General features: G+C 71.0%; 110 protein-coding genes and 1 tRNA gene (1 of these 111 only partly in view). 40 read left to right on the forward strand and 71 right to left on the reverse strand.

What is annotated here, in order from left to right; all coding sequences use genetic code 11:
• The 5 genes from ACFO6V_RS20100 to ACFO6V_RS20120 all read right to left on the reverse strand — a co-directional run.
• On the reverse strand, positions 1-1,132 hold a 1,132-nt coding region (locus ACFO6V_RS20100), incomplete at its 3' end, for an acetyl-CoA C-acyltransferase (RefSeq protein ID WP_377139168.1).
• Between the two features lie 173 nt (positions 1,133-1,305).
• Complete coding sequence (locus ACFO6V_RS20105; RefSeq protein WP_377138452.1) at positions 1,306-1,956, reverse strand: CoA transferase subunit B; 651 nt, start codon at positions 1,954-1,956, stop codon at positions 1,306-1,308.
• 3 nt (positions 1,957-1,959) lie between these two features.
• Positions 1,960-2,766, reverse strand: a complete 807-nt coding sequence (locus ACFO6V_RS20110; protein ID WP_377138454.1) for a CoA transferase subunit A — start codon at positions 2,764-2,766, stop codon at positions 1,960-1,962.
• Between the two features lie 61 nt (positions 2,767-2,827).
• The gene (locus ACFO6V_RS20115; RefSeq protein ID WP_377139170.1) at positions 2,828-3,577 is read right to left on the reverse strand and encodes a 3-hydroxybutyrate dehydrogenase; all 750 of its coding nucleotides are present in this window, start codon (positions 3,575-3,577) and stop codon (positions 2,828-2,830) included.
• 11 nt (positions 3,578-3,588) lie between these two features.
• Positions 3,589-4,953, reverse strand: coding sequence for an MFS transporter (locus ACFO6V_RS20120; RefSeq protein ID WP_377138457.1), 1,365 nt, complete (start codon positions 4,951-4,953; stop codon positions 3,589-3,591).
• Between the two features lie 164 nt (positions 4,954-5,117).
• On the opposite strand from ACFO6V_RS20120, the gene ACFO6V_RS20125 reads away from it, so the two are divergent.
• Positions 5,118-6,035: a LysR family transcriptional regulator gene (locus ACFO6V_RS20125; protein WP_377138460.1), complete on the forward strand. Its 918-nt coding sequence runs from the start codon at positions 5,118-5,120 to the stop codon at positions 6,033-6,035.
• A 7-nt stretch (positions 6,036-6,042) separates the two neighbouring features.
• Here the strand turns inward: ACFO6V_RS20125 and ACFO6V_RS20130 are convergent, their stop codons facing one another.
• The gene (locus tag ACFO6V_RS20130; RefSeq protein ID WP_377138462.1) at positions 6,043-7,545 is read right to left on the reverse strand and encodes a helix-turn-helix domain-containing protein; all 1,503 of its coding nucleotides are present in this window, start codon (positions 7,543-7,545) and stop codon (positions 6,043-6,045) included.
• 254 nt (positions 7,546-7,799) lie between these two features.
• Between ACFO6V_RS20130 and aceA the strand changes: the two genes are divergently transcribed.
• The 5 genes from aceA (at position 7,800) to ACFO6V_RS20155 (ending at position 16,643) form a co-directional block, all read left to right on the forward strand.
• Positions 7,800-9,149, forward strand: coding sequence for an isocitrate lyase (gene aceA, locus ACFO6V_RS20135; protein ID WP_377138465.1), 1,350 nt, complete (start codon positions 7,800-7,802; stop codon positions 9,147-9,149).
• Positions 9,149-11,029 carry a malate synthase A gene (gene aceB / locus ACFO6V_RS20140; RefSeq protein ID WP_377138468.1) on the forward strand — a complete coding sequence of 627 codons (1,881 nt, stop codon included), beginning with the start codon at positions 9,149-9,151 and terminating at the stop codon, positions 11,027-11,029. Before aceA ends, aceB begins: the two co-directional genes overlap by 1 nt.
• A gap of 185 nt (positions 11,030-11,214) precedes the next feature.
• On the forward strand, positions 11,215-12,867 hold the full coding sequence (locus ACFO6V_RS20145; RefSeq protein WP_377138470.1) for a PHP domain-containing protein: 1,653 nt from the start codon (positions 11,215-11,217) through the stop codon (positions 12,865-12,867).
• Between the two features lie 140 nt (positions 12,868-13,007).
• Positions 13,008-15,707, forward strand: coding sequence for a S8 family serine peptidase (locus ACFO6V_RS20150; protein WP_377138473.1), 2,700 nt, complete (start codon positions 13,008-13,010; stop codon positions 15,705-15,707).
• Between the two features lie 144 nt (positions 15,708-15,851).
• Positions 15,852-16,643: a hypothetical protein gene (locus ACFO6V_RS20155; RefSeq protein ID WP_377138475.1), complete on the forward strand. Its 792-nt coding sequence runs from the start codon at positions 15,852-15,854 to the stop codon at positions 16,641-16,643.
• A 55-nt stretch (positions 16,644-16,698) separates the two neighbouring features.
• Here the strand turns inward: ACFO6V_RS20155 and lysA are convergent, their stop codons facing one another.
• The 5 genes from lysA to ACFO6V_RS20180 all read right to left on the reverse strand — a co-directional run bounded on the left by lysA (position 16,699) and on the right by ACFO6V_RS20180 (position 23,731).
• Positions 16,699-18,060, reverse strand: a complete 1,362-nt coding sequence (gene lysA / locus ACFO6V_RS20160) for a diaminopimelate decarboxylase (RefSeq protein ID WP_377138478.1) — start codon at positions 18,058-18,060, stop codon at positions 16,699-16,701.
• A gap of 26 nt (positions 18,061-18,086) precedes the next feature.
• On the reverse strand, positions 18,087-19,748 hold the full coding sequence (gene argS / locus ACFO6V_RS20165) for an arginine--tRNA ligase (protein WP_377138481.1): 1,662 nt from the start codon (positions 19,746-19,748) through the stop codon (positions 18,087-18,089).
• A gap of 127 nt (positions 19,749-19,875) precedes the next feature.
• Positions 19,876-21,408, reverse strand: a complete 1,533-nt coding sequence (locus ACFO6V_RS20170; RefSeq protein WP_377138484.1) for a hypothetical protein — start codon at positions 21,406-21,408, stop codon at positions 19,876-19,878.
• 110 nt (positions 21,409-21,518) lie between these two features.
• Complete coding sequence (locus tag ACFO6V_RS20175) at positions 21,519-23,144, reverse strand: hypothetical protein (RefSeq protein WP_377138486.1); 1,626 nt, start codon at positions 23,142-23,144, stop codon at positions 21,519-21,521.
• Positions 23,144-23,731, reverse strand: a complete 588-nt coding sequence (locus tag ACFO6V_RS20180) for a SigE family RNA polymerase sigma factor (RefSeq protein WP_377138489.1) — start codon at positions 23,729-23,731, stop codon at positions 23,144-23,146. Before ACFO6V_RS20180 ends, ACFO6V_RS20175 begins: the two co-directional genes overlap by 1 nt.
• A gap of 204 nt (positions 23,732-23,935) precedes the next feature.
• On the opposite strand from ACFO6V_RS20180, the gene ACFO6V_RS20185 reads away from it, so the two are divergent.
• Positions 23,936-24,008 (forward strand) — tRNA-Arg (locus ACFO6V_RS20185).
• A 101-nt stretch (positions 24,009-24,109) separates the two neighbouring features.
• On the opposite strand, the gene ACFO6V_RS20190 is transcribed toward ACFO6V_RS20185, so the two are convergent.
• The 15 genes from ACFO6V_RS20190 to ACFO6V_RS20260 form a co-directional block, all read right to left on the reverse strand.
• Positions 24,110-25,267 carry a site-specific integrase gene (locus ACFO6V_RS20190; protein ID WP_377138492.1) on the reverse strand — a complete coding sequence of 386 codons (1,158 nt, stop codon included), beginning with the start codon at positions 25,265-25,267 and terminating at the stop codon, positions 24,110-24,112.
• Positions 25,264-25,494, reverse strand: coding sequence for a helix-turn-helix domain-containing protein (locus ACFO6V_RS20195; protein ID WP_377138495.1), 231 nt, complete (start codon positions 25,492-25,494; stop codon positions 25,264-25,266). Before ACFO6V_RS20195 ends, ACFO6V_RS20190 begins: the two co-directional genes overlap by 4 nt.
• 200 nt (positions 25,495-25,694) lie before the next feature.
• The gene (locus tag ACFO6V_RS20200; protein WP_377138497.1) at positions 25,695-26,882 is read right to left on the reverse strand and encodes a DUF3631 domain-containing protein; all 1,188 of its coding nucleotides are present in this window, start codon (positions 26,880-26,882) and stop codon (positions 25,695-25,697) included.
• A gap of 15 nt (positions 26,883-26,897) precedes the next feature.
• Positions 26,898-28,568, reverse strand: coding sequence for a DNA cytosine methyltransferase (locus tag ACFO6V_RS20205; protein WP_377138500.1), 1,671 nt, complete (start codon positions 28,566-28,568; stop codon positions 26,898-26,900).
• Positions 28,565-28,777: a hypothetical protein gene (locus ACFO6V_RS20210; protein ID WP_377138502.1), complete on the reverse strand. Its 213-nt coding sequence runs from the start codon at positions 28,775-28,777 to the stop codon at positions 28,565-28,567. Before ACFO6V_RS20210 ends, ACFO6V_RS20205 begins: the two co-directional genes overlap by 4 nt.
• Positions 28,777-29,184, reverse strand: coding sequence for a hypothetical protein (locus ACFO6V_RS20215; protein ID WP_377138505.1), 408 nt, complete (start codon positions 29,182-29,184; stop codon positions 28,777-28,779). Before ACFO6V_RS20215 ends, ACFO6V_RS20210 begins: the two co-directional genes overlap by 1 nt.
• A 19-nt stretch (positions 29,185-29,203) precedes the next feature.
• Positions 29,204-29,551 carry a hypothetical protein gene (locus tag ACFO6V_RS20220; RefSeq protein WP_377138508.1) on the reverse strand — a complete coding sequence of 116 codons (348 nt, stop codon included), beginning with the start codon at positions 29,549-29,551 and terminating at the stop codon, positions 29,204-29,206.
• A gap of 142 nt (positions 29,552-29,693) precedes the next feature.
• The gene (locus tag ACFO6V_RS20225) at positions 29,694-30,065 is read right to left on the reverse strand and encodes a hypothetical protein (RefSeq protein WP_377138509.1); all 372 of its coding nucleotides are present in this window, start codon (positions 30,063-30,065) and stop codon (positions 29,694-29,696) included.
• Between the two features lie 2 nt (positions 30,066-30,067).
• Complete coding sequence (locus tag ACFO6V_RS20230; RefSeq protein ID WP_377138511.1) at positions 30,068-30,478, reverse strand: hypothetical protein; 411 nt, start codon at positions 30,476-30,478, stop codon at positions 30,068-30,070.
• A 16-nt stretch (positions 30,479-30,494) separates the two neighbouring features.
• Positions 30,495-31,577 (reverse strand): hypothetical protein, encoded by a 1,083-nt coding sequence (locus ACFO6V_RS20235; protein ID WP_377138513.1) that lies wholly within the window; start codon positions 31,575-31,577, stop codon positions 30,495-30,497.
• A gap of 50 nt (positions 31,578-31,627) precedes the next feature.
• Positions 31,628-31,822, reverse strand: a complete 195-nt coding sequence (locus ACFO6V_RS20240) for a hypothetical protein (RefSeq protein ID WP_377138516.1) — start codon at positions 31,820-31,822, stop codon at positions 31,628-31,630.
• A gap of 3 nt (positions 31,823-31,825) precedes the next feature.
• Complete coding sequence (locus tag ACFO6V_RS20245; RefSeq protein ID WP_377138519.1) at positions 31,826-34,045, reverse strand: FtsK/SpoIIIE domain-containing protein; 2,220 nt, start codon at positions 34,043-34,045, stop codon at positions 31,826-31,828.
• Positions 34,045-34,251 (reverse strand): hypothetical protein, encoded by a 207-nt coding sequence (locus ACFO6V_RS20250; protein ID WP_377138521.1) that lies wholly within the window; start codon positions 34,249-34,251, stop codon positions 34,045-34,047. Before ACFO6V_RS20250 ends, ACFO6V_RS20245 begins: the two co-directional genes overlap by 1 nt.
• Before the next feature lie 17 nt (positions 34,252-34,268).
• Positions 34,269-34,586, reverse strand: coding sequence for a DUF6284 family protein (locus tag ACFO6V_RS20255; protein WP_377138524.1), 318 nt, complete (start codon positions 34,584-34,586; stop codon positions 34,269-34,271).
• Positions 34,583-34,840: a hypothetical protein gene (locus tag ACFO6V_RS20260; protein ID WP_377138527.1), complete on the reverse strand. Its 258-nt coding sequence runs from the start codon at positions 34,838-34,840 to the stop codon at positions 34,583-34,585. The genes ACFO6V_RS20255 and ACFO6V_RS20260 overlap by 4 nt, the downstream gene beginning before the upstream one ends.
• Before the next feature lie 240 nt (positions 34,841-35,080).
• Here ACFO6V_RS20260 and ACFO6V_RS20265 point away from each other — a divergent pair, with 240 nt between their 5' ends.
• Positions 35,081-35,920, forward strand: a complete 840-nt coding sequence (locus ACFO6V_RS20265) for a helix-turn-helix transcriptional regulator (protein ID WP_377138529.1) — start codon at positions 35,081-35,083, stop codon at positions 35,918-35,920.
• A gap of 2 nt (positions 35,921-35,922) precedes the next feature.
• The gene (locus ACFO6V_RS20270) at positions 35,923-36,723 is read left to right on the forward strand and encodes a protein phosphatase 2C domain-containing protein (protein WP_377138532.1); all 801 of its coding nucleotides are present in this window, start codon (positions 35,923-35,925) and stop codon (positions 36,721-36,723) included.
• A gap of 335 nt (positions 36,724-37,058) precedes the next feature.
• Here ACFO6V_RS20270 and ACFO6V_RS20275 read toward each other — a convergent pair whose 3' ends face one another.
• Together ACFO6V_RS20275 and ACFO6V_RS20280 are read right to left on the reverse strand one after the other, a co-directional pair.
• On the reverse strand, positions 37,059-37,355 hold the full coding sequence (locus ACFO6V_RS20275) for a hypothetical protein (RefSeq protein WP_377138534.1): 297 nt from the start codon (positions 37,353-37,355) through the stop codon (positions 37,059-37,061).
• Between the two features lie 34 nt (positions 37,356-37,389).
• Positions 37,390-37,590, reverse strand: a complete 201-nt coding sequence (locus ACFO6V_RS20280; protein WP_377138537.1) for a hypothetical protein — start codon at positions 37,588-37,590, stop codon at positions 37,390-37,392.
• A gap of 150 nt (positions 37,591-37,740) precedes the next feature.
• On the opposite strand from ACFO6V_RS20280, the gene ACFO6V_RS20285 reads away from it, so the two are divergent.
• Positions 37,741-38,016: a hypothetical protein gene (locus tag ACFO6V_RS20285; RefSeq protein ID WP_377138540.1), complete on the forward strand. Its 276-nt coding sequence runs from the start codon at positions 37,741-37,743 to the stop codon at positions 38,014-38,016.
• An 11-nt stretch (positions 38,017-38,027) separates the two neighbouring features.
• On the opposite strand, the gene ACFO6V_RS20290 is transcribed toward ACFO6V_RS20285, so the two are convergent.
• Positions 38,028-38,645, reverse strand: coding sequence for a TetR/AcrR family transcriptional regulator (locus tag ACFO6V_RS20290; protein ID WP_377138542.1), 618 nt, complete (start codon positions 38,643-38,645; stop codon positions 38,028-38,030).
• A 101-nt stretch (positions 38,646-38,746) separates the two neighbouring features.
• Between ACFO6V_RS20290 and ACFO6V_RS20295 the strand changes: the two genes are divergently transcribed.
• A complete protein-coding gene (locus tag ACFO6V_RS20295; RefSeq protein ID WP_377138545.1) occupies positions 38,747-39,307 on the forward strand; it encodes an STM3941 family protein in 561 nt (186 codons plus the stop codon).
• A gap of 95 nt (positions 39,308-39,402) precedes the next feature.
• Positions 39,403-40,068 carry a CYTH domain-containing protein gene (locus ACFO6V_RS20300; RefSeq protein WP_357505539.1) on the forward strand — a complete coding sequence of 222 codons (666 nt, stop codon included), beginning with the start codon at positions 39,403-39,405 and terminating at the stop codon, positions 40,066-40,068.
• A gap of 4 nt (positions 40,069-40,072) precedes the next feature.
• Here the strand turns inward: ACFO6V_RS20300 and ACFO6V_RS20305 are convergent, their stop codons facing one another.
• The 3 genes from ACFO6V_RS20305 to ACFO6V_RS20315 form a co-directional block, all read right to left on the reverse strand.
• Complete coding sequence (locus ACFO6V_RS20305) at positions 40,073-41,020, reverse strand: D-alanyl-D-alanine carboxypeptidase family protein (protein WP_377138547.1); 948 nt, start codon at positions 41,018-41,020, stop codon at positions 40,073-40,075.
• 211 nt (positions 41,021-41,231) lie between these two features.
• On the reverse strand, positions 41,232-42,278 hold the full coding sequence (locus ACFO6V_RS20310) for a hemolysin family protein (RefSeq protein WP_377138550.1): 1,047 nt from the start codon (positions 42,276-42,278) through the stop codon (positions 41,232-41,234).
• Complete coding sequence (locus tag ACFO6V_RS20315) at positions 42,275-43,771, reverse strand: hemolysin family protein (protein WP_377138553.1); 1,497 nt, start codon at positions 43,769-43,771, stop codon at positions 42,275-42,277. Before ACFO6V_RS20315 ends, ACFO6V_RS20310 begins: the two co-directional genes overlap by 4 nt.
• Positions 43,772-43,963: 192 nt before the next feature.
• On the opposite strand from ACFO6V_RS20315, the gene ACFO6V_RS20320 reads away from it, so the two are divergent.
• From ACFO6V_RS20320 to ACFO6V_RS20335, 4 genes are all read left to right on the forward strand, one after another.
• Complete coding sequence (locus ACFO6V_RS20320) at positions 43,964-44,737, forward strand: response regulator transcription factor (RefSeq protein WP_377138556.1); 774 nt, start codon at positions 43,964-43,966, stop codon at positions 44,735-44,737.
• A gap of 12 nt (positions 44,738-44,749) precedes the next feature.
• Positions 44,750-45,904, forward strand: coding sequence for a sensor histidine kinase (locus tag ACFO6V_RS20325; RefSeq protein WP_377138559.1), 1,155 nt, complete (start codon positions 44,750-44,752; stop codon positions 45,902-45,904).
• Between the two features lie 370 nt (positions 45,905-46,274).
• Positions 46,275-50,111: a multifunctional oxoglutarate decarboxylase/oxoglutarate dehydrogenase thiamine pyrophosphate-binding subunit/dihydrolipoyllysine-residue succinyltransferase subunit gene (locus ACFO6V_RS20330; RefSeq protein WP_417715008.1), complete on the forward strand. Its 3,837-nt coding sequence runs from the start codon at positions 46,275-46,277 to the stop codon at positions 50,109-50,111.
• Positions 50,112-50,202: 91 nt separating this feature from the next.
• Complete coding sequence (locus ACFO6V_RS20335; RefSeq protein WP_377138565.1) at positions 50,203-50,901, forward strand: VOC family protein; 699 nt, start codon at positions 50,203-50,205, stop codon at positions 50,899-50,901.
• 75 nt (positions 50,902-50,976) lie between these two features.
• On the opposite strand, the gene ACFO6V_RS20340 is transcribed toward ACFO6V_RS20335, so the two are convergent.
• Positions 50,977-51,972 carry an aldo/keto reductase gene (locus tag ACFO6V_RS20340; protein ID WP_377138568.1) on the reverse strand — a complete coding sequence of 332 codons (996 nt, stop codon included), beginning with the start codon at positions 51,970-51,972 and terminating at the stop codon, positions 50,977-50,979.
• Positions 51,973-52,125: 153 nt separating this feature from the next.
• On the opposite strand from ACFO6V_RS20340, the gene ACFO6V_RS20345 reads away from it, so the two are divergent.
• Positions 52,126-53,070: an aldose 1-epimerase family protein gene (locus ACFO6V_RS20345; protein WP_377138570.1), complete on the forward strand. Its 945-nt coding sequence runs from the start codon at positions 52,126-52,128 to the stop codon at positions 53,068-53,070.
• A gap of 209 nt (positions 53,071-53,279) precedes the next feature.
• Positions 53,280-53,873, forward strand: a complete 594-nt coding sequence (locus ACFO6V_RS20350; protein ID WP_377139173.1) for a GDSL-type esterase/lipase family protein — start codon at positions 53,280-53,282, stop codon at positions 53,871-53,873.
• Positions 53,874-53,986: 113 nt separating this feature from the next.
• Here the strand turns inward: ACFO6V_RS20350 and ACFO6V_RS20355 are convergent, their stop codons facing one another.
• From ACFO6V_RS20355 to ACFO6V_RS20365, 3 genes are read right to left on the reverse strand one after another with little or no spacing between them, the layout of a single operon-like run.
• A complete protein-coding gene (locus tag ACFO6V_RS20355; RefSeq protein WP_377138573.1) occupies positions 53,987-54,784 on the reverse strand; it encodes a DUF4097 family beta strand repeat-containing protein in 798 nt (265 codons plus the stop codon).
• Positions 54,785-54,831: 47 nt separating this feature from the next.
• On the reverse strand, positions 54,832-55,539 hold the full coding sequence (locus ACFO6V_RS20360) for a PadR family transcriptional regulator (protein WP_377138576.1): 708 nt from the start codon (positions 55,537-55,539) through the stop codon (positions 54,832-54,834).
• Complete coding sequence (locus ACFO6V_RS20365; protein WP_377138579.1) at positions 55,539-56,405, reverse strand: DUF4097 family beta strand repeat-containing protein; 867 nt, start codon at positions 56,403-56,405, stop codon at positions 55,539-55,541. The genes ACFO6V_RS20360 and ACFO6V_RS20365 overlap by 1 nt, the downstream gene beginning before the upstream one ends.
• Before the next feature lie 177 nt (positions 56,406-56,582).
• On the opposite strand from ACFO6V_RS20365, the gene ACFO6V_RS20370 reads away from it, so the two are divergent.
• On the forward strand, positions 56,583-56,657 hold the full coding sequence (locus ACFO6V_RS20370; protein ID WP_156968370.1) for a 50S ribosomal protein bL37: 75 nt from the start codon (positions 56,583-56,585) through the stop codon (positions 56,655-56,657).
• A 123-nt stretch (positions 56,658-56,780) separates the two neighbouring features.
• On the opposite strand, the gene rsrA is transcribed toward ACFO6V_RS20370, so the two are convergent.
• On the reverse strand, positions 56,781-57,056 hold the full coding sequence (gene rsrA / locus ACFO6V_RS20375; protein ID WP_377138582.1) for a mycothiol system anti-sigma-R factor: 276 nt from the start codon (positions 57,054-57,056) through the stop codon (positions 56,781-56,783).
• Entirely contained in the window at positions 57,053-57,838 is a 786-nt protein-coding gene (locus ACFO6V_RS20380) for a sigma-70 family RNA polymerase sigma factor (protein ID WP_377139176.1), read from the reverse strand. Before ACFO6V_RS20380 ends, rsrA begins: the two co-directional genes overlap by 4 nt.
• A gap of 449 nt (positions 57,839-58,287) precedes the next feature.
• On the opposite strand from ACFO6V_RS20380, the gene ACFO6V_RS20385 reads away from it, so the two are divergent.
• Genes ACFO6V_RS20385 through ACFO6V_RS20400 form a run of 4 tightly spaced genes read left to right on the forward strand, consistent with a single transcriptional unit; the run spans position 58,288 to position 61,837 of the window.
• Positions 58,288-58,761, forward strand: coding sequence for a DoxX family membrane protein (locus tag ACFO6V_RS20385; RefSeq protein WP_377138585.1), 474 nt, complete (start codon positions 58,288-58,290; stop codon positions 58,759-58,761).
• Positions 58,762-58,814: 53 nt separating this feature from the next.
• Positions 58,815-60,134, forward strand: a complete 1,320-nt coding sequence (aroA, locus tag ACFO6V_RS20390; protein ID WP_377138588.1) for a 3-phosphoshikimate 1-carboxyvinyltransferase — start codon at positions 58,815-58,817, stop codon at positions 60,132-60,134.
• A 42-nt stretch (positions 60,135-60,176) separates the two neighbouring features.
• A complete protein-coding gene (gene rsgA, locus ACFO6V_RS20395; RefSeq protein ID WP_377138591.1) occupies positions 60,177-61,313 on the forward strand; it encodes a ribosome small subunit-dependent GTPase A in 1,137 nt (378 codons plus the stop codon).
• A gap of 2 nt (positions 61,314-61,315) precedes the next feature.
• Entirely contained in the window at positions 61,316-61,837 is a 522-nt protein-coding gene (locus tag ACFO6V_RS20400) for an endonuclease V (RefSeq protein ID WP_377138594.1), read from the forward strand.
• Positions 61,838-61,876: 39 nt separating this feature from the next.
• Here the strand turns inward: ACFO6V_RS20400 and ACFO6V_RS20405 are convergent, their stop codons facing one another.
• From ACFO6V_RS20405 to ACFO6V_RS20415, 3 genes are all read right to left on the reverse strand, one after another.
• Complete coding sequence (locus ACFO6V_RS20405) at positions 61,877-62,305, reverse strand: VOC family protein (protein ID WP_377138597.1); 429 nt, start codon at positions 62,303-62,305, stop codon at positions 61,877-61,879.
• A gap of 77 nt (positions 62,306-62,382) precedes the next feature.
• On the reverse strand, positions 62,383-63,018 hold the full coding sequence (locus tag ACFO6V_RS20410) for a DUF6928 family protein (protein WP_377138600.1): 636 nt from the start codon (positions 63,016-63,018) through the stop codon (positions 62,383-62,385).
• 144 nt (positions 63,019-63,162) lie between these two features.
• Complete coding sequence (locus ACFO6V_RS20415; RefSeq protein ID WP_377138603.1) at positions 63,163-63,786, reverse strand: hypothetical protein; 624 nt, start codon at positions 63,784-63,786, stop codon at positions 63,163-63,165.
• A 101-nt stretch (positions 63,787-63,887) separates the two neighbouring features.
• On the opposite strand from ACFO6V_RS20415, the gene ACFO6V_RS20420 reads away from it, so the two are divergent.
• Both ACFO6V_RS20420 and ACFO6V_RS20425 read left to right on the forward strand, forming a co-directional pair.
• A complete protein-coding gene (locus tag ACFO6V_RS20420; protein WP_377138606.1) occupies positions 63,888-64,568 on the forward strand; it encodes a TetR/AcrR family transcriptional regulator in 681 nt (226 codons plus the stop codon).
• A 105-nt stretch (positions 64,569-64,673) separates the two neighbouring features.
• Positions 64,674-65,237 carry a DUF6912 family protein gene (locus ACFO6V_RS20425; protein WP_377138609.1) on the forward strand — a complete coding sequence of 188 codons (564 nt, stop codon included), beginning with the start codon at positions 64,674-64,676 and terminating at the stop codon, positions 65,235-65,237.
• A 170-nt stretch (positions 65,238-65,407) separates the two neighbouring features.
• On the opposite strand, the gene hisN is transcribed toward ACFO6V_RS20425, so the two are convergent.
• From hisN to ACFO6V_RS20440, 3 genes are all read right to left on the reverse strand, one after another.
• A complete protein-coding gene (gene hisN / locus ACFO6V_RS20430; protein WP_377139179.1) occupies positions 65,408-66,193 on the reverse strand; it encodes a histidinol-phosphatase in 786 nt (261 codons plus the stop codon).
• A 107-nt stretch (positions 66,194-66,300) separates the two neighbouring features.
• The gene (locus ACFO6V_RS20435) at positions 66,301-67,584 is read right to left on the reverse strand and encodes an AAA family ATPase (RefSeq protein ID WP_377138612.1); all 1,284 of its coding nucleotides are present in this window, start codon (positions 67,582-67,584) and stop codon (positions 66,301-66,303) included.
• Entirely contained in the window at positions 67,581-68,261 is a 681-nt protein-coding gene (locus tag ACFO6V_RS20440) for a hypothetical protein (RefSeq protein WP_377138614.1), read from the reverse strand. Before ACFO6V_RS20440 ends, ACFO6V_RS20435 begins: the two co-directional genes overlap by 4 nt.
• A gap of 207 nt (positions 68,262-68,468) precedes the next feature.
• Here ACFO6V_RS20440 and ACFO6V_RS20445 point away from each other — a divergent pair, with 207 nt between their 5' ends.
• The gene (locus tag ACFO6V_RS20445; RefSeq protein ID WP_116673897.1) at positions 68,469-68,687 is read left to right on the forward strand and encodes a helix-turn-helix transcriptional regulator; all 219 of its coding nucleotides are present in this window, start codon (positions 68,469-68,471) and stop codon (positions 68,685-68,687) included.
• A 99-nt stretch (positions 68,688-68,786) separates the two neighbouring features.
• On the opposite strand, the gene ACFO6V_RS20450 is transcribed toward ACFO6V_RS20445, so the two are convergent.
• Positions 68,787-69,341, reverse strand: a complete 555-nt coding sequence (locus ACFO6V_RS20450) for a hypothetical protein (protein ID WP_377138617.1) — start codon at positions 69,339-69,341, stop codon at positions 68,787-68,789.
• 153 nt (positions 69,342-69,494) lie between these two features.
• Between ACFO6V_RS20450 and ACFO6V_RS20455 the strand changes: the two genes are divergently transcribed.
• The gene (locus tag ACFO6V_RS20455; RefSeq protein WP_377138620.1) at positions 69,495-70,337 is read left to right on the forward strand and encodes a LysM peptidoglycan-binding domain-containing protein; all 843 of its coding nucleotides are present in this window, start codon (positions 69,495-69,497) and stop codon (positions 70,335-70,337) included.
• A gap of 71 nt (positions 70,338-70,408) precedes the next feature.
• Positions 70,409-71,038 carry an Rv3235 family protein gene (locus ACFO6V_RS20460; RefSeq protein WP_377138623.1) on the forward strand — a complete coding sequence of 210 codons (630 nt, stop codon included), beginning with the start codon at positions 70,409-70,411 and terminating at the stop codon, positions 71,036-71,038.
• Between the two features lie 94 nt (positions 71,039-71,132).
• Here ACFO6V_RS20460 and ACFO6V_RS20465 read toward each other — a convergent pair whose 3' ends face one another.
• Complete coding sequence (locus tag ACFO6V_RS20465) at positions 71,133-71,771, reverse strand: nucleoside/nucleotide kinase family protein (protein ID WP_377138625.1); 639 nt, start codon at positions 71,769-71,771, stop codon at positions 71,133-71,135.
• Positions 71,762-72,607: a PfkB family carbohydrate kinase gene (locus ACFO6V_RS20470; RefSeq protein WP_377138628.1), complete on the reverse strand. Its 846-nt coding sequence runs from the start codon at positions 72,605-72,607 to the stop codon at positions 71,762-71,764. The genes ACFO6V_RS20465 and ACFO6V_RS20470 overlap by 10 nt, the downstream gene beginning before the upstream one ends.
• 93 nt (positions 72,608-72,700) lie before the next feature.
• Between ACFO6V_RS20470 and ACFO6V_RS20475 the strand changes: the two genes are divergently transcribed.
• The gene (locus ACFO6V_RS20475; protein WP_377138630.1) at positions 72,701-73,303 is read left to right on the forward strand and encodes a DinB family protein; all 603 of its coding nucleotides are present in this window, start codon (positions 72,701-72,703) and stop codon (positions 73,301-73,303) included.
• On the opposite strand, the gene ACFO6V_RS20480 is transcribed toward ACFO6V_RS20475, so the two are convergent.
• The gene (locus ACFO6V_RS20480; RefSeq protein ID WP_377138632.1) at positions 73,282-74,067 is read right to left on the reverse strand and encodes a MerR family transcriptional regulator; all 786 of its coding nucleotides are present in this window, start codon (positions 74,065-74,067) and stop codon (positions 73,282-73,284) included. The two genes, ACFO6V_RS20475 and ACFO6V_RS20480, sit on opposite strands and share 22 nt — an antisense overlap.
• Positions 74,068-74,195: 128 nt before the next feature.
• Between ACFO6V_RS20480 and ACFO6V_RS20485 the strand changes: the two genes are divergently transcribed.
• Entirely contained in the window at positions 74,196-74,609 is a 414-nt protein-coding gene (locus ACFO6V_RS20485; protein ID WP_377138634.1) for a hypothetical protein, read from the forward strand.
• Positions 74,610-74,630: 21 nt separating this feature from the next.
• On the opposite strand, the gene ACFO6V_RS20490 is transcribed toward ACFO6V_RS20485, so the two are convergent.
• Positions 74,631-75,050 (reverse strand): DUF779 domain-containing protein, encoded by a 420-nt coding sequence (locus tag ACFO6V_RS20490; RefSeq protein ID WP_377138636.1) that lies wholly within the window; start codon positions 75,048-75,050, stop codon positions 74,631-74,633.
• A gap of 76 nt (positions 75,051-75,126) precedes the next feature.
• The gene (gene exaC, locus ACFO6V_RS20495; RefSeq protein ID WP_377138638.1) at positions 75,127-76,650 is read right to left on the reverse strand and encodes an acetaldehyde dehydrogenase ExaC; all 1,524 of its coding nucleotides are present in this window, start codon (positions 76,648-76,650) and stop codon (positions 75,127-75,129) included.
• Between the two features lie 215 nt (positions 76,651-76,865).
• On the opposite strand from exaC, the gene ACFO6V_RS20500 reads away from it, so the two are divergent.
• Positions 76,866-78,530 carry a vWA domain-containing protein gene (locus ACFO6V_RS20500; RefSeq protein WP_377138640.1) on the forward strand — a complete coding sequence of 555 codons (1,665 nt, stop codon included), beginning with the start codon at positions 76,866-76,868 and terminating at the stop codon, positions 78,528-78,530.
• Between the two features lie 179 nt (positions 78,531-78,709).
• Here ACFO6V_RS20500 and ACFO6V_RS20505 read toward each other — a convergent pair whose 3' ends face one another.
• Positions 78,710-79,360, reverse strand: a complete 651-nt coding sequence (locus ACFO6V_RS20505) for a hypothetical protein (RefSeq protein ID WP_377138642.1) — start codon at positions 79,358-79,360, stop codon at positions 78,710-78,712.
• 268 nt (positions 79,361-79,628) lie between these two features.
• Between ACFO6V_RS20505 and ACFO6V_RS20510 the strand changes: the two genes are divergently transcribed.
• Together ACFO6V_RS20510 and ACFO6V_RS20515 are read left to right on the forward strand one after the other, a co-directional pair.
• Complete coding sequence (locus ACFO6V_RS20510; protein WP_377138645.1) at positions 79,629-80,873, forward strand: sigma-54-dependent transcriptional regulator family protein; 1,245 nt, start codon at positions 79,629-79,631, stop codon at positions 80,871-80,873.
• A 69-nt stretch (positions 80,874-80,942) separates the two neighbouring features.
• Entirely contained in the window at positions 80,943-81,836 is an 894-nt protein-coding gene (locus tag ACFO6V_RS20515) for a sulfurtransferase (protein WP_377138648.1), read from the forward strand.
• A gap of 84 nt (positions 81,837-81,920) precedes the next feature.
• Here the strand turns inward: ACFO6V_RS20515 and ACFO6V_RS20520 are convergent, their stop codons facing one another.
• Positions 81,921-82,220 (reverse strand): DUF3175 domain-containing protein, encoded by a 300-nt coding sequence (locus ACFO6V_RS20520; protein ID WP_377138651.1) that lies wholly within the window; start codon positions 82,218-82,220, stop codon positions 81,921-81,923.
• A 65-nt stretch (positions 82,221-82,285) separates the two neighbouring features.
• On the opposite strand from ACFO6V_RS20520, the gene ACFO6V_RS20525 reads away from it, so the two are divergent.
• Positions 82,286-82,741, forward strand: coding sequence for a SufE family protein (locus tag ACFO6V_RS20525; RefSeq protein WP_377138654.1), 456 nt, complete (start codon positions 82,286-82,288; stop codon positions 82,739-82,741).
• 87 nt (positions 82,742-82,828) lie between these two features.
• On the opposite strand, the gene ACFO6V_RS20530 is transcribed toward ACFO6V_RS20525, so the two are convergent.
• On the reverse strand, positions 82,829-83,788 hold the full coding sequence (locus ACFO6V_RS20530; RefSeq protein WP_377138657.1) for a phosphotransferase family protein: 960 nt from the start codon (positions 83,786-83,788) through the stop codon (positions 82,829-82,831).
• Between the two features lie 145 nt (positions 83,789-83,933).
• Here ACFO6V_RS20530 and ACFO6V_RS20535 point away from each other — a divergent pair, with 145 nt between their 5' ends.
• A complete protein-coding gene (locus tag ACFO6V_RS20535) occupies positions 83,934-85,130 on the forward strand; it encodes a methyltransferase (protein ID WP_377138660.1) in 1,197 nt (398 codons plus the stop codon).
• Between the two features lie 243 nt (positions 85,131-85,373).
• Positions 85,374-85,967: a hypothetical protein gene (locus ACFO6V_RS20540; protein ID WP_377138662.1), complete on the forward strand. Its 594-nt coding sequence runs from the start codon at positions 85,374-85,376 to the stop codon at positions 85,965-85,967.
• A gap of 177 nt (positions 85,968-86,144) precedes the next feature.
• On the opposite strand, the gene ACFO6V_RS20545 is transcribed toward ACFO6V_RS20540, so the two are convergent.
• Entirely contained in the window at positions 86,145-87,758 is a 1,614-nt protein-coding gene (locus ACFO6V_RS20545) for an aminotransferase class I/II-fold pyridoxal phosphate-dependent enzyme (RefSeq protein ID WP_377138665.1), read from the reverse strand.
• 68 nt (positions 87,759-87,826) lie between these two features.
• Here ACFO6V_RS20545 and ACFO6V_RS20550 point away from each other — a divergent pair, with 68 nt between their 5' ends.
• Positions 87,827-88,852 (forward strand): DMT family transporter, encoded by a 1,026-nt coding sequence (locus ACFO6V_RS20550; RefSeq protein ID WP_377138668.1) that lies wholly within the window; start codon positions 87,827-87,829, stop codon positions 88,850-88,852.
• On the opposite strand, the gene hemC is transcribed toward ACFO6V_RS20550, so the two are convergent.
• Positions 88,827-89,762, reverse strand: coding sequence for a hydroxymethylbilane synthase (gene hemC / locus ACFO6V_RS20555; RefSeq protein WP_377138671.1), 936 nt, complete (start codon positions 89,760-89,762; stop codon positions 88,827-88,829). The genes ACFO6V_RS20550 and hemC overlap by 26 nt on opposite strands.
• Before the next feature lie 224 nt (positions 89,763-89,986).
• Positions 89,987-90,577 carry a TIGR03086 family metal-binding protein gene (locus tag ACFO6V_RS20560; RefSeq protein WP_377138674.1) on the reverse strand — a complete coding sequence of 197 codons (591 nt, stop codon included), beginning with the start codon at positions 90,575-90,577 and terminating at the stop codon, positions 89,987-89,989.
• Between the two features lie 51 nt (positions 90,578-90,628).
• Here ACFO6V_RS20560 and ACFO6V_RS20565 point away from each other — a divergent pair, with 51 nt between their 5' ends.
• Positions 90,629-91,060, forward strand: coding sequence for a MarR family winged helix-turn-helix transcriptional regulator (locus tag ACFO6V_RS20565; RefSeq protein ID WP_377138677.1), 432 nt, complete (start codon positions 90,629-90,631; stop codon positions 91,058-91,060).
• A gap of 234 nt (positions 91,061-91,294) precedes the next feature.
• Here the strand turns inward: ACFO6V_RS20565 and ACFO6V_RS20570 are convergent, their stop codons facing one another.
• From ACFO6V_RS20570 to ACFO6V_RS20615, 10 genes are all read right to left on the reverse strand, one after another.
• Complete coding sequence (locus tag ACFO6V_RS20570) at positions 91,295-91,999, reverse strand: response regulator (protein WP_377138680.1); 705 nt, start codon at positions 91,997-91,999, stop codon at positions 91,295-91,297.
• Complete coding sequence (locus ACFO6V_RS20575; RefSeq protein WP_377138682.1) at positions 91,996-94,578, reverse strand: DUF4118 domain-containing protein; 2,583 nt, start codon at positions 94,576-94,578, stop codon at positions 91,996-91,998. The genes ACFO6V_RS20570 and ACFO6V_RS20575 overlap by 4 nt, the downstream gene beginning before the upstream one ends.
• 4 nt (positions 94,579-94,582) lie before the next feature.
• A complete protein-coding gene (gene kdpC, locus ACFO6V_RS20580; protein WP_377138684.1) occupies positions 94,583-95,209 on the reverse strand; it encodes a K(+)-transporting ATPase subunit C in 627 nt (208 codons plus the stop codon).
• 49 nt (positions 95,210-95,258) lie between these two features.
• Positions 95,259-97,463 carry a potassium-transporting ATPase subunit KdpB gene (gene kdpB / locus ACFO6V_RS20585; protein WP_377138686.1) on the reverse strand — a complete coding sequence of 735 codons (2,205 nt, stop codon included), beginning with the start codon at positions 97,461-97,463 and terminating at the stop codon, positions 95,259-95,261.
• Positions 97,460-99,127, reverse strand: coding sequence for a potassium-transporting ATPase subunit KdpA (kdpA, locus tag ACFO6V_RS20590; protein ID WP_377138689.1), 1,668 nt, complete (start codon positions 99,125-99,127; stop codon positions 97,460-97,462). Before kdpA ends, kdpB begins: the two co-directional genes overlap by 4 nt.
• Positions 99,128-99,134: 7 nt before the next feature.
• A complete protein-coding gene (locus ACFO6V_RS20595) occupies positions 99,135-99,227 on the reverse strand; it encodes a potassium-transporting ATPase subunit F (RefSeq protein WP_116673876.1) in 93 nt (30 codons plus the stop codon).
• 323 nt (positions 99,228-99,550) lie between these two features.
• Positions 99,551-100,393: a TIGR03620 family F420-dependent LLM class oxidoreductase gene (locus ACFO6V_RS20600; protein ID WP_377138692.1), complete on the reverse strand. Its 843-nt coding sequence runs from the start codon at positions 100,391-100,393 to the stop codon at positions 99,551-99,553.
• A 170-nt stretch (positions 100,394-100,563) separates the two neighbouring features.
• Positions 100,564-101,007: a TFIIB-type zinc ribbon-containing protein gene (locus ACFO6V_RS20605; RefSeq protein ID WP_377138694.1), complete on the reverse strand. Its 444-nt coding sequence runs from the start codon at positions 101,005-101,007 to the stop codon at positions 100,564-100,566.
• An 82-nt stretch (positions 101,008-101,089) separates the two neighbouring features.
• Entirely contained in the window at positions 101,090-102,286 is a 1,197-nt protein-coding gene (locus ACFO6V_RS20610; RefSeq protein WP_377138697.1) for a TFIIB-type zinc ribbon-containing protein, read from the reverse strand.
• A 2-nt stretch (positions 102,287-102,288) separates the two neighbouring features.
• Complete coding sequence (locus tag ACFO6V_RS20615; protein WP_377138700.1) at positions 102,289-103,422, reverse strand: SPFH domain-containing protein; 1,134 nt, start codon at positions 103,420-103,422, stop codon at positions 102,289-102,291.
• 264 nt (positions 103,423-103,686) lie between these two features.
• On the opposite strand from ACFO6V_RS20615, the gene ACFO6V_RS20620 reads away from it, so the two are divergent.
• On the forward strand, positions 103,687-104,070 hold the full coding sequence (locus tag ACFO6V_RS20620; protein ID WP_377138702.1) for a universal stress protein: 384 nt from the start codon (positions 103,687-103,689) through the stop codon (positions 104,068-104,070).
• Between the two features lie 6 nt (positions 104,071-104,076).
• Here ACFO6V_RS20620 and ACFO6V_RS20625 read toward each other — a convergent pair whose 3' ends face one another.
• The 5 genes from ACFO6V_RS20625 to ACFO6V_RS20645 all read right to left on the reverse strand — a co-directional run bounded on the left by ACFO6V_RS20625 (position 104,077) and on the right by ACFO6V_RS20645 (position 110,454).
• Positions 104,077-104,925: a carbohydrate ABC transporter permease gene (locus ACFO6V_RS20625; RefSeq protein ID WP_377138704.1), complete on the reverse strand. Its 849-nt coding sequence runs from the start codon at positions 104,923-104,925 to the stop codon at positions 104,077-104,079.
• On the reverse strand, positions 104,922-105,803 hold the full coding sequence (locus ACFO6V_RS20630; protein WP_377138707.1) for a carbohydrate ABC transporter permease: 882 nt from the start codon (positions 105,801-105,803) through the stop codon (positions 104,922-104,924). Before ACFO6V_RS20630 ends, ACFO6V_RS20625 begins: the two co-directional genes overlap by 4 nt.
• A 4-nt stretch (positions 105,804-105,807) precedes the next feature.
• Positions 105,808-107,142 (reverse strand): ABC transporter substrate-binding protein, encoded by a 1,335-nt coding sequence (locus tag ACFO6V_RS20635; RefSeq protein ID WP_377138709.1) that lies wholly within the window; start codon positions 107,140-107,142, stop codon positions 105,808-105,810.
• A 67-nt stretch (positions 107,143-107,209) separates the two neighbouring features.
• Positions 107,210-109,330: a glycoside hydrolase family 36 protein gene (locus ACFO6V_RS20640; protein ID WP_377138712.1), complete on the reverse strand. Its 2,121-nt coding sequence runs from the start codon at positions 109,328-109,330 to the stop codon at positions 107,210-107,212.
• An 86-nt stretch (positions 109,331-109,416) separates the two neighbouring features.
• A complete protein-coding gene (locus tag ACFO6V_RS20645) occupies positions 109,417-110,454 on the reverse strand; it encodes a LacI family DNA-binding transcriptional regulator (protein ID WP_377138714.1) in 1,038 nt (345 codons plus the stop codon).
• A gap of 237 nt (positions 110,455-110,691) precedes the next feature.
• Here ACFO6V_RS20645 and ACFO6V_RS20650 point away from each other — a divergent pair, with 237 nt between their 5' ends.
• Positions 110,692-111,230, forward strand: the beginning of a protein-coding gene (locus tag ACFO6V_RS20650) for a hypothetical protein (protein ID WP_377138717.1). It continues 2,125 nt past the right edge of the window; the window shows 539 of its 2,664 coding nt (coding positions 1-539); the start codon lies at positions 110,692-110,694; its stop codon lies off the right edge, out of view.

Genomic DNA, 111,230 nt, shown 5'->3' on the forward strand with positions numbered 1-111,230 from the left:
CGCACAGGCCGACGGCGGCCCGTCCGCCCCCACGCCGCGCGAGCTCGTGCGCCGCGTGCACCGCGATGCGGGCCCCGGACGCCCCGACGGGGTGACCCAGCGCGATCCCGCCGCCGTGCACGTTGACGCGGTCCAGCGGAACTCCCAGCGCCTTCGCCGAGACCCCGACCACCACGGCGAACGCCTCGTTGATCTCCACGACGTCGAGGTCCTCGGCCGTCCAGCCCTCCCGCCCCAGGGCCTGGGTGATCGCCCGGGCCGGCTGGGAGTGCAGGGAGTTGTCCGGGCCTGCCACCTGCCCGTGCGCGCGAACCGTCGCGAGCACCGGCACCCCCGCCGCCTCCGCGCGGCCGCGGGTGGTGAGCACGAGCGCCGAGGCGCCGTCGGAGATCTGTGACGAGTTGCCCGCCGTGAGCGTTCCCTCGCCCGCGAACGCGGGGCGCAGCTTCGCCAGAGACTCAGGAGTGGTGTCGGGCCGGACGCCCTCGTCGGTGCGCACCTCTACCGGCTCGCCGCGGCGCTGCGGCACCGAGACCGGTGCGAGCTCCGCCTCGAAGACCCCGTCCTTCCACGCGGCCGCGGCCCGCTGGTGCGAGGCCGCCGCGATGGCGTCCTGCTCCTCGCGCGACACGAACACCGAGCCGGTGTTGTGGTCCTCGGTCGAGATGCCCATGGAGACGCCGTCGAACGCGTCGGTCAGGGCGTCGTGCGCCGTCGCGTCCAGCAGCTCGGCCGAGCCGTAGCCGAACCCGAACCGCGAGCCGGGCAGCAGGTGGGGAGCGTTCGTCATCGACTCCTGCCCACCCACCAGCACCACTGCCGCCTCGCCGGTCCGCAGCAGCCGGGCGCCGTCGATGATCGCCGTCAGCCCCGAGAGGCACACCTTGTTGACCGTGACCGCCTGGACGTCCCAGGAGACGCCCGCGGCGACCGCCGTCTGCCGGGCCGGGTTCTGCCCGGCACCCGCCTGGATCACCTGGCCGAAAATGACCTTGTCGACGTCGGCGGCGAGCGGGCCGGCGCCCTCCAGGGCGCGTCGCGCGGCTACCGCGCCGAGCTCGACCGCGCTCAGCGTGGCCAGCGAGCCCTTCAGCCGTCCCTGCGGCGTCCGCGCCGCCGAGACGATCACCACGTCGTCAGCGCTGTTGTTCTGAGCAGTGTTCTGAGCGCTGGTCTTGTCAGCGCGGTTCTCCGCACCCGGGGCCGCGCTTGTGGCGTTTGCCGGAGTGTTGATCGGGTCAGTCATGAGACCTCCTTTGGCCGTCGTTCTTCAGCGTATCGCCCGGTGCCGCGCACCCGTAGCCGTCACACCATCGGCTCGACGAGCTCCACGGTGAGCTCCGGCTCCGTCTTCTCCACGACCTCGTCAGCGGTGACCCCGGGTGCGAGCTCGCGCAGCACCAGACCGGACGGCGTCACGTCGAGCACCGCCAGGTCGGTGATGATCCGGTTCACCACACCCTTGCCGGTCAGCGGCAGCGAGCAGGCGCGCAAGATCTTCGGCGACCCGTCGCGCGCCACGTGCTCCATGAGGACGATCACGCGCCCCGCGCCGTGCACCAGGTCCATGGCGCCGCCCATGCCCTTGACCATCTTGCCGGGGATCATCCAGTTGGCCAGGTCGCCCGTGGCGGAGACCTGCATGCCGCCAAGGATCGCGGCGTCGATCTTGCCGCCGCGGATCATGCCGAACGACATCGCGGAGTCGAAGATCGACGAGCCAGGCAGGAGCGTCACCGTCTCCTTGCCCGCGTTGATCAGGTCGGGGTCCACCTTGTCCTCGGTCGGGTACGGCCCCACGCCGAGGATCCCGTTCTCGGACTGCAGCACCAGGTGCCGGCCCTCCGGCACGTAGTTGGGCACGAGCGTCGGCAGCCCGATGCCCAGGTTCACGTACATGCCGTCGGTCAGCTCGCGCGCGGCGCGCGCGGCCATCTCCTGTCGGGTCAGTGCCATGGTTCAGGCCCCCTTCGTGTCGGACGACGACGGCGCGGTGACCGTGCGCCGCTCGATCCGCTTCTCGATGTCGGTGCCGACGTGCACCACGCGGTGCACGTAGACCCCGGGCAGGTGCACGGTGTCCGGATCGATCTCCCCCGGTTCGACGAGCTCCTCGACCTGGGCGATGCACACCCGCCCCGCCATCGCGGCGAGCGGCGAGAAGTTGCGGGCCGACTTGTTGAACACGAGGTTCCCGTGCCGGTCCCCACGCAGCGCGTGCACCAGCGCGTAGTCGGTGCTGATCGACTCCTCCAGCACGTACTCGGCGCCGTCGTCCCCGAACGTGCGCACCTCCTTGGCCGGCGACGCGATGGCGATGCCACCGGCGCCGTCGTACTTGCGCGGGAGGCCGCCGTCCGCCACCTGGGTGCCCACGCCCGTCCGCGTGAAGAACGCGGCGATGCCGGCACCGCCGGCGCGGAGCTTCTCGGCGAGCGTGCCCTGCGGGGTGAGCTCCAGCTCGAGCTCCCCGGACAGGAACTGCCGCTCGAACTCCTTGTTCTCCCCCACGTACGAGCTGGTCATCTTCGCGATGCGGTGGGCGTTCAGCAGTACGCCGAGCCCCCAGTCGTCGACGCCGCAGTTGTTGCTCACGACGGACAGGCCGGCGGTGCCCTGCGCGAGCAGGGCCTCGATCAGCGCGATCGGGTTGCCGCAGAGGCCGAACCCACCCACGGCGAGCGACGCGCCGTCCGGTATGTCGGCGACCGCCTCGGCCGCGCTCGCGACCACCTTGTCGAACCCCGTGCTACCCACTTCAGTCATCGTTGACTCCTCCATCGGGCCAGTGCCGGCAGGTCGTGCCATGTGCCAGTGTCACACCCGGTCAGCGCGCGCTCCATCCGCCGTCGATGGTCCACGACGCACCGGACACCATGGCGGCCTCCGGGCCCGTGAGCCACCCGACCAGTGCGGCCACCTCCTCGGGCTCCACCAGCCGTTTCACCGCGGCCTGTTCGAGCATGACCTTCGCCAGCACCTCCGACTCGGGGATCCCGTGCGCCTTCGCCTGCTGGGCGACCTGCTTCTCGATCAGCGGCGTGCGGACGTAGCCGGGGTTCACGCAGACGCTCGTGACGCCGCGCTCGCCGCCCTCCAGCGCCGTCACCTTGGACAGCCCTTCGAGCCCGTGCTTGGCCGCCACGTACGCCGCCTTGTACGGCGACGCGACCAGTCCGTGCACCGACGAGATGTTGACGACCCTGCCCCAGCCCCGCTCGTACATGCCGGGCAGCGCTGCCCGGACCAGCAGGAACGGGGCCTCCAGCATGATCCGCTGGACCAGCCGGAAGTCGTCGGGCGCGAAGTCCTGGATGGCGCTGATCCGCTGGATGCCCGCGTTGTTCACGAGCACGTCCGTGTCCAGCCGGAGGGAGTCCAGCGCCCGGGTGTCGGACAGGTCCACCACCCAGGCCTCGCCGCCCACCTCCTCGGCGACGGTCTTGGCGCCGTCGCCGTCGACGTCCGCCACGGTCACGTGCGCGCCCCGGGCCGCCAGCTCCCGGGCGCACGCCGCGCCGATGCCGCTCGCGCCGCCGGTCACGAGGGCTCGGCGGCCGTCCAACGTGGGGCTCAGGTCAGTGGAGCTCAAGACCGGCCCTCCGCGAGCGCCCGTTCGCGTGCCTGGTCCTCGGCGTCGAGGGCGTGCAGCGACGCGCCCTTGGTCTCGCGCAGCGCGAGCGCGGCGACCAGCGTGATCGCTGCCGCGACCAGCATGTAGACCGCGGTGGGCCACCAGGAGCCGGTGTTCTTGAGCCAGGTGGTGGCGAGGATCGGGGCGAGGGAGCCCGCCACGATGGACGTGACCTGGTAGCTGATCGACACGCCGGAGTAGCGCATCCGGGTGGGGAACATCTCCGACATGATGGCGGGCTGGACCGCGTACATCATGGCGTGGAAGAGCAGTCCGGCCATGAGGACGGCGAGGATCACCCAGGTGTTCCGGGTGTCCATCGCGGGGAACGCGAACCAGCACCAGGTGGCGCCGAGGATCGCGCCGGCGATGTACAGGGGCCTGCGGCCGATGCTGTCCGCGATGCGACCGACGGCCAGGATCATGACGAAGTGGAACGCGTGCGCCGCAGCGACGACGCCGAGGATCCGTGTCGTGTCCATGCCGAGCGCGGTGCCGAGATAGACGATCGAGAAGCTCACCACCAGGTAGTACAGGATGTTCTCCGCGAACCGCAGGCCCATGCCGGTCAGCACGCCGCGCGGGTAGCGCCGGATCACCTCGAAGACGCCGTAGCCCTTGGCGCCCTCGTCGATCTCGGCCTTCGCCTCCTCGTAGATGGGCGCGTCCGAGACCCGGGTGCGCACGTAGTAGCCGATGACGATGACCACGGCGGAGAGCCAGAACGCGACGCGCCAGCCCCAGGAGAGGAACGCGGCGTCGGTGAGGCTGGCGGACATCGTGTAGAGCACGACGGTGGCGAGCAGGTTGCCCGCCGGAACGCCCGCCTGCGGCCAGGCCGTCCAGCGAGCCCGCTCGTCGTCCCGGCTGTGCTCCGCCACGAGCAGGACGGCGCCGCCCCACTCGCCGCCGAGCGCGACGCCCTGCACGAAGCGCAGGATCACCAGGAGCGCCGGGGCGAGGAAGCCGACCTGCTGGAACGTGGGCAGGCAGCCCATGAGCACGGTGGCGACGCCGATGAGCAGGATCGTGAACTGGAGGGTGTGCTTGCGCCCCAGCTTGTCGCCGATGTGGCCGAAGATCACGCCGCCGAGCGGCCGGGCCAGGAAGCCCACCGCGTAGGTGACGAAGGCCGCGATGATCGCGTCGTACTCGTTGCCAGTCTCAGGCATGAGGACCTTGTTGAACACGAGCGCCGAGGCAGTCGCGTAGAGGAAGAAGTCGTACCACTCGACGACGGTGCCGGCCATCGAGGCGGCGACGATGCGCCTGATCAGCGACCGGTCGTCCGGTGCGCGGGTGCTCTGCTGTGCAGACATGCTGCTCCTAGGTGTCGACTCTGACACGGGTACTGGCCGGCCGGTGCGATCCGCACGGCCTGCCACGTGTGACTCGCCAGAGTTTTCCCGGGAAGCGCTGTGCGGAGCAATGACGAAGTGGGCAGACCAGGTGTGCACGGATGCACACTTGGTACGGTCGCCGCATGCCAGCCCGCAACGACCCGCCGGCCAGCCAGATCGCCGACCAGCTCCTCGTGCTGCTGCAGGTGGCGCGCACGGGCCGGTACACGACGGCGGCGCAGGCCCTCGGCGTCAACCACACCACTGTCGCCCGCAACATCACCGCGCTCGAGCGTTCCCTCGGTGGCCGCCTCCTGGTGCGCGGCGCCGACGGCTGGGAGCTCACCTCGCTCGGCCGCCGGGCGGCACGCGCGGGCGAGGCGGTGTCCGACGCCGTCGACCGCCTCGTGGCCGGCGATACCGAGGCCGACCCCGTCACCGGCGTCGTGCGGATGACGGCGACCGACGGGTTCAGCGCCTACATCGCCTCCCCCGCGATCGCCAGGCTGCGCGGCGAGCACCCGGAGCTGTCCGTCGAGCTCGTCACCGTCACCCGCGTGGCGACCCACCATCGTTCCGGCGTGGACATCGACGTCGTCGTCGGAGAGCCGAGCGTGCAGCGGGCCAAAGCCGTGTGCCTCGGCGACTATGTGCTCGGGATGTACGGCTCGCGCGACTACCTGGCGCGGCACGGCACACCGGCCACCGTCGACGAGATGTCCCGGCACGGGCTCGTCTACTTCATCGACTCCATGCTCCAGGTCAACCACCTCGACGCGCCGCGCCGCCTCGTGCCGGGCATGCGGGACGCGCTGGCCTCGACGAACGTGTTCGTGCACGTCGAGGCCACGCGCGCCGGGGCGGGCCTCGGGTTCCTGCCCTGCTTCATGGCCGACCGGCACGACGACCTCGTCCGGCTCCTGCCCGACGAGGTGACCGAACGCCTGCCCTACTGGGCGGTGGTCCGCAGCGAGTCCTGGCGGCGGCCCGCGGTGGCCGCCGTCGTGCAGGCATTGCTCGCGGAGATGGCGGAGCAGCGGGAGCGCATGTTGGGGCAGTGAGCCGCGCTCAGTCTTCGGGCGCGTGCCGCTCCAGGAACCGGTACACCTCCGTCGTCTCCACCCCCGGGTACGCGCCCGAGGGCATCGCCGCCAGCATCGACGCATGGGGCCGCGCCGAGGGCCAGGCGAAGTCGCCCCACTTCGCGGAGAGGTCCTCGGGCGGACGCCGGCAGCACGACTCGTCGGGGCAGCGCGAAGCCGTCCGCTCCGTCGTGTCCCGCCCCTCGAACCATTTGACGTCCGCGAACGGCACGCCGACCGACACCGAGAACGCGCCGTCCGACGTGTTCTCCACGCGTGAGGTGCACCAGTAGGTGCCCGACGTCGTGTCGGTGTACTGCGCGTACGGGTTGAACCGGTCCTCGACGTCGAACACGCGCCGCGCCGTCCACTGCTTGCACACGTGCTGCCCCTCCACCGCGCCCAGCGCGTCCGAGGGGAACCGCACGCCGTCGTTCTCGTACGCCTTGTGCAGGATCCCGGACTCGTGGACCTTCATGAAGTGCACGGGGATGCCGAGGTGCCTGGTCGCGAGGTTGGTGAACCGATGCGCAGCGGTCTCGAACGAGACCCCGAAGGCGTCACGCAGGTCCTCGATGGCGATGGCGCGCTCGTCCTTCGCGTCCCGCAGGAACTTCACGCCCGGCTTCTCCGGGACCATGAGGGCCGCCGCCAGGTAGTTCGCCTCGACGCGCTGGCGCAGGAACTCGCCGTAGTCGCCGGGTTCGGTGTGGTCGAGCACGTGCGAGGCCAGCGCCTGCAGCAGCGCCGACCGGGTGTTGGACCGACCGCGGAAACCCTTGGACGGCAGGTAGAGGCGCCGGTTCCGGGTGTCGATCACCGAACGTGTCGAGTGCGGCAGGTCGCTCACGTAGTGCAGCGTGAAGCCGAGGTGCGCGGCAATCTCGGCCGCCATGCGCTGCGGCAGCGGCCCTGACGTGTGCCCGACGTCGGCGAGCAGCTCCTTCGCGACCTGCTCCAGCTCGGGCAGGTAGTTGTCCTTGGCGCGCATGTCGTCGCGGAGCTCACCGTTCGCCCGGCGCGCCTCCTCCGGCGTGGCCGCACGCTCGGTGTGGAGGCGCTCGAGCTCGCGGTGCAGCGCCAGGATGGTCGTGAGCGCGTCGTGGGGCAGCGACTTGCCGATGCGTACGCCCTCGATGCCGAGCGATGCGAACAGCGGGCCGCGCTGCACCCGCTCCAGCTCGATCTCCAGCCCGTCCCGCTCCGACGGCGCCTCGGCCGAGAGCAGGTCGTCCACGCCGACGCCGAGCGCCCGTGCAATGGTCTGCAGCTGCGAGAACTTGGGCTCCCGCTTGCCGTTCTCCAGCGTGCTGACCTGGGACGGCGCCCGGTCGATCGCCGACGCGAGGTCGTCGAGCGTCATGCCCTTGCTGGTCCGCAGGTGCCGGATGCGCCGTCCGATGGTGAGGGCGTCCGGCTCGGCCTCGGCCTGGCCTGCCTCCGGCGTCGCGGCCTGGCTGGGGACCCGGCCGAGGGCCTGACCTGGCACCCGGACGCGCGTCTGGCCTACCGCCCTGCCTGCGCCGTTCTGCGTAGGAAGCGAAGAAGTGACGTTTCGCGCGGTTCTGCGATTGCCGGGTGTAACTGCCATGCCCGAGGGTGACATACGAGGAGCCTTCCGTTCAACAGAAGAACTGGAGTTCTTCTACGCAGATCTCCTTGTGAAGGGAGTTGCGCAGGGCAGAAGGTCGTAACACGTCACCCGGCAGGCGGTGACGACGTTCCACGAGAAGGAGACCCGCCATGAGCGCACCCACCATCGATTCCCCGTCAGAGGCGACTGTGTCCGCGACGACCGCGTCGACTCCCGTGCGCACCGGCGACCAGGTGCAGACCGCTGCGGAGCTGCAGCAGTCCTGGGAGTCCGACCCTCGCTGGGCCGGCATCGAGCGCACCTACACTCCCGAGGACGTCGTCGCGCTGCGCGGCTCGGTCGGCGAGGAGAACACCCTCGCCCGCCGCGGCGCCGAGCGCCTGTGGCGCCAGCTGCACGAGGAGGACTACATCAACGCCCTCGGGGCGCTGACCGGAAACCAGGCGGTGCAGCAGGTCAAGGCCGGTCTGCAGGCCATCTACCTGTCCGGCTGGCAGGTCGCCGGTGACGCGAACCTCTCGGGGCAGACCTACCCCGACCAGTCGCTGTACCCGGCCAACTCGGTGCCCGCCGTGGTCCGTCGCATCAACAACGCGCTCCTGCGCGCCGACCAGATCGACGTCTCGGAGAACGGCACGCCGACCCGCGACTGGCTGGCCCCGATCGTGGCCGACGCCGAGGCCGGCTTCGGCGGCCCGCTCAACGCGTACGAGCTGATGAAGTCGATGATCACCTCTGGCGCGGCCGGCGTGCACTGGGAGGACCAGCTCGCCTCGGAGAAGAAGTGCGGCCACCTCGGTGGCAAGGTGCTCATCCCGACGCAGCAGCACGTGCGCACGCTGAACGCGGCGCGCCTCGCGGCCGACGTCTCCGACGTGCCGTCCATCGTCATCGCCCGGACCGACGCCGAGGCCGCGACCCTCATCACGTCCGACGTCGACGAGCGCGACCTGCCGTTCATCACCGGCGAGCGCACCGCCGAGGGCTTCTACAAGGTGACCAACGGCATCGAGCCGTGCATCGCCCGCGCCAAGGCCTACGCGCCGTACTCCGACCTGATCTGGATGGAGACCGGCACGCCCGACCTCGAGCTCGCCCGCAAGTTCGCCGAGGCAGTGAAGGCGGACTTCCCGGACCAGATGCTGAGCTACAACTGCTCGCCGTCGTTCAACTGGAAGAAGCACCTGGACGACGACACGATCGCGAAGTTCCAGCGCGAGCTGGGCGCGATGGGCTTCAAGTTCCAGTTCATCACCCTGGCCGGCTTCCACGCCCTGAACTACTCGATGTTCGACCTGGCCCACGGGTACGCCCGCAAGCAGATGACCGCGTACGTCGAGCTGCAGGAGAAGGAGTTCGCCGCCGAGTCGCGCGGCTACACCGCCACCAAGCACCAGCGCGAGGTCGGCACCGGTTACTTCGACCGCGTGGCGACTGCGCTGAACCCCAACTCGTCCACCACGGCTCTGGCCGGTTCTACCGAGGCGGCGCAGTTCTGATGACCGCGACCATCGACACGCGCCCGCAGGGCGCCAACCCGTTCGACCCGGACGCCGGTCTCGCCGGGATCGGCACGCCGCCCGCCGCACGCACGGGCTCCACGCCGACGTTGGCCGCACGTCCGGCCACTGCACACCCGGCCCCAGCACGCCCGGCCTCCGCACCGACGCCCAGGAGCTCCGCGCCGAGCTCGCTGCCGAACGGTGGGGTGGGGGCCTCGCGAACCGGCTCGCGCCGGGGCGTCATCACGGTCACCGGATCGGTCGGCCCGCGCTACGGCGAGATCCTGAGCGCTGACGCGCTCCAGTTCCTCGCACTGCTCCACGACCGGTTCGACGCCGCCCGCGACGAGCTGATCGCGCAGCGCCAGTTGCGCCGTCAGGACATCGCCGACGGCAGCGACCCCGACTTCCGGGCCTCGACGCGCCCCGTGCGCGACGACCCGCACTGGCGGGTCGCGGGTTCGCGGAACGCGCCCGGCCTGGAGGACCGCCGGGTCGAGATCACGGGTCCCACCGACCCGAAGATGACCATCAACGCGCTCAACTCCGGTGCCCGGTGCTGGCTGGCCGACGCCGAGGACGCGTCCAGCCCGACATGGCCCAACGTGGTCGAGGGGCAGCTCGCGCTGCACGACGCGATCCGCGGGTCGCTGAGCTTCACCAACGAGGCCGGCAAGGAGTACACGCTGCGGTCGGCCGACATCGTCGACCTCCCGACGATCGTGTTCCGCCCGCGTGGCTGGCACCTCGACGAGGCGCACCTGCGCTACACGGACGCGAACGGCATCACGAGCAGCGCCCTGGGCAGCCTCGTGGACTTCGGGCTCTACTTCTTCCACAACGCCGCCGAGCTGATCGCCCGCGGCAGGGGCCCGTACTTCTACCTGCCCAAGCTGGAGGGGTACAAGGAGGCGCGGCTGTGGAACGAGGTGTTCGAGGTCGCGCAGGACGCGCTGGGCATCCCCCGCGGCACGATCCGCGCCACCGTGCTGATCGAGACGCTGCCCGCGGCGTTCGAGATGGAGGAGATCCTCTACGAGCTGCGCGACCACTGCGCGGGGCTCAACGCGGGTCGCTGGGACTACCTGTTCTCGATCATCAAGTGCTTCCGCACGCGCGGTGACTCGTACGTGCTGCCGGACCGCGCGCAGGTCACCATGACCGCACCGTTCATGCGCGCCTACACCGAGCTGCTCGTCGCCACCTGCCACAAGCGGGGGGCGCACGCCATCGGCGGGATGAGCGCGTTCATCCCGGACCGCCGCAACCCGGAGGTCACCCGGCAGGCGTTCCAGCAGGTCGCGGCGGACAAGAAGCGCGAGGCCGGCGACGGCTTCGACGGCACGTGGGTGGCTCACCCCGACCTGATCCCGGTGGCCGAGGCCGAGTTCGACGCCGTCCTCGGGGACGCGCCGAACCAGGTGTCGCGGCAGCGGCCGGACGTCGCCGTGGGGCAGCACGAGCTCCTCGACATCGCCTCCGCACGGCGTGCCGGGGCGACCGTGACCTCCGCCGGACTGCGGTCGAACGTCTCGGTCGCCGTCCGCTACATCGACGCCTGGCTGCGCGGTACCGGAGCCGCGGCGCTCGACAACCTGATGGAGGACGCCGCCACCGCCGAGATCTCCCGGTCCCAGGTGTGGCAGTGGATCGCCTCGGGCACGGTGACCCACGACGACCAGCTCCCGATCACGCGGGAGCGGGTCGAGACGATCCTGCTCGACGTCGTCGCCTCGCTGCCGCAGGATTCTGGCAGCCGGCTCGACGACGCGGCGGCGATCTTCCGTCAGGTCGCCCTCCAGGACGACTTCCCGGCGTTCCTGACGAACCCCGCCTACCAGGGACACCTGGTGGACTCGCCGGCCGACCAGGTCTGAGTCCCGCTCCCCCAAGCTGCCCGACGCCGTGCCGGTTGCCGTCTCTCTCCGCCCCACCACCCCGGGGCTACCGGCCGGCGTCGGGTCTCGAGGCTGTCGTCAGGCGCCGGACGTCTCAAGTTCACCCCCGGGCCTTCGAACGGCGCAACCCTGTGGCGTTACCAAGAACCGCCGCAGGAGGAACCATGCCCCACCCGTTCCGTGCCACCGATCTGCCCGCCTGGGCCGATCCGTCGGTCCCGGCCTCGTCCCTGGACCCGCAAGGAGCCTCCCGCCGCACGTTCCTGCGCCTCGGGATGGCCGGCGGGCTCGCGCTCGCCACCGGCGCGCACGCCGGGACCGCCGCCGCAGCGGGCGGGCACGGGGACCCTCAGCTCGCCTGGCTCGTCGGCGACCACCACATTCACTCCCGGTACAGCCACGACGCCAAGTACGACTTCGACCAGCTCGCCCGGAGGGGCGCGGAGCTCGGCCTGGACTGGATGGTCTTCACGGAGCACAGCAACTTCGGGCACCGCGACAAGGGTGCCGCCGCCGAGCACGAGGAGATCATGGCCGCGCGGGCGCGCAACCCGCGCCAGCTGATCTTCCAGGGCCTGGAGTGGTACATCCCCGCTGCCGAGCACGGCACCGTGTTCACCGCACCCGGCCGGCACGAGGTCGAGCTGCTGCGCGAGTTCGAGCGGCGGTGGGACGGCAAGCTCAACGGCTGGACCGCGGACCTGCCCGAGAACGAGCAGCGCGCGGTGGACGCGCTGCGGTGGCTCGCCGCCCAGAAGTCGAGCGGCTCCGTCGACGACGTCCTCGTGCTGGCCAACCACCCGTCCCGGCTCGGCATCGACTCCCCGCACGAGATCCGGGCCTGGCGCGACGCCGCGAGCGGGATCTGCATCGGCATGGAGGGCGCGCCCGGCGCCCAGGGCGACGCCGACCCGGACTGGGTCGCGTACCGCGGCAGCACGCGGGCCCAGCGCGGCGAGTACAACAACGCGCCGCGCCCGGACTCCTACCCCGGCTACCCGGCCGAGGCGTACCGCACCTTCGGCGGCTTCGACTGGATGACGGCGACCGTCGGGGGCCTGTGGGACGCGATGCTGGCGGAGGGCACCCTGTTCTCGATCACCTCCAACTCCGACAACCACCGCACCATCTGGGACACCTGGCGCGACGGCGACATGCCTCCCGGCGAGAGCTTCGACTCGCTCGGCTGGAAGCCGTCTCCCGTCGACACCGGGACACCCCAGCCCGGCAGCGACTTCTGGCCCGGCGAGTTCAGCCGGACTCACGTCGGCGTGACCCGGCACGGCTACCTCGACGTCATGGACGGCCTGCGCCGTGGCCGGGTCTGGGTGGACCACGGGCACCTCGTCGACGGGCTCGACGTCCGCCTCGTCGGCGCCCGCGGCCGGAGCAGCACGCTCGGCGGACGGCTCACCGTGGAGCGCGGAACCGCCGTCGAGCTCACGGTCAAGGTGCGCAGCGCACACCGCCCCAACCCGCACGGGGTGCTCCCCCGGCTCGCCCACCTGGACGTGATCCGGGGTGCCGTGACCGGGCCGGCGACGGACCGCGACAGCTGGCAGGCACCCGACACTCGCGTGGTGGAGCAGATCGACACGAGCCGCCGGTTCGGCACCTATCACCTGCGCATCCCGCTCGGCCGCATCACGCAGTCCTGCTACATCCGGCTGCGCGGCAGCGACGGAAACCGGCACGGTGCCGGATACCTCGGAGCGTCGATCGACCCCGCCGGCCCGGTGCCCCACGACGACAACAACGGTGACCCGTGGGCGGACACCTGGCTCTACACCAACCCGATCCACATCGACGTGCGCTGACACCCCACCGGAAAATCACCCGGCTTGCCCTCCGCGTCTTCCCCGCGCAGAAGTGCTCCTCTAAAGTCACCCGAGTCACGCTTTCTTCACATAAGGGCCACCGGGGTAGTAAGTGGTGGCCACCCGAACGGGGAGCACGAATGAATCGCAGCAGGTACCTCGGAGCGCTCGCCGCGCTCGCGCTGGCTGCCGGGGGTGTCACCGCACAGGGCCTCGCCGCCCAGGGTGCGACGGTCGATGGCGCCATCGACCCGATAGCGCCGGTCCACGAGATCCCGGCTTCCGTCGACACCAGCCTGGTCAACGAGACCAAGGGCTCATGGTTCGTCGAGCTGGAGAGCGAGCCGGCGTCAGCGGGCACCGACAGCAAGACCCTCACCGCCGAACGCCAGGAGTTCCGCGCGGCCGCGAAGGACGCCGACGTCGACTACTCGGTCCGGCGCACGTTCCACACCCTGTTCAACGGCTACTCCATCGACATGGACTCGGCCCAGCTCGGGAAGCTGCAGCGCACCGAGGGCGTCAAGGCGATCTACCCCATGACGCAGATCGAGATGCCGGAGACCGTCCCCGGCAACGAGCCGGACATGGCGACGGCGCTCGGCATGACGGGTGCGGACATCGCGCAGAACGAGCTCGGCCTGACCGGCGAGGGCGTGAAGGTCGCCGTCATGGACACGGGCATCGACATCGACCACCCGGACCTGGGCGGCCCCGGCTTCCCGAACAGCCGCGTGGTGGCCGGCTACGACCTGGTCGGCGACGACTACAACGAGGCTTCGAGCGACGCGGACCGGCGTGTCCCGCACCCCGACGCCGTCCCGGACGACTGCCAGGGCCACGGCACCCACGTGGCGGGCATCGTCGGCGCGAACGGCGAGGGCCGGGCCGACGGGATCACCGGCGTGGCGCCCGGCGTCACCTTCGGGGCGTACCGCGTGTTCGGCTGCGAGGGTTCCACCTCCGCCGACATCATGATCGCGGCCATGGAGCGCGCCCTGGCCGACGACATGGACGTGCTGAACATGTCGATCGGCTCCTCCTACTCCTGGCCGTCCTACCCGACGGCCACCGCGAGCAACCTGCTCGTCGACCGCGGCATGGTCGTCGTCGCCTCGATCGGTAACTCGGGTGCGTCGGGCCTGTACTCGGCGGGTGCGCCCGGCCTGGGCGAGAAGGTCATCGGCGTCGCGTCATTCGACAACACGCACGTCACCGCAAGCTCCGTCGTCGCGAACCCGTCGGGCACGGCAGTGCCCTACCTGGGGCTCGGCGACGTCGCGGACCCGCCCACCGAGGGCACCACCGACCCGCTGGTCGACGCCGGAACCGTCTGCCCCAGCGTCGACATACCGCTGGAGGCCGACGTCGCTGGCAAGACCGCGCTCATCGCACGCGGTTCGTGCTCCTTCGAGGAGAAGTACTCGACGGCGCACGCCGCGGGTGCGACGGCAGTCGTGATCTACAACTCGAGCCCCGGTCTGTTCTCCGGCGGTGGCGTCGTGGACCGCGACATCCCGGGTATCGGCATCCCGCAGGCCGAGGGCAAGGCCCTCGTCGCCGAGCTCGCCGCCGGCACCGAGGTGACGCTCACCTGGTCTGCCGGCGAGGTGTCCACGCCCAGCCCGACCGGCGGCCTGATCAGCTCCTTCAGCTCGTACGGCCTGTCTCCGGACCTGGCCCTCAAGCCCGACATCGGCGCCCCCGGCGGCAACATCAACTCGACCCTGCCGCTGGAGCAGGGCGGGCACGGCGTCAACTCCGGCACGTCGATGGCGTCGCCGCACGTCGCGGGCGCCGTCGCCCTGCTGCTGGAGGCGCAGCCGCGCCTGCGCGCCTCGCAGGTCCGGAGCATGCTGCAGAACAGCGCCGACCCGGCCGCATGGTCCGGCGCCCCGGCTGCCGGCTACCTCGACAACGCGCACCGGCAGGGTGCGGGCATGCTCGACATCCCCGGTGTCGTCCAGGCCGGCGCCAGCGTGCGGCCCGCGAAGCTCTCGCTCGGCGAGAGCACCAAGACCGGAACCATCACCAGGTCGGTGACGGTCCGCAACACGACCAAGAAGACGGTCACCTACACCGTGTCGCACGCCCCGGCACTCGCGACGTACGGCAACACCTTCGCGCCGTCGTTCGCCGACACGTACGCGGACGTGTCGTTCAGCAGCGAGTCGGTCAAGCTGAAGCCGGGCAAGTCCGAGGTGATCCGCGTGACGGTCACCGCACCCGAGGCGACGGACGCCGACCAGCTCATCTACGGCGGGTACGTGGTGGTCACGGCCGGCGACGGCACCAAGTACTCGGTGCCGTACGCCGGGTACGCGGGCGACTACCAGGCGATCGACCCGATCACGCCGGTCATGTCCGGCGGCGAGGTCGTGGCCGACCTGCCGTCGGTCGGGAGCATCACGACGTGCACCGAGTTCATCAACCTCGACTGCATCGACCCGCAGGGCGACTACGAGCTGAAGCCTGAGGGCGCCGCGTACTCGCTCGGCACCGTGAACGGCCTGCCCGACATCCCGTACACGCTCGTCCACTTCCAGCACCAGGTGGAGACGCTGCAGGTCACGGTGCTCGACGCCGAGACCCGCCGCCCGGTGGACCGCCGCGGCGCGTTCGCCGTCGACGTGACGGGCGTGGAGCGGAACGAGACGGCCGGCGGGCTCACCGCCTACGCGTGGGACGGCTCGTACACCACGCTCCGCGGGGTCACGAAGAGCGTGCCCGACGGCGACTACGTGCTCTCCCTCAAGGCACTGAAGGCCGACGGCGACACCTGGAACCCGAAGCACTGGGAGACCTGGACCTCCCCAACGATCACGATCGACCGCCCGTAGCGGTCAGCCATCGTTGAGTGCTGGATATTTGCGCCTCCCGGGCCGTTCGAAGCGCAAATATCCAGCACTCAACGGGCGGGTGATCTTTCTGCGATCTGTTGTTTTTCGGGCTTTTCGCCAGTTTTCAGCCAGTACGTTGCCCGCATGTCCGACGACGAGCGCGCGCGTCCCGCCGCTGAGCTGAACCCCACCTCTGAGCCCGACCCGGCGCCCGCCGTGCCGGAGGGCGACCTCCCGGCCGGCGCCGAGCCCGCACCTGCGACCGAGCCCGCGACAGCGCCTGAGCCCGCGCCTGTGTCTGCTGCGGAGCCGGAGCCGGAGACCACATCTGCAGCTGCACCTGCTGCCGAGCCGGAGCCCGCACCTGCATCTTTGTCTGCTGCGGAGCCCGCGCCCGAGCCCGCACCCACATCGGAACCCGCACCGCCGAAGGCCCTCGACAAGGCCGTGGCCTTCGTCAGGGCCAACGTCGCGGTGGTCGTGCTCGCGGTGCTGCTCGTCGGTGCCATCGTGTGGGGAGCGCTCGGTACGGTCTCGGCCGGCGACTGGGAGTCACGCGCCACGTCGCTCTCGGCCGAGCTGATGAGCGCCGAGAAGAGCCTCGCCGACGCCGAGGCGACGATAGACGGCCTGGAGACCGCCAGGTCGCGCGCCGAGAGCACCGCGTCGGCCTGCATCGGCGCGATCGGCGACGCGGACGCGATGCTCGAGGTCTCCGCGAAGCTGGGCGAGAAGAACGTCACGTACCTGGAGGGGCTGAACGACTTCATGGCCGCCATCACCGCCCGCGACATCGCGGCGGTCGAGTCGATCGGCACGGAGATGGACAAGCTCACCGTGCAGATCGAGGACCTGTCCGCGGATCTCGAGGAGCACATCGACGCGTACGGCGACTCCGCCGAGGGCTGCCACGTCGATGACGCCCAGGACGTCTGACCCGGGCGCCTGAACGGTCCTCTCGGCTCCGGGCAGACGCCCGGAGCCGAGCGGGTCAGCCCTGGTCGAGACCCAGCAGGTCGTCCTCGGTCTCGCGGCGGACGAGCACCCGCGAGGCGCCGTCGGACACCGCGACGACCGGAGGACGCGGCAGCATGTTGTAGTTCGACGCCATGGACCGCCCGTAGGCGCCGGTCGCGGCGACCGCGAGCAGGTCCCCGGCCCGCACGTCCGCGGGGAGCCGTACCTCGTGGACGACGATGTCGCCCGACTCGCAGTGCTTGCCCACGACGCGCGCCAGCACCATCTCCGCGGCGGACGAACGGCCGACGACCTCCGCGTGGTACGCCGCCCCGTACAGGGCGGGGCGGATGTTGTCGCTCATGCCGCCGTCGATGGACACGTAGGTGCGCGTGAAGTCGGCACCGCCGTCGTCCGACACGGTGACCGGCTTGACCGTGCCGACCGTGTAGAGCGTGAGACCCGCCGGGCCGACGATCGCCCTGCCGGGCTCGATCGAGAACCGGGGCAGGTTCGTGCCGAGCTCCGTGCACACCCCGGCCACCGACTGCGCGATGTCCTTCGCCACGCGCTCCGGGTCGAGCGCGACCTCACCGGGCAGGTAGGCGATGCCGTAGCCGCCGCCGAGGTCGACCTCGTCGACGAGCAGGCCGGACCGTTCCGCCAGGTCGGCCCGCAGCCGCAGCACGACGCGTGCGGCGGCCTCGAAGCCGTCGGGGTCGAGGATCTGGGAGCCGATGTGCGAGTGGATGCCCAGCAGCTTCAGCTCGGGATGCTTCAGCACCGCGAGCAGCGCGGCCATCGCCGGGCTCGTCGCCCCGGACCCGGCGTTGACCGACAGCCCGAACTTCTGGTCCTCGTGCGCCGTCGCGATGTACTCGTGTCCGCCGGCGTGCACGCCGGTGGTCACCCGGACCATCACGGGTGCCACGACCCCGCGCTCGCGGGCGAGCCGAGCGACCCGTTCGATCTCGACCAGCGAGTCCACGATGATGCGGCCCACGCCGGCGTCGAGCGCCCGCAGGATCTCGATGTCGGACTTGTTGTTGCCGTGCAGGCCGATCTCGGCGCCGGGAACCTCGGCCCGGAGCGCGATGGCCAGCTCGCCGCCCGACGCCGTGTCGACCCGCAGGCCTTCCTCGCGCGCCCAGCGCGCGACGGCCACGGTGAGCAGCGCCTTGCCCGCGTAGTACACGTCCACGCCCGTGCCGACGGCGCCGAACGCCGCCTCGAACGCCGTGCGGTACGCGCGGGCCCGCATGCGGAAGTCGGCCTCGTCCAGCACGTAGGCCGGTGTTCCGTGCTGAGCGGCGAGCTCGCGCACGTCGACTCCACCGACGGCCACCGCACCGTCCGGCAGGCGGCTGACGCCGCTCGACCAGGGAGCGCCGGTCACGTCAGCCCCCATCACGTACCCGCCCATCACATCCGCTCCGGAGCGCTCACGCCCAGCAGGTCCAGGCCGTTGGCGAGGACCGTGCGGACGGCGTCGTTCAGCCACAGGCGCGCGCGGTGCGCGTCCGTGACCTCCTCGTCCGGGTACGGCGTGACGCGCAGCTTGTCCTCGTCGTTGTACCAGGCGTGGAAGTCGCCGGCGAGCGCCTCCAGGTAGCGCGCGACGCGGTGCGGCTCGCGCAGCTCGGCGGCCTGCGCCACGATCCGCGGGAACTCGGTGAGGCGGCCGATCAGCGCCGTCTCGGAGGCGTGCGAGAGCTGCGCCGGGTCGAACCCGTCGGCGCGGCTTACGCCACGCTCGACGGCCTTGATCCCGATCTGGACCGTGCGGCTGTGCGCGTACTGCACGTAGAACACGGGGTTGTCGTTGGACTGCTTGATCATGTCCTCGCCCTGCAGCTCCAGCGGCGAGTCCGCGGGGTAGCGGGCCAGGGAGTAGCGGACGGCGTCCTTGCCGATCCAGTCGACCAGGTCGCGCAGCTCGATGATGTTGCCGGCGCGCTTGGACAGCTTGGCGCCGCCGACGTTGACGAGCTGCCCGATCAGCACCTCGATGTTCGTCTCCGGGTCGTCCCCCGCGCAGGCCGCGATGGCCTTGAGGCGGTTGACGTACCCGTGGTGGTCGGCACCGAGCAGGTAGATCTTGCCCGGGAACCCCCGGTCCTTCTTCGACAGGTAGTAGGCGGCGTCGGCGGCGAAGTACGTGGGCTCGCCGTTCGCCCGGATCATCACGCGATCCTTGTCGTCGGTGAAGTCCGTGGTGCGCAGCCAGACGGCGCCGTCCTTGTCGTCGACGTGCCCCTGCTCGCGCAGGCGGGCCACTGCCTTCTCGACGGCGCCCGAGGCATGCAGCTCGCGCTCCGAGAACCAGACGTCGAAGTGCACGCCGAAGTTCTCCAGCACCTCGCGGATCTCGGCGAGCTGGTGCTTGTAGCCGGCCTCGCGGGCGACGGCGATCGCCTCGTCGCGGGGCAGCTCCGGCAGGTCGGGGTGGTCCGCGAGCACCTTGGCGGCGAGCTCCTTGACGTACTCGCCGCGGTAGCCGCCCTCGGGCACCTCGGTGTCCGTCGCGCGCGCCAGGACGGACTCGCCGAAGCGGTCCATCTGCGCGCCGGCGTCGTTGATGTAGTACTCGGCGGCCACCTCGGCACCGGCGAAGCGGAGGATGCGCCCCAGCGAGTCGCCGAGCGCTGCCCAGCGGGTGTGCCCGATGTGCAGCGGGCCGGTCGGGTTGGCGCTGATGAACTCCAGGTTGATGACCTGGCCGGTCAGGGCCTCGCCCCGGCCGTACGCGGCGCCCGCCTCGACGATGGTGCGCGCGAGCTCGCCCGCCGCCCCGGCGTCGAGCGTGATGTTGAGGAAGCCCGGGCCGGCAACGCCCACGGACTTGATGCCGGGCGTCGCTCCGAGGCGAGCGGCCAGGTCCTCGGCCAGCGCGCGCGGCGTCGTGCCCGCCTTCTTCGCGAGCTGCAGGGCCACGTTCGTGGCCCAGTCCCCGTGCTCTCGCTGCCTGGGTCGCTCCACGTGGACCGACGCCGGGACGGCGTCGGCGGGCAGGGCGAGTGTGCCGTCGGCGACAGCCGCGGCAAGGGCAGCACTGAGTGCTTCGGAGAGCTGGGTAGGTGTCACTCGACGATTCTACGGGCGAGCGCCCATACGACGCCCACGCTTTCCACAGGCCGGGAACGTGCTGCCCGGCGGCGGTGGCGCCCCCCCCCCGCTCGGGGAGCGCGCCACCGGCGTCGGACACGGGTTCTCAGTCCGTGGTGATCTCGAGGCTGCCGAGGATCTGCCAGAAGCGTTCCTCGAACTCGGGATCGGCCCCGCCGTCGTAGCCCACCATCAGGTGGCTGCCGTCGGCCAGACGGATCTCGGCATGAGCGCTGAACAGGTCGGTCTCCCCGTACTCCGTGTAGTCGCCCATCCTGATGGTCGCCTGGTCGGCGCCCGGGATCTCGAGGCGATACCCGCCGACAGGGATCTCGTCGAAGCCGGTGACGCCGGGTTCCATCAGCGTCGCGTCCACGCTCTCGTCCGGCCCGCCGTCCGACGGGGCGTTGAGCATGATCTGGCCCTCCTGGGTAGCGCCCGGGTCGGCCCAGGACGGCGGCACGCGCAGGCTGAAGCCGGAGCCCTCCACGACCACCCAGTCCTCGGGGATCTCCGGTGCGTCATCGATCAGGGGCTGGGCGTCCGCAAGGTCGGCATAGGAGGGCACGTCGTCGGCCTCGGCCGTGAACTCCAGGCTCCCGGCGACCGTGCTCACCAGGCGTTCGCCGTCCTCGCCCTCCGGGACCCGCATGTTGATCGAGTAGGTGCGGCCTCCTGCCTTGCGCACCTCGAGCCAGGCGGTGAGCGTCCCGCCGTCCGGGGTCAGCTCGGCGCCTGCCCGGTCGGCCCCCGGCGGTCGCTCGAAGACGTACATGTAGCTGTGGTCCTCGTCCGAGTCGAACGTGGACGAGAGAACGGTGACCTTCAGCCGGAACTCCCCCGCGGCGTCGTTCATCGACACGGCCGGCCAGCGGGCGCCCCGGGCGGCGGAGGCGTCGTCCTCCACCCAGTCCTCCGGCACGGCGAACGTCAGGCCCTGGTGCTCCTGAGTCTCCCACCCGGACGGAAGGTCTTCCACGACATCGAGAACGGGCTGCTCGTCCTCGGGCATCGCCAGCGTGCTCTCGTCGAAGGACGGGTCGACCTGTACGGTCCCCACGAGCTGCTCGAACATCTCCTCGGGGTCTGGCACGCCGGCCAGGATGATCATGAGCCGAACCGTCCTGCCGGACTCCAGCTCGACGTCCAGCGCGCCCTCGAGGTCGCCCAGCCCGTCCGCCGTCCAGGCGTACTCGGCCGAGGCCGCGCCTGGCACGTCCGCCTCGACCGCATCTCCGTATGTCTCGGGCATCGGGCTCTCGTCCGAGAGCGGCCAGGGCTGGACGAACACCGCGGAGTACTCGCCGAACTCCTCGTCCTGCTCCGGTTCGACGGCCCAGCCGACACCCATCTCCTCGAACCGCTCGAAGCCCTGCGGGACCGCCAGCGTCAGTCCGGCTTCGGACACCTCGGTCCAGCTGTCCGGCGCGTCTCCGGACGTCCCCCAACCAGCCGGCAGGAGCTGCTTTCCACCGGCGACAAGGGCGACGACGGTCACGAGGGCCAGGACAACGAGAACCACCACGCCCCCGAGCACACCGCGCCGGGCGCGCTGACGGCGGATCATCCGCGCTTCCAGCGCAGCGCCGTCGGCGTCTTCCACGGAGCCCACCTGGCCTGCGACGTCTTCACTCGCCATGGCTACCACCTCTTTCGTCGATGACCGCGCACGCGCTCGCACGCCGATCGGGTCGGGCTCTTCGTAGATTCACGGCACACAGACGCACGCAGGCTCAGGAAGGTTGCCTGTCAGGACACGCTCAGATCGGCCGCGTCCAGGGACGTGAGGATCTGCCACCACCGTTCCTCGGTCGCACCCGAACCCTCATACCGGACCTCGAACGACTTGCGCCCGTCAGCCGTCAGCCGGAAGGTGGCCTGCCCCAGGAAGGTCGGCTCGCCGGTCTCGGTGCTTGTCCCTACGGTCACGACCCCGCGTGTCGTGCCGGGCGGCTCGTACCGGTACCCGCTCTCATCGAGGCCGAAGGGCTGCTCGTACGCCTCCAGATCCCAGAGCGAGATCGACACGTCCTCCCAGGAGTCCGGGGAGTCGCTGCTCCAGATTCCCCACGTCCCTTCGTCGCTCCTGAGCTCCTGCGGCAGGCTCATCTCAAGGCCCTCGAACTTGACCGGTTCCCAGTCCGGCGGCGTGTCCTGCAGCAGCGGGTCAGCCGGGTCCAGGTCGTCGTAGGCAGTGGCTCCGTCCTTCGACGCCGCGGTCAAGCCGAGGCTGCCGAGGAGCGCCGAGAGGTCGTCGTCGAGGTCCCCGGCGCCGGGGCGACCGAAGAAGTTCACCATGTAGCCTCTGCCGCCGGCGCGACGCACCTCGATATAGGCCTGGTACTCGCCGTCGAAACGCTCGATCCGGACCTGCGCCACGTCCGAGCCCGCCAGGTCGAAGCGGTAGTAGTCCCCGAACTCTTCGCCGAGCTCGGCGTACTCAGCGGCCATCTGGGCGTTGTCGAGGTACATCAAGTGGTCGGTCAGCTCCATCCGGAGCTCCACCTTGCCGTCCGGCCGCTCGAGGACCTGCGTCTCGCCAACGTTCTCCGCGCTCGGACCGGTGCCCCAGTCCCCGGGCAGCGCGTACTGAAGACCGTGGAACTCTGCCTCTTGCCATGACGCGGGCACTTCACCCGCCTCGAGAACCGGCAGGTCCTCCTGCGGAATCATCGGCAATGTCTCTGGGCCCTCGTACTCCTCGTCGATCCGGACCGTGTCGACCAGCCGCTCGAAGGTGGCCTGCGGCGTGGCGTCGTCGTGGAGCTTCATGGTGATCCGGACGACCGTCCCGTCGGCGAGCTCCACGTCCAGCTCACCCACGAAGTCGCCCGCGTCCGCCGTGAGCTCATCGGCCATCGGGCTGTCGTCGCCGTCCACGATGTACCAGGAGTACGTCGCGGCCACCGCCCCCGGCACCTCGGTGTCGACCACCGGATTGCCGATCTGCCTGCCCACGAGCGGCACACCGTCCACCGGGTCGACGGCGACCCACGACTCGGCCGACGGAAGGGACTCCATATCCAGCTCGCCCGGGATCACCGGATCGAGTCCCCACATCGGGTCCCCCGTGGGACTGAACTCCTCGTAGCCGTCCGGCACCTCGAAGACCAGGCCGTCCGAGCAAGTCTCGCCCGAGTCCGAGAACCACGGCAGAAGCGCAGGAAGCGCCGGTCGCTCGACGAACCAGATCGTCCCTGCCGTGCCCAGGGCTACCAGTGCGAAGGCCACCGCGCCCCCGATCACGCCTCGACGCGTGCGCTCATGGCGGATCGCGCGTCGTGCCATCGCCTCTCCATCGATCCCGTCCAGGGGCCCGACCTGACCCGCGGCGTCGTGGATCAGCTTCACCAGGGTGTCGCTCTGCTCCTTCATCACTTCGCCTCCTGCCGCGTGGTCGTGTCGTTCGTCGCCGGTCGTGGGATTCCCTTGCCGAGGATCTGCCGCAGCTGGTCGAGGCCGCGCGACGCGCCCGACTTCACCGCACCCACGGAGATCCCCAGGTCCTCGGCGGTCTGCTTCTCCGTGCGGTCCAGCAGGTACCGCAGGACGACGACGCGCCGCTGTCCGGCCGGGAGCTGACGCAGTGCCCGCACCAGCTCGTCGCGGTCGACGACGTGCTGTGTGCCGTCCGACGCCGAACCCGGGCGCAGGTCGGTGGGAGCAACGAGGACGTCGTGCTTGGTCCGCCGCCAGGAATCGATCCGGGCCGTGGCGATCACCCTCCGGGCGTAGGCGAACGGATCACCGTCGCCCACCCTGTTCCAGGCCCGGTACGTCCGCTCCAGTGCGAGCTGCACCAGGTCGGCGGCCCGATGCACGTCGCCGCACAGCAGATAGGCGATGCGGGACAGCTCGGGTGACCGGTCCCTCGCGAAGCTCGTGAACTGCTCGGCCGGAGTGCCCGTGGTCACCACGATGACACCGGGACCGTCCGGGACGACCGCGTCGTCACTCACCATGTCCACCACCTCGTTCGTCATCGCCCGCGTACGTCAGTACGCCGGTGGGATCGGGCTCCTCGTCGATTCATGGGACACAGACGCAGGCGAGCGACGGAAGGTTGCCAGACGAGTGTCACAGGTATCGATGCACGCCTCACGTCGGTCACCTGGTAGTCTCGTTTCGGCCGATACGGTGAGCGACAGCTCATGGATCTCGGCCACGCGCCTGTAGCTCAGTGGATAGAGCGTCTGCCTCCGGAGCAGAAGGTCGGGGGTTCGAATCCCTTCAGGCGCACAGACAAAAACAGGCTGTGACCAGCGCAAACGCTGGTCACAGCCTGTTGTTTTTCCCGCTCTCGCGACCTCCACTCGGCTACTGCTGGCCTAACTGCTGGCCTACGGGTCGCTGAGTACGCTGTCCATCGCCCGCGCGCCGTTCTGGAGCACGGGGCGCAACTCGTGCCGGTAGACGTTCTCCGTCGTTCCGATGTCGCTGTGCCCGACGAGCCGCGAGACCTCCTCGATGGGAACCTCGCCCTGGGAGAGCAGCGACACGAACGTGTGCCTCATGTCGCGCGGGGTCCACTGCTCCGGGTCGATGCCTGGCACGTCACGGAGCAGGATGCGGAAGTCTCGGCGGACGTTGTCGGGCCGGAGCTCCGTCCCCGAACCCGTCGTGAAGACCAGGTCCGGGCTCGGCCACGCCTCCCCCATCGCTCGCCGCCGGTCGTCCTGCCATGCCCACTGCCGGTTGAGCGCCCGCACAGCGACGCTGGGTAGCGCCAGCGTGCGCCGGGACTTCTCTGTCTTGGTGTCGCCGTCCTCGCGCACGGAGCGCCAGACCCACACGTGCGGCACCGGAGAGAGGTGGACGTGGTCCCAGCGCAGTGCCCGCGCTTCCTCGGTCCGCAGACCGACCGTGAGCGACACGACGACGTACGGGTACAGCCAGTGCGCGCTGGCCGAGGGGCTGTTCAGGATCGCGCGCACCTGGTCCAGCGTGAACGACCTCGACTTGCGGCCCGCGCGGCCCTTTGGGAGCTGGGCCAGGGTCGTGACGTTCCGCTCCGCGAGGCCAAGCACCACGGCGCGGTCGATCGACCTCCGGAGCACTGAGAGCACCTGTTTCAGCGCGGAGCGTCCCAGGGACGGCGCGAGGCCGTGCATCCACTTCTCGACCTCGACCGGCCGCAGGTCCTTGATCCGCCGTCCGCCCAGGTGCGGCTTGATGTGGTGCTCGAAGAAGTCGCGGTTACCTCGCACGGTCTTCGCCCCGACCTCGGTCCGGCTGTACGTCAGCCAGTCCTCGACGGCCTGGCTGACGGTGTACCGGTCCGCGCCCTTGACGATGCCAGCCTCGTACTGCCGGACGCGCTCATTGACCGCCTTCAACGCCAGTGCCTCAGTTTTCCCCGAACCGGTCTTGCGGATCTCGTCCCCCTTGCCGTCGAACCCGACGACCTTCTCCGCGATGTACCGGTTCCGCTTCTCGTTGAAGTAGACGCCGCCCTCGCCCCGTGCGCGGCGCGCCTTCTCCGTGGATGGGGCGCTCATGCCGCAGCTCCGAGGTTCACGACGTACTCCGCGACGGCGGCGACCGGCACACGCCGGCTACCGCCGATCTTGACCGTACGGAGCGCGCCGCTGCGGATGAGTGCATAGACCTGGGTCCTAGAGATGCGGAGCGCCTCGGCGGCTTCCTCGACGCGATAGAGCAGGGGCGTGACGGCGGTGATGGTGGGTGTGGTCTCGGTGTAGACCGGCGGTGTGGCGGTAGCCATGACAGGTCTCCTTCAACGGGGTTGGGCGGGGGTTGCCGTACCATCCGTCCCAGCCGTCCCACAGGGGCGTTTGCGCTGGTCAGGTGGCATTTTGGGGTGGGAATCGTGCTTCGTTTTTTGCCGTACCGTGCCGTCCCATGCCGTACCTGGTACGGGTTGGTACGGCATGGGACGGCAGGTTTTCGGCCTGCCATCACGGCCTAAAACATGGTCTGACCTGGGCTTTCACCGCCATGGGACGGCTGGGACGGCTGGGACGGCAACCCGGCCTGCCCGGGTGCGGCCTCGGTGGGGCAGTACCGCTCCCAGGCGTCCGCGAAGTCGGCCCGCGTGTACGCCTTGGCCTGCCCGGTGTCCAGGCGCATGGTGCGGCTGGTGATGTCGAACTCGCGCAGCAGCTCGGCCAGGCGACGCGGGTTCAGACCGGTGTTCCCGTAGGTCGCCCAGGGAGCCTCTGAGTCCTCCTTGAGGCGGTCCAGCAGCACCGACGACGGCAGCGCGTTCGCGTCGCCGAACGCGGTGCGGCAGTCGGCCAGGAGGCGGGACTGCACCGACTGGCGGGCGTTGGCCTCGCGGTCCTCAGAGAGCACCAGGGCGGCCTCTCGGGCGTCCTCCGGCCAGTGCCCGCCGGCGAGGTCCGCGATGGCTATCAGGGGCTCCCAGAGGTCGGCGGCGCGGTCCTCGATCGGCATTTCCGGGACGGCGAGCTCCAGGTCTCGCAGGTTGGCCCGGACCCACCTGTTCAGGTGGACTTTGAGGCCGTCCATCCCGGGCCGGTCGCGACGCATCCGGTACGGGGCGACGCTCTCTCCAGGTGCGCGGCGGCGCATCCGGATCACGACGGCGCGGTCCTCGATGGTGTCGGGCATGGTGCCGATGCCCGCGAGGGCCGCCATGGCGAACGTGGACAGTGCCTCGACCTGGCGGATACCCGCGTCGTAGCGCAGCGTGTACGCGTCGCGGTCGAACCCGCCGTTGAGCAGGCCGCGCAGGTCCTCGTTGTCTCCGGCCTTGGGACCGAACACGGTATCTGCCTCGTCCATCAGGATCGTGGGCGGGTCGTTCTCGGCCATCGCGATCGACCGGTACATCGCCGACGAGCTGACATTGATGGACATGAGCGGCTGATGAGACAGCGCCTGGATCAGCTGCAGCAGGCGCGACTTGCCACAGCGCTTCTCGGGGGCGCGGATGACCAGGCGGGTGGCGTGTGCCCATGCCGGGACGGCGTGCGTGGCCGCGACCCAGAGCACGACGCCGGTCATGGCGTGCTCGTCAGGCAGGATCACATACCGGGCGATTGCGGCGCGCACCTGGTCCAGCAGGGCGGCACCATCTGCGGCGGGCTCGGGCTGGACCAGAGGGGCGTCGGGCGTGGTAGTCGTCATGGTGGGTTCCTTCCGTCAGGCCGCGAGGGCGATGGGCTGGGCGGTGGTGGTGTGATGCTCGCCCGTGATCGCGGCGGCGAGGGTGGCGATCAGGTCGCGAGCGGCCGGAGGGGTGACGGCGTTTCCGGCCAGGCGGACCTGTTCGCGGCGGTTGCCGACCATGACGTAGTCGCCGGGGAAGGCCATGCCTTGCTTGACCTCGAAGGGCTCCAGCATCCGGAAGGTGCAGTCATCCACCCGGGCCTCAGCGGCGGCCAGTTCGCCCGGCGTGATGACGGACTGATGCCCCGCGGTGGTCAGCGTGCGCAGGGGCTCCCCGGCCGGGGTGGTCATCTCCGCTCCCCCGGAGTTGTTCCGCATGACCAGCGCGTAGGCGTCGCGGGTGTGCAGGGTCCGCAGCGCCTCGCCGGCGTGCCGGGCGTCGTCGTTCCAGGTCCCGCCGGCGGGCGTCACCAGGCCGTGGTGGTTGCCCGACGCCGTGACCGTCGCGAGCGGGTCGCCCGTGGACCGCGCGGTGGAGCCGCCGCCGCGCAGCTCGGCGATGAACGGGGCGACCATGGCCGTCTCGAGACGCGTCGTCTGGGTCCGCAGCGGCTGCCCCATGGCCTGGGCGTGCTTGCCGTCGCGGCCCTCGACCGGGATCGCGAGGGCCTTGGACTCGATGGTGTGCAGGGTCTTGAGCACATCGGCGGTGGACCAGGCGCGGTAGTACCCGTTCGGGTCACCGTGGGAGACGTGCTTGGGGTCGGCGGCGTCGTACGTGTTGCCGCCCGCTTCCAGGTGGAACGGGGACCAGTAGCGGGCGATCCCGGCGGCGATGCGGCGACGGGTCTTGTCGGCCAGCGGCTTGAGCCCCAGGGACTCGCGCTCCCCGATCCGGATACCCGGGAGGGTCCAGTCGATGACCGACGCGGCGGGCATCCAGGCAGGCTCGACGATGGCGTTGCGGCACCTCGTGTTCGGGCACCGGTAGAGGTACTGCGAGCGGTACCGGCCGGGCCGGTCGCCGTTGCCGCGCTTCCACCACTGCCGGGCCTGGACCACCTCGTCACAGGTCGGGCAGTACGCCGCAGGGCGGAGCATGTGCTCGAAGTCCGGGGCGCGCTCCCCCGCCCGCCAGAACGCGATGTAGACGCGGTCACGGGACTGCGGTGCGGGCAGCCCTCCAGCCTGGGCGTGCATGCTGTTGAGCGAGATGATCCGGTGCCGGTAGCCCATCGAGTGCATGGCGGCGAGCCAGGCGTCGAACAGGCCGCCGCGGATGCCGGTCGGGCTGGACCAGTCGGCGACCTCGACGACGTTCTCGACGATGACGGCGCGGTAGTTGTGGGTCTCGGTGAACCGCACGACGTCCCACATCGTCGCCCTCGACCGCTGGGTGGCTTCGTCGGGCAGGACGTCGCCGAACAGGTCGGGCTGGGTGTGCAGCTTGCGACCCTTGGCCCGGGAGTGGTTCGTGCACTCCGGCGAGGCCCACAGCAGGTCCGTCGTCGGCACGTAGCGCGGGTCGGTGTTGGAGATGTCGGCCTGGAGGTGGTCGGTGGTGGGGTGGTTCTCGTTGTGCGTGGCGATGGCCTTGTCCCAGTGGTTCGCCGCCAGCCGCACCGTGACGCCGGGCACGGACACGGCTCCGGTCGAGCTGCCGCCGGCCCCGCAGAACAGGTCGGTCATGGTCAGGTTGCTCATGAGCGGTCTCCCATCGGTTCGGGTGTCATGCAGGACTGGCAGAGGTTGAGGACCCACCAGGCGGTGTTGCCCAGGTCGCTGTCGTGCGGGGTCGCCGCGTGGCGCTGGTAGCGCTCGCCCGGCTCGATGTGGTGCCGCACTCCCCACGCGCCGGGCCCGTCGCAGACGCGTCGGATGCGAGCCGTGCGGTAGGCGCCGATGACGGCCATCACGACGCCTCGACGTCGAGGCGACGCCAGGTGGCAAGGGGCGTGCCGTCGTCGTCGGTCATCGCGGCCATGCCGTCGGCTACCTCGTCGGCGCTCCAAGCGACGTCGGACACCGTGCGGGCGTAGGGCCGCTCGATCCGGGGGAAGATCCACCACCAGGTGGTGCGGCGTGTGACGAGCGTGTGCAGGTCAACGACGGCGAGCTGTTCGCCGTCGGGGCTGGTCTCGGCGCGCACGGGGTAGGTCCCGGCCTGGGCCTCGGAGTCCTCCAACCGTTCGCGCTGTCCGGGCTGGGCGGGCCAGTAGCACCAGCTCGTGTGCGTGCGGTGTACCTCGAGAACGAACGCCTCGACGTGATGGGCGGGCAGTGCCGGCAGAGCGGTCAGGTGGCGGGTGGTGTGCTTCATGGTCGTGTCTCCCTCGGGGTCAGGCGGCGTCGCGGACGGAGTGCAGGGCGGGCGTCACAGGCCAGGTCGCCAGGCACTCGACAGGCGTCGGCAGTGGCTTGGCCTCGCCCCACGGGCGGGGGCGGGCGAGGTTGGGGCGGACGGCGTCGGACATGGCGCGGTACGCGCGCCACTTCTCGGATGCCTCGTCATCGGCCAGGCGGCGGCCTACGGGGATGCCGTCGGCGTGCCCGGCGTCGTACCCGTCGCCGAACCCGGCGACGCGGCCGTCGTGGCGGCCGTCGTTGTGGCCGGTGGTGTAGCCGTGCAGCCACGCGGCGATGACCTGACGGGAGTAGGCGCGACCGGCGGGCGGTGTGCTGGTCATGGCGGGTCTCCGTTCCTGTTCTGCGGCCTGTTTTTGGCATGGGTGGGGTAGGGGCACGGCGGGTAGCGGTAGCGGCCCGCCGTGCCCTCAGCAGTGCGTGAGGTGGGGGTTTCGGGGTGCGCCAGACAGGGGCGCTACCCCGCTACTTCGTTGGAATCACGCCGTTTTCGGTGGTAGCGGGGCCGCTACCGGTAGCGGGGCCTGCGCTACCGTTCGCCGGTTGCTCGACGAGCTCGGCGGGGGTGGTGGTGGCTACCTCGGCGGGTGCGGGACCGAGGGCGAGGCGGGCCATGAGGAGGATCAGGCCGCCGCCGAGGGCGCCGACGGCGATCACGGAGGTGATCGTGGCGACCGGGTCCAGGTCGAGCAGTGACGCGGCGATGGTCAGGCCCAGTGCGACGGCGAACACGACTTCGCTGCGGTGGATGCCGAGTTCGACGGCGGCGACGAGCTTGCGGGCGGCGTGTACGAGCTCGGCGTACTCGGCGGGGCTGAGGTTGTCGTTGCGGTTCATGGTCAGTCCTCCGTGGTCTCGTCGAGCGCGACCTCGATCACTCCAGCGGCGATGAACGCGCGGCTCAGCCGGTTGACCATCGGGGCGGGGAGGTGGTGGCTGATGACCAGGGCGGCGGCCGTGTGGGAGGCGGCGTTCTCCCACACGTGGTCCCACCGCTCGAAGTCGGGGCGCTTCGCGGCGTGCTCCCACGCGGCGTCGATCGCGGCGTCGAGCTGGGGGTACAGGCCGAACAGCCTGGCGAGGCTGGTGGCGCTGTCCCAGGAACGGTCCCAGGTCCAGTCGCTGGTGTCCGAGGCGGCTTCGGCGCGGGTGAGCTGGTCGGTCGTCAGGGTCTCGATGGCGGACAGGAACCGGGCGACCTCGGCGGTCTGCGGGCCGAACTCGGTGGTGTACTCGCTGGCGCTGGTCATGGCGGGTTCCTCTCGGTCAGGCAGCGGTGGCGTCGGCGGTGCCCGTGCGGGCGTCGGACAGCAGGCGACGCGCGGTCCGGTCGGTCACCTGGTGGCCCTCGGCCGCGAGGGCGGACAGAGCGTCGCGGGCAGTGGCGTCCGGGTTGGCGGACAGCAGCCCGGACACGATGCCCAGGCGGACAGCCCGGTCAGCGGTGGCGGGCCCGGCCGGGCGGACGGTCCGACGCGGCCGGGGCCGGACAGCGGCCCGGACAGTGGACGTGGTCTGTCCGGCCGCCGGGGTGACGGACAGGCGGACACTGTCCGCCTCGCTGTCCGGGTCGGTGTCCGCGAGGATGTCCGTCAGCTCGGCGGTGACCGCGTCGGCGGCGAGGTCGGCGTAGTCCGGCCCGGACACGAACCCGGCGACGCGGTTGTTGGCCTCGACGTGCAGACGGGCGACGTCGGTCACGGCGTCGGCCACGGCGGACAGCGAGTCCATCCACTCCAGTGTCCGGACACGCATCTCGGCCGGAGGAACGGACTTGAGCGCGACCGCACGGGCGGCTCGGCGGCGAGCCTCGGCCCGGACAATGGCGCGGCGGGCGGACGGTGTGCCGTCGTCGGCGGCGTGTGCCCGGACGGCGTCCTCGGTGGTGAGGAACAGGGCGTGCATCCGCATGGACTGCCGGATGCCGGACCAGGACGTCCCGGACGCGAGGTGGCGGTCACCAATGAGGGCGAGGTGCCACATCAGGGCCGCGAGCAGCGGCACGATGAACCGGAACAGAACCGCGCCGGCCGGGTGGCCCATGTACAGCTCGTGCCACGCGGCGAACACCCCGGACGCGGACGACAGCACCCACGTGAGCGTGAGCAGGGTGCCGCCGGGCCGGTTGTCCCGTGCGGCCTCACGGGCCAGCAGCGCGACGGTGATGAGCGAGAGCTCGAACACTCCGGCCGTGGTGTACGCGGTGCCCTGGTCCATGCCCAGGACGTCGATGCCGAACGAGACCATCGCGAGGTAGGCGGAGCCGGTCGAGATGACGGCGACGGAGACGGCCCCGCCGAGGACCAGGCGGCGTGAGCCGCCGGGTCGGGTGTGGTCGGTGGTGCTCATGGTGGTGCTCCTCTCGGGTTGTACGGGTCGGGTCGTGCGGGGAGGTGCGGTCACCACCAGCCGTCGCGCTTGGCGCGCTCGTCGGCGCTCTTGCGGATCGAGTCGTCGGCCTTGCGGCCCCACGCCTCGCCGCGCTTGCCGGCGACCTTCTTGCCCAGGCCGCCCCAGGTGGAGGCGGTGTCGCCCCACTGCTTCGTCTCCTGCCAGCTCTTGCTGTTCTTGTTGTCCTTGTTGTTCTTGGCCATGTGTCAGTCCTCCGTGGTGGGTTCGGGCAGTGCGATGACGTCACCGGCGGCGTTGACGACGTCGGTGCGGACCAGGCCGGTGCGGACGTTCTTGGCACCGGTGCCGTGCTTGACGGACTTGGAGCCGACGCCGTGGCGCTTGGCGGCGGCGTTGACCTGGGCGGCGGTCCAGCCCGCGTAGAGGGTCGGCTTGGACTCGGCCAGGCGGGCGGCGAGCTCGTCGGACCAGACCTTGCCGTTGGCCCACTCCGGGTCGTTCTCGGGCCACACCGCGAGCAGGTGGTCCAGGATCGTGGAGTGGTCCGTGTCGGCGGGCTCGTCCCCGGCGGCCATGCCCGTGAGCAGGCCCTTGGCTTCACGGATGGCGCGGGCGCGCTCGACGATCTTGTCGGCCATGGAGCCGTCGATGAACGCGCCCCGGACGAGCTGCGGGTCGGACTTCTCACCGGCGAGCAGGGCGATGCCCTTGTCTTCCTGGGAGAAGATCGTGGCCCGGTGCCCGGCCTTGTACATGCTCGTGCCGAGGACCATGTCGTTGGTGGTCTGGTCCCCCACGCGCAGGCACATGCGCAGCGACAGCAGCGCGGAGATGCCGGTCGGGATGGCGTCCTTGTTGGGGCGCTGCGTGGCGAGCCACATCATGATCCCGAGCGCGCGGCCGCGGCGGGTGATGTCCTCGACGGCGGCGGTGATCTCGTCGCCGTAGTCGCCGTCGGTGAACGCGAGCTGCGACTCGTCGATGACGAACAGCAGCGGCTTGAACCCGTACGGGTTGCCCACCGCGGCGAGCTCGTCGGTGACCTTGGACTCCACAGCCACGTCACGGGGCAGCTCGCGGATGATCCGTGCCCGACGGCGCATCTCGGCCTTGACCGCGAGCAGGTCAGCCCGCAGCGCCTGGAGGTCTTCCAGGTCGTCTCCGGCGCGGCACACGTGGGCGATGGGTGCGAACGGCATGAGGTCGCCGGTGCCCTTGAGCTCGTGGATGTGCAGCTCGGTACGCGGGTCCAGGGCCGCGCCCAGGATCAGCACGCGGAGCAGGAACGTCTTGCCCATACCCGGCAGGCCGCCAACGATCCCGTTGTTGTACATGAGGTTCGTCGAGACGTGCCGCCCGCGCTGGTCCTCGCCGATCACGAACGGCTCGAACACGTTGACCGTGCCCTTGTTGCGGTACTTCCACTGGGCAACGTCCCGCTCGGACAGGCCCTTGTCCGCGATGAACAGGTTCAGCCGCGACGGGTGAGCCTTAGGGTTGCCCTCGGGCCACACCGTGTCCTCCGGACGGCGCAGCGCAGACGCGAGGCGGTCCTTGCGCTCGATCACGTCCGCAGCGGTCGCGCCGGGCGGGAGGTCGATGTGGATCTCGACGCCGCCCGTGGTCGGGAAGATCCGCAGCACCTTGATCTCGGCGTTGCCGCGCTTGGCCTCACCCATCGAACCCAGACCAAGCGTGAGCAGCGCGTCCGTGACGACGTCCACGGTGAGCTTGGGGACGTCGCTCTTGTGGGACGCGGCGATCGGCGTGGCAGCGTGGCGGGTGCCGACGACGCCGAACGCGGTGAGCGCTGCGGCACCGGTGGCGATGGCGGCGGCCGCCAGGCCCTCGGGGCCCGTGTAGGCGTGCAGGGTGACCCCGGCGACGCCGGAGGTGAACCCGGCGGCGGCCAGGCCACCGAGGCGGGCGCGGACGCCGTCGGCGTGCTCCTTGCGGAGCGTCTTCCACTCAGTAGTGCCCTTGACGCCGAGCATGAGCGCGGCTCGGGTGGTCTTGTTCTCGGCGTCAGTCACCCACCGCGACAGGCCACGCACGCACAGCCCGAACCCGAGCCCGGCACGAGCCAGGAACTTGGGCAGGTACACGAACGGAAGCCGGATGCCGTGGTGGCCGACCCAGGAGGCCACGAACTTGGCCTCACGGTAGGCGGCGGCGAGGAACACCTCGGGCGACTTGGCCCACTCGGGCAGGATCGTCAGCGGGTCGTGGTCGCCGCGGTGCTCGACGACGCGCGGCGCACGCTCCGTGAGCTCGGGCTCCGGGGCGGGCGGGGCGTCGATGACCTCGCCCGAGAGCGAGTTGTCCTCGTCGGCCTGGACCGGGCTCTGGTCCGGTCCGCCGACACGGACCGTGAGGTCCGCGCCGGGCCGGTCGAACATGGCCTGTAGCTCGGCGTCGTCGGGCACGTAGTCGCCCGGCGTGGTCTCGTCGTTCGGCGTCGTCATCAGGCACCTGCCACAGACGAGACGCCGGACACCAGGCCGTTGAGGAGGGACTGGAACGCGTCCAGGACCGGGCCACCGAACGTCGTGGCGGCCAGGGCGAGGCCGAACAGGATCCCCAGGATCAGGGACCCGTTGGACAGCTTCTTGAACGCGATACCCACGACGACGATGACCAGCAGGACGAAGAACAGAGACATGGTGACCATGGCGGTTACTCCCTTTTTCAGGCGGTGCGGGTGGCGGGACGGATGACGACCCGGCGGGCCGTCGTAAGCGGGCTACTCAGCGCGTACGCGGGGGCCGTGAACGTGGCGGCGCGGTTGGTGCTGGTCTCGACGGCCGTGCGGAGCGCGACGCCGAGAGCGACGACGGCGCGGCGGTGACGGCGGATCGTGACCTCGTCGGGCGACATGGCGAGAGCGCACTCGGCGTCCACCACGGCGACCTCGGCAGCGATCACGGGCTCCTCAGCGGCGATGGCCGCGAGCTCGCTCGGCGTCGGCTCGTCGTCGAACGCGGCAAGAGCGGTGTAGGTGCTCATCGGTTGCTCCCGGCGTTCTCGTCGTCCTGGGCCTCGGCGCCGAGTGCCGCGCCGTGAGCCGTGCGGACGGTCTCCTTCATCTCCTCGACGCGGACCGACATGTCCAGCGCCTCCTTACCGATGGCGGCGGTGCCGTCGTGCTGGCGCCCGTGGCCGTCCGTGACGAGCGTGCGGGCGGCGCCGGCCAGGGCCAGTGCCGCCTCAAACAGGTAGCGGCGCGCTTCGCTCAGCGCCCCGGTGCGGTAGATCGACATGGCGTGCTCCTCGATGGCTCAGCCTCGGACCGCTTGTCGATCCGAGAGCGTGACGCCCCGTCGTCAACCCCTATGAACCGGGTTGCTTCTTGGGCATGACACACACCACACCACGCCCTAGCGAGGCTGTCAACCCCTATGAACACAGCAGTGCAACTGGGGTCACGACATCGCGCTACCCATCCCCCCTTGACACGGGTAGCCTGGTGTAAGCCCCGTTAACTAGGTGGAGGACCACTCATGCCGGACCTCAAGTCCGTTACCGCGATCAGCGACCCCGAACAACGCGCGAAAGCCCTGTCTGCCCTGATCGACGAAAACCAAACAATGGGGCAGGAGCTCGCTCGGTTACGTCGCGAGGCACTCGACGAGCTGTTGGCCAAGGGGAAGACTCAAACCCAGTTGGCCGAACTACTAGGAATCTCTCGTTCGCGAATTTCCATGATGCTTTCTGCCGGGCTACGGCCGGAGCGAGCATTCTTCGGCTCAGGCCACCTGACATTCGCCATCGGCAGCAAGCAGGAAGTCGGGCGCAAAGACCCCGGGAACATGGTTTCCGTCGAGACCTTCGCGGCTTACCAAACACTCGCGAGCCTCGCGAAAGCTAGCGGACTCGACTCCGACCATGAGGTCGTTCCGCAGCCCGGATTCGTTGACCTCAACCGTCCCAACCTTGTCGTACTGGGCGGGGCCAGGATCCTGCCGTTCGTTGGCCAAGTCCTAGGTGCGGACCCTCACCTTCGCTTCGCCAACGATGAGAACGGCTGGTACGTCAAGGACCTGACGACGGGCACCGAGTACCGGTCCCCTCGTGACAAGGGTGAGGCCACTGACTACGCCTACATCGGACGACTTCCACGCCCGGACGGGAAAGGAACGTTCCTCTACCTCGCAGGCGTCCACGCGCAAGGAACCCTGGGTGCCGCACAGTTCGTCGCGGACAACCTCAAGGAGCTATACCGAGAACTAAAGGCACGAAAGTTCTCTACCGTCATCGCGTGTAATTTTGACCCCGATAAGGACCGCGAAATCATCTCAACAGAGCGAATCACACCGCTCTATCGGCATGAGGGATCCTGACAATGGAGATCTCAATCGCCACTCAGGCAGGTGCTTCTGATAGGGCCAACGAAGACAGCACTGCAATCGGCCCTGACCTTCTTGTAGTACTCGACGGCGCCACAGCCAGGACAGACACAGGCTGCATCCATGGGGTGGCGTGGTTCACCAAGCACCTGGCCCAGAAGATCAAGAACCACGCCGCATTGGGTCCGGCGGCGGCACTCGCTGAAGCGATTGGCCGGACCGCCGATCTCCACCGAGGCACGTGCGATCTGTCGCACCCGGGAACTCCCTCAGCGGCCGTCGCTATCGTCCAGACAGAGCAGGGCACCTTGCGCTACCTGGTGCTTGGCGACGTCACCGTGGTCATTGCAGCGGAAGGCGGGATGCACGTCGTCAGCGACCAACGGGTGAGCAGCACCGCAGCACCCGAGCGAGCGGAAGCAGACGCCATGGAAGCAACCGATCCCAAGAAAGCGGCAGCCCTTGTGCGCATGAAGCGTGCTGAACTAGCAGCCCGCAACGTGCCAGGAGGGTATTGGGTGGCGGCAGCTGACCCAACCGCAGCGAAGCACGCGCTGACTGGCGACATTCCGATCTCCGAGGTCCGTCAGGTGGCGGTTCTCAGCGACGGCGCCGCGCGAGCCGTGGAGTTCGGCCTGTACGACTGGCCCAGCGTTCTCGACATCCTCCGCGAGTCTGGACCAGACGCGCTAATCCGCCAGGTGAGAGGTGCCGAGGCGAGCGATCCCGAGGCGACCCGATGGCCACGGAACAAGATCTCCGACGACGCGACTGCTGCGTACATCACCGCGCTGTAGATGCCTGCCGCGCAAACCCGGACTGCTGGGCTATCTGCTGGCCTAACTGCTGGCCCACAGGGGTGACCAGTCCCAGACAGCCCTGTACGAATCCGAACAGTTCCGCGCCGAGCCGACCTCGAAGAGCCAGGCGGACAGCCGACCGTTTTTGGCTCCGGAGCAGAAGGTCGGGGGTTCGAATCCCTTCAGGCGCACCACCCGAAAAGGGGCCCCTCACCAGGCATCACGCCAGATGAGGGGCCTTCTTTCTGCCCGGGGTCGGAGGCCGTCCCCCGCCAATCTCCCCACCGCAGTCAGCGGCCCGCGTACTTGTCCATAGCCGCAGCAGCCGGGTCTCAGGTCTCCCGGGAGAACTCGGCTGCAAGAACGCCGGCCAGGTGCCGATAGTCCTCCATGAGTGGTCCCACGAGCTGTGGCTGCACTTCGAAGTGATCTCGTAGTCCCTTGGCAAGGTCCTCAGCCCTTGCGTCGAGATCGTCTGAGCGCTTGGCACTACGTCGCTCGAATGATCGCCAGCGCCGGGCCGCGATCGCGATCACTTCGTCGACGGTCTCGTTGCAGACGACGGGCGAGCCGCCCCGGCACAGCTCGAGAAGAGCGGTCCGAGCGGCATCCTGAACGACCTGATCCACACCTGCAGGATCGCACGTACCCAGCGCCTGCCGCTCAGGCCGGTGCAACGACCTCTGCTCCGCAGGAGAGGCACATCAACGTGTACTCGACTACTTCGCCGTGCTCGAACCGCACGCCCATCTCGACGGAGTACTCGTCGCACTCCGGGCACGTCCAGATCCAGACGCCGTCCTCGTCATCCTCATCGCCCTGCTTCGCCGATCGGACGATTTCAGCCCATTCGTCGCTTTTCATGGCCTGGGACCCTACCGCCTCCTTTGCGAGCGACCGAGCTCAGGGCCGGAAGTCCCCAACAGCCCGTCCCCATCGCCGGCGCCACATGCCGTACGTTCGGCCGCAGGACCCACGACGCACCAGGCGTGCAGGGCGAAGAGGGGAACGCAGATGGCGCTCGGGACTTACTACTACGTCGTCGAAGGCACCGGCGACAGCCAGTACCTCGCCCAGGTGAAGAACCCCGGGGCTTTCGCGGAGACCGGCACGCGAGTTCTGCGGGTCATCCTGCCCACGGGGGGCACTCACCTGATCAACTCCGGTGCGGACGGCTTCGAGGACGTCGAGTACGGCGTTCTCTCGGTCCGGTCCCGCGCGGAGGGACCGGTGCTGCGGGCCTACCACGAATGGACCCTCTCCGAGCGGGTGCCGTTCGACGGCAAGTAAGGACCGAGCGCTCAGGACCGCCCCGGCAAGTAGGCCGGAACCCGGAACCCCAGCGTCCGCAGCACCCGCCAGAAATACGCGGCGACCTCCTCGGCCGACACGTCGTCGGGATAGTTCGTGAGGTGGACCGCCACGGCACCAGTGAGCATCGCCTGGACCATCTCGACGTCGGCATCCGCCGCCAGCTGGCCTTCCGCCCGTGCGCGGATCACCAGGTCGTGGACGCTCTGGTCGCGCGAGCCGGCGCTCGCCGCGCGGAAGGCCGCCCACAGCTCCGGGTGCTCGCGCGGCACCGACATCATGCGGCGCAGCAGTACCCGTGACCGCTGCTCGCTCAGCCCGGCCGACCACGTGGCGACCAGGTCGGCCAGGCTCGGCTGGTCGGGCACCTGGAAGGAGACGAGCACCGCCGCCTCGTTCGCGACGAGGGCTGCGACGGCCAGGTCGTCGCGCGTCGCGTACCGGCGGTAGACGGTGGTGCGAGCGACGCCCGCGCGCTTCGCCGCCTGATCGATGCTCACGCCCTCGACGCCGGCCTCGGCGATCAGGTCGAGGGCTGCTGCCAGCACGGCGTCGTCCGCCCTCTGGTCGCGCGGCCTGCCCGGCGGCCGGCGCTGTTCGCTCCTCACCCCGAAACGATACGTGCGTGTAGCGAATCAGGACGGGTGAGCGGAGAACCCGTCCGGCGACCCCGCTACCGCTCGGACCACGGTGCAGCTACTGTCCCGGTATGCCCGACGAGTCCGTGGACTTCTATCCGTCCCGTGCGCACGTTCTCACGCTCGCCCTGACCATCCTCGCGCTGGTGGTGCTGTGTGCGGTGGCCGCCCGTCTCGGCTTCGACGCCGCGCAGACGAGCGCCGCGCCGGCCGCGCTCGCCGTCGTCTCGCTGAGCGCCATCGGCGTCCTGGTCTTCACCGGCCTGGGGCTCATCGTCCTGCGCCGCCTGCTGCTGCCCACCTGGCCCGTGCTCACCCTCGACGGCGAGGGGCTGACCGACTGGCTGCCCAACCTCGGCGTCGAGCAGGTGCTCTGGACCGAGGTCACGGGCGTCCGCGAGACCCGGCTGGCCTTCCGGCGGGTGCTCGCCGTGGACGTCACGGACCCGAAGGCGGTGGTCACGCGTCAGCGGACGTTCGTCCGGCGCATCGCCGCCTCGGCCAACATCGCCCTGGTCGGCACGCCGGTCGTGCTGAAGCCCGGGAGCATCGACAGCCGCCCCGAGGTGATCGCCGCGGCGCTGAGCACGTTCGTGAGCAGCCGGGCGCCCCGCACCGAGCCGGTTGCGTAGACTTCTTGAATCATCCGCAGACAACCATCTGCGGAACGGTACGTACGAGAAGCACCTACCGAGCATCAGCTGCCGAGCATGGCGAGGGACCTCACATGAGCGATGATCGCTTCGACGAGCCCGCCCCGGCCGACGCCGACCGCGGCTACGCCGACTTCGAGTTCGAGCGCCGGTTCTTCGTGCGCGACCTCCCGGCCGAGCTCCGGGACGCGCCGGCCCTCATCGTCCAGTCCTACTTCCTGGCGGACGACGGTTACGCCCTCCGGGTCCGCGTCCAGGCCGGTGACATCGACGCCGACCTGACCGGCGACACCGACCCGGCGGAGATCCTGCGCGCGCACGTCGCGGACATCGACTTCGCGGCGGTCACGGTGAAGGGGCCGGCGGTGGGTGGCACCCGCTACGAGGCGGAGCGAGAGCTGGACCCCAGCATCGGCGTCGAGCTGGTCCGCCGCGGCGGGGCACCGATCGTCAAGGTCCGGTACGCCGTCTGGCTCGGGGCGGACGGCTGGTCGATCGACGTCTTCGGTGGCGCCAACCACCCGCTGGTGGTGGCCGAGTGCGAGCGCTCTGGCCCGGTCACGGGCCTGCAGATCCCGGACTTCTGCGTCACCGAGATCACCGACGACCGCCGGTTCTCCAACGAGTCGCTCGCCATGGAGCCCTACAGCGCGTGGGCACCCTCGTTCGCCGCAGAGCTCGCGAGCGACGGTCCGGTGTTCCGCCAGGACTTCGGGCCGAACACCCACCTGCGCTTCTGAGGTCTTACCCCTGCCACTCGCCCTTCTCGGCGACGCCCGACACGAATTCCCAGTGCCACGGCTCGTACTTGCTGCCGCCGAGCTGGGCCCACGAGGGGTTCTGCCAGCCGTAGGACGGCGCGTTGGCCCAGAGCCACGAGAAGACCTCGCTGTCCCCGGTCTCCTTCGAGCAGAGGTCGATCGCGAGACCCCAGCCGTGCATGGACGTGCCCGGCGAGGCGGCGAAGTACCCCCTGGCGGCCTTGATCTCGTACTGCGTGTCCAGGTCGCGGTAGCTCGCCACGAGGCACATCTCCCGGCCGAACGACGCGCGGAACGCCTCGTTGAGCGCGCTGAGCGACATCGCGGCGTCGGGCCGCAGGTACTCCCCCGCCTGCCACAGCTCGCACAGGGAGTGGTCCGCGAGCGCACCGTTGGTGCCCTCCACGGGAGCGCTGACGTCGCAGTCCGGCAGCGGGCTGCGGTCGAGCGACCGGCTGGCGGCCGACTCGGGCCGGGTGATCGCCTCGGCCCGGACGAGGGCCCCGGAGGTCTTCGGGCGTTCGACGGGCTGTGTCACGAGGTCCAGCACGTTCGGCCCGGTGTGCGGCGCCTCGACGTCGAACGGCGATTCGCCGGACTCCGCGGTGCCCTGCACGAACGGTGCGGCGATAGTCGCCGCGGCCAGGGTGCCGATCACGGCAGCCCGGGAGACCATCCGCTGCGCGGCAGGCACGGACGACGTCGCTCTGACGGGCCGGGTGGCGGGCCGGGCGATAGCCCCGGTGACCACCTGGTCGAACGCCGTGGCGCTCCGGGTCGCCACCGGGTGGCTCGCCCGCGCCGGCGTCGGCTGGACCTGCGGACGCTGGACCTGCGGACGCCGGTCCCGCGCTCCCTGGGCCCGCAGCACGTGTGCGCGCAGGGCCTGGGCCTGCTGCTCCTCCGCCTCGCGCCGGGCGCGGCGCGTCATGGGCGCAGGCTGCAGGCTCGTCACAGCCGTGGACTCCACTGATCCCCCGTCGTCGAGTGTCCGCGGCCCCTCGCGGTGTCGATGTCGCACGAGACACTAACCGGGGCCGGGCCGCATGCCAAGCCCCGCCTGCACATCGCCCGACCTGCACATGACGTGATCACTACCCGTCCATGCCTTCCCGACACCCTCGTCTCAACGGCGCCGGACCTCAACGGCGCTGCATCGCATCGCGCACCTCGCCCACGAGCTCCTCCAGGATGTCCTCGAGGAAGACGACGCCAAGCACCTGGCCTTCGGTTCCCTCGACGCGAGCGAGGTGCGACCCGGAGCGCTGCATGACCCGCAGCGCGTCCTCGACCTCGTCGTGGGGCCCGACGGCGGCCAGCGCGCGGACCCGCCACGCGGCCACCGGCTCGAACCGGGCGGGCCCCGTCGCGTACAGGACGTCCTTGAGGTGCAGGTAGCCGACCAGCTCGTCGCCGTCCTCGCCGTGCGTCACGACGGGGAACCGGCTGAAGCCGTGCTTCGACACCAGCCGTTCGACGTCGTCGGGCGTGCTGTTCTCGTCGACGGCCACCAGGCCGCTGACGGGCACCATGACGTCGCTCGCCGTGCGGTTGGAGAACTCGATCGCGCCGGTCAGGAGGCCCTGCTCGTCGCGCAGGACACCCTCCGCCTGCGAGTGCTCGACGATGGACTGCACCTCCTCCGCGGTGAACGCGGAGGCGACCTCGTCCTTGGGCTCGACGCCCGCCAGCCGCACGGCGTGGTTGGCGATCCAGTTCAGGCCGCCGATGACGGGACGCAGCACGCGGGCGAGGAGCACCAGCGGCGGCCCGAACCACATGACCGCCCGGTCCGGGCCGGACACCGCGAGGTTCTTCGGCACCATCTCGCCGAGCACCACGTGCAGGTACACGACCAGGGACAGCGCGATCACGAGGGATATCGGGTGGGTGAGGTCGTCGCTCACCCCGAGGCTGTGCAGCGGCCCCTCGAGGAGGTGCGCCAGCGCGGGTTCCGCGACGATGCCGAGGCCGGTGGAGCAGACCGTCACGCCCAGCTGCGCGCAGGCCAGCATGAGCGACACGTGCTCCATCGCCCACAGGACGGTGATGGCCCGCCGGTCCCCCGCCGCGGCGAGCGGCTCGATGGCGCTGCGGCGCGCGGAGATGACGGCGAACTCCGCGCCCACGAAGAAGGCGTTGCCCGCGAGCAGCACCAGGCCGATGATCAGTGCGGTGGTCGTGCTCATCGGCTCGTCCCCTTCTCGCTGCGCGTTCGGTCGGTCCTGACCCGGTCCCCGCGAGTCCGGTCGTTCCGGGCTCGGTCACCGTCGGCCCGGTCGTCGGGCAGCGAGCGAACCCGCACCCGCTCGACGCGGCGCCCGTCCATGGCCTCCACGCGCAGGGTCACGCGGGCGGCCGCGGTCCCCACCGTGACCTCGTCACCGACCGTGGGCATGCGACCGAGCTCGGCCATGACGAGGCCGCCGAGCGTCTCGTACGCGGCCCCCTCCGGCACCTCGATCGCGGTGTACTCGACGAGCTCGTCCGGGCGCAGCACGCCCGGCACTATCCACGACCCGTCGGCGGCACGGGCCGCGCCCGCCCGTCGGGGGTCGTGCTCGTCCGCGACGTCGCCCACCAGCTCCTCGACGACGTCCTCCAGCGTGACGACGCCGGAGGTGCCGCCGTACTCGTCGACGACCACCGCCATCTGCATACCGAACCCGCGCAGCTCAACGAGCAGCGGGCCCAGGCGCACCGTCTCCGGGACGCGGGGCGCGTCCACCATGAGGGCGGCCGCCGGCACCTCGCTCCGGCGGTCGTGCGGCACGCCGACCGCACGCCGCAGGTGCACGAGGCCGACGACGTCGTCCCGGTCCTCCCCGATCACCGGGAACCGCGAGTGCCCGGTGCGGCGGGCGAGCGCGACGACGTCGTCCGCCGTCGCCGTCCGGTCCAGCACCGACATGCGCAGGCGGTCGGTCATGACGTCACGTGCGCTCAGCGTGTCCAGCTCGATCGAGTTGGTGAGCAGTGTCGCGACGGACTCCTGGAGCGTGCCCTCCTCTGCCGAGCGGCGCACCAGGGAGGCCAGCTCGGACGCGGACCGGGCCCCGGACAGCTCCTCACGCGGCTCGACGCCCATGCGCCGCAACAGGGCGTTCGCGGAGCCGTTGAGCACGGCGATCAGCGGCTTGAAGGTGATGGTGAACACCCGCTGCACCGGCACGACGATGCGTGCGGTGGCCAGGGGCGCCGAGAGCGCGAAGTTCTTGGGGATCAGCTCGCCGCACACCATGGAGAACACGTTGACCAGCACGACGGCCAGGACGCCGGCGAGGCCGGCGGAAACGGCGGTCGGCACGGACGTCGCACCGAATGCCGCCGAGAGCAGGGAGTTCAGCGCCGGCTGGGCCGTGTAGCCGAGCAGGATGGTGGTCAGCGTGATGCCGACCTGGGCCGAGCTCAGCTCGGTCGAGAGGTGGCGCAGCGCGGTGCGTACGCTGCGGTCCCGCATGCTCTGGCCCAGTGCGGGCCGGGCAGCGTGGGTGGACCGAGGGCTGGACGCGGAGGACTGGGGATCGGACCGGGTCCGACCGGGTCTGTCCCCCTCCGAGTCGTCGGTGTCACCGATCACCGCGGGGTCGATGGTGACGAGGGAGAACTCCCCGGCCACGAAGACAGCAGTACCTGCTGTGAGAAGGACGCCGACGGCGACCAAGATCCAGTCGCCGGTCATCTCGTGCTCCGGAGGGCGTTCGGGGGGTCTGGATTCTTCCAGGATCTTCGGTCGGGATATCGCTCGATCATCGTGCGATAGATCGTAGCGGGAACACTCCGGAAGGGCTGCGCGCACTCGCGACCGAGCGCGCGGACACGCAGTCAGGCCGTTATCAGGGTCTTATCAGGTAGGTACGGGCATGATTGACCTATGTCATCTGGTAACCCCCAGCCGTCTGGGGCCTCGCAGCAGCCCGGTCCGGCGTCGGCCGCAGCCACTACCGGTCAGCAGAGCGCGACCGTGCTCGTAGTGGAGGACGAGCCGACGATCGCGACGGCCATCGCTCAGCGGCTGTCCGCCGAGGGCTGGCGGGTCGAGGTCGCACGCGACGGCTTGTCCGGCGTCGACGCCGCCTCACGGCTGCGCCCCGACCTCGTCGTGCTCGACGTGATGCTCCCAGGCATCGACGGGCTCGAGGTCACGCGGCGCATCCAGGCCGAGCACCCCACGCCGATCCTCATGCTCACGGCACGGGACGACGAGACCGACATGCTGGTCGGTCTCGGCGTCGGCGCGGACGACTACATGACCAAGCCGTTCTCGATGCGCGAGCTCGTGGCCCGGATCAAGGCGCTCCTGCGCCGCGTGGACCGGGCGGCGCAGGCCGCGGCCACGACGCCGGCCGACCCGCCCATGATGATGGGCGACGTCACGGTGGACCGCGCCCAGCGCCGCGTCTACCGCGGCGGCGAGGAGGTCCACCTGACCCCGACCGAGTTCGAGCTGCTCGTCATGCTCGCCGGGTCGCCCAAGACCGTGCTCACGCGCGAACGCCTGCTCGCCGAGGTCTGGGACTGGGCGGACGCCAGCGGCACACGCACCGTGGACTCCCACATCAAGGCGCTGCGCCGCAAGCTCGGACCCGACCTGATCCGTACCGTGCACGGCGTCGGGTACGCGTTCGAGCCGCCCGCCAACCAGTAACCCGGTGATCCGATGAGACCGCACGTACCCCGCGTCCCCGACGTGCGGCCGCTGGACCCGCTGCGCTCGCTCAAGATCAAGCTGGGCGTGCTGGTGGCGGTGACGGTCTCGGCGGCGGTGCTGATCACGTGGCTCGGCCTGCAGGCGTCCCTGGGGCCGAGCCGCACCTTCCCCCTGGCGATCATCCTGTCGCTGCTGGTCACGCAGGTCCTGGCCCGCGGTATGACGTCGCCGCTGCGCGAGATCACCGAGGCCGTCGAGGCCATGGCGGACGGCGACTACACCCGCCGGGTCCGTGCGACGAGCAGCGACGAGGTCGGGCAGCTCGCGCACGCCTTCAACCGCATGGCCGAGGACCTGGCCTCGGTCGAGCAGACCCGCCGCGACCTGATCGCCAACGTGTCGCACGAGCTGCGCACCCCGGTCGCCGCGCTCAAGGCGCAGCTGGAGAACATGGTCGACGGCGTCGTCGAGCCCACCCCGGCCGCGCTGGAGCAGGCGCACGCCCAGACGGACCGGCTCACCCGGCTCGTCACCTACCTGCTCGATCTCTCGCGCATCGAGGCGGGTGCCTCGGCGCTCAACGTGGGCAAGATCGCCGTCGGCGACTTCCTCGAGGACTGCGCCGAGGACCTCTCGATGGTCGACGCCGCCAAGGACCTCCACTACGTCGTCGACGTCACGCCGGAGGACCTCTCCATAGAGGGCGACGCCGAACGCCTCCACCAGGTGGTCATGAACCTGCTGCAGAACGCGATCCGGCACTCGCCGCCGGGCGGTGTCGTCCGCCTGGACGCCTACCCCGTGGACAGCACCGAGGGCGCCGACGTCGTCCTGGAGGTCAGCGACGAGGGTCCCGGTATCGCCGCGGCCGACCGCGAGCGGATCTTCCAGCGGTTCGTGCGTGGCACCGGGTCGACGGCGGATCGGACCGACGGCCGGGGACGGAACGGGTCCTCGGGCGACACGTTCGGCGGCAGCATGGTCGGGAGTACCGTCGGGTCGAGCGGCGGCACCGGGATCGGCCTGGCCATCGTCCGCTGGGCGGTCGAGCTGCACGGCGGGCACGTCCAGGTGGTCGACTCCGACCGGGGGGCGACGATGCGGGTCACCCTCCCGGCGCGGGCGCACCCGGCACCGGGTGTCTCGACCACGCACACGGACTGATCGCATACGGACTGATCGGGTAGTTTCCGGTGAGAAACCGAGAAGCCTAGGGGCGCGAGCGGTCAGAGCGTGAGACGGAGTCGCGTGATTTCTGTCACACGCGCCAAAGATTGTCTGCCTCACACGGAGCCCCGTAACGCCGCGTTGGGGACTTCCAGGCCGAATGTTGCCCGGGTTTTGCTCAGCGTGCGATAAACATGACGAACCAACTTCTTTGGCGTCGTCGCGCCCCGCAGGGCCCACGCGGCCAAGCCCACCGGCGGGCCAGAAGGGCCTACCCTTGGAGGGTCCGAAAACATTCGGGCTTCGCGTGCTGCGACAAGGGCGGCGCGCGACGAACGCAACTGTGGTGAAGGTGGGCGATCCGCGCGTGTCCCCTAAGGCTGGTTCAGAGTCGATCAGCGTGGCGAGCTCGTCATTCGGAGCCAACGAATGGCTTGTCGACGAGCTCTACCAGCAGTACCTCAAGGACAAGAACGCGGTAGACCCCGCGTGGTGGGACTTCTTCGCCGACTACACCCCCGGCGAGAACGGCTCCACCAAGGACGGCGCACCGGCGGCAGCTCCGAAGGCTCCGGCCGACGCAGCGCCGGCCGACGGGGCTCCAGCCGGCGCAGGTGCGACCCAGGCAAGCCCGGCAGCCGCTCCGGCGGCCCCCGCCCCGGCTCCCGCCCGGCAGTCGGCCACCCCGGTGACCGGCGGCACCGCCGCCTCGGAGGCGGCGCAGAAGGTGCGCAAGAAGCGCCTGCCGGCGGACCCCAAGGTCAACCCGGCGAACCCGATCGCCACCCCACCCACCACGCACTACGCGGACACGTTCGAGCGCCCCGTGGCGCACCCGGACGCCGTCGACGACGTCCAGAAGCTGCGCGGCCCCGCCGCGCGCGTGGTCACGAACATGGAGGCCTCGCTCGAGGTCCCCACCGCCACCTCGGTGCGCGCCGTGCCCGCCAAGCTGATGGTCGACAACCGCATAGTCATCAACAACCACCTCAAGCGTGGTCGCGGCGGCAAGATCTCCTTCACGCACCTCATCGGCTTCGCGCTGGTCGAGGCGCTTGCCGACATGCCGGTCATGAACGCGCACTACGAGCCGGTGGACGGCAAGCCGGGCGTGAACCAGCCCGCGCACGTGGGCTTCGGTCTCGCGATCGACCTCGCCAAGCCGGACGGTTCGCGCCAGCTCCTGGTGCCGAGCATCAAGAAGGCCGAGGAGCTCGACTTCGCCGAGTTCTGGGCGGCCTACGAGGAGCTCGTGCGCAAGGCCCGCGGCAACAAGCTCGCCGTGCCGGACTTCCAGGGCACCACGATCTCGCTGACCAACCCGGGCGGCATCGGCACCGTGCACTCGGTGCCGCGCCTGATGCAGGGTCAGGGCACCATCATCGGCGTCGGCGCCATGGACTACCCGGCGGAGTTCGCCGGCGCGTCCGAGGAGCAGCTCGCCCGGATGGGCATCTCGAAGGTCATGACGGTCACCTCGACCTACGACCACCGGATCATCCAGGGTGCGCAGTCCGGCGAGTTCCTGAAGATCATCTCGAACAAGCTGCTCGGCCTGGACGGCTTCTACGACCGCGTCTTCGCCGCTCTGCGCGTCCCGTACGAGCCCGTCCGCTGGGTCCGCGACAACACGGTCGACGCCGACGTCGAGGCCGCCAAGCCGGCCAAGATCGCCGAGGTCGTCCAGTCGTACCGCTCGCGCGGCCACCTCATGGCCGACACGGACCCGCTGGCCTACCGCCAGCGCAAGCACCCCGACCTGGACATCCAGAACCACGGCCTCACGCTCTGGGACCTGGACCGCACCTTCCCGACGGCGGGCTTCGGCACCAAGCCCAAGGCGACGCTGCGCGAGATCCTCGGCCTGCTGCGCGACTCGTACTGCCGCACCATCGGCATCGAGTACATGCACATCGCCGACCCGGGTCAGCGCAAGTGGCTCCAGGAGCGCCTGGAGGCGGGCTACGCCAAGACGCCGCGCGAGGACCAGCTGCGCATCCTGCGCCGCCTGAACTCCGCCGAGGCGTTCGAGACGTTCCTGCAGACCAAGTTCGTCGGGCAGAAGCGCTTCTCCCTCGAGGGCGGCGAGTCCCTGATCCCGCTGCTCGACGCGATCCTCTCGCGGGCAGCCGAGGGCGGCCTCGACGAGGTCGGCATCGGCATGGCCCACCGTGGCCGCCTCAACGTGCTGGCGAACATCGCGGGCAAGAGCTACGGCCAGATCTTCAAGGAGTTCGAGGGCCAGCTCGACCCCAAGAGCGTCCAGGGCTCGGGTGACGTGAAGTACCACCTCGGTACCGAGGGCACCTTCACGTCGGAGTCCGGCGCCACGACGCGCGTCTACCTCGCGGCCAACCCGTCGCACCTCGAGGCCGTCGACCCGGTGCTCGAGGGCATCGTGCGCGCCAAGCAGGACCGCATCGACCTCGGCGGCGACGGCTTCTCCGTGCTGCCGATCCTGGTGCACGGCGACGCGGCCTTCGCGGGCCAGGGCGTCGTGCCCGAGGTGCTGAACCTGTCGCAGCTGCGCGGGTACCGCACCGGCGGCACGATCCACGTCGTCGTCAACAACCAGGTCGGCTTCACCACCGGCCCGACGGCGTCCCGCTCCACCACGTACGCGACCGACGTCGCCAAGGGCTACCAGGTCCCGGTCATGCACGTGAACGGCGACGACCCCGAGGCCGTCGTGCGGACCGCCGAGCTCGCCTTCGCGTTCCGCGAGCAGTTCGGCCAGGACGTCATCATCGACCTCATCTGCTACCGCCGCCGCGGGCACAACGAGGGCGACGACCCGTCGATGACGCAGCCGCTCATGTACAACCTCATCGAGACCAAGCGTTCCGTGCGCAAGCTGTACACCGAGAACCTGGTCGCCCGCGGTGACATCACCGTCGAAGAGGCCGAGGGCGCGCTGCAGGACTACCAGTCGCAGCTCGAGCGGGTCTTCACCGAGACCAAGTCGGGCTTCACGCCCGCCCCGCAGACGGAGCACCTCGCCGGCCTGGAGCGCCCCGAGTCCCAGCGTGAGGACGCCGGGACGATGGTGGGCTGGCAGACGGCGATCTCGCCGGAGATGCTGCAGCGGGTCGGCGACGTGCACACCACGCCGCCCGAGGGCTTCACGATCCACCCGAAGCTCGCGCAGATGCTGGAGAAGCGCCAGCTCATGGCGAAGGAAGGCGGCATCGACTGGGGCTTCGGCGAGCTCGTCGCCTTCGGCTCGCTGCTCGTCGAGGGCACCCCGGTGCGCCTCGCCGGGCAGGACTCCCGCCGCGGCACCTTCGTGCAGCGGCACGCGGTGCTGCACGACCGGGAGACCGGTGCCGAGTGGACGCCGCTGCTGTACATGTCGGGCGACCAGGCCAAGTTCTGGGTCTACGACTCCTCGCTGTCGGAGTACGCCGCACTCGGCTTCGAGTACGGCTACTCGGTGGAGCGCCCGGACGCCCTGGTGCTCTGGGAGGCGCAGTTCGGCGACTTCGTCAACGGCGCCCAGACGGTGATCGACGAGTTCATCTCGTCCGCCGAGCAGAAGTGGGGCCAGTCGTCGTCGGTCGTCATGCTGCTGCCGCACGGCTACGAGGGCCAGGGGCCGGACCACTCGTCCGCCCGCATCGAGCGGTTCCTGCAGCTCGGCGCGGAGAACAACCTGACGATCGCGCAGCCGTCCACCCCGGCGTCGTACTTCCACCTGCTACGCCGCCAGGCGTACGCCCGTCCGCGCCGTCCGCTCGTGGTGTTCACGCCGAAGCAGCTGCTGCGGCTCAAGGCGGCGGCCTCCTCGGTGGAGGACTTCACGTCGGGCACGTTCCAGGAGGTCATCGCGGACTCGGTGGCCGACCCGGCCAAAGTGAACCGTGTGCTCCTGTGCACGGGCCGCGTGTACTACGACCTGCTCGCCGAGCGCACCAAGCGCGGCGACGAGGGTGTGGCCATCGTGCGCCTCGAGCAGCTGTACCCGTTCCCGGAGGCACAGATCCGCGCGGAGCTCGCCAAGTACGACGGCGCCGAGCTGGTCTGGGTGCAGGACGAGCCGCAGAACCAGGGTGCGTGGGGCTTCATCCACCTGGCCCTGCCGCTGGACATGCCGTACGTCAAGGTGGTCTCCCGCCCGGCGTCGGCATCGACGGCCGCCGGCACCGCCAAGCTGCACCAGGCGCAGCAGAAGACGCTCCTCGAGCAGGCCTTCACGCGCGGCTGACAGTTAGCTCTAGAGAGAGGCGGGCATCCCTTCGGGGATGCCCGCCTCTCGTGCTCTCCCGGGCCGACGTCGGTCGCCGTACGCTGGCGTGATGGTAGACGCAGCCCTCAAGGACCTGGTGATCGACGCCACGGACGGGCCGACGCTCGCCGCCTTCTGGTCAGCGGCCCTGGGGCTCCGGTCGCGGCCGGCCGGCGACTCCGCGGCCGACCTCGTGCTCGAGGACGACGTCCCGGAGCACACGGTCTGGATCAACCAGGTCCCCGAGCCGCGCACCGTGAAGCAGCGGGTGCACCTGGACCTGCACGCCACCGTCGACGAGCTCCGGGCGCTCGGCGCCACGCCGGAGGTCCCGCGCGAGGACTGGACGGTCATGCGCGACCCCGAGGGCGGCGAGCTCTGCGCGTTCCCGCGCCGGGCGGCGACGGTGGGCGACTATCGTCTCTACGCGCTGGTCGTGGACTGCGCCGACCCGGCGGCGGCGAGCAGCTGGTGGGGAGAGCGGTTCGGCCTGGAGCCGAAGCGGTACTCCGACCGGCCGTGGTACCAGCTGGAACCAGGCAGGGGGCTGCCCTGGCTGATGCTCTTCATCCCCGTCCCCGAGCCGAAGACCGTGAAGAACCGCATCCACTGGGACGTGTGGGGCGAGACCGAGAACTTTCTCGACGCCGGAGCCACGCTGCTCATGGCGCGTGCGGACTCCCCGGACCCGCATGTGTTCTGGGACGTGCTCGCTGACCCGGAGGGCAACGAGTTCTGCGTCTTCCGTCCGGACCAGACCGCGAAGTAGAGCGCCTGTCCCACTTCCCACGAGGCTCACCTCGTGCGGGAGCGGGACAGGCGCTCTACTTCGCGGTCCTACGCGTCACCACTTGTCGTGGACGTGCTCCTTGATCATCTCGTCGTAGATCTCCCGCACGCCGGACATGAAGAGCGGGCCCAGCGTCTCCGCGTGACCGGCCGCGGCGTTGGCGCGGGCCTGCTCGACGTTGCGCGCCCCCGGGATCACGGAGGAGACGCCCGGACGCTGCCAGGCCCAGGCGATCGCCGCCTGCGCGGGGGTCAGGCTCTCGCCGACCAACTCCTTCGCCAGCTCGGTGAACCGGGCGGCGGCCTCAAGCCCCACCTCGTAGGGCACGCCGGAGAACGTCTCGCCGACGTCGAACGCGGCGCCGTCGCGGTTGTAGGTGCGGTGGTCGTTCTCGGCGAACACCGTGTCCTTGGTGTACTTGCCGGAGAGCAGGCCGGACGCGAGCGGCACGCGCGCGATGATGCCGACGCCCGCGGCGGAGGCCGCCGGCAGCACCTCGTCGAGCGGCTTGAGCCGGAACGCGTTGAGGATGATCTGCACGCTGGCGACGTTCGGCCGCGCGATGGCCTCGAGCGCCTCCGTGGTCTTCTCGACGCTCACACCGTAGGCGGCGATCGCGCCGTCGGACACGAGCTGGTCGAGCGCGTCGTAGACCGCGTCCGAGGAGTAGACGGGCGTGGGCGGGCAGTGGAGCTGCACCAGGTCCAGCCGCTCGACGCCGAGGTTCCGGCGGGACCGGTCGGTCCACTCCCGGAAGTTCTGGAGCACGTAGTTCTCCGGCACCTGGTCCATCCGTCGGCCCATCTTCGTGGCGACGGTGATGCCGGCGTCGGGGTGGTCCTTCAAGAAGGAGCCGATCGCCTGCTCGCTGCGGCCGTCACCATAGACGTCCGCGGTGTCGAAGAAGGTCACCCCGGCCTCGAGCGAGGCCTCGAGGACGGCGCGGGCGTCGCCCTCGCTGACCTCACCCCAGTCAGCACCGAGCTGCCAGGTGCCCAGGCCCACAGCCGACACGAGCCGACCGGTCCGTCCGAGTACCTGCTGTTCCATCGTTCCTCCTTGCTGGGGCGGGCAGGCGTGCCCGCGTGGACCCGACGTCAGGTCCTGTTCGTAGCGGGGTCGTGTGAACATCACAGAACCCGACCCCCTAGTCTGCTGTCTCACGCTACGTGGCGCAGGCATAAATTGCCCTACGGTTACGGTGTGAGTGTGACGACAGAAATTCCTCCCGTTGCTGCGGCCAGGCCCCATCCTTCCGGGGACCAGTTCCGGATCAGCCACGAAGGCCACCGTGCGACGGTCACCCAGGTGGGTGCGGCGCTGCGAGAGTACTCGGTCGACGGCCGCGACGTCGTGGTGCCCTTCAGAGCGGACGAGATCAGCCCGGTGTTCAACTGCGCCGTGCTGATTCCGTGGCCGAACCGGCTCCGCGACGGCTCGTACGAGTACGGCGGCACGACGCACCAGCTGCCCGTCACGGAGCCCGCGCGCAACACCGCGCTGCACGGGCTCGCGGCGTGGGACCGCTGGTCGGTGATCGAGCACACCGGCTCCGCCGTGACCCTCGGGCTCGAGCTAGTCGCCCGGCCGGGCTACCCGTTCCAGCTGGTCGCGCAGATCCGCTACGCCCTGTCCGACGCGGGTCTCGAGGTCACCCTCGACGTCACGAACGTCGGAGCGAGCACGGCGCCCTACGGGTGCGGGTTCCACCCGTGGCTCTCGACGGGCGGCGCCAACCTGGACGAGTGCACGGTCCGCCTCGACGCGGCCACCCGCGTCACGACCGACGAGCGGCTGCTCCCGACCGGGACCGAACCGGCGTCGGGCACCTTTGACCTGCGTGAGCCGCGCAGCGCGGCCGGCCTGGACCTCGACGACGCGTACGTGGACGTCATCAGGGACGCCGACGGCCTCTCCTGGGCCCACCTGTCCGCACCGGACGGCCGCACCGCGGCGGTCTGGATGGACGAGTCGCAGGACGTCTGGCAGGTCTGCTCCGGCGACCACATCGACCCCGACCGTCGCCGGATGGGCCTCGCCGCCGAGCCGATGACGTGCGTCGCCGACGCGTTCCGCACGGGCGAACGGCTCGTGCACCTCGCTCCGGGCGAGCGGCACGCCGTCCGCTGGGGGATGACGCTGCTCTGACGGCGCCACGTCGACGTCGCTGGACCGACGGCGCCGTTCCGACGTCGCCGCGCTGACGACGCCGCGAAAGTGTCGCTTCGTTCTGACGTGGGCGCACACGCGTCGGCGCGTTGGCACTGTTCGGCCACTGTCCGTGCACCACAATGAGGAACCGGCCGTCCGCCAGGCTGCCGGGAACAGGCAAGGAGAGTCCGTTGCAGGATCGCGAGGTGCGCATCTGCGTCGTCGGTGACGAGCTGGCCACGGGTGTCGGAGACGCTCGTGCGCTCGGCTGGACCGGTCGCGTCCTCGCACGCACCCATTTCTCCCGGCCCGCCATGCTCTTCACCCTCGCCGTGCCCGGCGAGACGAGCACGCAGCTCGGCGCCCGCTGGGAGGCGGAGACCGCCACGCGGTTCGGCTCGGACTCCGAGGTCGAGAACCGCCTGGTGGTGGCCCTGGGGCGGCACGACGTCGCCTCCGGGCTCACCGTCGCGCGCTCACGGCTGAACCTGGCGAACATCCTGGATGTCGCGGACGCGAACCGGACGGCGGCGTTCGTCGTCGGGCCGCCGCCCGGGCTGCCCGCGGAGGGGAGCCGGATCGCAGAGCTGTCGGACGCGTTCGCCGACGTCGCCAACCGGCGCCGGGTGCCGTACGTCGACACGTACACGCCGCTCGCGCAGCACGAGCAGTGGCTCGCCGACCTGGCGCAGGGTGGGGGCGTCTACCCCGGCCAGGCGGGCTACGGCCTGATGGCGTGGCTGGTGCTGCACACGGGCTGGCACAACTGGCTGGGCCTCCCCCAGGACGAGGTCGCCTGAGCCGGAGGTGCAGCGCAGGCTCAGGCGATACAGGCAGTGCCTGTGCGAGTTCGGCGAAGTAGAGCGCCTGTCCGAGTTTCCCTCGGACAGGCGCTCTACTTCGCCGACCTACTTCAGCCGCGGGTGATCGTGGCCGTTCCCGAGACGGTGTTGGTCGAGATGTACGCCGCCGCGCCAGGCTCCGCGTGGTCGACGACGACGGTGCGCTGCGCGCTGGACGTCGCCTGCGCCCCGTCGATGACCACCTTGCCCGTGACGCTGCGCGCACGGAGGTTGACCGGGGACCCGGCGTCGAGCTGCACCGCTGCCGGGCCGGAGACCGTCTTGGCGTTGACGAGCGGCGTGGTGCCGATGGCGGTGACGTCCACCGCGCCCGACACCGTCTGGACGGACACCCGGCCCAGAGCGCCCACCACGGACGCCGCGCCGGAGACCGTCGAGACCGATACGTCGCCCGAGTGCTCGGCGACGGTGACCGCTCCCGTGCCCGACTTGGTGGTCACGGACCCGGTGGTGCCGGTCACGGTGATGGCGCCGCCGGCGGTCTTCACGTTGACCCCGGCCCGCGACCCGGTCACCACGACCTCGGCGCCGACCGTGGCGACGTCCACCACCGACGTGGCGGGCACGGTCACCCTGACAACCGCTGCGTCCTGGTCCTTGAGGCCGCGGAAGCGGTCCACGAAGCCCTCGAGCCCCGGGAAGTCGTAGGCGACCCGGAGGTTGCCGTGCTCGGCGAGGATCTGCAGCGGCCGCGCCGACACCTCGATGACTTCGACGAGGGCGCCGGACGTGCGGTTCGGGTCTGCCACGATCTCCGCGCGGCCGTTCGTCAGGCGGACGATCAGGGTCGAGGCGCCGCCGACCTCGATGGTCTGCGGGGCGGCCACGCTCCAGGACTCGGTGGTCATCGCTGTGCTCCGTTCATTGGGGAAAGCTGCTGGGGGTTCGGACAGATTCATGGGTTTCGGTCCGCACGACGCGGCGGAGAGGTCGTGCTGTGCGGCAGCGTCCCACGGATCGCGGAACGTGCCGAGTCGAGAACTGTGCGGAGCGTCTCCACGGTCAGCGCGGACACGGTACCGGCGACGTCCGCCTCCCGCAGATCGGCCAGGACGTCGTTACGGAACCGCTGCAGGACCACCTCGGCGTCGTGCCGCAGGGAGTTGGACTGCGTACGCCGCGGGTCGGGAGCGGCACCCGGACGCGGCCGTGTGCGGACCTCTTGCGCGGCCGCCGCCAGCTCGGCCCGCAGGCCGCGCATCGTGTCGCGGACGTCGGCCCGCACCTCGTCCGCCAGGCTGCGCACCGTCTCGGCCACGCTGCGCTCCAGCCGCCTGACGTCGTCGAGACGTGCGTCGATCTCCGCGCGACCGGCCGGGGTGAGCTCGTAGGTGGCCTTGCGGCCGGCCCCCGGTGAGCCCGGCGACCCGTGCAGGCCCTGCCCGCCCGCCGTCCCGGCACCGGACCCCGGGACGGACCGGCGCACCAGGCCCTCCTCCTCGAGCCGGGCAAGGCGCGGATAGATGGTCCCGGCACTGGGGCGGTAGGTGCCGCCGAAGCGCCGGGTGAGCTCGGTGATGAGCTCGTACCCGTGCCGGGGCCCGTCCAGGAGCAGCACCAGGAGGTACAGGCGCAGCTCCCCGTGGGCGAACACCGGGGGCACTACAGCTCCACGGGCGACTGGTCCGCGGGCACGGCGCCGGACGGTGCGTCGGCGACCGCGTCCTGCGGCCCGCCGATCACCGTGACGTCACCGGAGACGCCGGTCACCCGCAGGTGCATGACGCCGGGGCCCGCCGACCGGTCGCCGCCGACGACCTTCGAGCCACCACCGCCGGTGAACTGCAGGCCGCCCAGGGTCACCCGCCCGCTGACGCTCTGCACGGAGACCTCGACGGCCCGCTCGTCCGGCACCCGCAGGAGCATGTTCCCGGACACGGTGTTGACCCGGACGGTGTGCGGCTGGTTCACCAGGTCGAACGTCACGTCCCCGGACACCGAGGACGACGTGACCGAGTCGGCGGAAGCGCTCACCACGACGTCGGCGGACACGGTGTTGCTCGTGACGTCGCCGACGTGGTCGCGGACCGTCACCTCGCCGGAGACCGTGTTCAGCTTGAGGTCGCCGGCCGTACGAGAGACCAGCAGCGAGCCGGAGACGGTGGACGCCGACGCACCCGCCGTCGTGCCGGCGAGGAGGCCTTCGCCGCGGACCGTGCCGAGCCGGACGGCGGTTCCGGCCGGTACCGCTACGTGGATGTCGGCGCGGGCCTTTCCGCCGAAGTCGGCGAACCGCTTCATGAACGAGCCCCAGCCGGACAGGCCGCTCTCGTGCTCGATCACCAGGCGTCCCGCCTCGAGACGCACCTCGAGCGACCGCCCTTCCACCGAGTGCACCTCGACCCGGACCACCGGCTCGTCGTGCGCCACGATGTCGAGGCGTCCGTCCACGACATGGGCGTCGACGCTGGTCACACCGTCCAGCTCGATGGTCTGCGGACCGGTGACGGTCCAGCTGTCTGCGCTCATGGGTTCCTCCGGTGCTCGTGACTGGCTCGGACCGTCGATGCCTCAACGAGATATATCGCGTTGGCCTCAGTCACGATATATCGCGTTCAACCGTCCGGCAACCCCTTTGCGGCCGGACAACCTCGCGATCTGTGGGATCATGGACCCATTCAGTCCGTCACCTGTCAGGAGACACCCATGAGCAAGCGCGGTCGTAAGCGCCGTAGCCGCAAGGGCTCGGCCGCCAACCACGGCAAGCGTCCCAACGCCTGAGCCGGCTCAAGCGTCCGTCAGGACCATGAGCCGCCCAGCTGGGCACGCGAAAGGGCCGGAACCCATTGGGTCCCGGCCCTTCGTCATGCCCGCCTGCGGTCAGCCCGACAGGTCACGGACAGGTCACTCGACGACGGTCATGACCGTCAGCTGCTCGTGGATGCGTACGCGCAGCGTGTCCGGCGCGCGCTCGCTGCAGGAGCGGCGCACCAGCTGCTTCACGAGGTCCTCGACGCTCAGCTCCGCCAGGCACGGCGAGCAGTGGGCGACGTGCGCGCGCATGCGCGTCTCGTCCTCCGGCGTCATCTCGGAGTCCAGGTACTCGTAGAGGTGTTTCAGTGCGTGCTCGCACTCGGACTCCCCCGCGGTGTCGTGCGGGATGGGTTGGATGTTGTTCACTGCGCACCTCCGGGCGCCTGGCTGACGAGTCCTCGCTGAGCGGCATAGTCGGCGAGGAGCTCACGCAGCTGCCGTCGTCCGCGGTGGAGCCGGGACATCACCGTCCCGATCGGAGTTCCCATGATCTCGGCGATCTCCTTGTAGGGGAAGCCCTCGACGTCGGCGTAGTACACGACCATCCGTCGATCCTCCGGGAGCTCGGCGAGCGCCCGCTTCACATCGCTGTCCGGCAGCCGGTCCAGCGCCTCGACCTCCGCCGAGCGCAGGCCGCGCGACGTGTGCGACGCCGCGCGCGCGATCTGCCAGTCCTCGACGTCCTCCGCCTGGGACTGCTGCGGCTCGCGCTGCTTCTTGCGATAGCTGTTGATGAACGTGTTCGTGAGGATGCGGTACAGCCAGGCCTTCAGGTTGGTGCCCGGCCGGTACTGGTGGAACGCCGCGAACGCCTTGGCGAACGTCTCCTGCACCAGGTCCTCGGCGTCCGCGGGGTTGCGCGTCATGCGCAGCGCCGCGGAGTACAGCTGGTCGAGGTACTGGAGCGCGTCCCGCTCGAACCGCGCGGCGCGAGCCGCGGCGTCCTCCTCCTGCGGGGAGCGCTCGGTGCTCTCGTCGTCGCCGGCGGTCCCCGGGCTGGTCACGGCGCTGGGCTCAGTGGTGCTCTCGGCCGCGGTCGCTTCCGTGGATCCGACAACACCCTCGCTCGCGCTCTTGTCGGGGCGCGCCCCGACATCGGTGCCGATCTCGTCGGCACCCTGGTTCTGCTCGCGGGAAGTGTCAGTCATCGCACTTGAGCCTAGCCTCGTCGGCCAACCCGTGTTCGCCAGGGCCGCCGACAGAGCGTCTGCCGTGGCCTTCGCCGAGGACAGCACCTGGTCCACGTCCGTGCCGAGCAGGTGCGGCGGGACCGCACCGAACATCACGGGCGGCACCTGCGCACCCGACGTCGAACCAGCGGTCACGCCCGACATCGGGTTCGTCCCCGCGCCGATCGCTCCGCTCGCCACCATGCTGGTCGCCGTATCTGCCACCGTGCCGATCACCCTGCTCTCCACCGGATCCTTCTCGAGGCATCGCTCCACGACGGGTTCAACCCTCGCCCCCGGCGTCGAATTCCCGGTGTGTCCTGGACCATCCCCGCCCCGGGCCGCGCGCCGAACCGCACACGGAACCGCAAAGGTTTCCGTGCCGCCATCCTGCTGCATTCGTCGCCCTCATCTGCCAAGGTGGAGGCATGCTGCTTCGACACATCGCGCGACCCCTGCTGGCATCGTCGTTCATCTACGACGGAGTGCAGGCTGCCCGGAACCCGAGCGAGCACGTGACCGCGGCCAGGTCCGGGTCCACCCTGGCCACCCAGGCGCTGGGCGCCGAGCCACTCAGCGAGAAGCAGGTCACCACGCTCGTCCGCGCGCACGGGATCGCCACCGCGGCCGCGGGCACGCTGCTCGCACTCGGCAAGGCGCCACGCGCCTCCGCGCTCGCGCTGGCCCTGCTCACGCTGCCGCTCGCCGTGGTGAACCAGCCCTTCACCGCCCCGAAGGAAGAGCGCCCCGTGCGCACCGACCGGTTCCTGCACAACCTCGCCTCCGTGGGTGCGGCCCTCATCGCGGGTGCCGACCTCGAAGGCCGGCCGGGGCTGTCCTGGCGGGTCCAGCAGGCGCGTGCCGCACGCGCGGAGGCAAAGGCAGCCGTCGTCAAGGCCTGACGCACGGCGACACAGAGCCGCTGCTCCGGCACGGTCCGCGATAATCTCGGCACATGACTTCCTCCACCACCGCGCCCGCACCGACATGGGAGGCGCCGCTGGCCGGCGCCCCGCTGGACGCGACGGTCGAGATACCCGGCAGCAAGTCGCTCACCAACCGGCTCCTGGTGCTCGCGGCACTCGCGGAAGGGCCCGGCACCCTGCGCGGCGCCCTGCGCAGCCGGGACGCCGACCTGATGATCCGCGCCCTGCGCACCCTGGGCGCCCGCATCGAGGTGGGCGACCACCCGAGCACCCTTCACGTGACGCCCGGCCCCGTGGCCGGCGGCACCGAGGTGGACACCGGCCTGGCCGGCACCGTCATGCGATTCCTGCCCCCGTTCGCGGCGCTCGCCGACGGCCCGGTCCGGTTCGACGGCGACCCGGAGGCCCGCGTCCGCCCGATGCTGCCCGTGCTGGCGGCCCTGCGCACCCTCGGCGTCACCGTGCACGACCCCGGGTCGAGCTCCGCCGAGCTGCCCACCCACCTCCCGTTCACCGTGGAGGGCCGGGGCAGCGTGCCGGGCGGCGCCGTCGACGTCGACGCCTCGGAGTCCTCGCAGTTCGTCTCCGGCCTCCTGCTCGCGGCCGCGCGTTTCGAGCGCGGCCTGACCCTGCGGCACATCGGTGCCACGCTGCCGAGCCTGCCGCACATCGAGATGACGGTCGCCACGCTGCGCGACGCCGGCGTCGTGGTCGACGACTCGCGCGACGGCATGTGGGGCGTCGCCCCCGGGCCGATCGCCGCCCGCGACGTCCGCGTCGAGCCCGACCTGTCCAACGCGGCGCCGTTCCTGGCCTCCGCACTGGTGGCCGGCGGCACCGTCCGCATCCCCGGCTGGCCGACGCTGACCACGCAGCCCGGCGCCATGGTTCCCGAGCTGCTGGAACGCATGGGCGGCACCTACACCCTTGCCGACGGCGTCCTCTCCGTGACGGGGACCGGCAAGATCCACGGGATCGACGTCGACCTGCGTGCGGGCGGCGAGCTCGCACCCACCTTCGCGGCGCTGGCCGCGCTGGCGGACTCCCCCTCCAGGCTCCGGGGCATCGCGCACCTGCGTGGCCACGAGACCGACCGCCTGGCGGCGCTGGCCCGCGAGATCACGCGGCTCGGCGGACAGGCCGAGGAGACCCGCGACGGCCTGGTGATCACCCCCCGGCCGCTGCGTGGCGACGTCGTGCGCACCTACGCGGATCACCGCATGGCGACGTCCGCCGCGCTGCTCGGGCTGGGTGTGCCCGGCGTGCGGGTGGAGAACGTCGGCACGACGGCGAAGACGCTGCCCGACTTCACCGGTATGTGGCTCCGCATGCTCGGCTCGGCCTCCTGATGGGCGTCTGCTGATGGGCGTCTGGCTCATGGGGCCCGCCTGATGGGCCGCCGCGGCATCGACGAGTCGGACTTCCACTCCCGCCCGTCCAAGCGCGGCTCGCGCCCCCGCACCAAGCAGCGCCCCGAACACTCCGACGCCGTGACCGGCCTGGTCACCGGCGTGGACCGCGGGCGGTACACGCTCCTGGTCAAGGACGCCGACGCGGGCGCGGCCGGGACGTCCGGCGAGAAGATCGTGACCGCGATGAAGGCCCGGGAGCTGACCCGCACCCGCGTGGTCGTCGGCGACCGGGTGGACGTCGTGGGCGACGTGTCGGGCGGCGAGGGCTCGCTCGCCCGGATCGTGCGCATCCAGGAGCGGACCTCGACGCTGCGCCGCACCGCCGACGACACCGACCCGTACGAACGGATAGTCGTCGCCAACGCGGACCAGCTGGTCATCGTCACGGCACTGGCCCAGCCCGAGCCCCGGACCGGCATGATCGACCGCTGCGTCGTCGCCGCCTACGACGCTGGCATGTCGGTCCTGCTCTGCCTGACCAAGGCTGACCTGGCCTCCCCCGACGCGCTGCGCGAGCTCTACGAGCCGCTCGGCGTCGAGGTGGTCGTGACCCGCCGGGAGGCGTCCAGCGACGAGGCCGACCGGGCGAACGTCGCAGGCCAGTCAGCCGGGGGCATGGTCCTGGCACCCGAGTCCGTCGAGGAGGTCCGCGGCAGGCTGCGCGGCCTCGTGTCCGTGCTGGTCGGCCACTCCGGCGTCGGCAAGTCCACGCTGATCAACGCCCTGGTGCCGGACGCCAAGCGGGCGACCGGTGTGGTCAACGACGTGACGGGCCGCGGCCGGCACACCTCGACGTCCGCGGTCGCGCTCGCCCTGCCCGTGTCGCCGTCGGACGGCGAGCCCTCCGACGCCTTCGACGGCTGGGTGATCGACACCCCGGGTGTCCGCTCCTTCGGCCTCGCCCACGTCGAGGTGTCGCACCTGCTGCGGGCGTTCGACGACCTCGACGACGTGGCCCAGGAGTGCCCGCGCGGCTGCACGCACCTCGCGGACGCGCCGGACTGCGCGCTCGACGACTGGATCAAGGCGTCCCCGGAGGAAGAACGGCCGGCCCGCGAGGCCCGGCTCACCTCGTTCCGCCGCCTGCTCTCGTCACGGACCGGCTCGGACGCCTGACCGTGACCGGCAGCTCGCGCTACGGCGCGGTGGACGTGCAGTACCTGGACGACGGCGGGGCGCGGGCGGCGCTGGTCGTCTCCGAGGACGCGTCGTTCGCCACGCTGGTCGAGGAGTACACCGTGCTCGTCGAGGGGGTCGCCGCGTACCGGCCCGGACACTTCTACGAGCGTGAGCTGCCCGCGCTGAAGCAGGTCCTGTCCGGCGTCGCGCCGGTGGACCTGCTGATCGTCGACGGGTACGTGGACCTCGACCCCGCGGGGAGCCTCGGGCTGGGCGCCCACGTGGCCGACGCCGGCCTCGCTCCCGTCGTCGTCGGAGTCGCCAAGACCCGGTTCCGCACGGCGACACATGCCGCCGAGGTGCTGCGCGGCCTGTCGGCCAAGCCGCTGTACGTCACGGCGTCCGGCATGCCGGTCGACGCCGCCGCGGCCCTGGTGCACGCCATGGCCGGCGACGCGCGGTTCCCGGACGCACTGCGCCGCGTGGACCGGCTGGCGCGTGGGGCAGTTCCCGTCGCCTGACGCCTGCCACTGAACTCCCGGCTGGACCCGCCGGCGAACTCACGACTGCAGGAACATCCAGCGGTGACCCTCCACGTCCTCGGCGCGATACAGCCTGCCGTACGGGGCCTCCTCGATCTGGGAGAGCAGTCCGGCACCGGCCGCCTGCGCACGCGCGAAGTGGGCATCGATGTCGGCCACGCGGACCAGCACGCCGTCGATCACCCAGGGTGTGGACAGCCACGCGTCCGCCGCCGTGCAGTGCTTGCGGTGCACCGTCGGGCCCTCGTAGGACGCGAGCTCCGACAGCATCAGGCGCCCGCCGCCGGCGTCGAGCTCACCATGGGAGAGATGGCCGTCGTCGTCCAGCCAGCGTTCCGCCTCGGTGAAGCCGAAGGCCTCGATGAGCCAGTCCATGGCGGTGACGCCGTCCTGGTAGGACAGCATGGGGATGACTGCGGGTTCGGCAACGGGTGTGGGTTCGGACATGACAGACCTCCTCGCTCTCGAACAAATGTACGAGTCTTTCGACGATCTGTCGAGCGAGACCTGTCCCGTGCCCGCGGCTACACGACCTGGAAGCCGAACAGCTCGACGGCCCACGGGTCCAGCCGGCCGGCGGACGGGCCGCCGTCGTCGGACCCGTCGCCGCTGAATCCGAAGAACTCCTGCAACGCGTGCTCCCCGAGGACCAGCGGGTGGAAGGGGAACGGGTACGCGGTGCCGCCCGGGGCCGGATGCCTGCCCGCCCAGAACGGCTCCTCGAACGCGAGCCGGTCCCCGGTGTCCTCGAGCACCCCGTCGTCGGGCGACAAGCTCAGGGAACGCACCAGGGCGCCGTCCTGCCACACCGCGAAGGCGAACCAGTCGACGGCGCTGTGCATGGCGTGCAGGTAGAGCGTGCGGCCCAGGCTCGCGTCGACCAGGTGCGCGGGCAGCTGCGAGGGCCGGTCGAGCATGAGCGCCTGGTCGCACAGGACGTCCACCGCCGGCGTCGACAGCGCGCACGCCCGCCCCTGCGGCGGGAACACCGCGTCACCAAGCTCCCACGGCTCCTCACCGTCCGGCTGGATCCGCGCCGGTGGCCACAGCAGGCCGAGCAGCTCGGCGGCGCCCGCCTCGTCGGCGAACTCCGCGGCGTCCGCCAGCCCCTCCGCCACGTCGCCGTCCGCGTACACGAGCATCGCTGTCTTGGCGCCCATCATCGTCTCCTGCCCTCGGCTGCCGTGCCTGCCCCGACGCCCCCGCCCCGGCGCCGCACACGAGAGTACGGGCACCTGGTGACACCGCCACTCCACTCGCGCAGAGTGGACCGGCGACAGTCGTCCGTCGTCGATCAGACACGGTCAGGCGAAATGGCCGCTGGCCGCTGGGATCGCGAGCAGCACGACAACGGTCGCCGAACCGACCGTCGCGAGCGCGAAGCGCGCCGCGATGGCGAGCAGGAGCCACGAGGGGAACTGTCCGGCCGCGGCATTGACGAATGCGGCGACGTCCATCCCCTCCAGGCGCGGATCATCGGACTTCCGGAACACCGCGGTGACGTATCGGGTGGTGAAGACCTCGCCGGGCATGATGACCAGGCCCAGGAGGAGCATGACCGCCATGGCAACCCACGTCGCGATCCGGCCAGGGCCGCTGCCCGCCAGGACGAGCACAGCCAGGATCGTGAGCACGACGCCGATCGAGCAGGCAATCGCGATGCTGGCGCGGCTCGCCGTGAAGTCGATCCCGTGATCGGACAGGAGATCGACGGGACGGCCCTGCCGACCCAGGTCAGCCTCGGCCGCCCGCTGCGCGGCGACGCCATAGCGGGCGCCGCCGAGCGGCACGATCACGAACGTCGCGGCGAGCAGGAGCTGTAGAACGCCGGCGATGAGGACAACAGTCATGTGGTGCTCCAGTTCAGCCGAGGGTGAGGAGGATGAGCACGGCAGCCGAATCGCCGAAGGCGATCGCGTGGCGAGCACCCTCCGGTTCTTGCACTAAGTAAAAGTGAACTTATCAGGCGACTTGGACTAAGTGCAAGCGCCGCTTCGAACTTTGTTCAACCCAGCGATAGGCTGGAGCGATGCCAAAGCCCACCCTGACTGCCGGGCAGATCGTCGACGTCACCATCGGCCTGCTGGATGAGGAGGGCCTGGACGGGCTGAACATGCGGGAGCTCGGCAGACGCCTCGACTCGGCACCGACAGCCGTCTACTGGCATGTCAAGGACAAGGACAACCTCATCCGGCTCGCCGCGGACGAGGTCTGGAACGAGATCGCGCTGCCCGCACCCAACAGCGCCGACTGGCGGACTGCCGCCGAGCATCTGGCCTCCGGGCTGCGCGCGATGGTCCTCCGGCATCCCTGGATCACCCAGGCCCTGAGCGGCTACCTGCTCTACGGCCCGGGCAAGTCGCGTTTCGACGACTGCAACCTCGGCGTGTACGAGCAGGCCGGGTTCCATGAGAGCCAGGCCGATCAGGCCGCCGCCACCGTGTTCGTCTTCGTCCTCGGCAGTGCCATCGGCGACGCGGCCAACGTCTCGCTGACACGCAGGCTCGACCGTAAGGGCGGCGACGCGCAGCAGCAGCTACAGGAGGCGATACAGCGAGCCACGGACATCGCCGTCCAGTTTCCCCGCCTGCGCGCGCGCCTCGAAGCGGACGCCGCCGGCACTGGCTACAACGACGCCCCAGACCACACCTTTGAGTTCGGCCTCAAAGCCATCCTCGACGGCTTCCAGGAACGCCTCGACGCCGACTGACCTGGTCCTGGTGGCCGAGGTAAGCCTGCCCGGCGCCGGTCGGCGCACGACGGCAATACCGCCGCGGCTACCACACCGCCGTCTGATCACCGGCAGACTGTGCACATGCGCATCTACGTGCCCGCAACGCTCGACGAGCTCGACGCCGTCACCCACACCTCCGGGGCTGCCCGCTGGACCGTCGCCCCGCGCCGTGTGCACGCCGTCACGAAGGACCTCGAGGCAGGCCTCCCCGACGAGGACGCCGAGGGGCTCGAGTACATCGCCGCGCTGAACGCCGCAGACGACTCCCTCGCCCTGATCGCGGGTCGCCCCGACGCCGCGCACCAGCGCGTGGTCATCACGGTAGAGGTACCGGACACGGCAGTCGGCCCGGTCCGAGGCTCTACCTCCGGCGATCCTGACGACGACGAGGCGGTCGCCTCGGAGATCGAGGTCGTCAGCACCGTCGAGAACGTGGCGATCGTCTGCGTGCACGTCGACGAGCTGGAGGCCGCCGCCGACATCGCGGACGTGCTCGCGGCGGCTGACGAGGAGAGCGACGCCGAGGCGACCGCCGACGTCGGCGCGGAGTCGGAGACCGCGCTGGACGCGGCGCTGCAGCGCGTCACCGACCGCGACCTGCTCTGGTACGACTGGAGCGAGATCAAGAACATCCCCCGCGCCTGAAGCACCCGCCTGCCTCCCGCGACCCACCCGCCTGACCCGACCAACCACCCTGCCGGCGTGCCTGACCCGACCCTGCCTGCCTGCCTGCCGCAACCTGACGACGAAGGCCGCGGGGTCCGAGATACCGCGGCCGCCCCAGCCAAAGGATCAGGACCCCCGCCAAAGGGCGCTCAAGCCAGGTAGTCGAGCGCTTCCTTGTGCAGCTTGCCGTTCGTCGCGATCGCGTTGCCACCCCACGGCCCGGCCTTGCCCTCGAGCGACGTGAACGTCCCGCCGGCCTCGGTGACGATGGGCACGAGGGCCGCCATGTCGTACACCTCGAGCTCGGGCTCCGCGGCGATGTCGACCGCGCCGTCGGCCACCAGCATGTACGACCAGAAGTCACCGTACCCACGCGTACGCGCGCAGGCCCGCGTCAGGTTGAGGAATCCGTCGAGTGAGCCGCGCTCCTCCCAGCCGCCGAGGGACGCGTAGCTGAAGGACGCGTCGGCGATCCGGGACACACCGGAGACCGACATCCGCGAGGCGGCGGCCAGGGACTTGCCCGTCCACGCGCCCGAACCCTTCGCCGCCCACCAGCGGCGGCCCAGCGCCGGTGCGCTGACCAGGCCGACGACCACGTCCTCGCCGTCGGCGAGGGCGATCAGCGTCGCCCATACGGGAACGCCGCGCACGAAGTTCTTGGTGCCGTCGATCGGGTCGACGATCCAGCGCCGCGCGCCGTTGCCGGCGGAGCCGTACTCCTCACCGACTATCGCGTCGCGCGTGCGGGCACGGGCGAGCTGCCCGCGGATGAAGTCCTCGGCCGCCCGGTCGGCGTCGGTGACCGGCGTCAGGTCCGGCTTGGTCTCGACCTTGAGGTCCAGCGCCTTGAACCGAGACATGGTGATGGAGTCGACCTGGTCGGCGATCACGTGCGCCAGACGCAGGTCGTCGGCGTAGTTGTCCTTCGTCATGGCGGCCACGCCCACAACCTAGCGCCGGATGCCACTTTTCCGCCGCCGAGCCGCGCCGATCGGGCTGATTGTTACGCGGGAGCCCCGAGCGGTCGCAGCCAGGGTCGTCACACGCCAGCGGGCACGAGCTCCCGGACCCGGCTCGCGAGCCCCACGAACGCGGCCCGCGCCGGGGAGCCAGGGGCGCACTCGGCGAGCACCCGTCCCGCCAGCAGCGCGGCGTCCAGGCCCGCCGGGTCGTCGGGCACGAGGTGCACGTCGTCGACCCCCGCGTACCGCGCGAGCGCGTCGCGGACCTGGGACTCGGCCCGCCGCCCGACGGCGGAGTCCCGTACCCGGTTCACCACCACGAGCCGTGGCGCGGGCACGGGCACGGCCGCGTCGCGCAGGTCCTCCAGGCCCCGCACCAGGCGCTGCATGCCGACCGGATCCGCGCCGCCGACCACCACCACGACGTCGGCCGCCTGCAGCGCACTCAGGGTCGCACCGTTGCGCTGGGGCGCACGCGTGTCGTACATGAGGAGCTCGTCGGTCTCGAGGACCGGGCCGCAGTCGACGACGGTCCACGCGGCGAGCTCGCGGCACCGCTGGAACACCATGTCGAGCGAGGCGGCAGGCAGCTCGGGCCAGCGGGACGCCCTGGTGATGCCGGTCAGCACCCGCACACCAGGCAGCACCACCGGGCTGTGCCCGGCGAGCGTCACGACGTCGAGCACACCCTGCCCGGCCGCTCGGGCCGCCGCGGCGAGGCCCGGTGCGTCGTCGAGCAGCCCGAGGCGAGAGGTCACGGACGACGCGTACGTGTCGGCGTCGGCCAGCAGGACGGTGCGCGTGCCGTTCGGCGGTGCCGCTGGACGCGTCCGGCGCAGCAGGCCGGTGCGGCGCGTAGCTGCGGTCCCGACCCCGGCGAGGGCCGCGGCGAGCTCGATGGCGGTGGTGGTCCGGCCGGGCGACCCGACGGGGCCCCAGACCGCGATGATCGTGCCGGGTCTGCCTCCGAGGTCGGGGAGGGCTGCGACGGGTGCCGCCACCTCGGGGGCGTCGCCACGCACGGCGGCGACGAGGTTCTCCGCGTCCCCCTCGGCCACCACGACGTCGCACCCCAGCCCCGCGAGGCGTCCGGCCGGGGCGGCCCGGTCCTCGAGGGCCACGACCCGCAGGCCCGCGCCGCGCAGCCGCGCCACCGCCTCCCGGTCCAGGCCCGGCAGGTCCCCGGAGACGACCGCGGCCGTCCCCGCCCCTGCCTCGGCCGCCGCAAGGAGCTCTGCCAGCTCCGCGCACCGGCGCGCCACGGTCACCCGCGGCTGCGCGCCGAGCACGGTGACGGCGTCCGCCTCCACCCCGGGCGCATGCACCGCCACGAGCACGGTGACCGTCCGCTCGTCGCTCATCGGACGTCACCCGCCACCGGTACGACGGCGACCGTGCCGGCGTCCGACAGCGCGCTCAGCACCGTCGGGAGCGAGTCGGCAGGGACCAGGACGTGCAGCGTCACGGTGCCGTCCACGATCATCCCGCCCTCGCCGGTATCCACCTGCTCGACGACGACGTTCCGCGCGAGCGTGCTCGGCGCCGGCTTGTCGTCGGCGGCGTCCGGCGCGATCGGGGCCTCGGGCACGAACCACAGGTCCACCACCGCGCCGGCACGGATCCGGTCCGAGAGGCCGGAGGTGACCGGCACCGCCACGGATCGGACGTCGGCGTCGGCGCCGAGTGCGGTGAGCGGGACCAGCTCGCCGTCGTCCACCACACGCAGCACCACGAGGTCGGCGGGCAGCGGCTCGTCCGCGGGAAGATATCGGCCCGTCCCGGCACCGAGCCGGACGTCCACGGCACGGAGCCCGTCGGCCGTGAGGGGCTCACCGGGTGTCAGCGCACCGTCCGCGACGAACGCCGGTACGGTGCGGCTCGCCGACGACACCACCCACGAGCCGAGCGCCACCGACACCGCGACGATGACGACGCCGGTCAGCAGGCGCGGATCACGCCAACGAGGGCGGCGCAGCCGCGTGGCCACCGGCTCGGGGAGTGCCTGACCCGAGCCCGAGGGTGCCGGGGCATACGTCATCTCGAACCTTCCGCGTACTTTGGTGGACTTTGGTTAGACCTTCGCGTACAACTTCGCGTACGAGTCGAAGCGACGATCCGGACAGAATGGCGCACAGCGTAGGCAGAGCGCCGGAACCATAGTGATCGAACGTCGCCGATCCGGCATCAGATAGACACTTCTTGTGGATAACCCCCTCATGTCGGTGTCTCGTGCCACACTGTTCCCATGGAAAAGCGCTTTCTCTCTCTGGCCGACGTGGTCGAGACACTGAACATCTCGATGGCCCAGGGCTATGCACTGGTTCGGACCGGCGACCTTCCCGCCATCCAGGTGGGCCCCAAGAAGGTCTGGCGCGTCGAAGCCGCAGAGCTCGAGGCATACATCGAGCGCATGTATGCAAAGAGCCGCGAACGACTCAAGGGCTCGGCGACCACGGACGCCTGAAAGCCCTCAGCTGTACACCGACGGGACCGGACGCACTCGATGCGGAGCGACACCGGTCCCGTTCTCCATTTACGGCATTCCTGAAGGATCCTGAACGATTCAGGGCGCCTCGCTGACGACCAGCAAGGCACTGAACGGAACCAGGCGAGTTCCACGGTCATCGAGCACATCGATGTCCAGATGGTCCCGCCCGACCCGCGCGATCCGGCCGCCCACGATGCCGCTCAGCGTGCGCACGGTGACCCGTGCCCGGTCGCGCTGCAGCGCCCGCAGGACCGGACCCAGCCCCAGCGCGGCACGCCGCGACGTCGCGGGCGCCGCCTGACGGGCAAGCCCGTGCACACCGGTGAGCGCCGCCAGCGGTACGAGGTGCTGAACCACTGGTTCGGGCCGGACGCCCTGGACCAGCGCCCACTCGTCCGCGGCCTCCCGGACGACGCCGCGCAGCGGAGCGCCGGCGAGCAGCTCCAGCGTCACCACCGCCCCGACGACGGCGCGGAACCGGTCCGCGAGCGTCATCGTCGCGTGCTCGGCGCGCGTCATCTCGGAGACCAGCGCATCGGACTCGGCCGCCGACTGCGCGCGGGCCTGCGCCTCGAGGTCCCCGAAGAGCGCCTCCCAGCGAGTGGGACCACCCGGGTGCATGAATGCCATGGGACCACCCTGCGTCATCCACAGCTATCCCGCTCTCCGGTAGACACCCCAGTGGCACCGAGGTTGAATATCGACCACCGGACAGCATCAACCACTATCAATGAGATCTGAGGGGTCCGATCAGATCAGTAGCCGACCATCGCAGGGGGAACCATGTCGAACAACGCCCTCCCAGGCACTCCGTCGGCGCACCGCGCCAGGCTCCGTCCCGGCGATCGCACGGCGAGCCCGGCGCCATCGACGAGCGCTCGGCGCGGCCTGGCCGGCCTGGTCGTCCTCGCCGTCGCGTTCACCGGCGCCGCCGGTGCACTTGGCGTACGCACCTGGCAGGTCGGATCGGACCTAGGTGCGGCGCTCTTCCCGGTCGAGGACATCGTCGAGCTCGCGACCGTCGCAGCTGGCACGGTGATGGCCGGCTGGGTCGGCCTGCACGCGTTCCTGGCTCTGGCCTGTGTCGTCGCGGGCCGCTGGGGTCCGCGCTGGGCGGCAGGCGAACGAGCGGTAGCACTGCACGGGCCGACCTTCGTACGCCGCCTCGCCCGTGCTGCCGCAGGGGCGAGCGTGGGCCTCGCCCTCACGGTGCCCACGGCCATGGCGTCCGACCTGGCCTCCAGGACGGATCCGTCCGCGGACGGCGGCGCTGCCGTCGTGGTCGACCTCGGCTGGCAGCCGACCGAGCGCCTGGCGGCGGACCGCACAGATACCCGTCCGGCGGACCGATCGACGTCATCGACCCAGCGGCCGAGACCTGAACGGTTGTCGCTGGTCAACCGGGGCCAGCGCACCGGGACCGGACGCGAGCCGCTGGTCGTCGTCGAACCTGGTGACACGCTCTGGGCGATCGCGGCCAGCAGGCTCGCCGCCGATCAGGCCGGCACGCCTCTGGCCGACGCCGAGATCGCTGCCGCCGTCACGCAGTGGCACCACGCCAACCGTCAGGCGCTGGGCGCGAACCCCGACCTGATCCACCCCGGCATGGTGCTGCGCCAGCCCTGACCGGCCACCGGCCGGCTCGTCACCCGGCCGCCCGCGCTCGCCTCCCCTCCCATCTCACCCCAGGAGACCCCATGACCGCACTCCCGCAGGACCCACCACCACAGGGCGCACGCCGCTCCCCCTGGCAGGTGCCGCCGACCACGCCCGCCCGCCGGGCGCCGGTGCCGCGTGCGGCGGCCACGGCCCCGGCCGCGCCGATCCGTCGGCCCGTCACACCACCGGTCGGGCCGGTCACCGGGCCCGGGATCGGCCGGCGGCTGCGGCGCATGCGGATCGGCGGGACACCGTACTCGGAACTGCAGAACGCGGCAGCGGCCCTCGAGGCGGTGACCGGTCGGCCGAGCCCCGAGCCGGACCCGGCCCTCCCCGACCCGACCGCGCAGGTGTGCCGCGTGGTCCGTGCGGCCGTCGAGGTACTGCGCGGTGAACGGCCCGCGGCACAGCTCGCACGCTGGGTCACCCCGCAGGTCTACGACCAGCTCCTGGAACGCGGAAGGCTGATGCGTGAGGCGCAGCAGAGCCGGCCGCCGCGGCCCAAGGCGCACGCGGCGACGGTCCGGCGCGTACGGATGGTGCGGCTCGGCACCTCGTCCGCCGAGGCGACGGTGATCCTGCACGACGAGGGCCGCGTCCGGGCGGCGGCGGTCCGGCTGGAAGCGCGGCGCGGGGTCTGGCGGGTGGCAGTCCTCGAGATCGGCTGAGCCGGAGGTGCAGCGCAGGGTGCGGGCCGAGGAACGAGGCACGCGCCCGAAGCGGAACCGCAGGCTCGGCCGACATTCATAAAGCCTGACCCGGTCAGACCCACTCGACGATCAGGTCCGCCTCGTCCCGGGTCGCCGCTATGAGGTCCGCGTTGCGCTGGTCGGTGCCGCCCGCCCAGGCCTCGGCGTCGGGCAGCGGCTTGCCGTAGGCCTGGTGCCGGGCGACGAGGCGCCGCAGGCGCTCGGCGTCGGGCAGGTCGACGTACCAGACCTCCGCCATGTGGGCGCGAGCCGCCGGCCAGGCGCCGCCGGGGGCGAGCAGATAGTTGCCCTCGGTGATCACCAGCGGCTCGTCGGCGACCACGGTGCCCGCGGCTATCGGTTCCTCGATCTCGCGGCGAAACTCAGGCGCGTAGACGGGCGGGTCGCCCGGGAGCCGGTCCGCGAGCCTGCGGATCAGGGCCGCGTACCCGGCGTCGTCGAACGTGTCGACGGCGCCCTTGCGGTCGCGGCGGCCGAGCGCCTCCAGGACGGCGTTCGAGAGGTGGAAGCCGTCCATCCCGACCACGACGGCGGTACCGGGTGCCAGGCCGTCGACCAGCGCGGCAGCCAGCGTCGACTTTCCGGCACCGGGCGGTCCGGTGATACCGAGGACCCGCGCCCGGCCGGCGCGGGCGGCCTGTGCCGCCAGCTCTGCCGCCCTCTTGACGAGCTCGGCGGTGGTCAGGCGCACGACAGGTTCTCCAGCCAGGAACGGGGCCCGACGTACTGCACGCGGAGGGACGCCACCCGTACGGCTTCCTCGACGGCCGCCTCCAGGTCCGCACCGCGAGCGAGCGCCACTGCCAGTGCGCCGTGGAACGCGTCCCCGGCGCCGAGCGTGTCCCGCACGTCGACCTTCGGCACGCCGGTGGTGCCGTGCCGTCCGTCGGCGTCGCACCAGGTCACGGGATCCGGCCCGTGCGTGGCGACCGTGGCCCGGGAGGGTGCGACGGAGTCCGGCGCGCGGAAGTCCGCCGACCGGGCAGTGACGTCGGCGTGCCCCATCAGATCGGCGAAGACGGGCCGCCAGCGGCCTGCGTCGAGCACGATCAGAGGGCGCGGCTCCAGGGCGTTCGCGTACGCGAGGACGCTCCGCGCGAGATCCGGGTGATGCCCGTCGAGCAGGACCACGGCGGGCCGCGGCAGTGCGTCGAGACTGCCCGGCGTGACGTCGACCCTGTCGGTGAGCATGGCGTCGGGCGAGACCACCGACCGGTCGCCCGTCGCGTCGTCGACCATCACCGCCGAGACCGCCATGGGGATCTCGTGCCCCTCGGCGGCGTCGTAGATCTCGACGCCGTGCCGCTCGAGGTCACCGCGTGCTGCCGAACCGACCGGACCCGAGCCCAGAGCACTGATCAGGAGGGCCCGTACGCCCAGCGTCGCGGCGGTGACCGCGGCGTTCGCGGCCGGGCCGCCGGCGGAGACGTCCTGGCGAACGGCGGTGATCTTCTGGTTCGGGCCCGGCCGAACGGCGCTGCGGTGGATCACATCGAGCGTCGTCAGACCGGCAAACCAGCAGGTCACGGGGGTATTTTGGTTGACATTGGCTGGCACGTCGGGCATGTGCAGAGGCTACCTGTGAAACTGAGTGTCAGTGACCGAGGATATGGTCCGAAAATGACCACTGCCGGGCCGACGCCGTCCCCCACCGCGCCCTCCACGACGTGGCGCGATGTCCTGCTGGAACAACTGAGCTTCTACTGGGACTTCCACCTCTGGCCGCGACTGGAAGGCCTTGCCGACGACGAGTACCTCTGGGAGCCCGCTGCACCGGCCTGGAGCGTTCGCCGCGGCCCCGACGGCGTGCCGCGGCTCGAGCAGGAGATGCCCGAACCGGAGGTCCCGCCGGTCACCACCATCGCGTGGCGGATGGTGCACGTGGGCCGGGACGTCTTCGGCCGGCGCGCCCGGGCCCTGTTCGGACCCACGGACGCGCCGGCCGACGCCGACATGTTCGACCAGCGGCACTGGCCCGATGCCCCGATCACGGCCGAGGGTGGCCTCGCCATGCTCGAGGAGGGCTACCGGTCGTGGCGGGCAGGTATCGAGCGCCTGGACGACGAGGGCCTGCTCCGGCCGATCGGGCCGAAGGGTGCAGGGTTCGCCGAGTTCCCGATGGCTGCTCTGGTCACTCACCTGAGCCGCGAGGCGATGGCGCACGGTGGCGAGATCTGCCTCCTGCGCGACCTGTACCGGGCTCAGACCTCGCCCTCCGGGTAGGCGCGCTCGGCGTAGACGCGCAGCGCGTCACGGACGAACGTGGCCCCCTCGGTGCCGCCGTAGTTCGCGGCGAACCGGTCGTCCGCCACGTACATGTCGCCCAGCCCCAGCAGGTAGCCCTTGTCGGGGCGGCCCTGCTCGTGACCTGGCGTGCCCGGGACGGCGACGAGCCACGCGGCGTGCCTGGCGGCGATCGCCTGGGCCTCGTCCGATGCCGGGTCCAGGCCGGCTTCGGTGGCCTCGATCCAGGCGGCGTTCAGGGCCTGCACCTCCACCTTGAACCGGTCCTGCCCCTCCTTGCCGAGCCCGCGCCACCACGCGTCGCTCTTCGCGTACGCGTCGCGGCCCCAGCGCTCGGTCACTTCCTGCTCGTGCTGGGTGTGGTCGAATCCGTCGAGCATGTCCTTCGCCATGATGTCCTCCTTCGCTTCGGGGTCCTTCTCGAGAGCGGCGACCGTCCGTTCGACCGACGCGATCTGCCGCGCCAGCCGGTGCTGCTCCGCCCGCAGCGAGTCGAGGTGCCGGCGTAACGCCTTCGCCTCGTCCTGTTCGCTGTCGAGCACCTCGGCGATGTCGCCGAGGCCGAGCCCGAGATCGCGCAGCAGCAGGATCCGCTGCAGCCGCACCAGGGCGGTGCGGTCGTAGCGGCGCGGGCCGCTCGCCGTCGTCCGGACGGCGGGCAGGAGCCCTACCGCGTCGTAGTGCCGCAGCGTCCGGCTGGTGACGCCGGTCAGCCGCGCGATCTCTTGGATGGACCAGTGCATGTCTCTCACCGTAGAGGTTGACGTTGCGTCAACTTCAAGCCCCAATCCCAAGAAGTTCCGCGAAGACGCCATGGCTGCCTGTGGATAACTCGGATCACCTCAGCGCCCGCCGATCAATACTGATGTCCATGACCACGTCAAGCGACATCATTCCGGATCAACCGCTAGCCGACGACGCAGCCCTGCTCGCGTTCGTGAGGTTCCTGCACGACGGCGTCACACCCCGCCGCCGCACGCTGTGGTTCGTCATGCTGGACCACCGACGCCGCCCGCTGCCGGTGATCGTGCCGATCGACCACGTACCGGACGAGCCCGACGTGCTCATGGTGAGCAACCTGGGTCAGGCCTGGCACGAGATCCTGCGGGACGAGCCGGGCTCCTCGGTGGTGCTGATGCTCGAGCGGCCGGGTCCGGCGGTCGCCTCGTTCGACGACCTCGCCTGGCGCGCGGCCCTCCGCTCGGCCGCGGCGGAGCACGGCATCACGCTCGCCGGATTCTTCCTTGCGACGGCGCACGGGGTCCGTCCCCTCACGCCGGACTGACGGGTGCACTCCGGCCCCGGGTCAGTCCCGGAGCAGCTCCCACTCCTCGTCGGTGAACAGCCGGGACCGGATGAGGAAGCGCACACCCTCGGGCGCCTCCACGCTGAACCCCGCACCCCGGCCGGGAACCACGTCGATCGTGAGGTGGGTGTGCTTCCAGTACTCGAACTGGTTACGGCTCATCCAGACCGGGACGGTGAACGCGGCGCCGTCCGGCCCGATCGCGAGGTCGCCGAGGTGCACGTCGGCGTCACCGGTGATGAAGTCGCCGTCCGGGAAGCACATGGGCGACGAGCCGTCGCAGCAGCCGCCGGACTGATGGAACATGAGCTCGCCGTGCTTGTCGCGCAGGCGCACGAGCAGCGCTGCCGCTTCGCCGGTCACACCAACCCGCGCGGGCCGCGCGCCGACCGCACGGGACGAGCGAACGTCGTCGGACATGAAGAACCCCCTCGCATCGGTGACGGTGTCAGACGTACAGGTCACCCAGGTGACCTGTACGTCTGACACCTCGGGTCTAGAAGAAGCCCTGCTTGCCCTGTGCGTAGCTCACCAGCAGGTTCTTCGTCTGCTGGTAGTGGTCGAGCATCATCTTGTGGTTCTCGCGCCCCACGCCCGAGCCCTTGTAGCCGCCGAACGCCGCCGCGGCCGGGTAGGCGTGGTAGCAGTTCGTCCACACGCGGCCGGCCTCGATCGCCCGGCCCGCGCGGTAGGCGTCCGCACCGGACCGGGTCCACACGCCCGCGCCCAGCCCGTACAGGGTGTCGTTGGCCACCTTGATGGCGTCGTCGAAGTCGCCGAACTCCGTCACCGCCACGACCGGCCCGAAGATCTCCTCCTGGAAGATCCGCATGGAGTTCTTGCCCTCGAAGATCGTGGGCGTCACGTAGTACCCGCCCGCGAGGTCGCCGTCCAGCTCCGCCCGGAACCCGCCGGTGAGCACCTTGGCGCCCTCCGCCTTGCCGATATCGAAGTAGCTGAGGATCTTCTCCAGCTGGTCGTTGCTGGCCTGCGCCCCGATCATCGTGTCGGTGTCGAGCGGGTTGCCCTGCTTGATCGCCTCGGTCCGCACGACGGCGTCGGCCAGGAACGACTCGTAGATGTCCGCCTGGATGAGCGCACGCGACGGGCAGGTGCACACCTCGCCCTGGTTGAGGGCGAACATCGTGAAGCCCTCCAGTGCCTTGTCGTAGAACTCGTCCTTCGCCGCCGCGACGTCGCTGAAGAAGATGTTCGGCGACTTGCCGCCGAGCTCCAGCGTCACCGGGATGATGTTCTGCGACGCGTACTGCATGATCAGGCGGCCCGTCGTGGTCTCGCCCGTGAACGCGATCTTGCGGATCCGCGGGGAGCTCGCCAGGGGCTTGCCCGCCTCCGCGCCGAACCCGTTGACGACGTTCACGACCCCCGGCGGCAGCAGGTCCGCGATGAGCTCCATCAGGTACAGGATCGACGTCGGTGTCTGCTCGGCGGGCTTGAGCACCACCGCGTTGCCCGCCGCGATGGCCGGCGCCAGCTTCCACACGGCCATCAGGATCGGGAAGTTCCACGGGATGATCTGCCCGACCACGCCCAGCGGCTCGTGGAAGTGGTAGGCGATGGTGTCGCCGTCGATCTCGCTGATCGACCCCTCCTGCGCCCGGATGGCGCCCGCGAAGTAGCGGAAGTGGTCGATCGCCAGCGGGAGGTCGGCGGCCAGCGTCTCGCGGACCGGCTTGCCGTTCTCCCAGGTCTCGGCGACCGCCAGCTCCTCGAGGTGTTCCTCGATGCGGTCGGCGATCTTGTTCAGCACCTGCGCCCGTTCCGTTGCCGACGTCCGGCCCCAGGCGGGCGCCGCGCCGTGCGCGGCGTCGAGGGCCCGGTCGATGTCGTCGGCGTCGCCGCGTGCGACCTCGGTGAACGTCCGCCCGTTCACGGGGCTGGGGTTCTCGAAGTACTGGCCGTTCGCCGGGGCCACGTACTCGCCCCCGATCCAGTGGTCGTACCTGGGCCGGAACGTGGCGATGGCACCTTCGGTACCCGGGGCTGCGTACACGGTCATGGTCTGCCTCCTCGCAGGTTCTCTCGTGCCCGCCATCGGCTGCCCGACCGCGGGGTCACGCCCGGATGCGGCGGTGCAGCCGGGTGGGCCGAGGTTAGGCAGCGGGGCGTTGCATCGGGGTTGCAACCGGACCGTGACCTGGACCGGGCAAGCCGGGTCGATGGCGGAACAAATGACATCAGAGGACGGATCACCCGGACGAGAGGCCTACCACCATGACTTTCGCACCCCGCACGACCCGCGCGTCCTTGTCCGCCGCGGCAGTGCTGCTGACCGCGGCGCTCGCGCTCACGGGCTGCACGGCCGACGCCGGCGGCGAGGCCGTGCCCATCGACGTGCCGGTCCCGGCGGCTCCCGACCTGTCGGGCGACGAGGCTCTGAGCAGTGAGTCACTGGAGAGCCAGGCGACGGACGGAACGATGAGCAGGGATGTGGCGCCGCCCCTCCTCCCCGAACCGCGGACACCCGATACCGAGGAGTACGACGACTCCCCCGAGACACCGTTCCAGGACGTCGCTACGAGCCCCCTGTCCACGTTCTCGGCGGACGTCGACACGGCGTCGTACTCGAACCTGCGCCGCCAGGTGAACCAGGGCGTCGCGCCGGAGGGCGTCCGCATCGAGGAGCTCGTCAACTACTTCGACTACGACTATCCGGCACCCGCCCCGGGCGCTGAGCACCCGTTCTCGATGACGGCCCAGGTGGCGACCGCGCCCTGGAACCCGGAGCACCAGCTCGCCATGGTGGGCGTCCAGGCCACGGAGGCGATACCGACGTCGGAGGGGAACAACATCGTGTTCCTGCTCGACGTGTCCGGGTCGATGGACGAGCCGAACAAGCTGCCGCTGCTCGCCGAGTCGTTCGCACTGCTCGTGGAGCAGCTCGACGAGGACGACCGCGTGTCGATAGTGACCTACGCGGGCGACAACCAGGTGGTGGCGGACTCGGTGCCCGGTTCGGAGCACGGCGTGCTGGTGGACCACCTGCGGTCGCTGGAGGCCGGCGGATCCACCGGCGGCGCGGACGGCCTGCGGACCGCGTACGAGCTGGCCGAGGAGAACTTCGTCGAGGGCGGCAACAACCGGGTGATCCTCGCGACGGACGGCGACTTCAACGTGGGCCCGTCCACCCCCGAAGAGCTCACGGACCTGATCGAGGCCGAGCGGGAGTCCGGGATCTACGTGTCCGTGCTCGGCTTCGGCATGTACAACCTCAAGGACAGCACGATGGAGGCCATCGCCGACCACGGGAACGGCAACTACGCCTACATCGACACCCTGGCGGAGGCGCGCAAGGTCCTGGTGGACGAGTTCGACTCCACCATGTTCGTGGTGGCCAAGGACCTGAAGCTGCAGGTGGAGCTCAACCCGGCGACCGTCTCCGAGTACCGGCTGATCGGGTACGACAACCGGCGGCTGGAGGACGAGGAGTTCGACGACGACACCAAGGACGCCGGCGACGTCGGTGCGGGACACGCGGTGACCGCGTTCTACGAGCTCGTCCCGGCCGGCGCAGGCCCGGGCGCGGAACCCGGCTCCGACGTCGGCGACCTGAAGTACACCGAACGTGAGGTCGGCACCAGCGACGACTTCATGACCGTGCACGTCCGGTACAAGGCACCGGAGGGTGACGACCCCGGCACGAGCACGGAGGTCGAGCTTCCCGTCGGCGCGGACGCGTTCACGTCGGCGCCGACGGCGGACTTCGCCTTCGCCTCCGCCGTGGCGGAGCTCGGGCTGATCGCCACCGCGTCGGAGTACGGGGCCGAGGCGAGCCTCGACGCCGTCAGGGAACGTGCGTCGAGCGCTCTGGGCGAAGACCCGTACGGCCTGCGGGCGGAGTTCGTCGATCTGGTGGACGCTTACCGCCGGGTCGCATGATCGCCGCTACGCATCAAATGCACCGCCGTGGGCATAGCCGCTCAATGCATTGGGCTGACCGGAAAGCCCGGTCGAGAGCGGTGCTCGGTGACAAAGAGAGCCGGAAATCGTGGAAAGAGGTTTCCGTGCATGAAGAGCGCCGGAAGTTTAGGCCGTCGGCAAATGCCGACGAATACGCCTCAGGAACCTTCGAGAGACGTCAGGATCGTCCGGTCACCAACGGGGTCGCGGGAATCCAGGACGCGCTGCGCACCCTGCGACTGCTGGACCATGTCGACGGCGACACGCAGGTCCTCGGTGGCCCAGTCCAGGGAGGTCTCCATGTGGGTCGCCTGGGCCAGCAGCGTCTGGGCCTGCGTCACGGAGGACGGCGGGGCGTCCGTCACGCGCTGCGCCGCGGCCGACCGGGCGTCGGCGATGGCCTGGGCGAGGACGTCACGGGTGGCCGGGTCCGCGACCTGGCCGTCGGAGTGCTCGTAGACCCGCTCGGCCATGGCCAGCACCGCCGTCAGGTCGTGCGACCGGGCCGACGTGGTGCTGACCTGGATGTCAATCTGAGAGCTGAGGGCCACGAGGTGGCTGGCCTTCTCGGCGTGCGCCGAGGCCGCCCAGAGAGTGATGGCGACGGCCATACCCGTGATGATCGCGGCACCGAACACCCAGGGGCGCCGCCCGCGAGCGCCGGCCAGATCGGCAAGCACCGGTTCGGGTTCCGGCTTCGGCTGCGGCGAGTCGAGCGGCGGCAGCTTGGCGGTGTCGAGCGCGGGAAGTCGGAGCGGTCTGTCGCTCGGCTGTTCGTCGCTGTCGGATATCGCAGGTTCCGCCTTCACCAGGGCGATGGTGTTCAACTCTTCCCCCAAAGAGAGATCCCATGAAAACAACGTGTCGGGCTCGAAGCCCTATTAACTACCGATGAGAATGACGCTAGAACTACTTCTTGAGTAGCGCGCGGCGAGACCGTAATACACCTGTGATCTGTGGAAAGTCGTTCGGCCCGGTGGATGACCGACGTCCCGGGCGGGCAGCCTGTCAATGGCGAGGCCGGGCGCCTAGACTGGCGGGGTTCGACGACGGCGTCCGAACGAGGTCTGGGGCAGCATGGCGAAGGTGCCACACCGGGACGCGCAGTGGGTACGCGCGGCATACGAGAGCTTCGTCGGTTCCGCCGGCTCGCAGGAGCCCGCGGGGATCGACCCCGTCGTCGCGGCCTCGTGGCGCAGGAGCCTCCGTAACGGTGTGGACCCGGACCAGCCGAGCGAGGTGGCCGTCGCGGCGTCGGGCGATCTCGAGGACTACCGCCGCAAGCATCCCCTGGCGGTCGCGATGCCCATGGTCCGGGACCTGGTGGGCGGCGCGACGGGTGACGACCTGGTGGTCGCGGTGTCGGACGACGTCGGCCGGCTGCTCTGGGTGGAGGGCCGCGGACCGGTGCGCTCCGCTGTCGACCACGTCGGGTTCGTCGAGGGCGCGGTGTGGCGCGAGGAGTCGGTCGGTACCAACGCGCCCGGCACGGCCCTGGCGACGCGGCGTCCGGTCCAGGTGCTCGGCGCCGAGCACTTCATGCGTCCGGCCCAGCGGCTGAGCTGCACCGCGGCACCGGTGCGCGATGCGGCGGGCGGGATCGTCGGCGTCCTCGACCTCACGGGCGGCAGCGTCGCCGGGAGCCACGTCGCCCTCGCGCTGGTCCGGGCCACCGTCGCGATGGTCGAGCGCGAGCTCGCCACCCGCTCTGCCGCGCGCGCCGCCGGCCCTGGCACGACCGACCAGCCGCCGGACCTCCGGCTGCTCGGGCCGCCCGCGCTGCGCGGGCGCCGGCTGTCGCTGCGGCACGCCGAGATCCTGCTCCTGCTCACCGAGCATCCGCGCGGTCTCGGCGCCGAGGAGCTCGCGGTGCTGCTGCATCCCGGCGACCTGTCCCTGGTCGCGGTGCGTGCGGAGATCTCCCGCCTGCGCCGGGTCGCGGACGCCGTCCTCGGCGGTCCCCTGCTCGCTGGCTCCCGCCCCTACCGGCTCGCCCGGCCGCTGCGGTCCGACGTCGGCACGGTGCGCTCCCGGCTCCGGCGCGGCGACGTGCGCGGCGCGCTCTCGGCCTATCCCGAGTCCCTGCTGCGGCGTTCGGTCGCGCCGGGGGTCGAACGGCTGCGCGAGGAGCTCGAGGCCGAGGTGCGCGAGGCGGTGCACGCCTGCGACGACGCGGCCGCCGTCGAGCAGTGGACCGCCCGCGACGAGGGGGCGGACGACCACGCGGCCTGGACGCGGCTGGCCCGGCTCGCGCCGCCCGGCGGGCCGCAGTCGGTGCGGGCCTGGGCGCACCTGCGCGTACTGGAGCGACGCCTGTCCTGAGCCGGGATCTTTTCGGCAGGGCCGGGTGTTGCCTTGACTGTCAGTGCACGTGCTCTACGAGGAGGCCCCATGCCCGCGCCCATCGACACTTCGGACAAGATCGCGCAGTACGCCCACCCGGAACGACTGGTGAGCACCGCGTGGCTGGCCGAACACCTCAAGGACCCGGGGATCGTCGTGGTGGAGTCCGACGAGGACGTGCTGCTCTACGAGACCGGCCACATCCCGGGCGCCGTAAAGGTCGACTGGCACACCGAGCTGCAGCACCCCGAGATCCGCGACTACCTGGACGGCGCGGCGTTCGCCGCACTCATGGGCGCCAAGGGCATCACGCGCGACACGACGATCGTCCTGTACGGCGACAAGAACAACTGGTGGGCCGCGTACACGGCCTGGGTGTTCACGCTGTTCGGGCACTCCGACGTCCGCCTGCTCGACGGCGGCCGCGGCCTGTGGAGCGCCGAGGGCCGCGAGCTCACCACGGACGTCCCGGCGCCCGCGCCCGTCGAGTACCCAGTGGTCGAGCGGGACGACACCGCGATCCGCGCCTTCCGCGAGGACGTCCTGGGCCATCTCGGCAACGGCCCGCTGGTCGACATCCGCTCCCCGCAGGAGTACACGGGCGAGCGCATCGCCATCCCGGACTACCCGGAGGAGGGCGTGCTGCGCGGCGGCCACATCCCGACCGCGCGCAACGTCCCGTGGGCGACGGCGGTCGCCGAGGACGGCACGTACAAGACGCGCGAGGAGCTCGAGGCCATCTACACCGCGGGCCTCGGCATGAGCCCCGACGACGCCGTCGTCACGTACTGCCGGATCGGCGAGCGTTCGAGCCACACCTGGTTCGCGCTCACCCACCTGCTCGGCTACACGAACGTGCGCAACTACGACGGCTCCTGGACCGAGTGGGGCAACGCGGTACGCGTGCCGGTCGCCACGGGCACGGAACCGGGCACCGTCTGACCTGTCAGAACCCGCCGGACGTGTCAGACGTACGGGTCACCCGGGTGACCTGTACGTCTGACACGTCCGGCGGGTTCTGACAGGTCACCCGCGGCCGAACGCCTTGCGCAGCTCGTCCTTCGCGCGTTCCAGGACCTCGCGCTGGTCCGCGTCCAGCTCCTTGCCCGCTCGGTTCACGTAGAACGTGAGCATCGACATCGCCGAGCGGTACGGGGAGCTCTTGCGCCGGTCGCTCGACTCCGCGGAGCGTTTCAGCGAGCGGGCGATCCGCGCGGGGTCCCGCCACGTGAAGACGCCCTCTTCGAGGTCCAGGGCGTCACTGCCCTCGGTGACGTCCTGGGACCAGCGTTCGCGGTCCTTCTTCGACCGCTTCTTCTCGGCCATACGTCAACCGTACGACGCCGCCCGGTCGCTCGCCCGAGCCTCCGCGGCGGTGGGAGGATGAACAGATGAGCACCAACGACGTCGACCTGCCCGAGGCCCTCGCCGAGCTGCGGGACGCCTTTCTGGAGACGCCCGAGCGCGACCGGCTCCAGCTCCTGCTGGAGGTCTCCCGCGAGCTTCCGCCGCTGCCCGCCAGGTACGCGGACGCACCCGAGCGGCTCGAACGGGTCCAGGAGTGCCAGTCCCCCGTCTACGCCTTCGCAGAGGTGGACGACGCCGGGGTGGTCGCCTTCCACGCGAGCGCGCCGGAGGAGGCGCCCACCACGCGCGGCTTCGCGTCGATCCTCGCGCAGGGCCTCACCGGTCTGACGGCGCAGCAGGTGCTCGACGTGCCGGAGGACTTCCCGCTCCAGCTCGGCCTGACCAAGGTCGTCAGCCTGCTGCGCCTCAACGGCATGGCGGGCATGCTGACCCGCGCCAAGCGCCAGGTCCGCGAACAGCTCGCGGCCGCCCAGATCTGACCCTGTCGGCTGCGCCCGGCGAGAACGGGGTTATGTGTCGTTCCGGCCCGCGCAGACACATAACCCCGTTCCGCCGCGCTCCTTCTTCTAGCGGAGGCGGGCGCGGAGCCACGGGATACAGGACTCCGCCTGGATCCGCTGGAACGCGCGCACGTGCGGGATCCCGGGCGGCGGGTCCTGCAGCGAGGTGTACACGAAGTAGGCGGTCTGCACCGCTGTCCATACAGTGACGGCCTCCGGGTCCACGCCTGCCGGGAGCGGTGCCCGCTCCAGGGCCTCCTCCGGAGCCGGCCCGCCCGTGGCATGCACGGCCGGGAGCATGGCGGTCCGGTCCAGGTACGCCGCGCCGCGCACGGCGTGCGGCCAGTCCACGGCCACCGCCGCCTCCACCCCGTCAGCCCGGCGGACGACGAGGGCGTTGTCCGCGCGCAGGTCGCCGTGCACCAGGTGCGAACCGGCGAACGCCTCGGCCTGCCGCTCGGGTGACGCGATCTCGGCGATGCGGTCGAGGTTCGCCGCGAGCCACGGGTCGTAGGTCGCGAGGCCCGCGGGACGTTCGGCGGCGAGCTGAGCCGACTCCGGCCAGACGTGGTCGCTGAAGGTGGGGAAGGCGCCGCCGTCCGGCACCTCGTGCTCGCCGATGCGCCGGGCGAGGTACTGCAGGCGGTCGAGGTCGTCCAGGTCCCACGGCTCGGTCCGGGGTGCCCGCCCGTCGACCACGTCCGACGCGACGACCACCCAGGCGGGCTCCGTCTCCCCGGGTTCGGGCAGCTCCATGACCCAGCGGAAGGCCGGCGCGGGGACGCCGTCGGGCAGCGCCGCCGCACGCACCGCCTCCCGGCGGTGCAGGCTCGCGGCGACCTCGTGCTCCGTCGAGGCGACCTTCACGAAGGCGCTGCCGGCGGCGGACTCGAGCGTGAGCGCCCAGCCGGGCGAGTAGCCGCCGTCGTGCGAGGTCCAGCCCGTGACCGGGCCACCGAGCCGCGCGGCGACGGCGTCGCGCACGTGCGTCGGGAGGTCGGGCCAGGTCGGTCGGACACGTGTCATGCGGCGATCATGCCAACCACCCACGACGCTCGACGAGGGCATTTCGGCTTCGCCGGTCGCGGACGCACCGTGAGACGATACGAGCGCATACTCCGGTTCGAAGCGTCGCGGACTCCGGCACCTTCGACCCGTTCGGGAGCACGTCATGGCAGCTGTCCACTGGACCGAGGGCGGGGCCTCCTACGCCGCACGCTGGCGTTCCGAGAACGATGCGCCCGCGCCGGGCGGGGTAATAGTCGTCGACGACCGCACCACCGCCAAGGCCGCCTACCGCATGGTGCGCGGCGGGGCCGGGCTCCTGTGGCGGGGCGACTTCCACAATGCCCGGCAGCTGCTTCGCGCCATGGACCGCCTGCACGAACGGTCAGGCTCCCGCCGGACCGGAGCAGGCACCGGACCTGGCACAGCGGGCCGCGCGACCGGCGACGGACTCGCAGCGCTCTTCCACGGCCACCGAGCGGCACGCGCCGAACGCGCAAGGCTCCTCGGCAGCCTGCTGGTACTGCTCCAACCGGACCACACCCTGAAGCTGGGCCGTGCGCCCGACGTCCGGGCTGCGTGCGACCACGCCTACGGCCCGGCGGACGCCGCCGGCAGCGCACCCGGCGTCGAACCGCGCGGGACCTGCGTGGCGCTCACCGAGCTCGCCGGTGTGCTCAGCGCCTACCAGTGGCACCAGCAGGGCGTCGAGATCGAGGCGCTGGGGGAACGCATCCACCCCGCGTACGGCGTCTTCTCGCCGGTGCGCGGCGAGTACGTCGACCTGGTCGCGACCATGCCGTTCGCCGGCGACGCCGCGCCGTCCGTGGCCTTCGACCTCGGCACCGGCACCGGCGTGCTGACGGCGCTCCTCGCCCGGCGCGGGGCGCGCACGGTCATCGCCACCGACATCAACCCACGAGCGGTGGCCTGCGCCCGCTCGAACGTGCGTCGGCTCGGGCTGGCCGATCAGGTGCAGGTCGTCGAGGCCGACCTGTGGCCCAGCGGCCGGGCCGACCTGATCGTCTGCAACCCGCCGTGGCTCCCCGCGCGCCCGACCTCTGCGCTCGAGCTCGGTATCTACGACGCCGGCTCCGACCTGCTCCACCGGTTCCTCGACGGGCTGAGCGAGCACCTCATGCCCAAAGGCGAGGGCTGGCTCGTCCTCTCGGACCTCGCGGAGCATCTTGGGCTGCGAACGCGCGACGAGCTCCTCACCCGGATCGCCGATGCCGGGCTGCGGGTCGCCGGGCGGCACGACACGAGCCCGCGGCACCCCCGGGCGAACGACGCCGCGGACCTGCTGCACGAGGCGCGACGACGCGAGGTCACCTCGCTGTGGCGCCTGATTCCTGGCGCTTGATTCCTGCGCGCGACACCGGATACCTGATCTGGACGACCGTCCTGTATCACCACTGTGATGTCTGGGTTACGGGCTTTTCCTATCACTCCTCCGCCGGGTTCGATCCTGGATTGTCTCGTTTCATTCCGTGCGCGCCTCAATGCGTTCCGATTGACAGGGTGAAAAGTGCGTCTGACTCTTTCCCATGGAACACACGAGTGTGCTCCACCGCTGTTTCGACGGAGCTATTCGAGGGGAAACACCATGATCCGAGGATTCCGTGCAGTCAGTCGAGCTGTCCTTACCGTGGCCGTCTCGGCGGGCATGGTCTGCGCAGCCACGACAGGGGCAAGCGCCCTGGTGACGGCCGAGGGCGATGCGCCTGCGGCCGCGGTCACCGCAACCGATCCGGTGCCGGAGGTCGCGGCTGAGCCCGAGGCCGCTCCGGAGGCCGCTCCGGAGGTCGAGGCAGTGCCGGAGGCCGCGACCGAGGTCGAGGCAGTGCCGGACGCCGCGGCCGAGACCGAGGCGGTGCCCGACGTCGCGACCGAGGTCGAGGCAGTGCCGGACGTCGCGACCGAGACCGAGGCGGTACCTGACGTCGCGACCGAAGCCGTGGCTGTCCCGGAGGCCGCGACTGCGGTCGAGGCAGTTCCTGACGCCCCGGCCGACCTCCCGGTGCCGGACGTCCCCGTCCCGGACCTCCCGGTCCCGGACCTCCCGGTGCCGCTGCCGGTTCCTGACCTCGGCCTGCTGGACGGCCTGCTCGCCACGCTCGGCGACCTGCTCGGCTCGCTCCTCGGCAGCCTCGGCCTTCCGCTCCCCCTTCCCCTGCCCCTCCCCCTTCCGGGGATGTGACGAACTCGCCGGACGTCGCCAGCACGGCCGGTATCTGACGTCTTTTCCGCCAGCTGTTCGCGAACGGTGGGGCTGGTGCAAAAGACTACCGGTGAGGCCCTTTCCCGAATTTCGGGAAAGGGCCTCACTGGTTTGTGAACGCATATTTCGGCACCGCACGTTGAACGCCGTTCTTGTTTACTCGAGAACCTGTGCGATCCGGTGCACCGCCTCGTGGAGCTGGTCGGGGGTGCTCGCGGCATAGCCGATCACCAGGCCTGATGGTCCCTCGCCCAGCCGGTGCGCCGAGAGGGGCTGCATGCGGACCCCGGCACCGCCCGCACGCCGGACGACTGCGGCGTCGTCGATGCCCGGCACCGTCACGAGCAGGTGCAGACCGGCGGCCACCCCGTGGGCGGTGCTGCCGGGCAGATGGGTCGCGAGCGCCGCGAGCAGTGCGTCGCGGCGGGCGCGATGCCGCCGTCGGACCTGGCGGAGGTGCCGTTCGAACCCACCAGTGGTGATGAAGTGGGCGAGCGCGAGCTGGGACAGCGCGGGACCGGCGAGGTCGGACCAGTAGCGGGCCTCGACCAGCTCGGCCTGGAGCGCGGCGGGGGCGAGGAGCCAGCCGATCCGGATGGCCGGGGCGAGCGACTTGGAGACGCTGCCGAGGTGGACCACGTGGTCGGTCGCGAGCGCGCGCAGCGCGGGCACTGGCGGGCGGTCGTAGCGGTGCTCGGCGTCGTAGTCGTCCTCGATGACCAGCCGGCCGGGCAGGCCGGGGCCCGACGACGGTGCGGCGCGCGCCCAGGCGACCAGCTCCCGGCGTCGGTCCGGGGCGAGCACCACTCCGGTGGGGAACTGGTGCGCGGGGGTGACCACTACCGCGTCGACGCCGGTCCTGCCGAGCGCCGCGACGTCCAGGCCGTCCTGGTCGACGGGGACGGGAACGGGTTCCAGGTCCCACCGCCGGAGGTGCTCGCGGGCGCCGAAGGATCCCGGGTCCTCGAACCCGATCCGGCGCAGTCCTCGCGCACCGAGCGTCCGGGCGAGCAGGGTGAGGCCCTGCGAGACGCCGTTGACCACGAGGATGTCGTCCGGGTGCGCGCGGAGCCCCCTGGTGCGCGCGAGCCAGCCGGCCAGCGCCGTGCGGAGGGCGGGCAGGCCGCGCGGGTCGCCGTAGCCGAGCTCGCTCGACGTCAGTCCGGACAGTGCCGCGCGTTCCGCGCGGGCCCAGGCGGCACGGGGGAACGCCGAGAGGTCGGGCAGGCCCGGCGACAGGTCGATCAGATCGGTTGCCGAGGTGGCCGGGCCGGTCAGCTCCGGCGGCATCACGCCGGCGAGGCCCGACGGCGGCGTGGGGCGGCTGCTGACGCCAACTAGCCCTGCTCCGGTGCCGGCGGGTCGCGTTCCGGCGCCGGCGGGTCGCGTTCCGGCGCCGGCGGGTCGCGTTCCGGCGTCGGCGGGTCGCGTTCCGGCGTCGGCGGGTCGCGTTCCGGCGTCGGCTGGCCCTGCTCCGCGAACCGGCCACGGCTCCGGGGCCGACGACTGCGCCCAGGCAGCGCGGACCGTCGTACCGCCCCCGTGCCGGCCGGACAGCAGGCCCTCGTCCGTGAGTCGGCGGTAGGCGTCGACCACGACACCGCGGGAGCAACCGAGCTGGTCGGCGAGAACGCGCGTCGCGGGCAGCCGGTCGCCCGGGGCGAGCCGGCCGTCGGACACAGCGTCCCGCACCGTCTCGACCAGCCATGCGGTGAGGTTCCCCCGGCCGGCTCGCGCGGGGTCGAGCTGGAGGAAGTCTGCCCCGGGCATCTTGGTCCTATGGATCGTCGTGGGTTTGGCACTGTCAGATATACCAAAGTTCGAGCAGGCTCGCGGACATGACGACCAGGACACCACCGGACGTGCGGGCCCAGGAGCCCACAGGCAATGAGTCCGGCACTGAATCCGGCACCGAGCACCACACCCGCCCGCACGTGAGGCAATGGTCCGGGCCGCTGTACGCGAGTATCGGGATGACGCTGGTCGGCAGCCAGGTGGCGGTCTCGGGCGTGCTCGCCGACGCCCCGCTGTTCGCGGTGCAGGCGCTCCGGTACACGCTGGCCGCGCTGGTGCTGTTCCTGGTCCTGCGGTTCACGGGGCGCTCCGTCCCGGTGCCGCGGGGCCGGGAGTGGGCGTGGCTCGCGGGTGTGGCACTGACCGGGCTGGTGCTGTTCAACGTGGGTGTCGTGCGGGGCGTAGCGCATGCCGAGCCCGCGGTGATCGGGGTCGCGGTGGCGGCGGTGCCCATCCTGCTGGCGCTGGTGGGGCCGCTGCTCGGGCAGACCCGGCCGACGCCGATGGTGGTGGTCGCCGCGATAGTGGTGACCCTGGGCGCCGTCCTGGTGACCGGTGGCGGGCGCGCCGACGCCGCCGGACTGGGCTACGCGCTGCTGACCCTGGTCTGCGAGGCGGGGTTCACGCTGCTGGCGATCCCGGTGCTGCGCCGGCTCGGGCCGCACGGCGTGTCGCTGCACGCGGTGTGGATCGCGGCGGTGGCGCTGTGGGCGCTCAGCCTGACGACGGAGGGACCCGGCGCCGTCGGGACCCTGCGAGCCGAGCACGTGCCCGCGATCCTGCACCTCGCCCTGGGCGTCACGGTCGTGGCGTTCCTGCTCTGGTACACGGCGGTCGGGCGGATCGGACCCGGGCGCGCCGGGCTGTTCACCGGGATCGTGCCTGTCGCGTCGGCCGTAGGCGGGGTGCTGCTCGGCGGTCCGGTTCCCGGGTTGGTCGTGTGGCTGGGCGTCGCGGTGGTCGTGGTCGGCGTCGTGCTGGGGATGCGCACCGGCCCCACACCTCCTTCGAGGATGCGGACGCGGACCCCTGCGATGTCCCGGATCAGGGAGTCGACGCGGCGGCGCTGATGATGTCCCGAGCGCCCTGCTTGACCAGCGCGAGTGCCACGCTCATGCCCAGGTCTGCCGGGGTGAACGCGCCGGAGTCCTCCGCAGCGGTCAGGGCGGTCTTCCCGTCGAGCGAGTAGACCGCACCGCTCAGGACCAGCTCGTCGTCGACATGCGCCGCATAGCCGGCGATCGGGCTGTTGCAGTGGCCCTGCAGCACGTGCAGGAACATTCGCTCGGCAGCGGCTTCGCGCCACGTCGTGGGGTCGTTGAGCGGAGCCAAGATGTCGAGGGTGGCGTCGTCGTCGGCGCGGCACTGCAGAGCCAGGATGCCCGCTCCGACCGGCGGGAGCATGACCTCGGGCTCAAAGATCTCGGTGATCGCGTCGCTACGGCCGATCCGGTCCAGCCCACTGACGGCCAGGATCGCCGCGTCCACCTCTCCGCCGGCCAGCTTCTCGAGCCGCTTGTTGGCGTTGCCGCGGAACAGCACGAAGTCCAGGTCGGGGCGGACGGCGGCGAGCTGAGCCCGACGGCGCACCGAGGAGGTGCCGACCCTCGCTCCGGCAGGCAGCTCGGCCAGCTGGAGTCCGGCCGGGCTGACGAGGCAGTCGCGCACGTCGTCGCGCACGAGGTAGCCCGCGATCGTCATGCCCGGCGGGAGCGGCTTCTCGCCGGGCATGTCCTTGAGGCAGTGCACCGCAACGTCCGCGGCTCCAGCGGCCAGGACCGCATCGACCTCGCGGACGAAGTTCTCCTTGCCGCCCAGGGCGCTCAGGCTGCCGGTCCACCGGTCCGCGGTGGTCGTGACCGGGACGACCTCGACCTCCAGGTCCGGTGAGGTCTGGGCGAGGAGGCTGCGGACGCGCTCGACCTGGGCTCGCGCCATCGGCGACGACCGGGTCACGATCCGCAGGACGGGAGAAGACATGAGGCCTACGGTATCCGCGCCGGGGCCTTCTTCGCCGCGACAAGGAACGGGTGCAGGGCATGTTGCTCTCAGGTCGGAAGGTGCGCTACACAGGTCGGGAAATCGGCTCCAACACAGTGCACGCTGTCGTCGGCGTGTCGCGTGCATCGGGCAGGGGTCGTTCTGGCTTCTTCGGACCTGGAGTGGATCGAAACCCAGCCGACCGCCAGCTCTGCCAGGGCTGGTCAGGCCCCGACCGGTCGCGGGTCTCGGCCCAGGAGGCGCAGGGCGTCGAGCCAGGGGTCGGCACCGGTCTCGGCCAGCGGCTCGCCGAAGACGCCGGGCGATCCGCCGGGCCGGCTCGCGATCTGCCGGGCGAAGTCGAGGACCAGCTCGGTGACGGCGTCGTCGGGCCGGTAGGTGTCGCCGAGCGCCGCGGCGACATCCCAGGCGTGGACCGCGGTGTCGAGGAGCTGCATGCTGAGCGCGACGGCGGGGGTCACCTGGATGTCGAACTCGGCGAGACGGACGACGGCGGCCTCGTCGGCCGGCCCGAACGCTGCCCGAAGGGCCTCGGCGGACGCGTCCCACTGGCCGACGGCGTTCGCCGGGGCGACGTCCGGTCCCGCGTACGCCGCCTCGTCGGCGTCGCCGGTGGCGACCGCGGCCGCGAACCCGAGGTTCTGGCCGATCATGTGGGACAGCAGGTCCGCGAGGTCCCAGCCTTCGCACGGTGTGGCGATCCCGAGGTCGCCGCGGGCCGCGCGCTCGACCAGAGCCGTGGTGTCGGCGAGGGCGGCGTCATGCAGGGTGAGCATCTCCGAATAAGTAAGCATGAGTAGACGGTACACCACCGTAGATCATAAGAAGGTGGTTAGGATCGCCAGGTGGAGCGACCCGAGCTTGGCTACCTGCTGTCCCGGCTGATGCGGGTGACGATCGCCCGCGAGGAGCCGATCCTCGAGCGCGCCGGACTGCGGATGTGGGACTACGCGGTCCTCAGCGCTCTGACGGAGCAGGCCGCCCCGACCCAGGCCCAGCTGGCGGCCGCCGCCGGACGCGACAAGACGCGGCTGATCGGCAATCTCGACCGGCTGGAGGAGCTCGGCTTCGTCACCCGGGAACCGGATCCCGCGGACCGGCGCAACCGGGTGGTCTCTCTCACCGCTGAGGGCCGGCGGGTCCTCGACCGGTGCAGGGCGGAGATCCTTGAGATGGAGCGAGAGCTGCTCCATGGCATCCCGGCGGGCGACCGGGAGGTCTTCGAGCGGGCGCTCACCGGGCTGGTCGAGTCGTTGGACGACACCCGCGACCGTTGAGGGGGACCGCGGTCTGCCTTGTCCGCCTCGCGACTTCGGTCGGTTGCACGGCTGCTGATCGCGACTTCGGTCGGTTGCACGGCTGCTGATCGCGACTTCGGTACGTTGCACGGCTCTTGATCGTGACTTCGGTCGGTTGCCCTGAGATCGGTCAGTCAAACGACCGATCTCAGGGCAAGCGACCGAAGTCACCGGATGGTCTTGTGCAAGGGACCGAACCAGCCCGCACCCGGCTCACTCCTCGAACCGGTAACCAGCCCCCGGGTGCGTGAGGATGTGCCGCGGTTGCGACGGGTCCTTCTCCAGCTTGCGCCGCAGCTGCGCCGTGTAGACGCGCAGGTAGTTGGTCTCGGTCGAGTACGCCGGTCCCCAGACCTCGTGCAACAGCAGCTTGCGGTCCACGAGCCGGCCGCGGTTGCGCACCAGCACCTCCAGCAGCGCCCACTCCGTGGGGCTCAGCCGCACGTCGGAGCCGTTGCGGGAGACCTGCCGCCGCGCCAGGTCGATCCGCAGCTCCCCCGCGACGACCACCGGCTCCTCCGGGTGGGCGGGCTCCGCCCGGCGGACGGCGGCGCGCAGCCGCGCGAGCAGCTCGTTCATGGCGAACGGCTTGGTCACGTAGTCGTCGGCGCCGGCGTCGAGGGCGTCCACCTTGTCGTCGCCGAGCTGCCGCGCGGACAGCACGACGATCGGGACCCGCGTCCAGCCGCGGATCCCCGCGATCACGTCGAGGCCCGGCATGTCGGGCAGCCCCAGGTCGAGCAGCACCACGTCCGGCCGGGCGGACGCCGCCGCGTCCAGGCCCGCCGCACCGGTCGGCGCGACCGTCACGTCCCAGCCGTGCGCCCGCAGGTTGATAGCCAGGGCACGGGCGAGCGCGCCGTCGTCGTCCACCACGAGGACGCGGTTGCCCGTCACGCCGCCCGACTCCCCCGTCACGAGACCATCCCATCATCCTGACCAGAATTCGGCGCCGGTTCGCGCGGAACGGTGAGCACCATCGTCAGGCCCCCGCCGGGTGTGTCCTCCGCCGCGATCCGGGCGCCGACGGCGTCCGCGAGCCCCGACGCGACCGCCAGCCCGAGGCCGAGGCCGTTGACGCTCGTGTCGTCGAGCCGCTGGAAGGGCTCGAACATGGTGGCCTTGCGGTCGTCGGGCACGCCGGGCCCGGCGTCGGCGATCCGCAGCTCCACGGACGCGCGCGTCGCGGAGGCCGTGAACAGCACCTTCGCACCGGGCGGGGAGTGCCGCACCGCGTTGGAGACCACGTTCGCCACCACCCGCTCGAACAGGCCCGGGTCCGTGTGCACGAGCGGGAGGTCCTCGGGCACGTCGAGTGCGAGGTCGGAGAGCCACGGCTCGACGGCGATCGGCACCACCTCCTCCAGGGACGCGGCGCGCAGGACTGGCCGGACGGCGCCGGTCTGCAGCCGCGACAGGTCCAGGAGGTTGCCGATGAGCCGCTCGAGCCGGTAGGTCGAGTCAGCGATGGTGCCCGTGAGGATGTCCCGGTCCTCGCGGTCGAGCTCGACGTCGGGCGACGCGAGGCCGTCCACCGCCGTGCGGATGACCGCGAGCGGGGTGCGCAGGTCGTGCGAGACGGCGGCGAGCAGCGCGGTGCGGGTGCTCTCGGTCCGCTCCAGCACCTCCGCCTGGGCCGCCTGCTCCCGCAGCCGCCGGTGTTCCAGCACGATGCCGGCCTGCGCGCCGAACGCCTCGACCACCTGCCGGTCGCTCGCCGGGAGGACACGGCCGGCCAGCAGGAGCCGGTGCCTGTCGTCGATCGCCACCTCGGTGACGGACCCGTCGTCCGTGGCGCCGGACCCGCCGGACCCAGCACCGGACCCAGCGCCCGACCCCGCCTCCGCGGTGGCCCACCTCTCGTGCGCCACCACCGTCCACGGCGCGCGGTCGTCGGCACGTTCCTCGAGCCGCACCTCGGCCATCGCGAACGTCTGGGCGAGGCGTTCCACTATCGCCTGCGCCGTGTCCTGCCCCGACAGCACCGAACGCGACAGCGCGGCGAGCGTCGACGCCTCGGCCCGCGCCCGGTACGCCTGGGTGGTGCGCCGCGCCGCGAGGTCGACCACCGAGGCGACGGCGACGGCGACCACCACGAACACGGCGAGGGCGAGGACGTTCTCTCCCTGGGCGATCGTCCATCTGCCCACCGGCGGCGTGAAGAACCAGTTCAGGCACAAGTTGGACACGACGGCGGCCACGACCGCCGGCCACAGCCCACCGATCATGGCCACCCCCACCACCACTGCCAGGAGCAGCATGGCGTCCGTCGCCAAGGCGAGGTCGTCCCGCCCGATCAGCAGCAGCACCGCGGTCAGGGCCGCCGGCAGCACCAGCGACGATCCCCAGCCCGCCGCCCGGCGCTTCGGGGACAGCGACGAGTACCGGGACCCGACGCCCGTCCCGACGTGTGCCCGTTCGTGCGTCACCAGGTGCACGTCGATGGCGCCCGAAAGGCGTGCGATCTCCGCACTGGAGGATCCGAGCAGGGCCTGCCGCCACACGCTGTGCCGGGAGACGCCCACGACGATCATCGTCGCGTTGACCCCGCGCGCGAAGTCCACGACGGCGGTCGGCACGTCCTCCCCCACCACCGTGTGGAACACGCCGCCGAGCGACTCGGCGAGCCCGCGGTGCGCCGCGATGGTGGCCGACGGCGTCGACGGCAGGCCGTCGGTCGGCAGCACGTGCACCGCCAGCAGCTCGGTCCCGGCCGCCCGCTGCGCGATCCGGGCCGCCCGGCGCAGCAGCGTCTCCGTCTCCGGGCCACCGGTCACTGCCACGACTATGCGCTCGCGGGCGGGCCACGTACCGCCGATCGCGTGGTCGGCGCGGTACCTGGTCAGGGCGTCGTCCACCCGGTCGGCGAGCCAGAGCAGGGCGAGCTCGCGCAGCGCCGTCAGGTTACCGATGCGGAAGAACGACGACATCGAGGCGTCGATCTGGTCCGCCCGGTAGACGTTGCCGTGCGCGAGCCGACGCCGCAGCTGCTCGGGCGAGAGGTCCACGAGCTGGATCTGGTCGGCCTCGCGCACCACCTTGTCGGGCACGGTCTCGCGCTGCCGGACGCCGGTGATGGCCTCGACGTCGTCCGTCAGGGAGGCGAGGTGCTGCACGTTGACCGTGGTGACCACGTCGATGCCGGCGTCCAGCAGGTCGTGCACGTCCTGCCAGCGCTTGGGGTGCTCCGAGCCGGGGGCGTTGGTGTGCGCGAGCTCGTCCACCAGGGCCACCTCGGGCGCCCGTTCCAGCACCGCCGGGACGTCGAGCTCGGTGAGCGTCGTGCCCCGATGCTCGACGAGCCGCCGCGGGAGCATCTCGAGGTCGCCGATCCGCTCGACCGTCGCCGTCCGGCCGTGCGTCTCGACGAGGCCGATCACGACGTCGGTGCCCCGTGCGCGACGGCGGTGCGCCTCGTCGAGCATGGCGTAGGTCTTTCCTACGCCCGGGGCCGCCCCCAGATAGACGGTGAGGCGGCCCCGGCGTCCGGTGGTCATGGCCTCAGTTTGCGTCATCGAGGGCGAGATTGAGCTCCAGCACGTTCACGCGCGGGTCGCCCAGGACGCCCAGGCCGCGGCCGGCGGTGTGCTCGGCCACCGCCTGCTCGACGTCGGCAACGGACAGGCCGCGCGCCTCCGCGACCCGGGCCACCTGGATCGCGGCGTACGCAGGACTGATGTGCGGGTCCAGGCCAGAGCCGGACGCCGTGACGGCGTCGGCCGGGACGTCTGCCGGGTCAACGCCCTCCAGGGCCGCCATCGCGTCCTTGCGCTCCTCGATCGTCGCGACCAGGTCGGGGTTGAGCGGACCCAGGTTGGACCCGCCCGAGGCGAGGGTGTCGTATCCGTCCCCGGCCGCAGACGGGCGGGGGTGGAAGTACTCCGGCCCGGTGAAGCCCTGCGCGACGAGCGCGGACCCCACGGCGTCGGAGCGCTCGGTGGTGTGGGCGCCGTCGGACCGGACGAGCGAGCCGTTCGCCTGCCAGGGGAATGCGACCTGCCCGACGGCGGTCATCGCGAGCGGGTACGCCAGCCCGGTGACGAGAGTGAAGACGAGCAGCATGCGCAGCCCGGCCAGCGAGTGCCGGGTCAGCGTCGCGAGGTCGCTCGCCACTGTTGTGGTTGCCATCTGAGTTCCTTCGTGTTTCTGGGCTTCGGGATCGGGCTTCAGGATCGGGCTACAGGCCCGGGAGCAGCGAGACGACCAGGTCGATGAGCTTGATCCCGATGAACGGGGCCACCAGCCCGCCGAGGCCGTAGATCAGCAGGTTTCGCGTCAGCAGCGACGACGCCGACGCCGGCCGGTACCGCACCCCGCGCAGCGACAGCGGGATCAGCGCGAGGATGATCAGCGCGTTGAAGATGACGGCCGACAGGATCGCCGAGGCGGAGCTCTCCAGCCGCATGATGTTCAGCACCTCGAGCTGCGGGAACACCGTGACGAACATGGCCGGCAGGATCGCGAAGTACTTCGCGACGTCGTTCGCCACGGAGAACGTGGTCAGCGCCCCGCGCGTGATGAGCAGCTGCTTGCCGATCTCCACGATCTCGATGAGCTTGGTGGGGTCGGAGTCGAGGTCCACCATGTTGCCCGCCTCCTTGGCGGCGGACGTGCCGGTGTTCATCGCGACGCCGACGTCGGACTGGGCGAGCGCGGGGGCGTCGTTCGTGCCGTCCCCGGCCATGGCGACGAGCTTGCCGCCCTCCTGCTCGCGGCGGATCAGCTCGAGCTTGTCCTCGGGCGTGGCCTCGGCCAGCACGCCGTCCACGCCGGCCTCCTCCGCGATCGCCCGCGCGGTCACCTGGTTGTCGCCCGTGACCATGACGGACCGGATGCCCATGGCGCGCAGCTCGTCGAACCGCTCGCGCATGCCCTCCTTGACCACGTCCTTCAGCCGGACGACGCCGAGCACACGGGCGGGCGCGTCACCCACCTGCTCCGCGACGACCAGCGGCGTGCCGCCCGCGCGCGAGACGGCGTCGACGTGCCCCTCCAGCTGGGCGGCCTCCTGCTCGGAGACCTGCGCGCCGGTGCTCTGCACCCAGCGCTGGATGGCGCTGCCGGCGCCCTTCCGGATGCGGACGACCGCGCTGGTCGAGCCTGTCGAGACCCCGGTTTCGACAAGCTCGACCCGCGTACGAGTCAGGTCCACCCCCGACATCCGCGTCTGCGCCGCGAACGGCACCAGCTCGGCGTCCGCCGGCAGCTCCTCGCCCGCACCGTACGTCTGGTCCACCAGCTCGACAATGCTGCGGCCCTCCGGGGTCTCGTCCGCCAGGGAGGCCAGCCGAGCCGCTACCGCCAGCTCCTCCGGCGTCACCCCGCCGACCGGCAGCACCTCCGTCGCACGCCGGTTGCCGTAGGTGATGGTGCCCGTCTTGTCGAGCAGCAGGACGTCGACGTCGCCCGCGGCCTCCACCGCGCGGCCCGACATCGCCAGCACGTTGCGCTGCACCAGCCGGTCCATCCCCGCGATTCCGATCGCGCTGAGCAGCGCGCCGATCGTCGTCGGGATCAGGCAGACCAGCAGCGCCACCAGGACCAGCAGCGACTGCCGCGAGCCCGAGTACACGGCGAACGGCTGCAGCGTGGCGACCGCCAGGAGGAAGACGATGGTCAGCGACGTGAGCAGGATGTTCAGCGCCACCTCGTTCGGCGTCTTCTGGCGCTCGCTGCCCTCGACCAGAGCGATCATCCGGTCCACGAACGTGGACCCGGCGGGCGCGGTGATGCGCACGACGATCTGGTCGGACAGCACCACCGTGCCGCCCGTGACCGCTGAGCGGTCGCCGCCGGACTCCCGGATCACGGGGGCGGACTCGCCGGTGATCGCCGACTCGTCCACGGACGCGACGCCCTCGATGACGTCGCCGTCGCCGGGGATGGTCTCGCCCGCCACGACCACCACGACGTCGCCCACCTGGAGGGTCGAGGACGGGACCTCTACCGTCGGCAGCAGGTTCAGCCCGGTGCGGGTCGCCAGGGTCTCCCGCGGGGCGTCCACCTTGCGCGCCGTCGTCTGCTTCTGGGTGGCGCGCAGGGTGGAGGCCTGCGCCTTGCCGCGGGACTCGGCGATGGACTCCGCGAGGGTCGCGAAGAGCACCGTCGCCCACAGCCACACCGTGATCCACCAGGCGAAGACGCCCGGCTCGATGATCGCCAGCACGGTGGTGACGAACGCGCCCACCTCGACGACGAACATGACGGGCGAGGTGTACAGGACGCGCGGGTCGAGCTTGCGCAGCGCACCGGGGAGCGAGGCGCGTACCTGTGCCCAGGTCAGGGCACGGGGCGTCGTGCGCTTCGAGTGGTGCCGGCTCTCGGCGTCTGTCGCCGGCTCGTGGGTGGGGACGTCCGGGATGTTCCGGGTGTCGATGGTCATGACAGGGACTCCACAACGGGACCGAGGGAAAGAACAGGGATGAACGTGAGCCCCACGACGACGATCGCCACCGTGGCCACGAGGCCCACGAACAGCGGGCGGTGCGTCGGCAGGGTGCCCGCCGTCGCCGGGACCGCCGTCTGGCTCGCGAGGCGACCGGCGAGCCCCAGCACGAGCGCTATCGGGATGAACCGGCCGGCGAGCATCGCCAGGCCCTGCGTCACCTCGTAGAACGGGGTGCCGGTGGTCAGGCCGCCGAAGGCCGAGCCGTTGTTGTTCGCGGCCGAGGCGTACGCGTACAGCACCTCGGACAGGCCGTGCGGGCCGGACTCCTGGATGCCGGCGAGTCCCGGCTCGACGACGACGGCGACCGCCGTGCCGACCAGCACCAGTGCGGGCACCGTCAGCACGTACAGCGCGACGAGCGTCATCTCCTGGCGGCCGATCTTCTTGCCCAGGTACTCGGGCGTACGGCCCACCATGAGGCCTGCGATGAACACCGCGACCACTGCCAGGATCAGCATCCCGTACAGGCCGGAACCGGCGCCGCCCGGAGCGACCTCGCCCAGCAGTATGTTGAACAGCACGAGGCCTCCGCCCGGCGCCGTGAACGAGTCGTGCATCGAGTTCACCGCGCCCGTCGACGTCGCCGTCGTCGCGACCGCGAACAGCGCACTTCCGGCGAGCCCGAACCGGGTCTCCTTGCCCTCCATGGCGCCACCGGCGGCCTGCGGAGCCGCACCGGGGCCCGCCATCTCGGCCCAGGTGGTCAGCACCAGCGACGCCAGGAACAGCGCGCCCATGGCACCGAGGATTGCCCAGCCCTGGCGCTTGTCGCCGACCATGATGCCGAACGTGCGCGGCAGCGTGAACGGGATCAGCAGCAGCAGGAAGATCTCGAGGATGTTGGTGAACGGCGTCGGGTTCTCGAACGGGTGCGCGGAGTTCGCGTTGAACGGCCCGCCGCCGTTGGTGCCGAGCTCCTTGATGGCCTCCTGGGAGGCGATCGGGCCGCCCAGCGCGTGCTGCGTGGCGCCCTCGACCGTGGTGAGCGCGGTGTGCGGGTCCAGGTTCTGGATCACGCCGCCGACCATGAGGACGATCGCGGCCAGCACGGAGATCGGGAGCAGGATCCGGGTCACGCCGCGGGTCAGGTCGCTCCAGAAGTTGCCGATGCGGGCGTCGGTCCCGGAGCGGGCGAAGCCGCGCACGAGCGCGATCGCCACCGCCATGCCGACCGCCGCCGAGACGAAGTTCTGCACGGCGAGCCCGGCCATCTGCACGAGGTGCCCGGCTGCCGCTTCGCCCGAGTACCACTGCCAGTTCGTGTTCGTGGTGAAGCTGACGGCGGTGTTCCACGCGCCCGCCGGGTCGAACCCCGTGAAGCCGAGGCTCCACGGCAGGTGCTCCTGCAGCCGCAGCATCCCGTAGAGGAAGAGGACCGAGACGAGCGAGAAGCCCAGCAGGGACATCAGGTAGGTGGTCCAGCGCTGCTCGGCGTCCGGGTCGACGCGGACGGCGCGGTACCAGACGCGCTCGATCCGCAGGTGCCTGGGGCTGGTGTAGGTGCGCGCCATGTACGCGCCGAACGGCGCGTGCACCGCGGCGAGGGCGGCGAGCAGCACGAGGATCTGCGCCGCTGCTGCGAAGACTGAGGTGTTCACCGGACGATCACCGCGTCCGGTCGGCGCGGATCAGCGCCACGAAGAGGTACGCGAGGCCGGCAAGGGTGAGCACGAGACCCACGGCGTCGAACGGGTTCATTTCCGCCTCCCCTGAGGGCTGACGGACGACTCGTTCGAGGAGGCGCGACGCGCCACCACTGCCACCGCGGCGAAGAACGCCACGGTGAGGAGGATGAAGGCCAGATCGGTCATGTCTCAGGTCTATGCCCGACGGCGTCCGGCGGACCGCGCCCTTGACGGAACGTTGACACGTGCGCCGACGACCCTGACACCCCCCTGACGCCGGGCCCGGGCCGCCGGGATAGAACTGCAGCGAGATAGTCGGCCAGCGAGACAGACGCTCAGCGGCCCGCGCATGAGTACCGAACGACTACCTCGCTGGCCGGCTACCTCGCTGCAGGGCTACCCCCGCAGGGTGGGGTCGACGGCGGCTACGGCGCGGGCCACCTCGATCGCGCCCGGTTGGTCGCCCTCCGAGAACACGGACAGCGCCACGTGGTCGGCGCCCGCGTCCAGGTGGGCCCGCACCCCGGCGAGAATCGCGTCCGCATCACCGACGGTCGCGATCGCGTCGACGAGCTCGTCGCTCATGGCGGCGATGTCGTCGTCGCCGAAGCCCATCCGGCGCATGTTCGCCGCGTACCCGCCGACGGAGAGCAGGAAGCCCAGCGGCCCGCGCACGGTCTGGCGGGCACGGCCGAGGTCGGCGTCCAGCACCACCGGCTGGATCACCACGAGCGTCGCGTCCGGCCCCAGCACCTCGCGCGCCCATGCGGTGTAGGCGGGCGTCACCAGCATCGTGATCGCACCCGCCGCACGGTCCCGCGCGAGCTCCAGCTTGCGGGGACCGAGGGCCGCGATCAGCCGCCGCGCCGCGGGCAGCGACACGTCCGCGGCGTCGAGCTCGTCCAGGAACTCGCGCAGCCCGGCAAGCGGCCGTGCCGCCTGCTGCGGCGCGCCGAAGCCCCCGACCAGCCGGTCCGCCTCGCCGTCGCCGAGCACCTCGAGGAGGCGGACGACGTCGTCGACGCCGTGCACATCCAGCGACACGATCGCGGGCGCTACCTGCACCTTTTCCGTCGCGCGCAGCAGCTCGGCCAGCGGTTGAAGGAGCTCGAGCTGCCCGCCGAACAGCCACAGCGCGGAGAAGCCCAGCTGCTCGGCCTCGGCGGCCTGCGCGAGGTGCGCGCGGTCGTCCGCGACGTTCAGCACCAGGCCCAGCGACCCCAGCTCCAGCTCACTCATCAACAGCTCCCTCGCCGATCGCGGACCCGTTGGCCCCTGTCCGCGACGACGCTAAAACCTCAACCAAGCCTGAGGTCAAGCGGAAACAAGGACGCCCCTACCCAGGGTTTCGGTCCGGAACCGTGGGAGGTCCGGGCCGAATCACTGGGTAGGGGCGCGTCTGCCGTCACTCAGAAGTCGAAGAGCTCCCCCAGGAGGGACTCCTTGCGCTTCTTCTTGTAGCGCGGGTCGTCGTGCCGGCGGTCGCCGTCGTACCGGCGGTCGCGATCCCGGTCGCTGTCGTACCGGCGGTCGCCGTCGTACCGGCGGTCACGATCGCGGTCGCTGTCGTAGCGGCGGTCGTCACGCCGGCGGTCGTCGTAGCGCGGGTCGTACGCCGGCTGCGGCGAACCGTAGGGCCCGGCCTGCACAGGGTTCGGCGCCGGCGGGGCCATCGGGGCCGACGGCGCCGCCGGCCGGTTCTCCGCGGCGATCTCGGTCTCGACCGAGCGGTCGATGACCTTGTCCAGCTCACCGCGGTCGAGCCACACGCCACGGCACGTGGGGCAGTAGTCGATCTCGATCCCCTTGCGCTCGGACATGACGAGCGTGGTCTGGTCGATGGGGCACAGCATCGTGTGGTCTCCTAGCGGTCGTCGTCTGCCGGTCACCCAACGGACGAGCCGGTCGTGCGGTTCCGTGACGTCGGTGTCGGTGTCAGCTGCCGGGATCCGCGTAAAAACCCACGCTCTCACGAGAGACCGGATCACCCAAGAGCGCGAGCCCCGAGTAGACGACGGTCGCGGCACCGTCGTCCTGAGCCGCCACCACCGCCCAGATGATCCCGGCGATCACTGCCAGCCCCGCGAGGACCGCGAACGCGATCTTCCAGGCCGACCACGGGCGCTGCCCCACCACCTCGGCGGTGCGCGCGTTGACCAGCACCTGGAACGGCTTGCCGCCGTACAGGTACGTGGCGATCCACACCGGCAGCAGCAGGAGCTTGTACGTCACGTCGAAGTAGCTGGTCGCCACGTGGTGCACCCGCTGCACGTCGCCGCCGATGTCCCGCTCGCAGTCGTTCTCGATGACGGGCGCCATCTCGTGCTTGGCCGCTTCCAGCCCGGCCTCGGGCTCGACGTCGTACCGGAGGGTCTCGTAGCCCGCGAGGTAGTCCGGCTGGTACGCCGCAGCCTGCTCCAGCGGCCACGGGCTCAGCTTCGCCAGATGCTCGGGCATGACCCGCCGCGTCCCCGCGACGAGCACGTCGTCGAACGCTCGCGCGACCGTGCCGGACGCCGGGTACCAGCGCGTCTTCTGCACCTGCCGGGTCTGGGTCTGGCTGCGGCCCTCGGAGTCGGTGGTCGTGTACGTCTCGGTGACCCAGTAGTGCTCGCCCCGCTGCCCGGTGTAGTCGGACCGCGTCTGCGTGTCGAACGTCCAGTGCGGCAGGTAGACGCCGTGCGCCTGCTCCGCGGACACCACCTTCTTGAGGGCCGACGGCGCGAACCACCGCGAGCGCACCCACTTCTGCAGCGCGCCCTGCATGGCCGGCCGGTCGACCCCGAAGGGCAGCACGGCCTCCGGCTCGACCAGGCCGAGGCTCTCGACCTCCGCGACCATGGGCGACCCGCAGAACCCGCACTTCTGCGACAGGTGGTCGCTCGTGGTGATCGCGCCGCACGTGCCGCACTGGTACTCCTGCGTGGCGGGCGCCGCAGGGCGCTGCCGGGCGGCCAGGGCAGCGAAGTCGTGCTCGCGCACCGCGCCGCCGGCCGGGGTCACCTGCTGCGCGTGCCCGCAGTACGGGCAGGTCAGCGCGCCGGTCCCGGCGGCGTACTCGACGCTGGCCCCGCACTGCTCGCACGGGTAGGAGCGGTGGGCGGTGACGCCGCCCTCGGTCAGCTCCGCCATCGTCAGGCCTGCGGGAGGGGCGGCGGAGTGGCGCCGAGGTGCTTCGCGACGTCCGGCACCGACGACGCCGGCTCCCAGCCGGCCATGCCCGCACGCCAGATCAGCGTGCCGGCCGTCAGCGTGCCGGCGGCGGCCTGCGCGGCGAGCGCGGCGTCGTCGAACGGGCCGGTCTGCGCGCCACCGTTGCCGAGGTACCAGCCGGGCATGGGCGGCGGCCCCGCCGGTGCGGCCTGGGCTGTTTGGGTGGGCTGGGCGGGTGAGGGAGAAGCGGTCTGCGTGGGCGGCACTATCGCGTTGCCCACCGACTGCCCGAGCCCCATGCCGATCACCGCGCCGGCGCTGCCGCCGCCCTCGGCCGCCGCCTCCATCGCCTGACCCGCCTGGAACTGCTGGAAGGCGGCCATGCTGCCGACCGTCCCCGACGAGACGATGCCCATGGAGGTGCGCTTGTCGAGCGCCGCCTCGACCTCGGGAGGCAGGGAGATGTTCTCGATGACGAACTTGGGCACGGCGATGCCGAGGTCCGCGAGCTCGTCGGTGAGCCGGGCCGCCAGCTGGTCGCCGAGGTCGCCGTGGTGGGCGGCGAGCTCGATGACGGGGATACCGGACGAGGCGAGCACGCTCGCGAGGTGGCTCACCATGTTCTGGCGCAGGTACTCGTGCACCTCGTCGGTGCGGAACTGCGGGTCGGTGCCGACCAGCTCGCGCAGCAGCTTCGACGGGTCGACGACACGGACCGAGAACGCGCCGAAGGCCCGCACGCGCACCATGCCCAGCTCCGGGTCCCGCATCATGACGGGGTTCTTGGTGCCCCACTTCATGTCGGTGAACTGGCGGGTGCTGACGAAGTACACCTCTGCCTTGAACGGCGAGTGGAAGCCGTGCTTCCAGCCCTTCAGCGTCGAGAGCACCGGCAGGTTCTGCGTCTCGAGCGTGTAGGTGCCAGGCGCGAACACGTCGGCGATGACGCCCTCGTTGACGAAGACGGCGGTCTGCGACTCGCGCACGACGAGCCGCGCGCCCATCTTGATCTCGTTCTCGTACCGGGGGAACCGCCACACGATGGTGTCGCGCGTGTCGTCGAGCCATTCGACGATGTCGACCAGCTCGCCCTTGATCTTGTCCAGCAGGCCCATGACGTGCTCCTCTTTCGCTCCTACCCGGGACGCTCGCCCGGACGCTGCAAGCACCTCGGACCCTACAAGTCCGGCGCACCAGGGGGAACGAAAGACCGTCCGGACCTGCACCTGGTCCGCCGGAACTCTGCTCGGCCCACTACCCGGTTCTCCGGCCGTTGTCGTATCACGTGGCAGTGGACGACTGCCAGTGACCTGGACATGTGAGAGAGTTTCACCAGCAGGGGTGACACCCGGCGAACCTGTCCGGAGGTGCAAGGACCGATGACCGTCCTCGTGGCGTACAACGAGTCACCCCAGGGTGAGGCCGCGATGCGCGCCGCCGTCACCGAGGCGACGCGACGTGAGCAGGAGCTGGCCGTTCTCGTGCTGACTCCGCAGGTAGGGGCCAAGGTCCCCGCGGCGCTCGCACACCTGCTCGACACCGTGCCCGGTAGCGTCACCGTCGCGCCGATAGCGTTCCGCGCCGAGCACGCCGACGTCGCCGACGCGATAGTCGACCAGGCCGAGGCGGTCTCTGCCGACCTCGTGGTGATCGGCTCGCGCAAGCACTCGACGGTCGGCAAGTTCCTCGTCGGGTCGACGACGCAGCGGGTGCTGCTCGACTCCCCCGCGCCGGTCCTCGTGGTCAAGGCCGGCTACGCCTGACCCCCGCTACTTCACCGCGCCCGAGGTGATCCCCGAGATGATCTTGCGCTGGGCGACGACGAAGACGGCCAGCAGCGGCAGGCTCATCAGCACCACGTAGGCGAAGATCAGGTGCCAGTTCTCCAGGTACAGCCCGGCGCTGGCGACCTGGAACAGGTTCAGCGGCAGCGTGTCCAGCCGCCCGCCGACCACGAAGAACGCGTAGAACACGTCGTTCCAGACGTACAGGCAGATCAGGATCGTCGCCGTCGACAGCACGGGCGCCAGCAGCGGCAGGATGATCCGGCCGAACACACGCAGCGGACCCGCGCCGTCGACCCGCGCCGCCTCCTCCAGCTCCACCGGGATCGTCCGGACGAACCCGGTGACGAAGAAGATGACCGTCGACAGGTACATGCCCATGTAGACGCCGATCATCCCGATCGCCGTGCCCGCGAGCCCGAGCTGGCGCAGCAGCAGCACGACGGTCACGACGGCGGGCGGCAGCACGATGCCGCTGATCGCCAGCGCGTAGAGCACCGCCATGAGCCGGGAGCTGCGGCGGGCGAGCACCCACGAGGCGAGGGACCCGAGCGCGAGCACCCCGATGACCGCCGGCACCATGACGAGCAGGCTCCCGAAGAATGCCGCGGGCACCCGCCCGTCCTCCCAGACCGCCGCGAAGTTCTCGGCGTACTGCCAGGTGGTGGGCAGGGACAGGTCGGGGTTGAGGGCCTCGCCCTGGCTCTTGCCCGCCGTGACCACCACTATCCACAGCGGCATGCCGATCAGCAGGACGACGGCGAGGATCGCCGCCACCGGCTGGACGCGCCGCCAGACTCCGTGCCTGCTGTTCACGTGCCGTGTGGGGCTCACAGGACTTCCTCTCGCTTGCGCAGGGTCCGGATGACGGGGAACGCGAGGGCCACGACGACGAGGAACAGCACGAGGCTCATGGTCGTGGCCTGGGCGAACAGACCCTGTCCGAACGTGCGGAAGATAAAGATGTTGAGCAGCTCGGTGGTGCGGGCCGGCCCGCCGCCGGTGGTCGCCTGGACGATGTCGAACCCGTTCATCGAGCCCAGCAGCGCGGTCGCGACGTTGAAGGTCAGCGCGGGTGCGAGCAGCGGGAACCTAATGTGCCGGAAGGCGGTCCAGGCCGAGGCGCCGTCGAGGCGGGCGGCCTCGAGCACGTCCTCACTGATCGTCTTCAGGCCCGCGAGGTAGATGAGCATCGACAGGCCCATCCACTTCCAGGCGTGGATCAGTGCGACCACCACCAGCGTCCACGTGGTGTCTCCCAGCCAGGGGACCGTGACCGGCTGGCCGGTCAGGGCGCTGAGGATCGCGTTGGCCGCGCCGTCCGGCTTGAGGATCGCCTGGAACACGTAGCCGGCGGCGAGCGCGGACATGACGACCGGGATGAAGAACATGACGCGGGCGAAGCGGTTGATCCTGGTGTCGCGCTCGAGCAGGAGCGCGAGCAGCAGCCCGAAGAGGTTCTGGAAGATCGCCACCAGCACCGCATAGATCAACGTGATCCGCAGCGACGACAGCAGGGTGCCGCTCGAGATGAGGTCCTGGAAGTTCTGCAGCCCGACGAAGCCGATCTCGCTCTTGAAGCTCGACCAGTCGGTGAGCGCGTAGACGAAGTTGAAGATCGTCGGCAGGAAGAAGAACACCCCGAGAACCGCGAAGGCCGGGACGAGGTACCTGGCCGGATGGCTGGCCCGGTGGCGGAGGTTGGTGCGCACCGCGTCAGAAGCCTTCGAGGCCCTGGGCTCGGGCGAGCTGGGCGAACTGGTCCTGGGTCTGCCGCGCGACCTCTTCGGGTGTTGTCGTGCCCTGGATCATGTCGGCCAGGTAGATGTACAGGTCGGGGTTCGCCACGGCGAGCGCCTGCATGGACCCGACGGACTCGCCGAGCGACGCGTGCGCGTCGAGGAGCGCCTGCGGCACCGAGTCCGGCGTCGGGACGCCGTCCTGGAGCGAGATCGTGTCGCGGTCCGCGACGAAGTCGGCGTAGCCGTCGCCGAGCCAGTACGACAGGAGCTGGCGTGCCGCCGCCTCGCGGTCGGCGTCGCCGGTCTTGAAGGCGACCAGGGCGTTGGACTGGTCGGGGATGAACGTGCCGACGTTGCCGGTGGGCGAGATCGGGAAGAAGCCGATCTTCTCGTCGAGCTCCGCGGCGTCCGCCTTGGCCTGGAGCTGGCCGAAGAACGAGTTGACCTGGACCGCCATGGCCGCGTCGCCGGCGAGGAGGGCGTCTGCCTGGTCCTCGAACGTCGCGGTCTTGATGTCCTCGTTGAAGAGGCCGTCGTCGATCAGGCCCTTGTAGGTCTCGATGGCGCCGAGGATCGTCGGGTCGGTGAACTTCTCCTCACCCGTGTTCACGCGGTCCCACAGCCCGTCCTGGGCGGCGTCGGCGAGCTGGACCTGAACCCACCACTGGGTGGCCCACTGGTCGGCGGCCATCTCGAAGAACGGCGTCTCGCCCTCGGACTTCAGGGTGCGGGCGGTCTCGAGGAAGCTGTCCCAGTCGGTGGGCGTCTCGGTGATCCCGTGCTCCGCGAAGACCTCCTTGTTGTAGTACACGCCCTCGACCGCGGGGCTCGTGATCAGGGCCGCGTAGCGGGTGTCGTCGAGGATGCCGGTGATGTCGGCGAGGTCGCCGCTGTACTGCTCGATCCACGGTGCGCCGTCGAGCGGCTGCAGGTTGGTCGGCGCGTTGAGCGCGGTGAGCATGGAGCCGGTCGGCTGCCAGAACGCGAGGTCGGGCAGGTCGCCGGTGGCGACCTTGGTCTGCACGCCCTGCTCGTACGGGTCGGGGATCGTGACGACCTCGACCTCGGCGCCGGTGAGCTCCTCGAAGCCGGCGACGACGGCGTCGGGTGCGGTGTTGGAGTTCTGGGCGGCCCAGATGGTGAGCTTCGTGCCGGTCAGGTCGGTGTCCTGTGCGGGCCAGTCCACCGAACCGGCACCCGAGTCGCCGCCCGGCTCGGCCCCGCCGGGACCGGCCGTCGGGTCGCTGCATCCGGCGAGGAGGAGGCCGACAGCGAGTGCCGCGGCCGGGATGGTCAGATACTTCTTCATATCGACTCCTTGGAGGTGCGCAGTCATCACCGACTGCGGGTCGTGCGGGGCCGTTCGGCCCCGATGGTCAGACGAGCCCGGCGTGCCGGACTCTCAGGACGCGGGCCTGGGGGCCGGCGGGGATCTGGACACGGACGGGGCCGTCGTCCCCGTCGCGGTCGACGTGCCACCCGTCGGCGGGCGGCCCGTAGGCGACGTCGACAGCTCCCGCGGGCAGGTCGAGCTCGAGCTCCGTGCCCTCGGTCCCGCGCCACCAGACGACAACGAGTGACTCGTCGGGTCCGCGCAGGCCGGAGGCCACGAGCGGGGCGGTCCAGTCCGGCAGGCCGAGCGGCCAGAACGGAATGGCGTCGACGAGCTGGGACGTCCATCGCTTCGCCAGGTCCACGCCGTCGGCGACGAGCGCCGCCTGCTCGGGCGTCATGTCGTGCAGCTTGCCGGAGAGGTAGAGCCGGCCGGCGAGCCCCGTGCACAGGGTGAAGACGATCTCCTCGTCGGTCATGTCGGGCTGCGGGTAGGCCCAGTTCGCCGCCTGCTCGGGCGCGATGCCGACCAGCGCCCCGGCGGCGATCGGCGGGTAGAGCAGGGGGTTCTGCTGGTCCGACGTCGACTGCAGGTCGAGCCGGGACAGCAGCGCGTAGTCCGAGCGCATGGCGCCGGACGCGCAGTTCTCGATCACCAGGTCGGGGTGCCGTGCGAGCACGCCGTCGATCCAGTCGAGATGCGCACGGTTCTGCTGGAGCAGGCCGTCGCCCGGGCTGTCGGCGTCCAGGTCGGTGCCCGCCCCCGGCGTGACGTTGTAGTCGAGCTTGAGGTAGCCGACACCGAAGCACTCGACCAGGCGGTCGACCACTTCGTCCAGGTGCTTGACGACGTCGCGGTGCCGCAGGTCGAGCAGGTGCCTGTCGTGCTCGGTGATCCGGACGCCGTGGCGCTGCAGGAACGCCTCGTCCGGCAGCCGCTCCGCGAGCGGGCTGCGCACGCCCATGACCTCGGGCTCGAGCCAGAGCCCCGGCACCATCCCGGCGGCGCGGATCGCGTCGACGACGCGGCGCAGGCCGCCGTCGGGGAACCGCGTGACCGAGGGCTCCCAGAGGCCTACGGAGTCCCACCAGTCGCCGCCGTCGTCGTACCAGCCGGCGTCTATGCAGAAGTACTCGGCCCCGGACCGGCCCGCCGCGTCGATGAGCGGCAGCAGCTTGGCGGTCGTCGGGTCGCCCATGAGCGTGTTCATGTAGTCGTTGAAGACGATGACGGGACGGCGCGGGTTGCGGCGCAGCGCGCGGCGGTGCCGCGTCAGCTCGGCCAGCGACTCCTGCCAGCCCGCCGACCCCGCGACGGATACCGGCACCGTGTCGAACGACTCGCCCGCCCGCAGGACGCGGGTCCAGGCGTGGTCGTCGTCGGTGGGGCCGAACAGGCCGAGCACGAGCACATCGGAGTCCCGGGCGTCCAGGCGGACGCCGAGCTCCGCGCGCCACGCGCCGTTGTGCTCGACCTGCCAGGCGAGCGCGGGCCCCCCGTCGGCCAGGACGACGCCTGCCGGGTTGTACCGGCCGGACGACCACGTGCCCGTGCTGACCAGGCTGCGGGAGCCGCGGGCGTCCTGGTGCTGGTGCGCGGGCAGGTCGAGCCCGACGAGCCCCGCCTGGTCCGCGAGCGTCGTCCAGGCCCAGCGGTTCTCGCCCACCCACTCGCCGTAGCCCTCCAGTGTCGACGTGCCGGCGACCGGAGCGGTCCCGACCGGACGCCCGATCACCAGCGACGACACGGCCTGGAGCACGAGGGGCGCCGAGCCGTCGTTCCGGACCGTCGTCCACGACTGCAGCGAGGCGCCGTCCTCGCGGACCCGGAGGTGCGAGGTGACGTGCAGCGTCGTGGCTGCGTCGCCCTGGAAGACCCGGACCGTCCGCCAGCCGCCGACCTCCGTCACGTCGTGGCCCAGCACCCGCAGCCGGGCGCCGATCGCGGTCGCGGTGTTGCGGGTGTTGCCGCTGGCCCGGCCGTGCCCGACCGCGAGGATCTCGACCAGTGGCTGGGTCGGTGTCTCGACGCCGGCGGCCGTCGACAAGGCCGCCGGGGCGTCGACGGGCAGGACGAGCGCCAGCTCGGCCCCGTCCTGGGACCAGAGGACTACTCGCGTCGCTGCTGAGTGATGGTTCGCCGTCGTCGGCTGGCTTCCTTGCACGACGTCATGAAAGCGCATATCAGAACTGAGCGCAAGACTCCGTCCGGTAGCACTGGATTCGGGGCGCTAGCGCGCCGCAACCGCTTTCATCGGGCGTCGAGGGCCCGGTCGGCACGCGGTGCGGCCGAGGAGCGCAGGATCAGATCGGGGACAAAACGCACCGACGCCGGGACGGTCCCGCTGTCGATCTGAGCGTTGAGCAGCTGGAACGCCTTCTGCCCGAGCCGGACGAAGTCCTGGCGCACCGTGGTCAGCGGCGGCGTCCACAGGTGGCTGAGCGGATGGTCGTCGAACCCGATGACGCTCACCGTCCCGGGCACGCTCCGGCCGGCGTCGGCCAGGCCCTTGGTCAGGCCCATCGCGAGCTCGTCGTTGCCGCAGAGCACCGCAGTGACCTCCGGCTGGAGGGCGAGCCGGGTACCCGCGTCGTAGCCGGAGTCCGGCGACCAGTCGGCGTACAGCACGGGCGGGACCGGGGCACCCGCCTCGGTGAGCGCGTCGCGCCAGCCCAGCAGGCGGGCGCTCGGCCGGCCCGGGGACGGGATCGCCACGTGGTGCACGGTGCGGTGCCCGATCTCGAGCAGGTGCTTGGTCGCGCGCGCGGCGGCGAAGCGGTCGTCCATGAACGCGTGCGCCACCTGCTCGTCCGCGGGCCGGCCCGAGGCCGCTGCGACGACGGGCAGCCACGGCGGGATCGCGGCGAGCGCCGCGACGCCCGGGGGGTCGTACTCGAGCACTATGGCGCCGGCCATCGGCTGGCCGAGGGCGTGGTCGATGGCGGCGTCGACCGTGCGCTTGCCGTCGGTCTCGACCACGGAGATGACGACCATGTAGCCGGCCTGGCGCGCGGCCTCCTCGATGCCCTGGAGCGTCGACGCGTAGCCGTACCGCGTCGTGTTGCCCGCGAACACCGCGATCATGGGCTGCCCGCCGGTCGCGAGCGCCCGGGCGGCGCCGTTGGGCCGGAAGCCCAGCTCCTTGATCGCCGCCATCACGCGTGCGCGGCGTTCGGGGCCCACCGGTACCGAACCGCTGAGCACGCGGGAGACGGTCGGGACGGAGACACCGGCGACGCGCGCGACGTCGGCGATGACAGGCGGCTTCATCGGGCGGTCAGGTTCCACGGGGCCAGGCTACGTCGAAACCCGGCAGCCGCCGGAGGACACCCTTGCCAAACTCCGATGATTAGCGCTTTCATAGTCCCCGCACCGCGTCCTTGACGCGATCCCGGTCCCGATCCACGAAGGAGTGGAACCCAGGTGAGCATTCCTGATAGCGCAGATCAGAACGGATCGCGGCGGACGTCCCGTCAGCGATCATGGCAGTGGTCCCGACAGCGACGAGGATGGAGCGGTATCGCGGTGACAGCCCTGGTAGCAACCACACTCACGGTCGCGCAGCCGGCGGCTGCCGAACCCGAGAGCCTCACGGTGGACTTCGGGGCCACGACGGGAGACTTCCGGGGCGGCGCCACCGGCACGCTCTACGGGTTCGGCGACGAGGGCGCGCCCACGCAGGCACTCATCAACGGCGCGCACATCACCAACTCCTCGCAGAAGCCGCCGTTCGGCACGCAGCACCCGAGCGGGGACATCCTCAAGGTCGAGGACGGGTTCTTCGCCAAGCACGGCGAGGAGCTCGCGATCTACATCCAGGACCACTACCCCGACTGGCCGTACCACCGCGGCGTGCGCGTGGGTGACGTGCGCACCTACGACCAGGCCACCGGCGAGTACGTCGAGGAGCCCAACGGCGTGTGGGACTACCTCGAGGTCGTCGAGCTCATGGTGGAGGTGGTCGCCACGCAGTCCGACCACCCCGAGGAGTACCTGTTCATCCCGTTCAACGAGCCGGACGGCATCTGGTACCAGAACTGGCCGAACCTGCGGGACACCTTCCT

This window comes from Promicromonospora alba (assembly GCF_042654905.1).
Lineage (GTDB): Bacteria > Actinomycetota > Actinomycetes > Actinomycetales > Cellulomonadaceae > Promicromonospora > Promicromonospora alba.

Excerpts from the sequence above, each read along its gene's own strand:
- kdpC (WP_377138684.1), bottom strand. The coding sequence starts at position 95,209 with ATGGCAACCACAACAGTGGCGAGCGACCTCGCGACGCTGACCCGGCAC.
- ACFO6V_RS20110 (WP_377138454.1), bottom strand. The coding sequence starts at position 2,766 with ATGACTGAAGTGGGTAGCACGGGGTTCGACAAGGTGGTCGCGAGCGCG.
- ACFO6V_RS20365 (WP_377138579.1), bottom strand. The coding sequence starts at position 56,405 with ATGAGCGCAGACAGCTGGACCGTCACCGGTCCGCAGACCATCGAGCTG.
- ACFO6V_RS20635 (WP_377138709.1), bottom strand. The coding sequence starts at position 107,142 with ATGAAGAAGTATCTGACCATCCCGGCCGCGGCACTCGCTGTCGGCCTC.
- aceB (WP_377138468.1), top strand. The coding sequence starts at position 9,149 with ATGACCGCGACCATCGACACGCGCCCGCAGGGCGCCAACCCGTTCGAC.
- ACFO6V_RS20575 (WP_377138682.1), bottom strand. The coding sequence starts at position 94,578 with ATGACCACCGGACGCCGGGGCCGCCTCACCGTCTATCTGGGGGCGGCC.
- ACFO6V_RS20510 (WP_377138645.1), top strand. The coding sequence starts at position 79,629 with ATGGCGAAGGTGCCACACCGGGACGCGCAGTGGGTACGCGCGGCATAC.
- ACFO6V_RS20270 (WP_377138532.1), top strand. The coding sequence starts at position 35,923 with ATGGAGATCTCAATCGCCACTCAGGCAGGTGCTTCTGATAGGGCCAAC.
- ACFO6V_RS20190 (WP_377138492.1), bottom strand. The coding sequence starts at position 25,267 with ATGAGCGCCCCATCCACGGAGAAGGCGCGCCGCGCACGGGGCGAGGGC.
- ACFO6V_RS20105 (WP_377138452.1), bottom strand. The coding sequence starts at position 1,956 with ATGGCACTGACCCGACAGGAGATGGCCGCGCGCGCCGCGCGCGAGCTG.
- ACFO6V_RS20200 (WP_377138497.1), bottom strand. The coding sequence starts at position 26,882 with ATGACGACTACCACGCCCGACGCCCCTCTGGTCCAGCCCGAGCCCGCC.
- ACFO6V_RS20540 (WP_377138662.1), top strand. The coding sequence starts at position 85,374 with ATGATCCGAGGATTCCGTGCAGTCAGTCGAGCTGTCCTTACCGTGGCC.
- ACFO6V_RS20520 (WP_377138651.1), bottom strand. The coding sequence starts at position 82,220 with ATGGCCGAGAAGAAGCGGTCGAAGAAGGACCGCGAACGCTGGTCCCAG.
- ACFO6V_RS20155 (WP_377138475.1), top strand. The coding sequence starts at position 15,852 with ATGTCCGACGACGAGCGCGCGCGTCCCGCCGCTGAGCTGAACCCCACC.
- ACFO6V_RS20310 (WP_377138550.1), bottom strand. The coding sequence starts at position 42,278 with ATGAGCACGACCACCGCACTGATCATCGGCCTGGTGCTGCTCGCGGGC.
- ACFO6V_RS20250 (WP_377138521.1), bottom strand. The coding sequence starts at position 34,251 with ATGGTCACCATGTCTCTGTTCTTCGTCCTGCTGGTCATCGTCGTCGTG.
- ACFO6V_RS20245 (WP_377138519.1), bottom strand. The coding sequence starts at position 34,045 with ATGACGACGCCGAACGACGAGACCACGCCGGGCGACTACGTGCCCGAC.
- ACFO6V_RS20315 (WP_377138553.1), bottom strand. The coding sequence starts at position 43,771 with ATGACCGGCGACTGGATCTTGGTCGCCGTCGGCGTCCTTCTCACAGCA.
- ACFO6V_RS20230 (WP_377138511.1), bottom strand. The coding sequence starts at position 30,478 with ATGACCAGCGCCAGCGAGTACACCACCGAGTTCGGCCCGCAGACCGCC.
- ACFO6V_RS20205 (WP_377138500.1), bottom strand. The coding sequence starts at position 28,568 with ATGAGCAACCTGACCATGACCGACCTGTTCTGCGGGGCCGGCGGCAGC.
- ACFO6V_RS20280 (WP_377138537.1), bottom strand. The coding sequence starts at position 37,590 with ATGAAAAGCGACGAATGGGCTGAAATCGTCCGATCGGCGAAGCAGGGC.
- aroA (WP_377138588.1), top strand. The coding sequence starts at position 58,815 with ATGACTTCCTCCACCACCGCGCCCGCACCGACATGGGAGGCGCCGCTG.
- ACFO6V_RS20300 (WP_357505539.1), top strand. The coding sequence starts at position 39,403 with ATGAGCGATGATCGCTTCGACGAGCCCGCCCCGGCCGACGCCGACCGC.
- ACFO6V_RS20285 (WP_377138540.1), top strand. The coding sequence starts at position 37,741 with ATGGCGCTCGGGACTTACTACTACGTCGTCGAAGGCACCGGCGACAGC.
- ACFO6V_RS20265 (WP_377138529.1), top strand. The coding sequence starts at position 35,081 with ATGCCGGACCTCAAGTCCGTTACCGCGATCAGCGACCCCGAACAACGC.
- ACFO6V_RS20620 (WP_377138702.1), top strand. The coding sequence starts at position 103,687 with ATGACCGTCCTCGTGGCGTACAACGAGTCACCCCAGGGTGAGGCCGCG.
- ACFO6V_RS20305 (WP_377138547.1), bottom strand. The coding sequence starts at position 41,020 with ATGACGCGCCGCGCCCGGCGCGAGGCGGAGGAGCAGCAGGCCCAGGCC.
- ACFO6V_RS20240 (WP_377138516.1), bottom strand. The coding sequence starts at position 31,822 with ATGGCCAAGAACAACAAGGACAACAAGAACAGCAAGAGCTGGCAGGAG.
- ACFO6V_RS20325 (WP_377138559.1), top strand. The coding sequence starts at position 44,750 with ATGAGACCGCACGTACCCCGCGTCCCCGACGTGCGGCCGCTGGACCCG.
- ACFO6V_RS20550 (WP_377138668.1), top strand. The coding sequence starts at position 87,827 with ATGACGACCAGGACACCACCGGACGTGCGGGCCCAGGAGCCCACAGGC.
- ACFO6V_RS20410 (WP_377138600.1), bottom strand. The coding sequence starts at position 63,018 with ATGGGCGCCAAGACAGCGATGCTCGTGTACGCGGACGGCGACGTGGCG.
- ACFO6V_RS20435 (WP_377138612.1), bottom strand. The coding sequence starts at position 67,584 with ATGAGCGACGAGCGGACGGTCACCGTGCTCGTGGCGGTGCATGCGCCC.
- ACFO6V_RS20595 (WP_116673876.1), bottom strand. The coding sequence starts at position 99,227 with ATGAACCCGTTCGACGCCGTGGGTCTCGTGCTCACCCTTGCCGGCCTC.
- ACFO6V_RS20440 (WP_377138614.1), bottom strand. The coding sequence starts at position 68,261 with ATGACGTATGCCCCGGCACCCTCGGGCTCGGGTCAGGCACTCCCCGAG.
- ACFO6V_RS20605 (WP_377138694.1), bottom strand. The coding sequence starts at position 101,007 with ATGCTGTGCCCCATCGACCAGACCACGCTCGTCATGTCCGAGCGCAAG.
- ACFO6V_RS20355 (WP_377138573.1), bottom strand. The coding sequence starts at position 54,784 with ATGACCACCGAGTCCTGGAGCGTGGCCGCCCCGCAGACCATCGAGGTC.
- ACFO6V_RS20170 (WP_377138484.1), bottom strand. The coding sequence starts at position 21,408 with ATGGCGAGTGAAGACGTCGCAGGCCAGGTGGGCTCCGTGGAAGACGCC.
- ACFO6V_RS20515 (WP_377138648.1), top strand. The coding sequence starts at position 80,943 with ATGCCCGCGCCCATCGACACTTCGGACAAGATCGCGCAGTACGCCCAC.
- ACFO6V_RS20210 (WP_377138502.1), bottom strand. The coding sequence starts at position 28,777 with ATGGCCGTCATCGGCGCCTACCGCACGGCTCGCATCCGACGCGTCTGC.
- ACFO6V_RS20530 (WP_377138657.1), bottom strand. The coding sequence starts at position 83,788 with ATGACACGTGTCCGACCGACCTGGCCCGACCTCCCGACGCACGTGCGC.
- ACFO6V_RS20255 (WP_377138524.1), bottom strand. The coding sequence starts at position 34,586 with ATGAGCACCTACACCGCTCTTGCCGCGTTCGACGACGAGCCGACGCCG.
- ACFO6V_RS20175 (WP_377138486.1), bottom strand. The coding sequence starts at position 23,144 with ATGAAGGAGCAGAGCGACACCCTGGTGAAGCTGATCCACGACGCCGCG.
- ACFO6V_RS20335 (WP_377138565.1), top strand. The coding sequence starts at position 50,203 with ATGGTAGACGCAGCCCTCAAGGACCTGGTGATCGACGCCACGGACGGG.
- ACFO6V_RS20445 (WP_116673897.1), top strand. The coding sequence starts at position 68,469 with ATGGAAAAGCGCTTTCTCTCTCTGGCCGACGTGGTCGAGACACTGAAC.
- ACFO6V_RS20500 (WP_377138640.1), top strand. The coding sequence starts at position 76,866 with ATGACTTTCGCACCCCGCACGACCCGCGCGTCCTTGTCCGCCGCGGCA.
- ACFO6V_RS20560 (WP_377138674.1), bottom strand. The coding sequence starts at position 90,577 with ATGCTTACTTATTCGGAGATGCTCACCCTGCATGACGCCGCCCTCGCC.
- ACFO6V_RS20120 (WP_377138457.1), bottom strand. The coding sequence starts at position 4,953 with ATGTCTGCACAGCAGAGCACCCGCGCACCGGACGACCGGTCGCTGATC.
- ACFO6V_RS20490 (WP_377138636.1), bottom strand. The coding sequence starts at position 75,050 with ATGTCCGACGACGTTCGCTCGTCCCGTGCGGTCGGCGCGCGGCCCGCG.
- ACFO6V_RS20260 (WP_377138527.1), bottom strand. The coding sequence starts at position 34,840 with ATGTCGATCTACCGCACCGGGGCGCTGAGCGAAGCGCGCCGCTACCTG.
- ACFO6V_RS20480 (WP_377138632.1), bottom strand. The coding sequence starts at position 74,067 with ATGCACTGGTCCATCCAAGAGATCGCGCGGCTGACCGGCGTCACCAGC.
- ACFO6V_RS20615 (WP_377138700.1), bottom strand. The coding sequence starts at position 103,422 with ATGGGCCTGCTGGACAAGATCAAGGGCGAGCTGGTCGACATCGTCGAA.
- ACFO6V_RS20225 (WP_377138509.1), bottom strand. The coding sequence starts at position 30,065 with ATGAACCGCAACGACAACCTCAGCCCCGCCGAGTACGCCGAGCTCGTA.
- ACFO6V_RS20425 (WP_377138609.1), top strand. The coding sequence starts at position 64,674 with ATGCGCATCTACGTGCCCGCAACGCTCGACGAGCTCGACGCCGTCACC.
- ACFO6V_RS20195 (WP_377138495.1), bottom strand. The coding sequence starts at position 25,494 with ATGGCTACCGCCACACCGCCGGTCTACACCGAGACCACACCCACCATC.
- ACFO6V_RS20525 (WP_377138654.1), top strand. The coding sequence starts at position 82,286 with ATGAGCACCAACGACGTCGACCTGCCCGAGGCCCTCGCCGAGCTGCGG.
- ACFO6V_RS20385 (WP_377138585.1), top strand. The coding sequence starts at position 58,288 with ATGCTGCTTCGACACATCGCGCGACCCCTGCTGGCATCGTCGTTCATC.
- ACFO6V_RS20455 (WP_377138620.1), top strand. The coding sequence starts at position 69,495 with ATGTCGAACAACGCCCTCCCAGGCACTCCGTCGGCGCACCGCGCCAGG.
- ACFO6V_RS20485 (WP_377138634.1), top strand. The coding sequence starts at position 74,196 with ATGACCACGTCAAGCGACATCATTCCGGATCAACCGCTAGCCGACGAC.
- ACFO6V_RS20545 (WP_377138665.1), bottom strand. The coding sequence starts at position 87,758 with ATGCCCGGGGCAGACTTCCTCCAGCTCGACCCCGCGCGAGCCGGCCGG.
- ACFO6V_RS20150 (WP_377138473.1), top strand. The coding sequence starts at position 13,008 with ATGAATCGCAGCAGGTACCTCGGAGCGCTCGCCGCGCTCGCGCTGGCT.
- ACFO6V_RS20125 (WP_377138460.1), top strand. The coding sequence starts at position 5,118 with ATGCCAGCCCGCAACGACCCGCCGGCCAGCCAGATCGCCGACCAGCTC.
- ACFO6V_RS20535 (WP_377138660.1), top strand. The coding sequence starts at position 83,934 with ATGGCAGCTGTCCACTGGACCGAGGGCGGGGCCTCCTACGCCGCACGC.
- ACFO6V_RS20145 (WP_377138470.1), top strand. The coding sequence starts at position 11,215 with ATGCCCCACCCGTTCCGTGCCACCGATCTGCCCGCCTGGGCCGATCCG.
- ACFO6V_RS20220 (WP_377138508.1), bottom strand. The coding sequence starts at position 29,551 with ATGACCAGCACACCGCCCGCCGGTCGCGCCTACTCCCGTCAGGTCATC.
- aceA (WP_377138465.1), top strand. The coding sequence starts at position 7,800 with ATGAGCGCACCCACCATCGATTCCCCGTCAGAGGCGACTGTGTCCGCG.
- ACFO6V_RS20215 (WP_377138505.1), bottom strand. The coding sequence starts at position 29,184 with ATGAAGCACACCACCCGCCACCTGACCGCTCTGCCGGCACTGCCCGCC.
- hemC (WP_377138671.1), bottom strand. The coding sequence starts at position 89,762 with ATGTCTTCTCCCGTCCTGCGGATCGTGACCCGGTCGTCGCCGATGGCG.
- ACFO6V_RS20475 (WP_377138630.1), top strand. The coding sequence starts at position 72,701 with ATGACCACTGCCGGGCCGACGCCGTCCCCCACCGCGCCCTCCACGACG.
- ACFO6V_RS20600 (WP_377138692.1), bottom strand. The coding sequence starts at position 100,393 with ATGAGTGAGCTGGAGCTGGGGTCGCTGGGCCTGGTGCTGAACGTCGCG.
- rsgA (WP_377138591.1), top strand. The coding sequence starts at position 60,177 with ATGGGCCGCCGCGGCATCGACGAGTCGGACTTCCACTCCCGCCCGTCC.
- hisN (WP_377139179.1), bottom strand. The coding sequence starts at position 66,193 with ATGACGAAGGACAACTACGCCGACGACCTGCGTCTGGCGCACGTGATC.
- exaC (WP_377138638.1), bottom strand. The coding sequence starts at position 76,650 with ATGACCGTGTACGCAGCCCCGGGTACCGAAGGTGCCATCGCCACGTTC.
- ACFO6V_RS20320 (WP_377138556.1), top strand. The coding sequence starts at position 43,964 with ATGTCATCTGGTAACCCCCAGCCGTCTGGGGCCTCGCAGCAGCCCGGT.
- ACFO6V_RS20235 (WP_377138513.1), bottom strand. The coding sequence starts at position 31,577 with ATGAGCACCACCGACCACACCCGACCCGGCGGCTCACGCCGCCTGGTC.
- ACFO6V_RS20450 (WP_377138617.1), bottom strand. The coding sequence starts at position 69,341 with ATGGCATTCATGCACCCGGGTGGTCCCACTCGCTGGGAGGCGCTCTTC.
- ACFO6V_RS20180 (WP_377138489.1), bottom strand. The coding sequence starts at position 23,731 with ATGGTGAGTGACGACGCGGTCGTCCCGGACGGTCCCGGTGTCATCGTG.
- ACFO6V_RS20295 (WP_377138545.1), top strand. The coding sequence starts at position 38,747 with ATGCCCGACGAGTCCGTGGACTTCTATCCGTCCCGTGCGCACGTTCTC.
- ACFO6V_RS20460 (WP_377138623.1), top strand. The coding sequence starts at position 70,409 with ATGACCGCACTCCCGCAGGACCCACCACCACAGGGCGCACGCCGCTCC.
- kdpB (WP_377138686.1), bottom strand. The coding sequence starts at position 97,463 with ATGACCATCGACACCCGGAACATCCCGGACGTCCCCACCCACGAGCCG.
- ACFO6V_RS20610 (WP_377138697.1), bottom strand. The coding sequence starts at position 102,286 with ATGGCGGAGCTGACCGAGGGCGGCGTCACCGCCCACCGCTCCTACCCG.
- ACFO6V_RS20380 (WP_377139176.1), bottom strand. The coding sequence starts at position 57,838 with ATGACTGACACTTCCCGCGAGCAGAACCAGGGTGCCGACGAGATCGGC.
- ACFO6V_RS20405 (WP_377138597.1), bottom strand. The coding sequence starts at position 62,305 with ATGTCCGAACCCACACCCGTTGCCGAACCCGCAGTCATCCCCATGCTG.
- ACFO6V_RS20420 (WP_377138606.1), top strand. The coding sequence starts at position 63,888 with ATGCCAAAGCCCACCCTGACTGCCGGGCAGATCGTCGACGTCACCATC.
- ACFO6V_RS20340 (WP_377138568.1), bottom strand. The coding sequence starts at position 51,972 with ATGGAACAGCAGGTACTCGGACGGACCGGTCGGCTCGTGTCGGCTGTG.